This window comes from Paenibacillus sp. FSL K6-4396 (assembly GCF_038002525.1).
GTDB classification, from domain to species: domain Bacteria; phylum Bacillota; class Bacilli; order Paenibacillales; family Paenibacillaceae; genus Paenibacillus; species Paenibacillus amylolyticus_B.
On record NZ_JBBOCR010000001.1, the window covers coordinates 1153433 to 1268775 of the forward strand.

Consider the following 115343-nt stretch of genomic DNA (forward strand, 5'->3'; position numbering starts at 1 on the left):
CTGATGTCCGGGAATCGGGCGGAGGTATCCAACATGATCCTGAAGCTCCGTGATGAATGCGAGAGTTTGCAGCAGAGTAAAAATGTGAGTTTTGTCGGGAAGTTGTTACGTAAAAGCCCGCTGAAAAACTACGTATACCGTTATCAATCTGTTCGCACGAACATTGATGCCATCATTAACGGGTTGCGGGACGGCAAGGACAACCTGGAAGAAAGCATCGTGAACATGCGTCAATTGAAACGTTCTTCGATTCAGGAGATCTACAATCTGCAGACCAAAATTTCCTTTGGTAATCAATTGAAAGCATTGTTTGAAACTGAGATCGCCAAGCCGGAGAACGAGAATCGTAAAGCACATCTGGAGCGTGGGTTGCGCAAAGTGGTAACACGTACCCAATCCATGACAGAGATGATCATGCTGTACAATCAGGCGATCGCAGCTACCGACATCATTAATGATAACAATGACAAGTTAATTGATTCAGTGAATAATGCCATTGATAAAACAGCGAATCTGATCACCGTTTCGGCCATGATTGCTATGGCACTCAATGATCAGGAGAAGGTCATTTCTGCTGTGGAAGCGACGAATAAGACGATTGAAGATCAATTCAAGGAGAACGCCAGATTGTTGAAGACAACAACAGAGAAAACAAATGAACTGTTGTCCAAACCGGCGATGTCCCTTGAAGCCGTGAATCAGGCGATGGGTGATCTGATGTCTGCGCTGGATTTGTCCGAGCAGTCTAATCGCCGGATCATCGAGAGTTGTAATGACTATACCAACAAGATGACAACCCTTAACGCTAAAATGAGCGATCGACTGGGTCTGGAAGGGCCAAAAGCTGCTGCCATTCCGGAGAAAAATAAACCGGATTCCAGTGCATTAGGATCTTTCCTGGATTAGGGTAATAGTGCGAGACTCGCTGCATAAGCCAGGAGATTGCTAGATGTATATCTTTCTACGAGGGACGCCGAGTGCGTCTCTTTGTTTCATTTGATAGAATAAAGCTAAAATCTGGGGTTATACGAAGGAGCTTGCTGAACATGCTGGACTTTTCATTCGAGATTATTGATGAGACCAAGATTAATATTCAATACAAATATGGCAGTGAGTTCTTTAACTTTAACCTGTATTATGCAAACGGGGAGTGGACACTGCATCCATTTGACGGCATACTGATCCAAAACCGTGAAATGTGCAGTCTGATTGTATCTGAGCTGCTCCGTAACAAAGATTTTCATGTCATGCTGGCCAAAGAGAAAATCATTTTATCCCAACTACGTACGAGTGTTAATCTCCAGTCCAATGAGCCGGATGAATGGGTTGCAGATCGGAGAAACGCAGATTATTCCAGACATGATGATGAGTTGATGGATTACATAGGGAACCACAGTTTCGAAGACATATTACAGCTTGAGCGAGAACAGATTGAGGCCAGAGTGCAATTCTTCCAACAGATCATTCAGAGAATGTTTATGGAGGGGCTTGGACCGGAAGATGCTGATTTTATCAAAGTTCAGGCCGTGATTCGGATATATAAAGAGACATACGATCGCCTGGGAGAGTTGAATGATGACTATCGGGGTGATCGTGGACGCAGAAGATGGTAGTGAACATCTCGCTTGGTATGTAAACAGATAACTATATTTCTGCAAAGTTAGGCAGATGACCTGAGTGCAGATATGCATTTCTTTTTGACCTGAAATATGTCTGTGAGCGGGCGAGCTGTAAGCACTTAACTAGTGTGGGGAAGGGAGACCTTCCTTTTTTTACTGCCAAAATGAAGAGAAGTTTATTGTATTGGGAAAAGTAGGGTAATAAGAATAGAAGCGGCATTGTAAAATACGCTATAATAACCATATGTGTACATAGAAATGATTACATATTGGACGCTGTGGAGAAAACAACATGTCTAATGGAGGCTCTGAGCTGGAACGTGTTATCGGTTTAGGGTGCTCCGAGCCGGAGGAATGCTTATGATCAAGCTGTTGTACTACTTGAAGAAGTACCGAGTTGCCGCGATTGCAGCCCTGGTCATGATGTTAATTGAGCTTGCGGTGGAGCTGGCTCAGCCTTATCTGATCTCCAAGATCATCGATAACGGGATTCAGCAGGGAGACTTATCTGTCGTCTGGTTGTGGGGCGGTGTGCTAGTTGCTAGTGCTGTTGTGGCTTTTGCTGCCGGAATTGCCAGTTCGTTCTTTGCATCCCATGCAAGTCTGGGGTTCGGATACGATCTGCGGGAGAAGTTGTATGAGAAAGTGCAAACGTTCTCTTATGCCGTCTTTAACCGGTTCGCGACGTCGTCCCTGATTACCCGATTAACGGGGGACGTGACCCAGGTTCAGGACACCGTCTTTATGAGTCTGCGCTTCATGACACGTGTGCCCCTGGTGGTGATTGGTAGCATGATTATGGCAGTGATCGTGAACCCGAGGTTGGGTCTGCTGCTGGTTGTCATGGTGCCTGTACTGCTCATTGTTGTGGTGTGGATGATCAAAAAGGCAGCGCTGCTGTTCCGCAATGTGCAGCGTAGACTGGATGCCGTCAATGGAGTCATCCAGGAGAATCTGACAGGCATCCGGCTGATCCGTGTTTTTGTACGGATGGGCCATGAGATTGAACGCTTTGCCGGATTCAGCGGCAAGCTGATGAAAGGCACAATCTCCGCGTTGCGTCTGACGGAGACCACGATGCCGTTCATGTTGCTGATGATGAACGTATGTATCATCGCCGTGTTATGGTTTGGACGAGTCGACATCGCCTCGGGTAATGCAACCGTGGGTGAAGTGGTCGCTGTCATTAACTATCTGCTTCGCACAATTGGTGCCATGTCTGCATTGTCATGGATTCTGGTAACCTTCTCGAGAGCAAGCGCTTCGGCGCAACGGCTGAATGAAGTGTTTAATACGGAGGACACGTCGGAGACTGAACAGACGAAGTCGTTATCAACGTCTGCACCATCTGCTGGATCTATGAAATCTTCGCATTTTCCGCAATCTGTATACCCGGCGAAGAAACAGCGCGCTGTGCAGGGAGCGGTTGAATTCCGCAGTGTGGGCTTCAGTTATCCGAATAGTGAAATTACAGTGCTGGATAACATCACATTCTCGGCAAAAGCGGGGGAACGCATTGCCATTATGGGAGCAACTGGCTCAGGCAAATCCTCGCTCGTACAGCTCATTCCACGGTTATACACAGAGGATCAAGGAAAGGTGCGGATTGATGGTGCCGATGCATCAGAGCTGGATCTGTCCATGTTGCGTGGAGCGATTGGTTATGTGCCGCAGGAGGTTGTCCTGTTTACCGGTTCCATACGGGAGAATATTGCCTGGGGTCAGGAAGATGCTACCTTGGATGAGATCGTGGAAGCGGCTAAGCGCGCGCAGATCCATGAAACGATTGAGAATTTACCAAACGGTTATGATACATTGCTCGGTCAACGGGGAGTGAATCTCTCCGGTGGACAGAAGCAGCGACTTTCCATTGCACGAGCACTGGTACGTAGACCAAGAATTCTGATTCTGGACGATAGCACAAGTGCGCTGGATGTAACTACAGAAGGCAGACTGCTGGCTGCGCTGGAAGAATTGTCGTGTACCACGTTTATCATCACCCAGAAGATCAGTTCAACCACTTCGGCGGACCTGATTCTGCTGCTTGATGATGGACAACTCATTGGGCAAGGAAAACATGAAGACCTGATGGAATCGTCAGAGCTGTATCGTCGAATCCATGAATCACAATACGGGGAGGGTGCACAGCATGTTCAAAGCATTCATTGAGCCTTTCCGTCAGCCGCCACCGCCGATTGATCCGGAGACGTTACGATCAGGTGGTGGTCGCAAACCCAAGGCAAGAGCGAAGAACTGGTCCGGTACGCTAGGTCGTATCTGGAGCTATCTGGCACGGCGCAAGGTTAAGCTGTCCATGGTACTGTTGATGGTGTTAGCCAGCTCCGCACTTGCTTTGCTTGGCCCCTACATGGTAGGGGTGGCCGTGGATGATTTCATTGCGGGTGAAGCCGGGGCAAGCTGGACTCGGTTTCTGATTGGATTAACCGCAGTGTACGTTTTGTTCTCTCTTACATCCTGGTTACAAAATATATGGATGATCGAAATTGCACAGGAAACCGTGTTCCGCATGCGGTATGATCTGTTCTCCCATCTGCACAAGCTGCCGATTCCATTCTTCGGTAAACGCCAGCAGGGGGAGATTATGAGCCGGGTAACCAATGATATCGAGAATGTCAGCGGTACGTTGAACAGCTCGGCCATCCAGATTTTCTCGAGTGTATTAACACTGCTCGGAACGTTTGGGGTTATGCTCTGGCTCAGTCCGCTGCTGACCCTGCTTACCTTTATCGTTGTGCCTTTGATGGCCATCGGCATGCGTTGGATTACGCGCAGAACGGGACCGCTCTTCAAGGAACGGCAACGTAATCTGGGTGAACTCAACGGTTATATCGAAGAGACTTTATCCGGGCAGCGGATCATTAAGGCATTCTCCCAAGAGGAGCGTGTGATTCGCGGTTTTGAGGAACGAAATACCCGCATCCGGATTTCCGGTTTCTGGGCACAGACGATCTCCGGTTTTATCCCGAAACTGATGAATGGATTGAATAACCTGAGCTTTGCGATTGTGGCGGGCATCGGTGGTATTCTGGCGATCCAGGGTTCCGTTACGGTCGGGGTGATTATTATCTTTGTGGAATATGCCCGTCAATTCACCCGTCCGCTGAATGATCTGGCGAACCAGTGGAATACGTTATTGTCCGCAATTGCGGGGGCTGAGCGTGTATTCGAGGTGCTGGACGAAGATGAGGAAGCGAAGGATGAAGGGGCAGCGGTATCTCTGGACAAGGTAGAGGGAGCGGTTCGTTTCGACAAAGTATCCTTTGGATACGATGAAGGACGTAACATTTTGCATGACATCAGCTTTGAAGCCAAACCGGGTGAGATGATTGCCCTTGTAGGTCCGACCGGAGCGGGGAAAACAACATTGATTCAGCTGTTATCCCGTTTCTATGATCCTACAGGTGGCACATTAACGGTAGATGGTCGCGATATGACCACCATTCGGCGTGAGAATCTACGGTCACATATGGCATTTGTACTACAGGATTCATTTCTGTTTCAGGGTACGATTCGAGAAAATATTCGGTTTGGCCGTCTCGATGCGACGGATGAAGAGGTGGAAGCAGCCTCCCGGCTGGCGAATGCCCATTCTTTCATAGTGCGAATGAAGGACGGGTACGACAAAGTGCTCCAGGCCGACGGAAGCGGCATTAGTCAGGGTCAGAAGCAATTACTCGCCATTGCCCGGGCAATTCTGGCCGATCCATCCATACTCGTACTGGACGAAGCGACGAGCAGTATTGATACCGTCACAGAGATCAAAATTCAGGAAGGGCTGCAACGTCTGATGCAAGGACGAACGAGTTTTGTCATTGCCCACAGGCTGAACACGATCCGCCAGGCAGATCGGATTCTGGTGCTGAAGGATGGGCATCTACTGGAGCAAGGCTCGCATGATGCGCTGCTGGAACAAGGCGGTTTCTACAGCGAGTTGTATTACAGTCAGTTGCGTAAAAAGGCGCAATAGCCATTTTGGATAATATGTGAGAAGGTTTCATTTTACAAAAAAAGAGCAGGGCTGGGGGCACGAAGCTCCTTACCTGCTCTTTTTTGCATATTGGTTTGAAGCATAAATGGATAATGGAGCCATGACGATATGTAAGCAGATGGATATAATGGAATAAGTTCTTTTTTAAGGGAGGTCAACAGTGAATTGAAAAATGAAAAAGTCGCACACAGGCTTATTTTCTTCAATATCATCTATGCTATTACGCTTTTGCCGTATCCTTTTATATTGATAATGGGTCTATACACATATGTCTACAGTCAGTCGAGTAATCACCCATTGTTGGACATTATAACATCAGGCCTCATGGCTACGTATCCAATTGGTGTGTTAGTCTCGTTTATTTGTTGGGCGTTCTATCATTCCTGCAAATACAAATGGGCTGTGGCAACTGCCAATTTATTTCTGGTCTGGTTAGTTGCTTTTCTAATCGTTATCCTTATTTCTGACTATATTATGGCTTTCTTTTTGTTTAATGGACAGGGTAGTGAAGTAGCAATAAAGTAAAATGATTCTTATGGGAAAGATATGCTTCATACTAATGAAGTGATGCCTTAGAAGAGAGGAGGGCAATGCGGAATGGAATTCAGATTTGGAAATGGTGCTATTCTTCTACCCCCTGTATACATTACGATTATCGCAATCATTATTATTTTCTTTTTAGTAAGGTGGAGCAAGCAATTAGAAACAAGACGTTTTACGGTTTTCTTTTATTTTTTGATTAGTACGTTCATTACTCCAATTTATTCTCAAAGTACAACAAAAGGTGTCTTTGAGCTATGGATTCCTTTAGGATTTATAGTGATTTTCTTTTATTTGATTCGCAGCGAAAGAAATCATCCATCTAAAATGAAAGCAAGTATTCTAGGATTTTCCATAGCCTTATATCAGTTAATTCTTCAATATGTCGGATAACGAGACGGGACAGGATAGTTCAATAAGAACAAGTAAGCAATAGGTTGAAAACAAAAGAGCAGATCCTGATCACAGGACCCGCTCTTTCTCATTTAACTTCCAATAACTTTCCAGTTATCCGCCTGCTCCACTTTTAACGGCTGGTGTCTGCGGATGTAATCCTCCACCAGTGCGGCCATGTCCGTGGCACCTTCGTGCAGTACCTTTTTTCCTGGATACATCGCATAATCCCCGCCGCCAGCAGCGCGGTAGCTGTTCATCACCACAGAGTACATGCCATCCATATCCATTGGCTTGCCTTCACGTTCCAATTTCACAACTCGACTGCCTACAGGTTGGGAGATGTCCAGCTCATATTCCATGCCAGCCCACATATCGTAATTATAATGTTGGGGTTTGGGTTCCATATAAGCCGGATTGACTGCCACCTCGCCAGAAGCATTCACTTCAAAGTAACGAGCCGTTTGTTCCAGTGCCTCCCGGATATCCTGACCACTCAGCTTCAGCACCGTCAGAGTATTAGGATAGATGAAGTTGGATAACACGTCTCGAACGGTGATGTGACTCCCGAAACCGCGAGCTTCTTCACTCAGCATGGCGGTATTGGAGAGCTGCGCTCCGGTCGCTTCCATCTGCACTTGATGTACAAAAGCAATGAATGGATGTGCCTTGAGTCGCAGGGCCGTAGCATTGGTGATGGATAAATCCCCAGCCACCTCGCCAATGGGTTGATCAAGCCAGGCTTGTGCCTCAGTTTCCAGCTCATCTGTCAGTTTCATGACGGTTGCATCAGGTTCAACCTCATGATGTTCATCCAAAATTAACAACCGAGCCTTCTTATCTGTAATCTGCCATTTCCCGCCCGATGATTGTTCCAACTGAACGGAGACATGCCCCGCACCATTTCCACTGAAGCCTGGCTGAATGACGGTTACACCATGAATATTAGCGGTAAGCTGACGATGCTGGTGTCCGGTAAGCAACACATCGATGCCTTCGATGTCCCGGCAGATGGAATAACCTTGATTTTCTCCAATTAACCGTTCGGTGGGCTCGCCTGTCTCCAGATCACTCTCAAATCCGCCGTGATAACTGACAACCATTACATCTGGTTGTTCATGCTCGCGTATATAGTTAACCCATGCACGGATAGTCTCCAAGGCATCAAGGAACTGTAACCCCTCAATATTTTTTGGATGCTCCCAGTTTGGAATGTAATGCGTAGTTGCGCCCAACAGGGCAATTTTGACACCCGTAGACAATGTTTTGATTAGATACGGAGGACCGAAGGCAGGTACGTCTGGATGCTCATTTTTTACAATATTGGCAGACAGCCAAGGGAAATTGGAAGCTTCAACTGCTCCACGCAACAGATTCTGACCATAGTTAAACTCGTGATTTCCCATCACCGCAGCATCATAACCGAGTTCATTCAGTACTGTAATAAAAGGATGGTGACCCTCAGCAGTTCCTTTCGAAGCTGCATAAGAGGCCAAGGGTGATCCTTGCAGCAGATCCCCGTTATCCACCAGCATCAATTCAGGTGCACGTTCACGTTCCTTACGAATCAGGGAAGCCAGCAGGGCAAGTCCAGCCGGGCGGTAGGCGTTGGTATTGTAATGAATGGGGCGGATGGCCCCGTGCAGATCACTGGTGAACAGAATGTCGAAGCTTGCCGTATGGTTTATGGATGTCATTTTACAATCTCCTCTAATATATAAGTTCAGATATATGGAATTGCCATAAAACGGAGAAGAATGAATAGGCTGAAGAACCGAAGGTTATGCCGTTATCTCCGATGTTCTTCCTATATCTTCAACCATAATGAGCCTATTCTAACAGATACAAGTCCCGCTGACAGCCTGACAGGAAACTTTACAAAACTCCAAATTCCGTTTCACATCGCGCTAATATTTGGCAACTATAGTAGATAAGTACTGAAAAATAGAAACTCTTTGGAGGGTGTTCGTTTGAAGAAGTCTGCTTTATTTTTACCATTGTTGATTTTGGTTATGTTTCTGAGTGCTTGTGGGTCTAGTAGTACAACTGGTTCGGCTAACGGAGATAATGCGAGTCCCAATGCATCCGGTACGTCGACGGCAGAGACAGAGAAACCTGTCGAAGGTTATGTGCCAACTGAACTGACGGTTCAATTCGTTCCTTCCCAGAATGCAGACACGCTTGAAGCCAAAGCGAAACCGCTTGAGAAGTTGCTTGGTGACAAACTGGGCATTCCGGTAAAAGTCAGCGTATCCACCGACTACAACACAATTATTGAAGCAATGGCTTCCAACAAAGTAGACGTAGGTTTCTTGCCTCCGACAGCTTATGTACTGGCGAAAGAAAAAGGCGCTGCACAAGTTATTTTGCAAGCACAACGTTTTGGTGTAAATGATGAGACAGGTGCTCCAACAGAGCAACTGGCAGATTCATATAAATCCATGTTTATCGTGAAAAAAGACTCACCGATTCAATCCATCGAAGACCTTAAAGGTAAAAAAGTGGCTTACCAAAACGTAACGTCTTCCGCAGGTTATGTATGGCCAGCAGGTCTGTTGCTCGACAGAGGGATTGATCCATTGAAAGATGTAACACCTGTAACGTTGAAAGGTCATGACCAAGGTGTCATCGCTGTATTGAACGGTGACGTTGATGCAGCAGCGATTTTCCAAGATGCCCGCAACACGGTAGCCAAAGACTATCCGACTGTATTTGAAGATACACGTGTACTGGCGTTCACTGAGCCTATTCCTAACGATACCATTGCCGTTCGTACAGACATGAATGCAGATTGGACTGCGAAGATCAAACAAGCCTTCATCGATATCGGTAAAGATACGGAAGGTCACCAGATCATCAAAGAAATCTATACGCATGAAGGTTATGTAGAGTCCGATGATAGCAAGTTTGAGATCGTTCGTCAGTATGGCGAAAAAGTGAAAGGTGAATAAATCTGATCCAAAAGTAGTTCGGGATCTGTTCACTTTGTAGTCGCGTTCTTGGATGGGAACAGCTAAATCGTAGCAATGGACAGGCCAGTTCAGCGTGATCTACGCTGCGCTGGCTTGTGCCATTATAGCAAGCACTTAGGTATGGTTGATCATTATGAATGAAAGAAGGATATTGTCATGATTGAGCTTCATAACGTTACCAAAACTTACGCTAACGGCACCAAAGGCCTGGATAATATTAATCTGAAATTTGAGCAGGGGGAATTCATTGCTGTAGTGGGTCTGTCGGGTGCGGGTAAATCAACTCTCCTGCGATCCATTAATCGACTGCACGACATTAGTGAGGGCGAGATTCTGATTAACGGAAGTTCCATCACAAAGGCGCAAGGCAAACGGCTACGTATGATCAGACGTGACATCGGCATGATCTTCCAGAGTTTCAATCTGGTGAAACGGTCCAGTGTACTTCGTAATGTACTCGCTGGACGTGTTGGATATCATTCCACCATGCGTACCATTCTGGGACGTTTTCCAAAAGAGGATATTGAACTGGCATTCACTGCGCTGGATCGTGTGAATATTTCGGAGAAAGCCTATTCCCGTGCAGATCAGCTGTCTGGTGGACAGCAACAGCGTGTGGCTATTGCCCGTGTACTGGCACAGGAAGCAAAAATTATTCTGGCCGACGAACCGGTTGCTTCACTCGACCCGCTTACAACGAAGCAGGTCATGGATGACCTGAAACGCATCAATCAAGACCTAGGGATTACCACGATCGTCAACCTTCACTTTATTGATCTGGCGAGAGAGTATGCGACCCGTATTGTCGGATTGAGAGCAGGCGAGGTCGTATTCGACGGTCCGGTGGAAGAGGCAACGGATGAGCGCTTTGCAGAAATATACGGCAGACCGATTCTGGCTGACGAATTGTTGGACAAACAGGCTGTGCATGAGCAGGGAGAAGTTGTGGTATGAAGGGGCAGTCCAACGTTCCATTTCAGAATTCAGGCGGAGTGGGGAAGGAACCTGGTTCCAGCCCGGCTCAGGTTGTGAATCGTCCGAAACCGCCTGGGTGTACGAAACATCTGCTCACCTTAGTGATCATTCTGCTCCTTCTATGGGCCAGTGCCAAGCAGACGGATGCCAGCTTCACGGAGTTGTTTGAAGGTTTCCCCAATATGCTGGATCTGCTGAAGGAGATGTTCCCACCCCGGTGGAGTTACTTTGATAATATTGTGCAAGGCATGCTGGAAACGATCCGAATGGCCCTGATTGGGACAACCATTGGTGCGATTATTGCGATTCCGGTCTCGATCATCTGTGCCGGTAACCTGATGCCAAGTCGCTGGATCTACTATCCGGCGCGCTTTCTGCTGAACCTGATTCGGACCGTGCCAGATCTGTTGCTTGCTGCTTTGTTCGTTGCTGTATTTGGTTTGGGGCCCATCCCCGGAATCTTGGCACTGGCTGTGTTCTCGATAGGTCTGATCGCGAAGCTGACGTATGAGACACTGGAAACCATTGATCAGGGGCCGCTGGAAGCGATGACGGCTGTGGGTATGAACCGGATTCAGCTCATTGTATATGGCGTGGTGCCGCAACTGGCTGCCCAGTTCACATCCTATGTGCTGTATGCCTTCGAAATTAATATACGTGCCGCTGCCATTCTGGGACTGGTGGGAGCCGGAGGAATTGGACTCTACTATGAGGCAACACTTGGATTCCTGGAGTATGACAAAACCAGCGTAATCATTCTGTTTACCCTTGTCATTGTTCTGGTCATTGATTATGTAAGTACTAAGCTGCGGGAGAAATTGCTATGATGAAAAATGAAACAAGCCGCATCCGGCCTAAACCACGGAAGAACCCGCTACGCTGGGTTATTGTATTACTGCTGATCCTTGTGTATGTCTGGGCGCTTGCTGGTGTACCGTTTACTGGTTTCAAGGAAACCGCTGCTCAGATTATGAAGGCCATTGTAGCCGGGATTTTCTCACCGGATTGGGATTTTGTATATCTGCCTGAGGGAGAAGACTTGCTGCGAGGCCTTCTGGATACGTTGGCTATCTCGGTATTAGGTACCGTAATCTCGGCAGTACTCTGTATCCCGTTTGCATTCTGGTCAGCCCGTAACATGAGTGGGCATCGTTCCATCTCGGGTGCAGGTAAAATGGTACTCAGTTTCATCCGTACGTTCCCCGAGATTATCATGGCCTTGTTGTTCATCAAGGCAGTAGGTCCCGGATCGTTTGCAGGGGTACTCGCCCTTGGATTGCACTCTATAGGCATGTTAGGCAAGTTGTACGCAGATGAAGTTGAAAATATCGACTATGGTCCATCTGAGGCGCTGCTCGCCTCCGGAGCCAATCGTATGCAGCAGTTGTGGTTTGCCATCCTGCCACAGGTTATGCCTGGATTCCTGAATTATACGTTGTATCGTTTTGAGATTAATGTACGTTCCGCGACCATACTGGGTGTAATCGGAGCAGGGGGAATTGGTACACCGCTGATCTTTGCACTCAGCACCCGGAACTGGCCGCGAGTAGGTATAATCCTGTTGGGTATTATCGTGATGATCACGATCATCGACTTGATCTCGGGGTATATTCGTAAGAAGTTGGTATAGAGTTAATGTGGAGCTACGAATATATTAGATGAAAATTAAGATAAGTTGATAGAGGAAGAAGAGAGGGCTATTCGGTGCCAGAATATTGGCAGGGGATAGTCTTTTTTTTGTCTGCAAAAAAAAAGACGGTGCATTCTTGTTGCTCAGCTAACCGTCGAGGAATAAGAATGTTCAAAGAATATGCATTACAATGATTGAATTATTTTCCAAATACATGTAAGATTAATAGGTTTCTATATAAAGGGAATTAAGGATATTAATTAATACTCCTCTTAGATATCCATACAAGAAATGAGTTTTTTAAAGGAAGGTGACCTATGGAATTATTTCAATATATATGGATTGGGTTTATGGTACTCCTATTACTGTACAGAATGATCTTTCAGAAGTTTAAAAAACATAACAGAGAAAATATTGGGCTCAGTGCAATCCTGATCATTTTCACGGGAAGCAGTTATACGTTTACACAGATGAACTTAATTTTTGTCATCAGTATCATCGCCGTGGCCGCTTGTTCTGCGATATGGAACAGCATTCGATTTGTTAGAAATGGATATGAGCCTGAACGTTTGAAATGAACCTAAAAAAACCGAAACCATATTGCCCTGTGAATCAGGCAATGTTGGTTTCGGTTTTTTGGTTGCTTGGTTAGACGTTACTTCGTTACTATGACTTAGCTAGCCAAAGGCAACGCTTTGGTCACTTGAACCGTAATCGTCTCTGTGCTGGTTACGCCTGCGGCGTTGATCAGCTCAGCACGGTACGTGTACGTTCCGTTAGCGCGACCGGACAATTCCGTAACCGCACTTTGAGAAGCAGGTGTAGCGGCTTTCAACGCTTGTGTATCAATCAACACATCATTCTCATAGAGACGGTATTCGGTTGCGTTTGTACCCCACCAGAGGTTCATGGATACGTTATAGTTGCCGTCACCATCCCAGTTGTTTTGGGACAACGTAGCTTTGCCTGGAGCAGCATTGGTTACTTGTACCGTCAGCACGTCACTGCGTGTTGTGCCTTTGTCATTGGCCAACTCGGCTACGTAGGTATACGTGCCGTTTGCTTTACCTGTAATAGCTGTTTTGGAGGACTGAGCCGATGGTGAAGCCGCAGTCAACTTCTGTGTATCGATCAGAACGCCGTTCTCATACAGTTTATACTCAGAACCGTTTTCGCCCCACCAGAGGTTCATGCTTACGTTATACGAACCTTCGAACAGGCCAGTGGTATATCCATTATCAGAAGAAAGCACCGGTTTACCCGGTGCTCCTGCAGCTGGAGTGGAAGGCACTTCGCCGCCACCTTGCTCTTCAGCAGGTACAAAATCATTCAAGCTTCTAGGTTTCAATTGATATACATCTTTGAAAATAGCGGAAACGCCTGTGATATCAATTTTGTCCCCAGCAGCATAAGGGAAGGAAGTCTCCGTCACACCTGTACGGGTATCTACACGGATATGTGTGCTTGTTCCATCTGCTGCTACCGCGTCGAATTCAAAAGATCCAACTGGTGTAGCACTGATGATATTCTCGATCGTTACATTTTTCAATTGAACCAGTTGACCTTGGTTCGCATCTGTAATTGCAGTAACCTCGATTGGAGCAGGTACGGAAGCCGTACCTGTTTTCTCAATTGCAACGATATCGGTAAGCTCGAACTCGCTGTTATAGATGGTTGTTGCTGCTGTTACTTTCACCTTGTCACCAGCATGGAAGCCGCTAGTATGCTGGAATACGTAGATTCCGGCAGTTTCATCTTGAAGATAGAAGGCTTGTCCACCAAATGCACCCGGCTCTGTCGTCACAACACCTTCAATAGTTACGGTAGTGCCAACAGCTTTGGTGCGTGCTTCAGCAACTGTGATAGCCGCTGGAATCGGTCCTTCTTCTTCCGGAAGCTGTTCTGCTGGCACATTGCCAACGGTCACGGCATTGGTGATCAGGTTGCTGCCATTCAGACGCAGACGCAAGCTGGCAGCGCCAGTTGTACCCGGTTTGATGCGGACGTTCAGGTCTTTGATCCCGCGACCTTGGCTGTCCGAGGTTACACTGAATGTGGAGCTATAGCCGTACGAAGTCGGCCAAGTACCACTTTCATTCTGGATCATGGCTACCTGTGTTCCGCCAGTCAGATAGATGCCGGCACTATAACCGGATACGGTTGTGTTTGGAGCCATGTTCTCCACAACGACACGAATCTGGAAGTCTTCTGCGTTCGGAAGTGTATCCTGTTTCACGAAGCTGTAAGCAGCGTTCGCGCTGGATGCAGGTCCACCGTAAGAACCAGCCTTGAACGTGGAATGATCATACCACTTGTAACCTGCAGCAGGTGCGGCCCAAGGTTCAGCCTGTGGCTCTGTGGAAGCAGCCGGCTCTTCGAATGGCAACAGCGCTGTAGCTGTGTCCAATTCAAGTCCGTTTACTTGAGTTAGGCTTGTGTAGTTCTCTTGTGTAGCAAGCCAGTTCACGGTGTTCACGAGCAACACGGCATCATCAGCTTCTTTAAAACCATCATAAGTCGTTTTGCGTGTGCCTGTCTCTTCACGCAAGTATTTTGGCGATGCATCTTCTACTGGAGAGGAGTCACCGATGAAGGCAGCTTTACCTGCACCCAGCTTGGATACAGCCACATAAGGACCTTCTTCGATCCCGCCACCGTTGTAGACACCTTGGTCTACCGCGTTATTCCATTTTGCGTTGGTTTTTGGCAAGTAAACAATACCTTTTGCCTTTTCCGGATCAGTGATTGCGAGTGTTGAACCTGCGTGCATGGCTACACCCGACACCCCTTCTGTGATGCCGAATGCTTGATCTGCCGGTACAACGATATTGGCATTGATATCGCCAAGTGCGTTATAGCGGAATCGTACGCCGAAGTTATCGGACAACCAGTCCGAACTGGTTATATTTTGCATCGCTTCAGAATTACGCTCATCTGTGCTCATGCCTTTGGCCGGATCTTCGAATGCTCCCCGACGATAGCCGTTGATGACTTCAGAGCCATCCCATCGGTTTTTGTTACGGTCGGCATTATAGTGATCTCCAACAAAGAAGATGCTGCCACCCGTTTCAACATATTGTTTGAGTGCTGCTTGTTCGGATGTTTTGAAAGGAATTTGAGGCTCTGCAATAACGAATACGTTATACTCTTTCAGATCATCATAGGTAAATGGAGTTGTCTTGCGAAGTTCTTTGACATAATAACCATCATTCGCGAGTGCATTCCCGAAGTCGGAGAAACCTCCATCAATGACCCAGTCTGCAGCTCCAGCCGTTTGGCCGTGAGAGTTGTCGAACAATACTTTTTTACCTGCATTTTGGTTCACAACCTTTGCCTGGATGAACGGTGCCGGGTCTGTCGGTCCTTCCGCATGAACCGATGCATCTCCGTTCCATAATCCGATCTGAAGCGGCAAAGCCATGGACAATGCCAGGAGTGATTTTAAAAATACTCCTCGCATACCTGTTAATTTACCCAACCAAATCCCTCCCAAATATTAGTTGATTCATGAGTTCGTCCATATTCTACCACATGAAAATCTCACATAGTCATAACAATTTGTAAAAATTAACTCGATATTTGTAAAATTGGGTCTTTTGACATATCCATAGGTATTTCGGTCCCGTCATAATCCATTCATTTCTGCGTGTATATTGATTTTACGCAAATAAAAAGCCATCTCTTATGAGATGACTTTGGCCCGAATTCGATTGACGGCATGGAAGACAGAGGATTTAATCATACCTTCACTACGGTTCACCAGCTCTGCTGTTTCCTTAATGGAGTATCCATGGATGAGCCGAAGTTCTAATATTTTACGATGTTCGGTGTTGTTAATATGGGAGACAAGATCATGAACACCCTCGCTAATTTCAAGGTGGGATGTATCGACGTGATGGGTAGGCACCTCTAGACGACTGTCTCGTCTGAGTGTACGGGTCCGCCTGCGGAAGCTGTCCATCGCCAGGTTACGGGCAATGCGTTTGAGATAATAGAGAATGCGATCTTCAGGGATATCCACGGTAACGTTCATTAGTCGAATGAAACAATCCTGTGCCAGATCTTCTGCATCTTGCGGTTGTTTGACGATATGGGATAGATACCTTGTGATTTCTGATTTATAGTTGACATAAGCATCATTAATTTGTGTGCTGTTCATATGATGTGAATCCCCCTTGGATACAGATCAGGCTTGGGTCCGGTCTGGTATAAGTCTCTTATGATTCAAGTATATCGGGAGGTTGTTTCCAAAAGGTTCAGAGTTGTATCGGAGTTGTAACATTTCGTGCTTCCCTCTATTCAAGCATACGGCTTGGGATACAAAATAAAGGCAGATGGAGGAAATTCATAGAGCAGGGAGATTACGAAAGTATCATGAGACAAAAAGAGATTTTAATTATTGAGGACGAGGAGTCCATTCGCGATATTTTGTCCTATTCGTTACGTAAGGAAGGATTTGAGATCAAGGAAGCAGCTACGGGAAAAGAGGGCCTGGATCTGCTTCGGGATTCGAAGCCGGATCTGATACTGCTGGATCTGATGCTTCCAGACATGAGTGGTTTTGATGTGTGCAGGCAACTATCCGTGAATTCCAAGATACCCGTCATCATGATTACCGCCAAGTCGGACATGCTGGACAAGGTGCTTGGCATGGAGCTTGGGGCGGATGATTATATCACGAAGCCTTTTGATATCCGTGAGGTGGTTGCGCGCATTCGGGCGATTTTTCGACGGATTGATCTGATCAGCGAGACACTGGAGAATCAGTCCTATGAGGTGGTAAGGCTAGGCAAGCATATTGAGATCCGCAAGGATGAACGGGAAGTGTGGAAAGACGGGGAACGGGCAGGACTCACGAATAAAGAATATGATCTGTTGTTATTTCTCGTGACCCATCATCGTAAGGTTCATACACGTTCTGAACTGCTGGATAAGGTATGGGGATTTGATTTTGCAGGGGATACCCGAACAGTGGACATTCATGTGCAACGGATTCGCAAGAAACTGGATAGTGGTGTGCAAGGCATTTCGATGATTGAAACGGTATTCGGTGTGGGGTACAAGCTGAATATTCAGGTACAGACATGAAGTGGACGATCCAGTTTAAAATGGTGGTGCTATTCTCGGTCATTGTATTTATCGGATTCTCCGTCCTGCTGATTCTGTCCAATAAGGTAGCCCAGGAGAATATGTACCGGGAAGTGCATGAGGATATGGTGCAATCCAAAAGAAATCTGGATATCGCGCTGAATCAGTACTTCTTGATTCATAATAAACGCATGAGCAGAGACTCGCTCGAAGCAGGAAGTCGCGAGCTCGCGGAGCAGATTGGATCAGCCGTTGGTGGGGAGATTACGGTATACCGTCCCGATGCTTCGCCCTACGGATCTGCTGGTAGCAAGGTTAACGTTGCTAAGCGCTCTGATCATCCTGATGTGGAGGAAGCCATACAATCCCGGATCGCTTATACCACAGTTGTGGATAAAGGTCGGGTCACCTCCAGTCTGTCCTTCCCGCTTCAGATGGATCAACAATTGATTGGAATTGTGCAGTTGGAGAAGGATTACACCGACTTGTACAAACGCAATCTCCGGTTCCAGAATACGATCAAGCTGTTTGCAGCGGTTATTTTTGTATTTGTATTTATCGCATCCATCTTTATTTCCCGGAAAATTACACAACCCATCCGTGTACTGACGAAACGTTCTGCGGAAGTGGCCCATGGAAGTTTGAATGCGGACATTCAGATTACAACCAAGGATGAAATCGGTGAATTGGCTTCAAGCTTCACCGTCATGATTGATCGGGTACGGGAGCAGATTGATGTGATTGAGCGAGAGCGGGACGAAGTGAAGCAAGTACAGGCCCGAAGCAAAGTTTTTTTTGATAATGTGACGCATGAATTGAAGACGCCCTTAACGACGATTCTGGGATACGCCCAGATTTTACGGGATAACGGATTTACCGACCAGGACTTTTTCGACAAAGGCATGAATTATATCATCAAGGAAAGCCAGCGTCTTAACACGATGGTTGCGGATATTCTGGAGGTGTCGGTCTCTTCTGCGGTCATTCAGGCATACCGGTTCGAACGTATCGATATATCAGATATTATTCGTGAAGCTTGCGAGGACATGTCGATTAAGGCGAGCAAGTACAATATAGGCATTCACTATGAGTTGGAGGAACATCAGTATTTACAGGGAGATCGGGATAAGTTGAAGGAGGTCTTCCTCAACATCCTGGATAATTCGGTCAAGTACAGTGATGTGAACTCCATTATCGAAGTACAGTCCTTCCGGTTAGGTGATTCTATTGCTATTGTGATCCGTGATCAGGGGGAAGGAATCGGAGCTGAAGCGCTCCAGCATGTATTTGAACCCTTTTACCAGGATAAAGGAATCAACAGAGCCGAGAAGGGCAGCGCCGGACTGGGCTTGTCTATTGTGAAGAACATCGTTGAGCGTCATGGAGGAACAGTGGAGATGAAGAGCATCATGCGGGAAGGGACACAAGTGAATATCAGTCTTCCGGGGGAAATGAACGCATGAGACATCCTGGATTTTGGCGTAAAAACCGCGACAGATTGATGCTGTCAGGGTTGTTGATCGCATTTGTCAGCGGAATTTTTGGGATTGGGAGCCTGTTCAGTCTCGGAAATCTCAAACCAAGAACGGTGATTTTGCCAAGTGAGCAGTTCAACAGCCGTCTGGCACCACCACCTAGCAGTACGATTCAGATCGAGTCGGCTACCAAGATTCCAAATGACTTTGCGATCTTTGATTTTGAAGTGTTAGACCGGAATACGATTATATTTAATCAACCGGAATTTTCCTATTCAGGGCTCAAGCTGTCTCTCCTGCATCTGGATGATAAGGAAGTGAAGAACATTGCGGCTAATACGGATTACGGTGTAACGATCAGTCCGGATCACAAAAAAATCATATACTCCCAGTATCGGGCAGGTCAGACGCAGAAGACAACGTATGAGTATATGATACAGAGCGGGGAACGTCGCAAACTTCCGTACGACAACTCGTATTATCGAGTGTTTGTAGGGAACGACTCCTACATCGGTCAGGATGATCTGTCATTTAAACAAGTTGATCTGAGCCAGGGGAAGAGTCATGTCATCTACACGTATGAAGAGCTGATGAGCATGTTCACAGGACCAAGACAAGGGAAAGGTTCGAATGATACGTTTATCGTTATGGATGTGTTGCAGGTCAGTGGGGATCACGAGCAGTTTTATATACTGGTGATGCTGAAAGACAAGTATTCCATCTATCGTGTATCACTTGAGGATGAGCATGAAGTGAAGGCGTATGCTGCAATGGAAGACATTCAACAGTACAAGTTGCTGAAAAATGGTGACATGCTCATCCAGGGAACGATGAATAAGGTACAGGGCCTGTATCGGTATCATGCAGCAGAGGAGCAGTATGATCTGTTATTACAAGGTTCGATCTGGAGCTTCGATCTGGATGCAGATGAATCCCGAATAGCTTACTTTTTCCCGATGGACAGTCAGAATCAGAAGAATGAGTTGCATGTTGCCTACCTGAATGACAGCAAAATTTCGTCGGATACGGTGATCTATCGCAATATTGATAACTTCATCAGTCTGAAATGGAATGACGATGAATTATTTGCTGTAAGCAGCTCAGTGGATAAAAGTGAAATGTACCGCTTTAGTTTCAGAGCCTGGTAAGCTGCGGAAGGTATACGAATATAAGACCTTGGTCTGATGGAGCGATAGCTGCTCTGCGGACAAGGTCTTTTTGTTATGACATGTTACAAGTTGGATACAACTCCGGCCAGCCCGGATACATCTCCACCCTATAATGAAAAGGGAATGTGCTACGCGAATCTTTTTGAACAACCTCTGTACATATTTAGCAAGTAGAAAGGAAGACATGCAGTAATGCTTCAAGTTGAACAATTATCCCACTCGTTCCGCAATGGCCAGGGAACCGTGCCGGTGCTTCAGGATATCAACCTGACGATTGGAGAAGGCAAGATGGTAGCCCTGCTGGGCAGTTCTGGTTCGGGTAAATCCACACTGCTGAATCTGATGGCGGGGCTGATGAAACCGGATCAGGGCAAGATTCTCATTGCGGGACAAGATATTGTACGTTTCAGTGAAAATCGCCTGGCTGAGTTCAGGCGCAGTCATATCGGGTTTATTTTTCAATCCTATGAACTGCTGTCCAATCTTACGATCCGGGAAAATGTAGAATTACCCTTGGTGTTTATGGGGATAAGCCCTTCGAAACGCAAAGCAAAAGCATTGAAGTTGCTGGAACAAGTGGGACTGGGTGAAAAAGCAAACTTGTTCCCGTCCCAGTTGTCGGGTGGCCAACAACAACGTGTCAGTATTGCACGTTCGCTTATTACCGAACCCTCGGTTATCTTTGCAGATGAGCCTACCGGGAATCTGGATACCGAGACGGAGGAAGAGATTATTGCGATTTTGCAGCAGCTTAACCGGGATATGAATACAACCTTTGTCATTGTGACACATGAAGCAGAGGTCGCGGAGCAGATGCAAGTTGTGCTTACACTGCAACATGGAATACTGGTCGAAGAGGCTGTAAGGGAAGTTTGAGGCAAAAGGAGAGGAAATGTGAGAATACGGGATGTAGCACGTATGGCCTGGGGACAGATCATTCGCAGAAAAATGGTCACACTGCTGTGTATGATGGGGCTGTCCATTGGTTCTGCCGCCATGATTATTGCACTTAGCGTAGGGCAGTCCGTACAGACCTATAGCGAGAAAACATTGAACGACAATTACAAGATGGATGAAATCACGATTACGCCCAATGAAGGCATACGTACCGGGAACGGCAAGGGGAATAGTCAGACATCGAAGTTTGAACGGGGAGCTTTGACGTTGGAAAAGATTCAGATTATCCAAAGACTTCCCCATGTTGTTGCCGTGGCTCCCATGTTAAAGCTGGATTCGCTGGAAATGGTGCTTCCGGATGGTCGCAGCACGTATGTTGAGGTCATTGGTACCCAGCTGGAGACCCTGGGCGGGTTTGGATACAAGTATGCTGAGGGACGTGGGGCAGAGGATGGTCGTATGGCGGTAACCAGTTATGGGGCTGCATTCGGACTCGTGGACCCCAAAGTAACTCAGAAGTTATTCGAGCAGTTGAATGCTGATCCATATAACAACGAGCTTTTGGAACAGTTTATGGAAATGTCCGCCAAGCAGGATCAGCTGGTTCAGCAGCTGGTTCAGTTCCGATATGAAGATTATGCGAATGCAAGCAAAACCAAAATGAGTGGCTCTATACGCGTGTCTGGAGAGTTGACGAAGCCTTCCAACATGGATGAGATGAGCGCTCAAAACGATAAAAAAGTATATCTGCCGCTCGATACAGCTCGTGCATTGCAGGATGAGCTTGGATTACAGCAGGCCGACAGCAGTGCGGCCAAGCATCTTAACTCGGCTCTGGTCAAGGTTGAGGACAAACGTTATGTATCCCAGGTGGAAGAACAGATTAAAAAGCTGACTTTAAATACACAGAGTAATCTGTTCCAGGAAGAAGCGATGTCAGGTCAACTGGCAATGTACCAAAAAGCGGCATTGGGAATCGGCGGTTTTATCATGCTGCTGGCCTCATTATCCATTATTGTAGCGATGATTATGTCTACGCATCAGCGTCGTAAACAGATTGGTGTGATGAAGGTGCTGGGCGCAAATCTGTGGCAGATCCGTCAGATGTTTATTACGGAAGCAGCGATGCTTGGATTAATGGGCGGCGTGGCTGGTGTGGGGATTGCCTTTGCTGCCCTCGGCGGGGTGAACAGTCTGCTGGCGAGTCAGATGGCAGATCAGATGAATGGTCCGATGACCGTCGTTATTCAGCAATCCGCTCTGCCACTCGGCATCGTTTTTGCTGTTCTGGTTGGCATTGTATCAGGTATATATCCGGCAATCAGCGCATCTCGAACCAATGCATTAACTGTGATCAAATCAATGTAATTTTATCAGCGAAAGGGAAATTGGGCACATGAAGAAATGGATTAAAATCATCATCACCGTTGTACTTTTGGCAGGTGCAGGGTACTGGTTGTATGAAAAGTACAAGCCAAAACCGGAGGCACCTATAGAGATTCCGCCCCCGATTACTTTTGATGTGACACAGGAAACGATGACGCAAACGATACAGGTGAAAGGGAAATCCGTATACACCGATCAGACGGATATCTTCGCTCCGTATGCTTCCAACATCAAGCAGTGGCACGTGAAAAGTGGTGAGCAGGTGAGCAAAGGCGATATCCTGTTTACCCTCGACACTTCCACGTTACAAACTGAAGTAGAACAGTTGCAGAGTGATCTGGAGAAAGCCCAGCTGGAAAATAAGATGAATCAGGTTAGCCTGGATCAGGCGAATATGAGTGAGACGCTTGGCGTGACGGAAGAGGAGCGCAAGAAGGCATTTGCAGATCGGGAAGGTAAACGCCTGACGAATGAATTGAATCAAAAAGCGCTGGTCCTCAAGGAGAAGGAGATACAGAAAAAGCAGGCAGTAATAAGTAAGTCTGTTGTGTATGCTTCCGCTTCCGGTATATTTCAGATGAATGAAGAGGATAGCAAGACACGTGTGGTGACGGAAGGACAGCTGATCGGGTCCATTACAAATATCAGCAAACTGAAATTTATGACGATTGTTGGTGAGGAAGAAATGTTCAGGCTCAAGGTGGGCATGCCGGTTAAGGTGCGAATGACAGCACAGAAAGACCTGCAATTCACCGGGAAGGTGAGCAAGGTATCCAAATTCGCCCGCAAGAGTACGGATACGGACCTCAAGCAAGCATCCCAGTTTGACGTGGTCATTGATCTGAAGCCTGATGCCAGAATGTATGGAGGCGTGAGTCTGGAAGGCGATATCGAGACGATGCGGAAGGATAAAGTGACGGTTGTGTCCAGCCTGGCGATTATGCGGGATCAGACCGAGCCTTACGTACTGTTAGACAAGGGCAATGGACAGACAGCGCCGCTGACGATCCAGGCTGGAATGGAATCGGGGGACAAGACGGAAGTAGTTAGTGGCTTGAAACCGGGAGACATTGTCGTTTTGCCTTAGATGTAGGAATTTAAGAATAAGGCATTATATGTAATGACTAGCTAGACGAACGGGTAAATTCGGCATTGTAAAACACGAGGTTCATTGTGGCAGATTGCCAGCATGGACCTCGTGTGTCTTTTGGAGCAAGGGATGTCCAGAATCCTGCCTGAATTATGGAAAAAAATATAATTAAATTTATATAATTCAATTTACAGTAAAATTTACATGTCGTATAATCAGAACATAAGGAGGTGACACCAAACATCATGTTTGTAGATGGATAGGCGAAGGCTTTTTTTTTAACTGTTTGAAGAAAGCGCTTACCGAATTTAGGATTCAGACATCCCATACGTCATTTTTCACACTTCTTCATGTCTAACACACGTTCAACCACACCCACCATATTATACTCATTCACATGATTCGCCCTCACACACCATTTGTTTGCTTAAGATTCCAGTGATACAACCATTTCTTTTGGAGGTGATACAACCAACTCATCCGAACGTTCTCTTCGTGCTAAGCATCATAATGACACAGAGGATCAGACATGAGTACAACCCAATCTAACTAAAGGAAAGGTGGAACTATGAAGACTAAATTGAAAACCAAATCGAGAGGTAAGAAGATCCTGCGCAAAGGTGTAAAGCAAATGTTGGCAGCAACGCTGCTCGCGGCGGGGATTTTCCCTGGACTGTCTCCAGGCTTGGCTCAGGCGGCTGAAGCACATGTGGATAATCCATTTGTAGGGGCAACGGCCTATCTGAATCAGGACTATTCAGCTCTCGTGGATACGTCCATTGCACTGACCAACGATGCGTCGTTGAAGGCCAAGATGGAGACCGTCAAATCGTATCCAACCGCAGTATGGGTTGACCGGATTGCTGCAATCTATGGCGGTACGGACAACGCTGGTCGCAAAAGTGTAGAGCAACATCTTGATGCCGTTCTCGCTCAAAAGAAACCGGGTACACCGATCACCGCTTCGTTTGTTATTTACAATCTGCCCGGACGGGATTGTCATGCACTTGCATCAAATGGTGAACTTCCACTAACACAGGCGGCACTGCAGACCTATAAAACGGATTATATTGATGTGCTCGCAGATATCTTCGCAGATCCGAAGTATCAGGATATTCGCATTATTGCTGTCATTGAACCGGACAGTCTGCCTAACCTTGTGACCAACCTGAGTACACCAGCTTGTGGTCAAGCCAGCTCAACAGGTATCTATGAGGCGGGTGTGAAGTATGCACTGGACAAGCTGCACGCCATTCCGAATGTGTACAACTATCTGGATATCGGTCACTCCGGCTGGCTTGGCTGGGATAACAACCGCTCTGCAGCAGTCGCGCTGTATACAAGTGTTGTACAAGGGACAGCCGCGGGTCTGAGCAGTGCAGATGGTTTCATTACGAATACAGCGAACACCACACCGTTGGGAGAGCCGAACCTGTCCAACCCGGATCTCAATATCGGTGGACAACCGATTAAATCGGCCAAGTTTTATGAGTGGAATCCTTATTTTGACGAAACCGATTTCACTGCTGCGCTGTATGCCGATTTCGTACAAGCCGGCTGGCCAAGCAGCACAGGTTTCCTGATCGATACTAGCCGGAACGGCTGGGGCGGGGTAGACCGTCCAGCATCCGCTACGGGCAGCAACATTAATGATTATGTGAATTCCGGACGTGTAGATCGCCGGGAGCACCGGGGGAACTGGTGTAATGCCAGTGGCGCAGGTATTGGTGAAGCACCTAAGGCTGCACCAGGACCAGCGCATCTGGATGCTTATGTATGGGTGAAACCTCCGGGTGAATCCGATGGCTCCAGCTCCGAAATTCCGAATAACGAAGGCAAAGGTTTCGACCGGATGTGTGATCCAACCTTCACAACTCGGGATGGTGTATTAACAGGTGCGTTGCCTAATGCTCCGGTATCGGGTCACTGGTTCCATGATCAATTCGTGGCACTGGTGAAAAACGCATTCCCTGTACTTCCTGCAAGTAACGGTGGAGGCAACCCTCCGGGTGGAACAACAGCTCCGGCAGCACCAGCAGCATTGACAGCTTCTGCCGGTAACGCTCAAGTCTCCTTGACGTGGACTGCTTCCACAGGGGCTACAAGTTATAGTGTGAAGCGGGCACTAAGTGCATCAGGTCCATTCACAACAGTTGCAGCTAATGTAAGTGGAACATCTTACAGCAACACCGGTCTGATCAATGGTACAACCTATTATTATGTGGTAACGGCAACAAATGCAGTAGGTGAAAGTGTTAACTCTGCAACAGCAACAGCTACACCTGTTGCAGGTGTAACGGCGCCAGCTGTACCGACTGCTCTCACAGCAACTGCAGGCAATGCACAGGTGAGCCTGACGTGGACCGCTTCTACAGGTGCAACAAGTTATGATGTGAAACGCGCACTGAGTGCAACAGGTCCGTTCACAACGATCGCCGCGAATGTGAGCGGTACGTCCTACACAAACACTGCCCTCACGAACGGCACAACGTATCATTATGTGGTAAGTGCAGTGAATGCAGCAGGGCAAAGCGCCAATTCCGCTGTAGCTTCCGCGACACCTCAAAGTGTCGTTGTACCAACCAGTGACCTTGTTGTGCAATATCGTGCTGGAGATACCAATGCTCAGGATAGCCAGATCAAACCGTATTTCAACATCAAAAATCTGGGTAGTACTGCTGTGAATCTGAGTGATCTGAAGATCAGATACTACTTTTCCAAAGAAGGCTCGGCTGCGATGGATTCTGCCATCGATTACGCTCAAGTTGGCGGAGCCAATATCCAGCGGACCTTCACAGACTCGTACGTTGAGCTGAGCTTCACATCTGGCGCTGGCAGCATTCAGGCTGGTGGACAGACTGGAGATATCCAGCTTCGCATGTACAAAACAGACTGGTCCAACTTTGACGAGACGAATGACTACTCTTTCGATCCAACGAAAACATCCTATCAGGATTGGAACAAGGTAACACTCCACCAAGGTGGAAACCTGGTATGGGGTATTGAGCCTTAAACTTTATTTGTAACAGTCTTAACCGCGATCCTCTGTGTGTTAGAGGATTGCGGTTTTTTGCTATGCATTACAAGAGTCATTCTAGATTGAATTTCTCACATGAAAATGTATTTAGAATCGCTTGAAGATCCGTAATTAGGGATGTAAGAGCGGGCGTATCAGGCTGGGCTGTCCTCTGGTCATGAAAATGATCAGGGGGCAACCCTCTTTCTTTTCTAACGAACAGAGGGCACGCTATTTAGTTGAAATGATGCATCTGAAAAATCTGACGAATCGTAGACACGCTATTCAGTTAATTTGGGTAGATTTTGCCCCGTTTAGACCCGATTTGGTCCAAATAAGGTTGCTGAGATTCGTTAGGATTCGTTGTTGGAGTTTAACGCCCCAATAGGGTGTGTGAGATTCGTTAGAAAGAACTTGGCGGTGAGTCGGAATCATGCTTCAGCTTGAATCATTCATCGGGTTGATTTTCCAAATGACTCCTAAAAACACTGATTATTAATCGTTTTGGACGGATATTTGCCTAGGGTATGGCAGGCAGGATGTCTATAATAGAACCCGATGGGCGGGATCTCCTCGCTCCGATTGGAAAGAGAATGGAAGGGGGACGGCACTCTGGTAGTCGGGCAAGCTGATTTCTCTTTTTTAATTTTGTAAGCGTAATCATTACGGGCGGGTATCGTCCGTTGAAGAAGAAGGTCTGTGTGGATTAACGAACGTCCAATCATCATCAATGTGTATATGCGTCACCTATTCTGTCTCAAGGAGCGTGAAGGTGGATGAACTCAGGAACAACAACGCCGGTACATAAAGGATCGGTGTCAGGTCGGCAATCCGGTCGCAGGAAGGCTCGTATGCCACTTGCAGCCAAGGTGCTCTCTTCGGCACTTAGCGTAGCTTTGCTCATTGGAGGAACAGCTGGCGTTACGGGAGCGGAAGCTTCGAACGGTAATGGGGCGACGGAGGCTGGCCTGCAATCACATAAGGGGGGCAGTCACATGAAAGAGATTCAACTGGAATATCTGGATCGAGGTCTGGTGGCTGCTTCGACATCTGAAGGTGTGTTTCTCAGCTGGAGATTGCTGGGTGATGAGGCTACAGGGTATAGCGACAAAGGGCTGACAGGTTCGGACTTTAACGTCTATCGTGATGGCAAAAAGATCGCTACCGTCACCGACAGCACCAACTATGTAGATGCAACGGGCAAATCGTCTTCCCGTTATGAAGTGGCAGCGGTGAACAAAAAGGGCAAGGAGAGCAAACGCAGTGCATCCGTCAAACCTTGGGCGAACGGGTATGTGGATATTCCACTGCAAAAACCTGCTGATGGCGTGACGCCGGCCGGAGAAGCCTATACGTATTCTGCCAATGACATGAGCGTGGGTGATGTGGATGGGGATGGCCAATATGAGTTTTTCGTCAAATGGGACCCTTCCAACGCCAAGGACGTATCGCAAAAAGGATACACCGGTAAAACCTACATTGATGCTTACACCTTGGACGGACAGTTGCTGTACCGAATCGATCTTGGGGTCAACATCCGTGCAGGTGCTCATTATACACAGATGCTTGTTTACGATTTTGACGGGGATGGCAAGGCTGAGATGATGTTCAAGACTGCTCCGGGCACGAAAATAATCCAATATAACAAAAAAGGAAAAGTGACATCCGAGAAGTATATCACCTTACCGAAGGAAGACCGCAAGGCAGGCGTGAAGAACGAGGATGATTATCGTTTAAGTGCTGACGGTTACTACGATCACGTGGTGGATATGTTCAGAAACTGGCATAAACACGAAGAGGTTGTGAAGGGCAACTGGCCTGCGACATTGGAAGAGGCTTTTGGAATGGAGAAAAAGTATAACTATCCATTATCTCAGCAGGATGCCGAGAGCCTGGCCGACTACTTCATTGATGTCTATGCGGTAGAACGCAGCAACCGAAATGAGTTGCGTAAGTTTGAGGGTTTTATCGTGGACGGACCGGAGTACGTTACGGTATTTGAAGGGAAATCAGGTAAAGAGCTGGAAACCATTCCCTATGAACCTGAGCGTCATGATGACGGTCTGATGTGGGGCGATTATGCGATGGCACGGATCGAACCCGGGAATCGGGTAGACCGTTTCCTGGCAGGCGTGGCGTATCTGGACGGCAAGAAACCGTCTGCAATCTTTGCACGCGGATACTATACACGTTCGACGATGGTTGCCTACAATTGGGACGGCAAGAAGCTGAAAAAGGAATGGAAAGTGGACAGCGGCTGGACGCCGATGAAGAACCCATTCAATGACGGACCACACGGCGTAGATGGTACAGATCCGCAGTATGGTTCCATCACAACTCAGGGTGCGCACTATTTCAGTGTGGCGGATGTGGATGGAGACGGCAAACAGGAGATCATCTATGGCTCCGCTACAATTGATCATGACGGCAGCGTGCTGTACAGCTCCACAGACCTGATGCCTGCCGAGAGTGCTGCACCGGGAACGATTGCCCGTCTGGGTCATGGGGACGCACTTCATGTGGCAGATATTGACCCGAATCGTCCGGGACTTGAGATTTTCATGGTACACGAGGGTGGTCCGTGGGCTCCATATGGCTACTCCTTACGGGATGCGAAGACCGGAGAAGTGATCTATGGTGGATACACAGGGAAAGATACGGGACGCGGCATGGTGGGGGATGTTGATCCAACCCGTCGCGGTCTGGAGACATGGGCTGTAGGCTTGTGGACAGCACAGGGGCAGAAAATCAGTGATCAGGCACCGGGCACGAATATGAATATCCGTTGGTCTGGTGATATGACGACACAGATCGTAGATGGTGCCATTGATGTTACACCAACCATCAAGGATTGGAATCGTGGCACGTTACTGACGGCCACAGGCACATTGACTAACAATTACACCAAAGGTACGCCGTCTCTTGTAGCTGATATTTTCGGAGATTGGCGGGAAGAGATGCTGGTGAGAACCACCGACAGCTCGGCGATCCGTATCTATCTGAGTACCGAGAAGACAGACCGTAAGCTGTACACGCTGATGCATGATGCGATGTATCGCGTGGGCATTGCCGGACAGAACAGTGGATACAACCAGCCTTCCTATCCGTCCTTCTATATGGCATCGGATATAGACTGGTCCAAAGTAACGCTGCCCAAGTTCTACACGCCAGGTAAAGGCGGAAAGTAAACAGACCGGAGTAATAATAGCTAGCAATAGCAACATAACATGTGTTCATGATCAGCCTGTAACGTAACGCAGCGCAGCGTCGTTAGTTTTAAGCGTTGGCATCGAAGCCTGGAAGCTCTGGAATCCCCATGTGTCTCGTCACATGGAGGTTTCAGAGCTTTTTTTACATGAGGCTCTGCGGGTAGAGCTTGGTGGTTCCAATCCATCCGTGTTACATCATTCTTCTACATCGTTGAAGTTTAGATGCTCGGTAGAAGCGAACGCTTTAATGGTGTATTTACCTTGATCATGGATCAATGTGGTGATGGAGCACTCGGGGATCAATTGGTTCTGCATCGCTATAAAATCGGAATGCCAGACGTTAAGTTCGCACTCGGTGAAGGTTTGCACCAGAAAATCAGTAATGAGTCCACCGTGTGCAACCACAATAATGTCACTGTTCTCTGGCTCTTCATTAGCCAATTCGGTCAGGAGGGAGGCCAGACGTTCACCAGCCTGTTTGGCCGAGTCTCCCACAGGTGGAATGTAATCGGGGTCAGACGTACATCGATCCCACGTGGCAATAAATTCTTCGAATGATTGATCGGGGCAATCGCCCCAATTGGCACGTTCGCGCAGGCGGGGATCTACTGTTATGGGGGATTGAGTATGGTAGGCAATCCTGCTGGCGGTTTCTTGGGCTCGTCGAAGTGGGCTGGTCAGGATTTTAGCAACAGGAAAGGCAGCTCTGGCAAAATGAAGTGCTGTGGCTTCGGCTTGTAAAGCCCCTTCAGAAGTGAGAGGGACATCACCGATTCGTCGTTCTTTGAGGCCGTGCCTCACCAGATGAAAGGTGGTACTCATAATTGTAAACCTCCTTAAGTAAAAATAGTTCAAACAAATCATTAGATGATAAACTAATTATATATTTGTCTAATTATAAAATACAATCATCATTTGAGTCAGGACGTTTATATCCAACCTACATAATTGTTACAATGGAGAAAAGTGAGGATTGATCGTTGAAGGACTGGAGGTATAGACATGAGTATCACTGAGCGCTGGACAGGAAGCCTGTATCAGGAGTCATTGCGAACAGAGGATTGTGGGCCGCGTTTTTACGCGTACTATTATAAGCAATGGGACAACTACCGTATGTCCTATCACCATCATGATTCCACGGAAATTATGTATATTATTTCGGGAATGTGCCGGGTGGATGTGCAGATGCCGGATGGGAGTTCGGAACAGGCTGTTCTGAAAAAAGGACAGTTCATTATGCTCGATGCTGGCGTCCCGCATCGTTTGCTGGTGGAAGATGGCGTGCCTTGCCGGATGCTCAATGTGGAGTTTGGATTCTCAGGCTCACCTCCCGGACAGCTATCCATCCGTCAGCTCGCGCTGGAGGAGGAAGAAGTTCACACTTTGCTGGCTAATGCCTCGCCATATCTGGTACTGCCTGACCCGGAAGAGGTGTATCATATTATGAAAAGTCTAGTGTTGGAACTCGATCAGCGTGGTCTACTGGAGCAAGGAAGATCAACTGTGCCGATGAAGATCATTCCACCAGATGAAAGGTCACATCACCGCGAAGCCCGGAATCTCTCGTCCCCGGAACAGAGTATGCTGGTGCGTACACTGTTTATTCAGTTGCTGGTCCGTGTTGCGCGTCTGCGCGGAGAAATGAGCCGAAGCGCGCCAGATCAGGCGGAGTTGTATGTCAAACGAACGATTGAATTCATGCATCATAATATGGATCGCAATATTCAGATGAAGGACATTGCCGCAGCCGTCAATCTGCATCCGGGTTATTTGCATCGCATTTTCCGTCTGCACACGCAGCGCACACCAACCGATTACCTGACGATGCTTCGAATGGAGAAGGCCAAGATGCTGCTTCAGCAGACGAATATTCCGATTTCGGAGATCTCCGACTATGTTGGGGTAGGCAGTCGTCAGTATTTTCATATGTTATTCAAAAAATATACAGGCCGTACGCCCGTTGAATTTCGCTCCTCGATGGAACGACATGTCAGTCAGTACCCGACGAATGAATAAGTTAGGATTTTTGACAACAGGGACTTGAACAAGTCATGATTTTGATAACGCTTCCCCTATTGGCGTTGGTACAATGATTTCATGAAGAGAGTCATTAACCGAAGCGAAAGATTCGGATTAGGGGAGGACATAGACATGACGTTTAAAGTGGCGTTTATCGGGGCAGGAAGTATCGGATTTACACGGGGATTGCTAAGGGATTTGCTGACGGTACCAGAGTTTAACAACATTGAAATTGCATTCTGTGATATTAACCAGCACAATCTCGATATGGTGACTGAGCTATGTCAGCGGGATATCCGTGAGAATGGATTGAATATTCAGATTCAGCCGACAACGGATCGGAAAGAAGCGTTAAAAGATGCGAAGTATGTACTGTGTACCATTCGTGTTGGGGGACTGGAAGCTTTTGCAACCGATGTGGATATTCCACTGAAATATGGGGTGGACCAATGTGTAGGCGATACGCTGTGTGCAGGTGGCATTATGTATGGACAACGCGGAATCGCTGAGATGCTGGATATCTGTAAAGATATTCGTGAACATAGCGCACCTGACGTGCTGCTCTTGAACTATTCCAATCCGATGGCAATGCTCACATGGGCCTGCAATAAGTATGGCGGTGTGCGGACGATCGGACTGTGTCATGGCGTACAGCATGGTCATCATCAGATTGCGGAAGCTTTTGGATTGAAAAAGAGTGAAGTGGATATTGTCTGTGCCGGCATCAACCATCAGACCTGGTATATCCAGGCTTCTCATGAGGGCAAAGACCTTACAGGTGATCTGCTCGAAGCTTTCGAGAAACATCCAGAGTACAGCCGCACCGAGAAAGTGCGGATTGATATGCTGCGCCGCTTCGGCTATTACAGTACGGAATCGAATGGTCATCTGAGTGAATATGTGCCGTGGTACCGCAAGCGTCCGGAAGAGATCAACGAGTGGATCGACCTGGGCAATTGGATTAACGGAGAGACAGGTGGGTATCTGCGGGTGTGTACCGAGGGGCGCAACTGGTTTGAAACTGATTTTCCAAACTGGATGAAGGATGAACCGATGCAATTCATTCCGGAAAAACGGGGTGAGGAGCACGGTTCGTACATTATTGAAGGGCTGGAGACGGGACGTGTCTATCGTGGACATTTCAATACCGTTAATAATGGAGTAATCTCGAACCTGCCAGATGATGCAATTATTGAGGCACCGGGATATGTGGATCGCAACGGTATCTCCATGCCGCATGTAGGGGATCTGCCCCTTGGCCCGACGGCGGTATGTAATGTGAGTATCTCCGTGCAACGTCTTGCGGTTGAAGCTGCGGTGAACGGAGACGACCAATTACTTCGTAAGGCGTTCATGATGGACCCGCTCGTGGGTGCCGTATGTAATCCGAAGGAGATCTGGCAGATGGTCGACGAGATGCTGGTTGCACAGGCCCAGTGGTTGCCGCAGTACGGGGTTGCGATTGCAGCCGCAGAAGCAAGACTTGCTTCAGGTGACTTGATTCCAACGAAGGAATATGAAGGTGCAGCACGTCTTAAGGTGAAAACGGTGGAAGAAATGAAACAGGACCGCGACGCTGCGAACAAAAATGCAGGAGAATCCGATAAAGGGAAAGATCGCGAGAAAGTGCAGCAATAGATAAGAATGCGTAAGGGTCTCTCCGAAATTGGAGGGGCCCTGTTTGTTTTTATTTTTTTTCGATACCACGGATAACAAAGGCAAAAGAAGTATCACCCAAGGAAACCTGCGAATTTTGAGGGGATATCCACCGGGCAAAGGCTCCATAATAATGAGTTCATTTTTCCTGTTCCAACTGGAATGAACCTTCTCGCAAAGAGATGGGACGTGCCTTCCCATTTACATACTCGACCAGAGTGAACTCGTCAGGTGGTACATTTGTATCCAGATGAAAAGCAAGTGAGGAATATTGCTCGATTTGAAGTATCTTTACCATGCGTTACATATTACCTTTACAGACATAGTAATATGTCTTATAGTATACGCAGGATGGAAGAAAGTCGGTGAAGCTCGCAGATGGATGTGCAAGTGATTAACAGTGATCTGATTCGGGGCAATATTGACCCCATCATTCTCAGTGTACTTATACCCGCAGATAACTATGGCTACAGCATCATTAAGGAAATCTATCGCAAGAGCGGAGAGCAGTTTGAACTGAAGGAACCCACGCTTTATTCCAGTTTGAAGAGGCTGGAGAAGAGTGGATATGTGGAGTCCTACTGGGGGGAAGAGACGCAGGGAGGACGACGCAAATATTACCGAATTACAACGCAAGGCCTCGAAGCCTATAGAGAGCAGGTCCATGCTTGGCATGCAGCCAAGGCACTGATTGATTGCATGATTGTCACTGGAGAAAAAGGAGATGAAGACCTATGAGATTGGAAGCTCGAATCACCCGTCATGTGAATCGTTTGTTCGCTCACGCACAAGATACATTAGACAATCGAGAATTAAAAGAAGAGATTCACAGCAATCTCGTTGCGCGGATTGACGATTATATCTCGCAGGGGATGAGTGAAGAGAAGGCGTTCCAGACCGCCATTCAGTATATCGCTGGTATGGATGAAGTGATGAGTGACCATCGAAGGGTAGAACGTGTTCCTTACTGGACAGCGTTGTTGCAGTCTGCTCTGATTTATAGCCTCATAGCCTGGATCATTACCATTCCAATGAGAGTGCTGATGCAAGGCTCCGCCATAAACAATCTGCTTATGATCGTGAGTCTCATTGTTGGTGGCACATATGTATTATATCTGTTGATTAACAAGTCGAACGATTCTGCAACTTCCGTGAAAACAACGGTTATTCGAATCCCTGCCTTAGTGCAGTGGAATCGCAGAATATGGTGGTTGTGGGCGGCATTAATACTCGTACTATGGGGAACGCAGGCAGCGTTGCGATTTGGAAGCAACATCTGGTTTAATCGACCCATTCAGGTGGATGGACCCTATCAGTTTGCTGTGATCGTCATTGCCTTTGCCATCCCGTTACTAAGTGTTATTATTCCTTTGGTAGTGCATCGTGCGTATCGGATCATTAGCAAATATGAAGTGAGTGATGTGTCATGAGAGGGAAAAATATATGGATTATTGCACTCGTTGTTCTCGGTGTGGTTGGCCTTGTGTACGTTGAGGGTGTCGTTAACCCGGGTATCGAGGCAAAGCAGGATCGGTATGAAGCAGAGCAGCAGAACCCGCTGACGCATGATTTTGCCGCCTTAGCGAAATATCGCAGTCCCTATATGGGTGATAATTCAAACCTTAGTCATCTAAATCAGGCTTTACCTTTACGTGAAAGATTGAATGGTTACCAACTGTACCCGGAGACGTTCACGGCTCAAGTGAATTATAGCTTGAATACGCATGAGATGGATGCAGAGGAACTTGAGCGGATACTGGTATATAATGCGGTTGCTAACTTTGTGATGATCGATAATCTGGAGCAGGTCGTCTACCAGTTAGAGAATACAAGCCATACCTTACGTAGTGAAGCCGCCCAACAATGGACAGGTACGGAATTAAAGGAGCTTCAGAACCCGGAATTATGGAATTCGATTGTACGCGACAAGCTGGTGGAACCGGTACAAGTGAAAGAAGCTTTTTCACAAATTGTTGACAATTAAGTTACATGAAATAGAAGGAAATAGGCAAGAGACTCGACTCTTCTTCCATGCTATGTTATTATAAATCTCTGATAACGTGGTAACGAACTAAAGCGTTTGGGTTTTGGTTATAGACATGGAGGGGTTCAAGTTGAGAAAAAAAGCGATTCTACTATTATTCATTAGTATATGTGTATTGATTGTGGCTGGTTGTTCCAGTTCCGCAAGCAAAGACGATAACACGATTGTTGTAGGGATTGACGATAAGTTTGCTCCAATGGGCTTCCGGGACGAGCAGAATGAAATTGTTGGTTTTGATATTGATTACGCACGAGCTGCAGCGGAGAAAATGGGTAAAGAAATTACATTCCAACCAATCGACTGGTCTTCCAAAGAGTCAGAGCTGAACAGTGGCCGGATCGATATGATCTGGAACGGGTACACCATTACGGATGAGCGTAAAGAGAAAGTGCTCTTCACGAAGCCGTATTTGGAAAATAGTCAGGTAGCCATTACCTTGGCAGACTCACCAATTACAAAGCTGGATGAACTTGATGGTAAAAATGTGGGATTACAGGCATTGTCCTCCGCGGCAGATGCACTGGCAGCAAGTCCCCTGAAGGATAAAGTGAAAGCTTCCGAATTTAAGGATAACGTGCTTGCACTGACGGATCTGAAGACAAAACGTCTGGATGCGGTCATCATTGATGAAGTGGTAGCGAGATACTACATGTCCAAAGAAGAGGGAACATTTAAACTGCTGGATGAATCTCTTGCACCGGAACAATATGGCATTGGTATCAAAAAAGGCAATGAAGAGCTTCTGAATCAGCTGCAAAAAGCGCTGGATGAGCTGAATGCAGACGGAACAGCAGCTAAGATCTCCACTCAATGGTTGGGTGAAGACAAGGTTCTGAAATAGGCAGGTTACACACCTGATATATAGTTAGAAACAAAACGGACCCCGTATTCCACGCTGGAGCGATTTATGCTTCGGAGGAATGCGGGGTTAACAGATTAGAGGAGACAAAACAATGAGTTGGGATTATCTATCGACCATTTTAAAACCGATGCTAGAGGGTGCGCAGACCACCATTTTCATGTTCTTGCTCGCGATCGTGTTATCCGTGCCGCTTGGATTTGCGGTCACGCTCGCGATGAGAAGCCAGATTAAACCACTGGCATGGATTGCCCATACGTATGTATACGTGATGCGAGGAACACCGCTACTGCTCCAAATTCTATTCTTCTGCTTCGGTTTACCGTTGCTTCCGGTGATTGGAGAGTATCTGGTGTTTGATCGTTTTGTTGCAGCGGGGATTGCGTTCATCCTAAACTATGCGGCGTACTTCGCTGAAATCTTCAGGGGCGGACTGCTTTCCATTGATAAAGGGCAACATGAGGCAGCGAAGGTACTGGGGTTAACAAAGTGGCAAACGATGACTAAAGTCATTATTCCTCAGATGATTCGTGTAGTATTGCCCGCAACGGCCAATGAATCCATTACGCTCATCAAGGATACGGCACTGCTCTATGCCGTGGCTGTACCTGAGCTGTTGTATTACGCCCAAGCGGCGGTAAATCGCGACTTACAGCTGACACCTTTCTTCGTGGCGGCGGTTATGTATCTACTCATGACACTAGTGCTCACAGTGCTGTTCAAGGCACTTGAGAAGCGGTTTTCATTTGAATAAATTAAATCTGATCAATCAAAGGACTGTCTGCATATGACACATATAATAGAAGTAAATCAATTGAGAAAATCATTCGGCACACTTGATGTACTGAAACAGGTATCTTTCAACGTGGAACCAGGCGAAGTAATTGCCGTCATCGGACCTTCGGGTTCGGGGAAAAGTACGATGCTGCGCAGCCTGATTCATCTGGAGGATATTTCGGGCGGAACAATTCGTATTCAGGATCAGACGTTGGTTGATAATGGCCGTTACGCGGGTGCCGCAGATATTCGCAAGATGACGGATCGTATGGGTATGGTGTTCCAGCATTTCAATTTGTTCCCGCATCTAACTGTACAAGATAATCTGGAACTTGCACCGAAAACCTTGAAAAAAGAAAACTCCAGCGTCATAAGGTATCGTAGTCTGGAATTACTCGGCAAAGTTGGGCTGTCGGACAAGGCCGATGTCTACCCTGGTAATCTGTCCGGTGGACAGAAACAGCGTGTAGCTATTGCCCGCGCACTGATGATGCAACCGGATATCCTCCTGTTTGATGAGCCAACGTCGGCACTCGATCCCGAACTGACGGGAGAGGTGCTGCGTGTCATCAAACAGCTTGCGCAGGAGAACATGACCATGATGATCGTCACGCATGAGATGGGCTTTGCCCGTGACGTTGCGGATCGTGTATTTTTCATGGATAACGGGGAGATTGCAGAGGCGGGACCGCCAGAACAGATCTTCGGCAATCCAAAGCTTGCGCGTACCCGGACATTTTTGCAGCGGGTGGAAGTGGAAGGATAAAAGGCATTCCAATCTAAGAAATATATAAAGAACGCAATCCTATGAGTAATAAGGGATTGCGTTCTTTTTTTTGAAAGTAATAGCTTATGTCCACAGGTATATGTTCCAGATCATCAATACCAGGGTCAACACGATATAAGTTACTACATTCCAATGTGTTCGAAATCGATAAGTGGTATAACTCATGATTCCAAACATAACAATACTAAAACATAATACAGCCACATTATTCCGATAAAAAGCAATAAGTACAAGCATCACAATCATAAGTATATTCATGACTTTATCGATTTTCATCGTAGTGATCCCCCAAAGATATTCAGAAAAGTATTACGACTATAATAATATCTATATGTTAGAGGTATTCTTGATTTGTATCATCACACGGATAAACGGTTCTTAAATTCATATCCTTGAAGTACAATTTATAAGCTTATGGATGTAGATAGGTGTCCGGGGATGATGGGAATAAAATAAATTTATTATCAATTTATAATTAACACAATATGGATATTGTTTTTCCTATTAATCGATTATAATGAACGTACTTAAAGAACAGGGAGGATTTACCTTGGAACATCGCGAAAATGATGTAGATCGTTATTATAACGACACATTTCCACCACCGCCTTATGTAGTACCAAAGACCAATAGTAAGTCGATTGTATCACTAGTTTTGGGGATTCTGTCCGTCACGATTCCTTATGTGGGAATTTTAATCGGCATCGCCGCGATTATATTTGCATCTTTGGCCTTCAAAGAGATCAGAGTTCGCATGGAGCAAGGCAGAGGATTAGCCATTGCTGGACTTGTTTGTGGAATCATCGGTACAGCCATTTATGTATTACTTATTTTGCTCGTGCTATTGTTTAATTTCGCTATCTCAAGTTCTGAAATTTACTCTACATACTAAGATTGTATCTCTAACTAAAAAAGCAAAGGCGTACCTTAGCCAACACCTCTGTTGTCCAGAAGAGTGTGTGGCATCGGTACACGCCTTTGCTTTTTATATTCCTTTTTACAGGTGAATTGCGACTTCACTGCTGACGTTTTCGTTCTCCGTGGTCCGGTGCATCAGGAAGTACGTTAAAGTTCCTGCCAGACCCATTAGAGCGAAGATGCACAGAATACCGATCTGATCCCAAGCCACGCCGAACTGTCCGCTTGAGATAACTGCTTTATAACCTGTTACCGAATAGGTCATAGGCAGCCATGGATTAAACACCTTCAACCAGTTTGGAATCAGTTCGAGCGGGAAAGTGCCCGCACTGGTGGTGAGCTGGAAGATCAGCATCAGAATGGCGAGGAATCGTCCCGGATTTTCCAGCCAAGTCACCAAAGCCTGAATGATGTACATGAAGCTTAGACTGGTCACAAAGCTGAACAAGAGGAACAACGGAACGCTCTGAACTTCCAGACCCAAGCTGTACAATACGAGCCATGAAGCAAGCAGGGATTGCACAGCACTCATGAGTGTGAAAGCCAGCGTTTTGCTCACAAAACGATTCCAGCCACTTGCCTCGCTAACCGTGCTGCCGCGAGTTGGCACAACCAAAGTGGCAATCAATGCCCCGACAAACAGCCCCAGTGACAGGAAGTATGGCGAGAATCCTGTACCATAATTGGGTACCTCATTATATTTATGCTCATCGACCTGAACAGGCTCTGCATACATGGTTACCAGTTCATCGGTCTTTTTCACACTAGCCGTCTGCTCAGCCGCTTCATTGAGCTTAGTGGCAAGTTCGCCAGAGCCGTCGGTTAATTTGAGCGTACCCTCTTTTAACTGACCTGCACCGTCATCCAGCTTATGTGAGCCATCTGCAAGGGTTGTGATTCCATCTGTAAGTTGGCTTACACCCGCAACCAACTTGCCTGCACCCGCATTCAATTGACCTGAACCGTCCGCAAGTTTGGCTCCTCCAGACGCTGCTTCGGATAATTTGGAATTGAATTGCTGTAGTCCCGTCGCAAGCTTTTCATGTCCGGCGGATAATTGCGTGGCACCTTGTACGAGTTGTTGTTCACCCTGTACCAACTGGCTGCTGCCTTGATGCAGTTGCTGCTGTGCAGCGTACAGGTTTTGACTGCCTGCGACCAATTGTTGCCCGCCCTGATACACCTGCTCGCTACCAGCGGCAACTGCCTGACTTGCTGCCAGGAGCTGCTTCATAGCTGGACTTGCGGCCAGTTCTGGACTCGCTTCGGCTAATTGGGCAAGACCTTGCGCAACCGCTTTTGCCCCCTCGCTAACTTTGCCACTGCCCACAACAGAACTTTGCAGCCCAGTGGTCAGCTTAGCACTGCCTTCCTCGGAAGCCGCCAGTCCTGCATCCAGTTTGGCTGCGCCTTCCTGAGCAGATTGAAGGCCAGCTTGTAACTGTTTGCTGCCTGTTTCGGCCTGGGTTGCTCCATCACTCAGCTTCGTGCCTGCTGCTGCGAGTTGGGACAGCCCACTGGAAAGGGCACTCGCGCCCGTATGAAGATCACGTGTGCCTTGGGCGAGAGTGGACGCACCTTCTTTTAACGGAACTATGCCGGTTTCCAGCTTGTCGGTGCCAGCGGCCAGTTTGGACAGGTTCTCTTTTAATGTAGCAGTACCGTCATCCAGCTTGATCGCACCATCATGAATCTGACCTGCGCCATCCCCTGCATCCGCCAAACCGCCTGAGATTTTTTCGACCTGATCCAATAGCGTTTCCGTATACGATTCTGTGACTTTTGCAGCAACTTTGGATCGAATTTGTTTAACCGCCGTGCCACCGATCTGACCCGCGAGGAAGTTGTATCCTTCATTGGGTTCATAGATCAGGTCAGCCGGCTCGGGGTGCTCATCCATCAGGGTTGTTGCTTTGGTGGAAAAGTCCTCCGGAATCACAATCGTCATATAATACATGTTGTCTTGCATGCCTTGTTCTGCTTGTTCACGAGTCACGAATTGCCAGTCGAAATCATCACTTTTTTTCAATTCATCGACGAGATTCTGACCGACCTCCAGTGATTTGTCATTGTAGACTGCGCCCTGATCCGTGTTGACCACGGCTACAGGTAATTCATTCATTTTGCCATAGGGGTCCCAGAATGCATTCAGGAACAGGCCACTATACAATACCGGAATGAACAGTACAACGAGAATCGGAATAAATACTTTTGGTTTCTTGAAGGCGGACTTCAGATCCTGCCCAAATACGTGGAATGATTTCATCATGTTCTCTCCCCATCCTTACGCTAATCCGTTTGTTCTATCTCTATTATGTTTTGAATCTATTGGCATGCCTTTCTCTAGGTGGGGGATAAGCCATTCTTGAGAAAGAGGCCCACAAAATCCTTGATCTGATCTTTGTGCAACGTAGGATGCGCTTTGTTCCAATCTGAGGTTAAGGTGACATACAGCTTCAGCAGGACAAAAGAAACCAACTTGGGATCATCCCTCCGAATCTGTTCTAACTCCATGGCACGGCTGACCTGACGCTCCAGATATTCGAGAATGGCTGTCTCCACTTTTTGCAAACCTTCCTTGGCTTGCGGAGTACCGAACTCGTTAACCTCCTGAAAGAGCTTGATCAACAGCTCATGTTCCTCCCGGTACTCCAGCAAAGAATCCATACTCATATGCACGTTATCCAGAAAGGAGTTTTCTTCCTTCACGGTCTGCTCTGTAATCTGTCTCATGTCCGTAATGATTGAACGCAGAATCTCGCTGAACAGTTCTTCTTTATTTTCGAAAAAAGTATAGATCGTTCCCTTGCCCACATTGGCAAGTCTCGCAACCTGCTCCATCGTTGTGGCCTTGTAACCAAACAGGGCAAAGGATTTCTCAGCAGAATCCATCACCTGTTGCCTTCGATCTATGGTTTTCATGGTATATTCACCTCCTTATAGGTTGAAAGGATAATGGGTAAGGCAAATCCTTTAGTGACCATTTTACTATTATGGTCAGTTGGTCGTTAACAACTGTAGCACTTGAACAGGGAAGATGGATGTGATCTTTGTCATGGTATGGATGGGGGGCGGACAGCGGATCAAGAGGGCAGGGGATTATTTCTCAAAATAAAATGTTAAAAATAAAAGGCATGTGTGATAACCATATTATTGGTCATCACACATGCCTTTGTGGACATAGCAAATATGTTAGATGTCTTGTTATCTTTAATGTTCACGGGTCAAATAGGATGAATTAATCGTGTATTCCTCCACCTGTGTTAGTAGCCCAGACAGGATACCATCCTTTAGCTATATTCTTTGTATTATAGAGAACTAGATTTCCATCATTTTGCATGATTAGCAGGTCGCCCACAAGATTTTCAGGTACATTTCCCGGGCCATACCACGCATTGGCCCACGCCTGATTGTCGGATGTCCAGTAGGGAGTATTGCTATAGTCCGTCAATTTCAGTCTTCCGTTATATTGATCTATAACAAGCATAACAACTCTGCGTTCCTTGAGATTGGTGCTCCAGATCAAAGTTTTTTTCTTTACATTTCTCAACTCAACGTCACCTTGCACATTGAAATTGAATAGATATCTAGAATTGTCCGATAATAACCTTGTTGTAAAGGTCATATTCTCAGAAACCGTAAGTCTTTCTTGGAACGCAAATGTTGTTGAGGAAAAAGGGAGAAGTAGTAGGAACATAGCTAAACTGAGCAAAAATGTCTTTTTCATGATATCCTCTTTTCTGGTTTTATTTGCTAAATGTAGAGTAACTATATCATAGTAAAGTTTTAAAACATATTATTATTTCCATAAATAAAAATAAATTGAATTTATAGAAAATGAAACTTTCAACTCATGCTCTGCGTCAAAAATCTAAGAGCCAGAATCCAGCAATTATGAAATACTGTCTGTTAAATGATACCGGGAAGTATAAAACTAGAACCTACCCACCTACCCTGGTAACAACAAAAAAACCAAGGCTTTGAGTGAAGTCACTCATGAGCCTTGGTTTTTTTACTGTGTCTTATTACTTTTATATATATCCTACTAATTCTATTCTGCGCGTACTTTAAAGAATGAGATCAGTTCTTGCAGTTGCTCGGAGACAACCGAGAGCTCATCGGAGGCACTCACAATGGCTGCCATGGAGGCTTCCTGCTCATCAATGGACTGCTCAATTTGTTTACTGCTGTTTGCTGCCTTGCTGACATTGGCAGACAGTTCATCGGCCGTGGCAGACATTTCTTGTGTGCTTGCCGAGATCTCTTCGGTAGAACTGGAGATATCCTGAATCTGGTTTGCAACTTTATTCGTAGCAGTCAGAATATTCTCGAAGAATACGCCAGTCTCTTGGGTAACTTCCAAGCCTTTGGTGACTTCCTTGGAACCCAACTGCATCGCCTCGGAAGATTGCATGATATCCCGTTGAATTTCTTCAATCAACTGTCGAATTTGCTTCGCTGATTCCTGTGATTGCTCTGCCAGGTTACGTACCTCCCCTGCAACCACCGCAAAACCTCTTCCTTCTTCACCTGCGCGGGCTGCCTCAATGGAAGCATTAAGGGCCAGCAAGTTGGTTTGTCCAGCAATTTCCGTGATTACGTTAACAATGTTGCTAATCTGGTTCGAGTTATTTTCCAAAGACTGAATCGAGTTTGACGTATTTTGCACCGCACCTGAGATCAGGCGCATCTGCTCAATGACTTGTTGCATTACCACATTACCTGTGCTGGAGCGCTGCTCCATGCTAAGTGCTTCATCTGCCACATCGGCTGAGCTGCTGGCGATCGTCTGCACTACCGTTGACATCTCTGTCATGGCACGTGCGTTCTCCACAGTGGCTTTGTCTTGTGACACCAGTCCAGTAGATATTTCTCGAATATTGGTGCTGATGGATTGAATGTTCACATTATTTTTCTCGGAAATGCCCAGTAGTTGTTTGGAAGATTCCGAGAGGTGATGCGAAGTATTCTGTACTTTATAGATGGTTGTATTGAATCGATCGATCATCGCATTAAACTTTTCATTGATGATACCCAGATCATCTCGCCCGGTATCGATGGTTACGTCCAGATTACCCGTGCTGACTTCTTCGATACCTTTCATCAGATTGCGGATCGGAAGTAACGTTCTTTTCAGCAAAATGAATTGCAACACCATAAACAGGATCAGGAAACCGATCAGGAACATCAAACCGTACGTAAGCAGTTTGTTCAGGCCTTTTGGAACGGCACTTGCATCTACATCGAAGTAAAGAGCGGCGTACATGGAGCCATCTGCGTTATTAATCGGATAGATCAGAGTAGTCCAAGTTCCGTAGTCATCAGTGTAGAAATCACTGAAGGCCGGCTTTCCGTCCTTTTTCATCTGTTCCAGCACCACAACGTTATTCTGAGGCAGTGGGTACATGGCACCTGCGGGCAGATTGTCCTGCTCGAATGGTTCCAACAGGTTCGTTGGAATCGCGATGATGGACGTTCCGTTTCCTTGCTCGAGTTCTGAACCAAAAATGTACGCTTGCGCGATGTTTGGATAGAATTCATGGATGGAATCGAGATAAGTTTTCATTTCCAGCTGTACAGGACCGGCGTAGCTTTTTTCCTTAGCTGCTTCTGCCACTTTGGCAGTGTCGAGATCATCGTACCATTTCTGGGTGATGACGGTAGCCTGGTCGTGCAACTGTTCAACCAAGATATTTTTTTGCAATTGATACGCGGCAGTAATCAGGATTACACCGATCAACATGATGCTGCCAAATGAAATCACCAAATTTTTGATAAAGAAAGGCATGGTACTCCAGCGAAGCTTATTAAACAAGATGGTTCACTCCTTCTACAAATATGAAAATGCACTATACCTGGATGGGATGCTATACGCTATGTAATCTAACGAATATTTAGTGGGAAAATGCTATCGTACAACTTCTATAATTCTGATTTTTGCTGTGGTTACGTGACATTCTCTCATGCTTGAGTGTGCTTTTTGCATTGTTACAAGTTCTACTTCACTTATAGGACCCCCAGGTAAGTTACTTCGTAGAATATATCGTTATAAAGTCATATTAATATTAGCTTTTGGAGCAAAAATGGTTCTAAGGTACTGGTTCTGTGGGCGTGTTTTTCACTTTCGATCTTTATTATTACGTTTGTTAATGCAAGGTTCTAGTGAGATAGATGAAATTAATTACTATATATCCCAAAAATATTATGTTCTAAGAGGTCCCCATTCGTAAGGGGGCTTTTTGAGCTTGCTTGTCATGACCTAAAGAAAACACAAGTGAACGAAAAGACAGTCCATTGTTGCCCTTTCGCAGGAACGCTAAGATGAAGTTGTTAAAGCGTTTACATCACGTAATGAAGGGAGCTTAAATCGGATGCCAGAAATTACGATCAGATTGTATGAAGGCAGGACGGATGAGCAAAAGCAGGAGATAGTGGAGGTGTTCACACGTGAGCTCTCGCGTATTATCGACCGTGAGCCGGATTACATTTCCATCGAATTCAATGAAATCCCATGGGACGAGAACGTTCCTGATAACTTGAGAAGTGCGCAATCACAGAAGCAGGGAGGGGAGAAGACGTGAAGCCGGCAGATATCGTGCCACCAAGCCGGGGGGCAACCGGACTTCACTCTTCTGGTCTGGGCGTTCGGCTCGGAGATGCGGGACGTTATCTGTGGCGATACCGGATACTATATCTGCTCTCCTTACCGGGTATCCTGTATTTTTTCCTCTTCAAATATGTACCTTTATTCGGTTCAGTGATTGCCTTTCAGAACTACAACATTTTCAAAGGCATCACCGGCAGTGATTGGGTAGGGTTGGAGCATTTCCAGAAGATGTTCAGCCATTATGACTTTTTGCGAATTCTCAATAATACACTTCTGCTCGGACTATATGATCTGGTGATTGCATTCCCGGTACCGATCTTACTGGCCATTCTGCTAAATGAAGTACGGATGATTGTGTTTAAACGGTTGCTGCAAACGATTGTATACATGCCTCACTTTCTATCCTGGGTTGTTATTAGCGGGATCTTCATGGGCATTTTCTCGATGGACGCCGGGGTGGTCAACAAGGCACTTGGGTTTCTGGGGATGCAACCAATCTACTTCCTTGGAGAAGACTCGTACATTCGTTCCATTCTGATTGGTTCCGGCATCTGGCGTGACTCTGGGTATGGAACGATTATTTTCCTGGCAGCCATTGCGGGCATCAATCCCGATCTGTATGAGGCGGCAGAGGTGGACGGAGCCGGGCGTTTGAAGCAAATATGGTCGATTACCCTTCCATCCTTGCTGCCAACGATTATGATTCTGCTGCTGCTGCACATCGGAAAGTTCCTCGATCTGGGTTTTGAGCGTGTGTTTGTGTTCCTGAATCCGCTCAATCTGGAATCGGGTGAAATTCTGGATACGTATATCTACAAAGCTGGACTTCTCTCACAACAATACAGTTATACTACGGCCATCGGATTGTTCAAGTCGGTCGTGGGCTTGATGCTTATTCTACTCGGTAACTTTTTCAGCAAAAAAACAACCGGCGAAAGCCTGTATTAGGAGGCGAGATGGATGCGTACTCCCAGTGTCCGTTACCGTATATTTCGCATTGGCAATCTCGTTTTTCTTACGCTGCTCTCGTTGACGATGATTCTGCCTTTCATTAATGTGCTGGCCCAATCACTTAGCAGCTCGGAAGCGATCATGGGCGGAAAGGTCAGCTTCTGGCCTGTAGCTTTTACCTGGATCAATTACGAATATGTATTCGGCGATGCTGCCTTCTGGCGGGCCTTTGCGGTATCAGTTGGGGTAACGTTAGTTGGTACGCTGGTCAATCTCGCCGCAACGGCATCACTCGCGTATCCCGTGTCCCGTCCAGAGTACAAGGGTCGCTCTCTTGTTGTCATGTTTGTCCTGGTGACCGTCGTATTCTCGGCGCCGCTCATTCCGAACTTTATCCTGATGAAGGAGCTGCATCTGGTCAACAATCCACTGGTGCTGATTGTGCCAGGAGCGATTAACGCCTTTAACTTTTTCGTCATGCGTTCGTTCTTCTCCCAGCTACCGGGTGAATTGATCGATGCCGCCCGCATCGATGGCTGTGGGGAGTTTGGCATCATCTGGCGTATCGTTATTCCATTGTCCAAACCGGCCATGGCATCACTCGGCATTTTCTATGCGGTGGGACACTGGAATGCGTATTCCACCGCGCTTTATTATCTGAATGATCCGGCCTGGTGGCCGATCCAGGTAACACTCAAGAAGCTATTTGAGAGTGACGATATTTCCGTCGATCCGGGTTCTGCCGTCTATAGCACCCTTGCACATACATCGCCGGAAGGCATCAAAATGGCGACCATCATCATCGCCACCTTGCCAATCATTATCATATACCCTTTCCTGCAAAAGCATTTTGTAAAAGGAATCATGGTCGGCTCCGTCAAATCTTAACTACAAGCAGCATACAGATCTGACGGAAACGGGGGAATGGCGATGTTCAGAATCTTGATTACGGACGATGAACCGATGATTCGGATGGGTCTGGCGAAGATGATTGAGCAAGCAGGACTGTTTGATTGTGAGATTCGGCAGGCGGCGCATGGGGAAGAGGCCCTTCAGGTGGTGAAAGACTTTCGGCCACACATCCTGTTCACGGATATTCGCATGCCAACGATGGATGGCATTGAGTTGTGCCGACGTTTATCCGAGCAAGGCAGTACGATGCGCATTATTGTAGTCTCCGGTTATTCAGACTTTGAATATGCAAGAGCCTGTATGGATTATGGGGTAAAACGATATCTGCTCAAGCCAGTGGGACGACAGGAGCTTCATGAACTGTTGCTCAAATTGCTGGCATCCGAAGAGGATAAACCTACGGTATCCCTTGTACCCGTGAGGGAGCTGAATGATTGGGCCATGCGTCTGGAAGACGCTATATGGGAGTTAAGGCAATCCGATGTGACGGAACTGCTCGCAGCATGGTCGAATCGTTATCCGGCATATGCCCTGATGCCTGAGCAGACAGCAGAACTTTTTCAGGAATTGCTGGAATTGATTGTGGCCCGCATGAACGCCCGTGGCAACGGAACGATGAGTACGTCCAGTGAGATAATTGTAAGCGCTTCCTCAAAAGAGTGCTTCGAGGCTCTGGGCAACGAAATCCAGACGTTGATGAATAGGATCAAGGAAAAGCGGAGTGGCAAGCGCAAGCATCCGGTGGAAGAAGCAAAGGCTTATCTGGAGCAGCATTTGCGCCGGGAAGTTTCACTGGACGAGATTGCTTCCAAGCTTGGACTGAACCCATCCTACTTCAGCCAACTGTTTAAACAGACGACAGGTCAGACCTTTATCCAATACCGAATACGCAGCAAAATGGAACTGGCCAAACGCATGCTGGAACAACCGGGCAACCGGATTACGGATATATCCTACGAGGTGGGGTATGCGGATCATCCCCATTTTACCAAGACATTTAAGAAAATTACCGGACTGACCCCGTCCGAATATCGCAGTAAGTTGGGCATTGAATGATGAAGCGAAGCCTGTCGATCCGCTTGTTCTTTCATTTTGCCATCGTAATTACGTTGTCGCTGTCTGCCATTGGCTTGTTTACCTATACCTATGCTTCAACTGAGATGAACGATCAGCTGGCGGACAACATCGCGCAAACGATGCGTAATACGGCGTACCAGACCGATCTGTATTTGCAAAATTATGATCGTGCGACCTACTCCATCCTCTCGAACGGAAGTGTGAAGCATTTCCTCGATATGAATTCGGAGGATAGTTATGCCTATTACGAGTACAGCCGTCAGATTAAAAGGAACGTGTTCCCGCCTGTATTTATGTTATATCCACAGATCAAGTTCCTGTATGTTATCGGGGAGAACGGGCGGGTTGTCATCGATGACAACCAGAATTCAGCGGGCATACCCGATATCGATGCTGCACAACAGTATAAGGAGCTGCTCGCTGCAACTCCTGCGAATGGCGAATCGACGTTGCTCACCCGCAGTATTCGCAGTGGACAGAGTTCGAATGTCATTACGATTGCACGCCGGATCAGGGGGATGTCCTCCTATACACCAAATGGAGTGCTGGCGATGGAAGTGAATGTGCTGGAGCTTGACAACATCTGGGGAGAACTCGATCTCGGTCAAGGGGGCTATCAGTATGTGATGGATCAGAACGGAAATGTCATCTACACTCCTGGGGACGAGGAGGCGCAGACCGTGATGTCGTCCAGCACCGTGGACAGACTTATGCACATGGAGGCAGGGTCTCTGGAACAGAACACGGATGGTACCAAGCGGCTGTTTATATCGGAGCTGTCTGCCTATTCGGGCTGGCGCTTTGTTGCTTCCGTGCCGCTGTCGGAGCTTCAAAGGCCGATTGCAACGATCCGCTCAGCCACATTATGGGTTGGTGCAGGGACCTTGCTGGCTGCGCTTGTTGTGGCCTACCGGATCGGAGCATCTCAAGTGGAACCTATTCGGGTGCTGATGAACGGAATGAGACAGACGGAGAAGGGAATCTGGAACAAGGTGGAGATGAGGGAAAGGCGCGATGAGATCGGAGTGCTGATCCGCAGCTATAATCTGATGGTCAGCCGTTTGTCGGACATGATTGAGAGTGTATATGAGTCGGAGCTGCGCCGCCAGAAGTCGGAAATTGAGCTACAGCAGGAGGCGTTGGAACGACACCGTGCGGAATTTCAGGCGCTCCAGTTGCAGATCAATCCGCATTTTCTCTACAACACGCTGGAGACGATCAAATGTTATGCCGTTGTACAGGACTCCGAAGAAATTGCACAGATGGTGGAATCGATGGCCCATATGCTCCGTTATTCCATTCAGACCAATCTGGAGGAAATCACGGTTGCGAATGAACTGAAACATGTGCTGGCCTACCTTTCCATCATGAAACATCGCATGGATCGGGAGCTTGAAGTGGAGGTCATCATTGCACCGGATCTGTTGCTGGAAAAAATGGTTCGACTCACCCTTCAGCCCCTGGTGGAGAATGTGTTGCAACATGCGTTTCCACAGGGCATGGAACCGGGTCATTATATCCGCATCGATGCTCGGCGCCTGGAAGATCGCTTCCTTGTGATCGTGCAGGATAACGGCATGGGCATGAACGAGGAACGCCTGAAGAAGCTGCGTGACCGTCTGGAATTGAATCGTCTGGCAGGGGAAGATTCCGATGATGTCTACCATCGTGGAGGCATTGGTCTTATGAATGTCCATCGACGGATTCAACTGGTATTTGGAGAAACGTATGGCTTGATGATTGAGAGTGAGCGAGGCTTGGGAACGACCATTACGATGGCACTTCCGGCGGATCAGCACAGCAAGCGAATTTAAAGTAATTGAAACCAATAACAGGGAGGAAGATCAAACATGAATATTAACTTGCAGAACAAAATTGCATTGGTAACAGGTTCCAGTGGAGGGATTGGCGCTGCTATTGCCGGGTCATTGGCTCGCTGTGGGGCAAAGGTGGCTGTGAATGGTCTGCATAATATGGAGCGGGCGGAGGAAGTCGTGGCAGCGATTCGGGATGCTGGTGGTGAAGCGGCGGCATTTCAGGCCGATGTGACCGATATGGATGCCATAGAATCGATGGTTGGGGATATCACGCTTCGTTTCGGCGGTCCAATTGACCTGTTGATCAATAATGCGGGGCATCTGGTGGAGCGGAGCCCTATTGAAACGATGAGCGAGGAGCTTTACAGCCGGATTATGGATGTCAATCTGAAGAGCGCCGTCTTTGTTTCCAAAGCGGTCATTCCTGGCATGAAGGCGGCTGGCGGAGGACGAATTATCAATCTGACCTCCGTAGCGGCTCATAATGGGGGCGGACCGGGTGCAGCTATATACGCAGCATCCAAGGCGGCTGTCATTGCGTTAACCAAAGGACTTGCCAAAGAACTGGCTCCTGGCGGGATTACGGTCAATGCCCTTTCACCGGGCTTCATCGGACAGACTGCGTTCCATGCTACGTTCACCTCGGCGGAAGGCCGAACTTCTGCTGTAGGCAGCATCCCCCTTGGACGGGAAGGGACTCCCGATGATGTCGCAGGTGCGGCGTTATACCTGTGTTCCGAGCTGGGAGCTTTTATAACCGGAGAAACGATTGAGATCAATGGCGGAATGTACATGCGTTGAGGCTACATCATTGCGATAAGGAGGGAACGATACGATGGAAGTGAAACGGAAGCTTGCAGAAAGACCGTTGTACCAACCCATTAGTGGGCCGTTCCATGTGGACTATGCCCCTGACGAGCATACCGTTCTGGCAGAGAATCCGCCGAGATTTACCTGGATGGCGGCACAGCAGGAGGATGAGAATGCCTATCTGCTGCAAGTATCGGCGAGCCCTTCTTTTCAGGAAGAAGAGACGATGATCTTTGCGCCGCTTCCGTATAACTTTTTCACGCCAGACCGGGTGTTTGAACCAGGGGATTATTATTGGCGATATGCGCTGCTTGTAGATCATCTAGTGCAGCAAGGAAGCGAAGCCGAAACGGATGCCGTGCAGGAGAAGCAGCAGGAAATGTCGGCATGGAGTGAGGTGAGGCGGTTTATGGTCCCAGCGGGATTACCGGAGACACCTCTACCTTCCCGGGCACAGCGATACGTTTCCACAGACACGTCTCACCCACGGCTGTGGCTCGGAGAGGATGAGCTAAAGGCACTTGCTGATGGCATTGCGTCAGATGCTACATATTGCGGCTGGAATGTATTTATGGAAAAATCCGTGGAGCCGTGGGCCAATCGTGAGCCCATTCGTGAACCGCAGCCTTACCCGGAGAACAAACGTGTCGCTTCGCTCTGGAGGCAAATGTACATTGACTGTCAGGAAGTGTTATATGCGATTCGTCATCTGAGTATCGCTGGACGGGTGCTTCGAGACGAACGGCTGCTTGAAGCGGCGAAAACCTGGCTGTTGCATGTGGCGGCTTGGGATACGGAGGGAACGACCTCCCGCGATTATAACGATGAGGCGGCCTTTCGGGTCGCAGCGGCGCTTGCTTGGGGCTATGATTGGCTGCATGATGAGTTGAACAGTGAAGAGCAAGATGTGATAAGGCGCAGTTTGCTGCGGCGGACAGAACAGGTAGCCCAGCATGTGATGGTTCGCTCGAAGATCCATCATGTGCCTTATGACAGCCATGCAATTCGTTCTTTGTCTTCCGTGCTTGTGCCTTGCTGTATGGCCATGATGCATGAGGAGCAGCAGGCTGCAGAGTGGTTGGATTATGCGATCGATTATTATGCCTGTCTGTACTCCCCCTGGGGAGGAAGTGATGGAGGTTGGGCTGAAGGTCCGATGTACTGGACAACAGGTATGGCTTACGTGACCGAAGCGATGAATCTGCTGCGAAACTATGCGGGCATCGACTTCTTCCGTCGGCCGTTCTTCCAGCGTACCGGGGATTTTCCGTTCTACGTTTACCCGCCTGATGCACGGCGCGCCAGCTTTGGAGATCAGTCTACGCTGGGTGACCCGGTAAACTTGAAAACAGGTTATCTTGTGCGCCAACTGGCGGGGGTTACAGGCAACCGCTGGTACCAGTGGTACTTTGAGCGTGTACGTCAATCCGATCCGGGGACAGAGGGTGCTTTTTATAACTACGGTTGGTGGGACTTTAACTTTGACGAGCTGGTATATCGCCACGATTATCCGCAGGTGGAGAAAGAGTCGCCTGTGGACATCGAGCCGCTGAAGTGGTTCCGGGATGTGGGATGGGTAGCCATGCATCACCGGATGGACGATCCGGATGAGCATATGATGTTTCTGCTCAAGTCGAGCCGTTATGGCTCCATTAGCCACAGTCATGCCGATCAGAACAGCTTTACTCTGCATGCGTTCGGTGAGCCGCTTGCGGCGGATACGGGCTATTATATCGCGCATGGAAGTTCCTTTCACCGGGAATGGCGCAGGCAGACACGCTCCAAAAATAATCTGCTGATTGGCGGAGCAGGTCAGTATGCCGAGAACAACAAGGTGCTGAATATGGCCGCAACCGGGCAGATCGAAGATGCCTATTGGCGGGATGGCGATGGTTATGTGCGCGCGGTAGCGACCGATGCCTACGCCAGCACCGTACCGCATGTGAAGCGTGTTGTACGGGAAATACATTTTCTGCAATCCTCCTACTTCGTCATTGTGGACCACATTGACCTGAAGAAGCCGGACAGCGTTCAATGGCTGTTCCATGCACTACACCCGTTACAGCTGAAAGGGCAGACCTTCCGTCTGAACGGTACTAAGGCGGGGCTTGAAGGGACATTTGTATATGCTTCCTCCGGTGAGCTGTCGCTCAGCCAGACAGATCAATTCGCAGAGGTGGACCCGGCAGAGTATGAAGGGCTGGATAGGCATTATCATCTAAGCGCGGAAACGCGGTCTGCCACAAGTCATACCATTGTAACGCTGCTTGTGCCATATAAGATTGAGGAGCCGAAGTATGTCCCTTATTTCATCGATGACCAGGATCACGGCATTCATCTCTATTTTACCGACAACGGTATAACAAAGAAGATCGAGGTATCCAAGACGTACTAGTTAAGATGAACTGAATATTTACACAAGAACGAAGAGTGCAGAACCCATCAGAAGAAGCGAAGCGTTCGCCTTTATCCCCGGATTTTCCCCTCCGAAAAGGGAATCGAAAAAATCTGGGGATAACAGCGATCGGAAGAGGGTACTGCAATCGCAGTGGCTGAGTGTAAAGTTTGTACGTTCAATTTATATAGTGCTATATGAATGGATGTGGTTGAACGCTGAGTGCTGACCTAAAGAAAACGCAATCTCATCTAAAACATCCCCATTGTTGCAGGCGGTGGGGATGTTTTACCATCTATATGAAAGCGCTTCACCAACGAGTGGTACCTAAATCTAAATCAGGATGAAAAGAGGGGTAGCATGAAAAAGTGGATGGTCACAGGCATGGCGCTATTGCTGGCGGCAACCGTCATGGCGGGATGCAGCACTGGAAGCGGGGCGAAATCCGGTGAGAATGGGGGAGACGGCAAGACGAGGTTCTCCATGTCACTGCGAACGCTGGCGTATACGTATGTGGAGAAGTCGCCCGACATCAACCAGGATAAATGGGTGAAAAAGCTGGAGGATCTGACCAATACCGATCTCAAAATTGTCCTGGTGCCTCATAAGGAATATGAGCAGAAAATGGTCCAGATGTTTGCCACCAACGATATTCCTGATGTGGTGCAGGGTGATGGCGGCGTCAACGGCAAGGAGATGGCCGGCTCGGTCGAAGCTGGAGTATTTCAGCCGCTGGATGAGTTGTTGCAGCAGTATGGGCAAGATTTGCTGAAAGTCGTGCCGAAGGAAGCCTGGGACCAGGTCACCCATGACGGCCAGATCTATGCCATCCCCGAATATTTATCCAATCCCTCCCGCCGGGCAACCTGGATTCGCAAGGATCTGCTGGATCAAACCGGATTGCCGGTGCCTACCACGGTGGAGGAAACATTGGAAGTGCTGCGCGCCTTTAAAAAGCTTGGCGTGGAGAATCCATATATGGGGCGTGAGGATTTCAAATATGCGGATACCTTCTTTGGTGCCTATGATGTGCAACAGTTCCTCTCCATGATGGAGCAGCAGGGTGACCAGATTGTACCCAAGTTCATGGATAACGAGAATATGCAGCAAGCCCTGACGGTCTATAAGACGATGTACGAAGAAGGGCTGATTAACAAAGAGTTTGCGACCATCAATTCGACGGTATTCAAAAATACGATTCTCTCCGGTAAGGCGGGCATGTGGTCCATGAATGCTAACGAACTGATCCAGTGGGAGAAGCAGATTAAAGCGTCGGTTCCCAATGCCAAAATCGAGATTATCCCTTCTCCTGTCGGCCCGGACGGAAAAGGCGGTTATTATCTGTACGGTCCGGTGACGCGTGCTTACTTTATTAATAAGGATGCGGCTGATCCGGCTTCCATTATCCGTTTCTTTAACTGGATGGTGTCCGACGAAGCGGAGAAGTTTTTCACGTACGGCACGGAAGGAGAAACCTACACAGATGATAATGGCGTGATTTCGTACACCGCTCCAACGGATTCCGCTGGCGTGGACGAAGAGCGTTACCGTCAATCCTTCTTATGGTTTGTACAGGACACAACATACAACAAAGGCTCCCTATCCCTGACTGAAGAAGGCAGAAAGTTGATGAATATTTATGATACGGTTTTAGCCAAAGAAGGTCGGGATGGCATCAACTTTGATCCGCGGTTGGAGGCCTTTGTACAGAATCCGGAGATTGCTCCCAATTCGGATACACCCCCTCAGGTATTGCTTACTCACATGATCAAGATGGTTTATGGTAAGGAGCCGATCTCCGATTGGCCGAAGGTAGTTGAGGAATGGAAATCCAAAGGTGGCGATCAGGCCATTGAGGAAGCCACTCAGAAATTCAAGGACGGGGAAGGCATATCTTTGCCGCGTCGCTAGAATTGTGCGGTATAAGCAATGATTACCATGAACAATAGGATGTCCTGCTCACCGTGCGGAAGAAACAAGTCAACAAGAAGCAGCAGCTCTGGAGAACGGACAGATCGCAAAGGTATAACGTCAGAAGATTGGACTACCGTGCGGAGGGGATACAAGTGAATAAATTGTTCAAAACGTGGAAAAAGCGCGTTGTCCTTGTTGCCATGTCTATGATTCTCATTAACGGCACCATCGTTCCCGTGCATGAAGTTCGGGCGATGGAAGATGCTGTTCCTAGCTCTATTCTCAAACCTACACAGGAAGAAAGAGAAAATCTCCCGGAACCGGAGGGCCCGGAGTTGGAGATATACGCGGAAAACTTTGATGACCCGGATAATTTTGGCTCTACAGGCGGAATTGCATTGAGAGCTCCCTGGCTCCAGGAAGGGGGAGGAGGAAGCAAGGCCAAGACGTCATCTTCCACAACTGCTCCCTCGCTGCCCAATATGATCAAGATGGACGGAACCGATGCGCTTGCACTGCCTCTAAACTTGACTGGATACGGAAATATACGGCTGAGCTACTACACGCGTGCTTCCTCCTATATAAGTGGAAGTGTGATTATCGAATGGTCGAAGGACGATGGCGCATCATGGACGACGCTGGAGACGTTCGAACTTCCCCCAGGCACTCCAGACATGAAGAACAAGGAAGGCAATACGCTAAAAAGCTGGACGCTGGGTTCGGAAGCGAACAATATTAGCACGGTTAAAATTAGATTTCGGACAGGAGATGCCATGCAGGCCAACATGTATATCGACAATGTTGCCATTTACGGTCAGGCTATTCCCGGAATAACGCCTGCCCCCTCCCCAGTGCCGCCTGGAGAAGGGAATACTGAATTTACGCCACCCCAAGGAGTGACTTTGTACGAGGATGTGGAGATCGGCATGGCTGGTGGGCGGGCGATGTATTCATCCATTGCCGTTCCCGAGACAGCGGCAGCTGAACCGATGCCAGTCATGGTCTATATCCATGGAGGTGGATGGAATCACGGGGACCGGAAGCAGGCACTGAACTCCATATGCAATTATGTACTCAAACGTGGTTACATCGGTGTATCTCTGGACTACCGGCTGACACCGGAGGCGCCTTTCCCTGCCCAGATTCAGGATGTCAAACTTGCTATCCGATATTTGCGGGCCCATGCCGCCCAGTACAATCTGGACCCAAGTCGTATCGGCGTCTGGGGATCATCTGCGGGCGGTCACCTGGCCGCATTACTCGGGACCACGGGGGACTTGGTCGCTGGTGATCCCGTCGTGCTTGATACAGGAGTCACGGCAGAGGTACCAGATCTCGAAGGTTCTGGCGGATGGCCTGAATATTCCGACAAAGTGCAGGCGGTTGCCGACTGGTACGGACCCGCTGATTTTACGACGACATTTGCCAATAACTATAGCTCGGTCACGGCCCTGCTTGGCGGGCATCGCGCATTGGATGTACCGGAACAGGCCAGACTTGCCATGCCTGGCACGTATGCTTCACCGGATGATCCACCGTTCTGGATTCGGCACGGCGATGCTGATGCCACCATTCCCTACACGGACAGTGTTACTTTTGCGGGACAGCTTCAATCTGCAGGTGTCCCGATTGTGGATCTGAAGATCGTACCCGGTCAGGGCCATGGATTTACAGGTACGGCTTCCGAGATTGCCAATGCGGAGGCGTGGGCCTTTCTTGATGAGCATGTGAAGAACCGGGTCGTTACGGAGCCAATCATATTCAAAAGCAATCACGAAGACACTTCACCTGGCGAGAAAGAGGATGAAGAAGAGCCGCAATTGATTGAAAAGGTTATATCCAGCAAGCTGCCCAGCGACGATGCGGCGATAGACAGCGGCAAGCCTGACCTGAATTTCAATCAGGCTACGGGCTCCAGCAACGGATTGCTCAGCATTTCTTCCACTTCGTCAACCAAGAAGTATGTGTATTTCAAGTTTGACATGACCGGAAATGAGTCTGAGGGAGATCGGTATCGATTGCGAATTGCCGCCAAGAAAGGCACATCAAATATCGATATTAAGTTATCTCTGTACGGTTTGAATGAAACAGACTGGAACGAATCTTCGTTAACCTGGTCGAATGCTCCGGTCCAAAGTCTGAGCGAAGGTTCGCTGCTGGGCACATTCCAGGTTACAGCAGATCGGAATGGAAGCCCGGCCGTCTATGAAGTGGATGTAACCGATGTTGTGAAGAGTCGTCCAGATGCGGGGCATGTTGCGTTTTTGCTTGCGGATGCGGAATCAACGGGTGTTTCCGTGAACGTATACACCAAGGAAGCGAACGGAACGAGCAATCCGCGTCCACAGTTAGCAGTCATCTCACTGATTGAAGATGGAAGTGACACACAGCCACCCGAATGGGAGCAGGGGGCTGAGCTTGAAATTCGTAACTGGGGGACTGATTTTGCGGAACTGAGATGGCCCGCTGCCAGCGATGATACAGCTGTATCTGCCTATCGGATCTATCGGGATGGAGTCCTGCTGGCTGAACAAGGTAAACAGTCATTTCGTGACAGCGAACTTACAAGTGGAACATCGTACACGTTTCAAGTGAGGGCAATTGATGAGGCGGGCAATATCAGCAATGCTTTATCAACCGATATGATCACCCTTGCGGTTCCGGTATCGTCCCTGCCTGTGGCTTCCGTCACGGCAAGTGGCAGCGACGGCAACCTGGCGACCAATACTCTCGACAATAACAGCTATACACGCTGGTCTGTTGCCGGAGAGGGACAATGGATCAAATTTGATCTGGGGCAGACGCAGACAGTGGGTTATGTTGGGATTGGTTTTTACAAAGGGGACGTCCGACAGACATTTTTTGAGATGGAATCGTCTGTTGACGGTGAGCAGTGGACCCAGGTATTCAACGGCGAAAGCAGTGGGGATACAACCGAAATGCAGGCGTTTGATATCCCAGACACTTCTGTACGTTATGTACGGATCACCGGGCATGGCAATTCCGATGCAAGTATTTATACAAGTCTGACCGATGTGCATCTGTATGCCCCTTTTGCACGGGGAGGAACACCTGTGGCTCTGATCCCATACATCGTGCCCCAACCACCTGAAGGGACGATGCCCTTTATCGTCCCAGGTCTGACGGAAACAGATGGCACACCACATGCTGTCCATGCTCCACATGCCGTGACCGGACGTACAATTGATGTACGCGAATATGGAGCAGATCCTGCCGACAACACGAGTGATGACCGACCAGCAATACAGGCCGCCATTGATGAGGCTAACGAGGGTGATGAAGTGTTCTTACCCAATGGAGTGTACAATTTGTTATCCGGGCCGGATGGAACCACCAACCTGATGCTCAAATCCGGGGTGAATCTGAGAGGGGAGAGCCGTGAAGAAACCGTGCTCCTGACATCGCTGGATCAGGTGACGAGCAGTGCCGTTCTGAAGGCATCGGCTCAGCACAGCATTCTCGTATCCAACATGACCCTAACTTCATCCTGGTCCGGCAGCTACACGACTGATCATCAATCCAATAATCCCTCCGCAGGGGGGCCGGATAGTCTGATTCATATTGCCAATTATGGCGAGGTACCATCGTATGACATTACGATTGACGGCGTAATTGTGGAAAAGTTCAAACGAATGGCTATCCGAATTGAGCACAGCCGCGATGTTGTTGTGAAGCATGCAACCTTCCGCAATGCAACAGATCTGGGCCCTGGAGGTTCAGGTTACGGAATTTCGATTCAGGGAACGGCCAAGACCGATCGACTCGGCTTTGACAATGATACGTTATGGAATGTGGTGGAGGACAGTACATTTGAAGGTCCTTATCTCAGACATGGAGCACTGATTCAGTTTGTGGCTCACAATAACGTGTTACGCGGCAATACATTTAATGGAACCAAGCTGGATGCCATCGATCTTCATGGTGAACTTGAGTATTTAAATGAAATCTCCGGCAATGTCATTATGGATGTGCTGACAGGTGCAGGGATTGGGCTTGGCAATACAGGGGGTTCAGCGCCCAGCAACCACAGCAAGTCTGGCAATGGGAACTACATTCATGACAACACAATCAAGAACAGTCGAATCGGTATTTCGGTGATGATGGGTACCCCCGATACTCTAATTGAGGATAATCTCATCGAGAATACAACCACGATTGCAGATGCGGCCGGAATCAAAGTATTGAATGGACCGGGTACGGTGATTCGAGGCAATGTGATTCGTAACAATACTGCCAGTGGATACTGGGGCGTACGGCTTGAGCGCGACAAAGGCGATGCTGGAGCTGGCAATATTGGCGAAGGGAACCCCGAGAATGTATTGATTGAAAATAACCGAATCGAAGGGAACCCGAATGGAATCGGACTGTTTGCCGGAGTCGGTATTCTGCTAAAGGCTAACATTCTAAACAATGTGAATGAGGACTACTACCAAGCAGAAGGAGTGACCGTTATCGAATTATAAAGGATCAGAATAAGTAGCCTGGCAGGTATCTATATAAGTTGAAGCTCAATTTTACACCTAAACGGAGAGTGCAGAACCAATTTGAAGAAGCGTAGCGTTCGCCTTTATCTCCGGATTTTCCCCTTAAACAAAGGGAATGATGAAAATCTGGGGATAAGAGCGATCGGAAAATGGTACTGCAATCGGAGTGATAAGGTGTAACATTTATAGTTCAACTTATGTAGCCTGATGGGCTACTTTTTGTTGTGGTCGTTATTTAAGATTCACTAAAGGTTCGTCCCCTACCATGGTTACATAAGCCTCAGTTGCTTAATAGAAACCAAGAGGGAGGATTCATCATTTGAATATACTATTACGAAAATTTGCAGTAACGGCATTGTCCGTGACGATGGTAACGTCATCTTTTGGCCTGATGGCAGGTCCAAATGCGGCATTTGCCGCAGAGAGCACAGCGACAACCGCGAGTGCAAACGTAACGCAAGCGTATGAACTGTTGTTCCAGACGAACAACGTGATTGATGTGAATGTAACGATTGATGATGCAGACTGGAAGAGTATGCTCGAAAGTCCGCTGGATAAGGATTACAAGAATGTGAGTGTGGAAGTGGACGGCAACAAGCTGGACAACGTCGGTTTCTCCACTAAGGGGAACCTGACCCTGAAAGCCGTGGCCTCGATGGAGGATTCGGATCGATACAGCTTCAGACTGAAGTTTGATAAATATGACAAAACACAAACCCTGCTCGGACTGGACAAAATGGTGCTGAATAACAACTATGCTGATCCATCGTACATGCGTGAAGTTCTTCACTATGAGGCGCTGCGCAGCATTGGCATGGATGTACCGATGACAAACTACGTCAATCTGTATGTTAATGGCGAACTGGTCGGTTTCTACACCGGGGTTGAAGCCGTAGATGACAGTTACTTGGAACGCAACTACGGTGAGGATTACGAGGAAGGTGTCCTCTATGATACGGATGAGAAGAGTTATCTTCAATATGAAGAGGGCAGTGACTACAGTACAATCACCAAAGATTTAGGTACGGATAAAGACAAATCCAAACTCAAAACCTTCATCCAAACGCTGAACGAGATGCCAGAAGGTGAAAAAGGTGATATCGAGAGTGCGCTGGACGTGGATTCGGCACTTCAATATATTGCAGGCAACATGGTTTTTGGCAACTATGACAGTTATAACGGCGACAAAGGACACAACTACATGCTCTATAGTGATGCCGATGGCAAGTTCACCGTTGTTCCTTGGGACTTTAACATGTCCTTCAACGGGTACTCGGGTGGAGGTGGACGTGGCACAGCAACCGGATCGACCACGACCAACACGAATGCAACGAACGTATCTGTGGATGAGCCCGTACTGGGCATTAGCATGGAAAATGTACCGATGATTAACAACCTGCTTGCTGTACCGGAGTATAAGGAAAAATATTTGAGCTACGTCAATGAACTGACAGATTATATGGAAGGCATTCAGAATCGTATTACTGACCTTGCCGATGAGATTCGTCCTTATGTAGAAGCAGATCCAACGAAATTCTATACGACAGAACAGTTTGAATCCAACATCGCTTATTCTGCAAATGCAGATGCGGCAGGTGGTATGGGCGGTACACCACCAGCAGGATTTGAAGGCATGACCCCACCCGAAGGCATGGAAGGAATGACGCCGCCTGAAGGTTTTGAAGGAATGACACCTCCAACTCAGCCGGGTGCTGCAACTGGAAACGGTACAACAGATGCAACAACGGGTACAGGCAATACTCAGACACGCCCTGGTGGTAACTTTGGCGGCGGTGGGGGAGGAGGCATGGGGTCTATGGCAGCCGGATCACTGACGACATTTGCACTGAACCGTCTTGCGAATCTGCAAGAGCAACTTGGACGTGAAGTAACGCCTTTGCCTGAGGCTTCGGAAGAGACAGGTTCGAATACCACATCCGGAACAGCCGACAAAACCATTACCGTAACACTCGATGGTAAATCGATCACATTCCCGGATCAGGACCCACTGCAGCAAAGTGGCCGAGTGATGGTACCTGTGAATGCAATCCTCGAAACACTTGGTGCAGAAGTGACTTGGGACAAAACGGCGAAGACGGTAACAGCCGTTCTGAATGATCAGACCCTTGTGCTCAAGATCGGAAGCAGCACCGCAACCGTAAATGGAGAGACACTCGAAATTGATGCACCAGCGATCATTCAAAACAGTCGCACACTCGTGCCTGTACGCTTCATCTCTGAAGGACTGGGACTTACCGTGAACTGGGATCAAACCGCTGCACAAGTAAGCCTTACATCCAAATAAGAAATATCACCTGCAGATCAACGTTGTTGTATGGAGAATAAGAAAAGGGATTCGATGGTCAGATCGAATCCCTTTTTGTTCTGCTTTTCAGGTTAGACGGAGCGAATATCCAGCAAAATCCGGCCTCGTCCATGTCAGACCTCACTTAGTCCATTTAAGATTTACTATCTGTTACAATAGGGAAAAGGAGGGACTACAATATGGCCCCTAATAAAACAAAACTTTTCCCAAATGAGAATATCCGAACCGTATGTTACATTCAAAACCTGCCGCCACGTTCCAACGTGAGCATTGGTGATTATACGTATTATAGCGATAACACGAATCCGCCAGAGCAATTCTATGACCGGATACAACATCATTATGACTTTATTGGTGATCGCCTGGTTATTGGCAAGTTCTGTGCAATTGCGGAAGGTGTGACATTCATTATGAATGGCGCGAATCATCGGATGGAGGGCATGACGACGTATCCTTTTAACATTTTCGGTGGAGGATGGGAGCGTGTGACACCTACACTTGAGCAGCTTCCATATAAGGGTGACACGATACTGGGGAATGATGTATGGCTTGGACAGAATGTGACGATCATGCCTGGTATCACGATTGGAGACGGGGCAATCATTGCCTCCAATTCAACCGTTGTGAAGGACATTGAACCCTATACGATTGTTGGTGGTAATCCAGCCAAGACTGTTAAAAAGCGTTTTGACGAAGAAACGATTGCTCTGTTACTGGAATTGAAGTGGTGGGATCAGGATGAGGAATGGCTGGATACGCATTTGGAATGTATTGTCTCTACATATGATCTCCAGATCTTGCGCGAACTTTTAAACAGCAAATAGGATGGTTGTGCATAAAAGATAAAAAAAGCTGGTTCCTGACAGAGCTGGCTTCCAAGCAAATCAGGCCCTGGACCGTTTTGAGCGGATCAGGGCCTCTTGTTGTCCAAGATGAAATGTTAATTTAGCGGGTGGGTGGTCGTAGGGTACAATCAGACTTTGCTAGTGGGGGCTTTGAATGAGTATGAGCTTCTGCATGATCCGTGTTTGTCTGTTTGCCTGAATAAAAGTTAATGATATCATCAACGGTAGTAAACACGACATTTAAATCCATATTATCATTGTGTGTTTGAATAAAAACCTCTTTTCAATGGGTTGTTACGTTTGTTACGTGGTTTAATTTAAAGCTTCTTTCATGCTTAAACCTGCTGTGAATACAGGAACTTTACCTGCAGGTAGTTGAATTTCTTTGCCTGTTTTCCGGCTTTTTCCCGTTCTTGCCTCACGTTTCTGTACTTCAAATTTCCCGAATCCAACCAGTTGAACTTCTTTGCCTTCTTTGAGAGCTTCGAGAATCGAATCCAATACAACGGTTACAGCTTTTTCAGCATTCTTCTTGGAGAAACCGCCAGCCTTGGCTACTTCTGTGATCAATTGTTCTTTATCCATGGGGAATACCTCGCTTTCATTCTTGTGATGTGGAAACTTTGCTGTGACACATATGTGTAAATAAAAAGCTGCCTTATTAATAAGGCAGCTTTCATATAATTAAAGTTTAGTAACGTTCTCAGCTTGTGGTCCACGGTTACCTTGAGTTACTTCAAATTGAACGCGTTGACCTTCGTCCAAAGATTTGTAACCTTCACCTTGAATTGCACTGAAATGAACGAATACGTCTGTTCCTTCTTCAGTTTCGATAAAGCCGAATCCTTTATCCGCGTTGAACCATTTCACTGTACCTGTTTGCATGTGATTCCTCCAAAAAATAAGTTTTTAGCCGATCATTATGACGAGTATAATTTAAAATTGACACTCACCTGGTGCATTTAAACCACGAACTTGATGTCCGCTAATGTATCGATTAATATGATAATACCATGTCCGCTAATATAAGTCAAGATTTGGAGGTATTTTCTAATGAATCAGTCATCAGGGGTTTCGGTGCAGCGGGAACCGACAGTAGAGGAATTCATACATATGCTTGCTAATGAGGGAGAATTACATCCCAAAACCGTGAAGGAATATGCAAGTGATCTGAAACACTTTATCGAATGGTACAAGGAAAGCACCATGCTCAGCGAAGAGTTCTCACTGCGAATTGAAGATGTGGATACATCCACTTTAGTCAGTTATCGTGAAGATGCTCACAAAGTTATGTTATTGAAACCAGCCACCATTAACCGGAGGTTGATTACGCTGAAGCGTTTTTTCAAATGGGCTGTCTTGGAATCCAGGCTCAGTCATGACCCTTCCAAACCATTAAAATTCATTCCGGAAGACAAAGTAAGTCCACGTCGAATGACATTTGAAGAAGAGCAGGCATTCCTCGCGGCAGTGGAGTATGGTAATTCCCTTCGTGATCAGACCATCCTGACCCTTATGTTTCACACAGGCTTGCGAACGATGGAGGTATGCAACCTCAAGCCTCATGATATCGAACTTGGTAGACGAAGCGGTCACCTGACAGTGAGAGCCGATAAACGCAACGTGCAACGTAAGATCCCTTTGAATATACAGTGTGTTGTCATGTTGAATGAGTACTTATCTGATCTTGATAACGATCCTGCTTACCTTTTTCCTTCCGAGAAGACAAATGATCGTTTAACGGAGAGAGCACTGCGCCACCTGATTAAAAAAGTAATGATAACAGCAGGGCTGGAAGGACTGAGTTCACACGACCTGCGTCATCGTTTTGGCTACGCCATGGCCGAGCATACGCCTCTGCACCGTTTGGCCGAGATAATGGGACACACCAACCCAGACACAACAATGATTTATTTTAAAACATTAAGTACGAATCATCGTAAAGAACAAGAATAAAGTCTGAATTATAGTCAGAATCAAAACACCTCTTATTAGAAGTACTTCGAAATTTTCCGTGTTTGTATTACTTTAACCTACCTTTAGCATTCATATACGATCCTTCACATTTCACTTAGGCACTGCCCGACAGGGTTGCCTTACCTCTAATAAAGAAAGCGATTACATATTCCTGATAATATTGTATATTATGATGGCAAACTTGGAACTGATCAACATGAGCCCGTAGCATTTGGCATATTTGATGAGCAATAAGATATCCAATGATTCACACTGTCACACATATATTAGTTGCTAGGGCATAAAGCCAGTCATAAAAAGGAGGAATCCAAACGTGTACCGGGTACTGCTGGTGGATGATGAAGAAGATGTGCGTGAAGGACTTGTTGTAGAGGTCGATTGGGAAGCGCTCGATCTGCGGATTGTCGGTTTGGCTGAGAATGGGCGGGAAGCATTGGAGATGGCGGAGCGGGTAGAGCCGGACATTGTGGTGACCGATATCAGCATGCCATTCATGAATGGTTTGGAACTCGCACAAAGATTAAGGAAGCGTAATCCTCTCGTGAAGGTGGTCATTTTGACTGGATATGATGAATTTGATTATGCGAGGCAAGCCATCTCGTTAAGTGTGGACGAATATCTACTGAAGCCGTTCTCGGCAGGACATCTCACAGAACTGCTCACAAGACTGCGCGCCCAGATGGCGGCTGAAGTGGCTGAGCGTGAAGATGTACAACAGCTGCGTGAGCACTATCACACCAGCTTGCCGTTACTGCAGGCAGATCTGATGGCAACCTTGCTCCATCGGCAAAAATCCTCTACATATATTCATAGTAAAGCCAAACAATGCGGATTGGATCTGACAGGAGAACGTTATGGGGTGTCCGTATTGACACTGCATATGGATGGAGATGTACAGAAAGAGAAACCTGAGGGAGTATTCAGCGAGCCCCCACAACGACATAACAAAACAACATCCGAGGTAGCGGATCAGTCTGAGATATTCATTCCCGGAGGTTCCTTGCGTCAATCTGAGGATGCTGAACTGAAACGCTTTGCTGCACTTAACATTGCGGCAGAAGTTTGGGCGGAGCATGGGGTTGGTCATGCCTTTATGCATCAGGAGACGATTGTCCTGCTCTATGTGGATCGTACGGGCGGTACAGATGGAGCGAAGCGGCAACAGAAGGCATTGGAAAATGTGATGCGCAGCATCAACCACTATTTACGTATCCCGGCTACGGTGGGCTCTGGACAGATTGTGGATACACTCGCGGATGTGAATCATGCCTATGAAGATGCCCTGCTGGCGTTGGATTATCGGCTTGTGCCCGGGACGGATTCAATCATATACATTGCGGACGTAGAGCGACAGACGGCGGGCAAGTTGCGGTTCGACGAATTGAAGCAGCAGACGCTGACACGATGCCTGAAGGCGGGTACACAAGCAGAGCTGGAGGAAGCATTGGCGATCATTTTCGGGGAAATTACCGTGGAACACGGGCGAAGTGATATTCAGCTCTATTTAATTGAAGTATTAACAACAGTATGGAAGGCAGCACAGGCATCAGGGGAGGAGATGGAAGACATCTTTGGTGCAGGGTTCCAGTTGTATGCGGATTTGTTCCGACTGTCGGGTCTTACTGAGGCACAGAAGAAGGTACAGGAGGTCTGTCTACTCGTACAACATCGCATTGCCAGCGGACGGCAGCATGTATATAAGGATATTGTCGAGCAGGCGTTGGTCTTCACGAAAGAGCATTATGCCGACCCTGACCTGTCCATTCAGAAGGTGTGCGGGCATTTGCATATCAGCTCCGGTTATTTTTGTGGCATTTTCAAGAAAGAAGTGCAACTTACCTTCCTGCAGTACCTGATGCAGATCCGAATGGAGGCAGCGCGTGAACTGCTTCGCTCGACAGAGCTGAAGTCGTTTGAGATTGCGGAGCAGGTTGGTTTTGCTGAACCCAATTACTTCAGTTTTTGTTTCAAAAAACATATCGGCGTCTCGCCCAAAGAATATCGTAAACAGGCTTCCCAGGCAGCAAGTGAAGGTTCACTCCGATGAACTTCTTGTCGAGGTGGGTGAAATCCATGGGAGTTCAATTACGCTCCAGGATGCGTTCGTCCAGGGTCAGCAGTATCCGGTTTATTATTACGTGGTCCTTCTCCGTCTTCATCGTTCTGGTGCTGACCATCATGGCAATGCTTCTGCATGACAAGTTCACACAGGCTGCCGAGCGAAGTGCGGAACTGACGACGAGACAGATTGTGGATCAGGTCAGTTATAACCTGGAGGATTACGTTCGCAGTATGTCTCATCTGTACCGTGCCATTGAGGAACATATGCTGCGTGACGGGACATGGGAAGGGGAACTGGTGGACAAACAGCTCGACACACTGCTCAGCAGTCGTGAAGATATCATCTCGATTACTCTGCTCGATTCCACGGGAAAATTGCTCAAGAACCGACCTACAGCCGAATTAAAAACCAGCGCCCATGTGACACAGCAAGGGTGGTTTCAGTCTGCGCTTCGTGTGCCGGATCACCTGAGTTTCTCGTTACCTCATATTCAGAACATGTACACAGGCCCATATAAATGGGTCGTTTCCATGAGCAAAGGCATAACGATACGGCAAAATGGTCAGGATCGGCAGGTTATCCTGCTGGTCGATATCAATTTCAAACAGATGGATGAACTGAGTCGTCGGGTCAGTCTGGGGCAACGGGGATATGTCTATATCATTGATGAGAGTGCGGGCAATATCGTGTACCATCCGCAGCAACAATTGATGTATATGGGACTCAAAAGCGAGAATATCGAACAGGCTTTGGTGGCTTCCGGCAGTTATGAAGATGAGGCAGATGGACAGAAAAGGCTGAATACCGTTAAGTCAGTCGCTAACATCGGGTGGAAAATCGTCGGTGTTGCTTATCTGGATGAGATTATGACAACGCGTCAGGAAGTGAACGGATATCTTATTCGTGTATTGGTCGTTGTACTGGTACTGGTCATCCTTGTATCCCTGTTCCTATCCTCCAGTCTGACTCGTCCGATCCGGCGAATGGAACGCAAGATGAAGGCGGTGGAGCGTGGGGATTTCAACGTGGAGCTGCCTATTGAAGGGCCACTGGAGGTGGAACGACTATCCCGTCGTTTCAACCTGATGGTCAATAAAATCCGCACCTTGATGGATGAGATTATCCATGAACAGGAGCAGAAGCGGCGTCTGGAGCTGGAAGCCTTGCAGGCCCAGATCAATCCACATTTTCTATACAATACCCTGAATTCAGTAGTACGCATGGTAGGCATGAGTCGCAATGAGGAAGTGATCACGATGATCACGTCTCTTTCGCGCCTGTTCCGCATTAGTCTTAGTCAAGGTAAAACGATTATCACGATCAGGGAAGAGCTGGAGCATGCGCAGCATTATTTGACGATTCAACAGATGAGGTTCAAGCGCAAATTCAACTTTACCATCAATGCAGATGAGACGCTTCTGGATTGCCTGACATTGAAGCTGGTGCTTCAACCCCTGATTGAGAACGCCATTGTTCATGGCATCGAGTACCACATGGACGAAGGAAGTATTGAGGTCGATGTTTATTGTAAGGACAACAAGCTGGTGTTTCGCATTACAGATAATGGGGTCGGCATGACGGAAGAACAGATGTCGGGATTATTGAGTGGTCGTCCTGTGGTCAAAAGCGGTGCAGGCTCCGGCGTAGCGGTACGAAACGTCCATGACCGAATTCGGCTCTATTATGGGGAGGGTTACGGACTTGAATTTGCAAGTGAGTTGGAAGAAGGCACCACGGTCTGGATTCGGATTCCCATTCAATCGCAGCAGAAGGAGGGCGAGCCTGATGACAGACAAACAAGTGAATAGGAAAGATGCCCATAGAGTTAAAGGATTGAATATCCGTACGTTTTGGAAAAAGGTTGCTGCGGGCTTCCCTGGAATCCGGAAACGTCGGTTAGTAACCCTGACAGCTGCAAGCTGCTGTCTGCTCATATGCAGCGCCTGTGGCTTATCGAGTCCCGATGCTACGGCATCACCGCCACGTATCGCGCTGATTACGCCAGCTGGAACAGGGGAACTTGCGGAAGCCATCCGGCTTGGCGCCGAAGCGGCTGCCAAAGAGAGTGGAGCCGAACTGATGACCGTGGAAGCATACCCTTCCGATGGTGATGTGTACACGCCTGCCATTCTGGATTCTGCTGGAAGTCAGATGCAGGTCAAACAGGCAAATATCAACAGCCAAGTGTTTTCTCGCAGTGCGCGAGAACAGGCTCAAGTGGAGGCCGCCGCATCGGCTCTGAAGCAGGGGGCATCAGCTCTATTGGTTGATCCACTAAGTGAGAAGGCACTTAGTGACATCATTCAGGAGGCACAGAAAACAAATTCCGAGGGAACCATTATTCCTGTCATTGTGCTTAACGATGAATTTCCCGTGAAAGGCATCACCAGTTTCATCTCGATGGATAATGTTGAGGCGGGAAGACAGGCCGGTCAGGCTATGGCGGAGCTTCTGGAAGGGAAAGGGCATGTGGCCTTATTGGGCCCCGATCCTCTCAATTCTGGTCTTATTCAGAGAGAGCAGGGAGTTATGGAAGCCTTGGTACAGTATCCTAATATTCAAGTGGAACCCAAATCGATATGTAATACACGGGACGGATGTTGGCAGACTGCGAAGCAATTGCTGGACCAGCAGGAGGTGGATGGCTTTATCACTCTTCAGGAACCGGCTTCACTGGGAGCAGCTGATGAACTGAATCGACGCAGCTTTGCAGACAAGGTAAGGATTGTTGGATTTGGCAGTGAACAACAGCAACTGGAGCAATTGCAAGAAGGGGTCTTTGATCATCTTATCGTTCAGAATGGATATAGCGCAGGTTATCTGGGATTGAATCAAGCCGTTGCGCGGCTGAACAATCAACAGGTGCAAGCGAGAGTTCTACTTGAGACCAAGCTGGTTAGTACAGACAATATGTTCTGGATGGATAACCAGAAGCTGTTGTTTCCTTTTGTACAATGAACGAATGCTGGAACGAGTGCCGGAACGAATACTGAATGAAGAAATGAAGCTGTTTTTTAACTTGAGGAAGATTTCGATAGAACAGGTGAAGATATTGTATTCGAATTTAATGTAAACCCTTTCATAATAAAGACATCGGTGAAGCCGAATGAACTTGGGGGAGGTCATTAGGATATGAAGAAAACTTGGATGACACTGTTGATTACGGCATGTATGGTTGTGGCGGCGGGGTGTAGCAGCGGCGGAGACAGTGCAGGTGGAAGTACGGGAACAGATACAGGAGGCCAGACAGCAGCTGGGACGGAAACGCCCAAGATTGGAGTTGCCATCTACAAATTTGATGATACATTCATGACGGGTGTACGTAATGCCATGACAGCAGCAGCGGAAGGTGTTGCGACGCTGGATATCGTGGATAGCCAGAATGCACAGCCGACCCAGAACGAGAAAGTCGATCTGTTTGTGTCCAAGAAATACAATGCAATGGCCGTGAATCCGGTCGACCGGACGGCAGCAGGTGTCATCATTGACAAGGCTAAGGCAGCGAATATTCCAGTGGTATTCCTCAACCGTGAGCCAGTGGCAGAAGATATGAACAAGTGGGATAAAGTGTACTACGTAGGAGCAAAAGCGGAGGAGTCCGGTACGATCTCTGGACAGCTGATTGTAGATTACTGGAAAGCACATCCGGAAGCAGACAAAAACGGCGATGGCAAACTGCAATACGTCATGCTGAAAGGGGAACCGGGTCACCAGGATGCAGAGCTTCGGACCAAATATTCGGTTCAGGCGATCCAGGATGCCGGTATCGAAGTGGAAGCACTAGCGGAAGACACGGCGATGTGGGACCGCGTGAAGGGGCAGGAGAAAATGCAAGCGTTCCTGGCATCCCACGGCGACAAGATTGAAGCCGTTCTTGCGAACAATGATGACATGGCCTTGGGTGCCATTGAGGCATTGAAAGCAGCCGGATACTTCAAGGATGGCAAATCGATGCCGGTTGTAGGTGTGGATGCAACAGCTCCAGCCATTCAGGCTCTGCAGGATGGTACGATGCTGGGCACGGTACTCAATGATGCCAAAAATCAGGGTGCAGCCACGGTGGCACTGGCTTCCGTACTTGCCAAAGGTGAGACACCGACGAAGGAAAATACCAAATACGATATTACCGATGGTAAATACGTCTGGATTGCATACAAAAAGATTACCAAAGACAACATTGCCGACGCCCAATAACAACACGAGACAGGGACGTCCGACATTCGGGTAACGTCCCTTTTTTTTGCCGGTCATATGGAAGGGAGGAACCAAGATGGAATCACCTTACCTGCTGGAGATGAATGGAGTTTCCAAAGCATTTCCGGGTGTGCAGGCACTAAGTCAGGTCACATTGAAACTGAAGCCCGGTACGGTTCACGCCTTGATGGGAGAGAATGGAGCGGGCAAATCCACACTAATGAAATGTCTGTTCGGGATGTATCATCCAGATGAAGGGACGATACGCATCGAAGGAAAGGATGTGGATATTCCAAATTCCAAAGCGGCACTTCAGCAAGGCATATCCATGATTCATCAGGAGCTTAATCCGGTCCCACATCGTCCGGTGATGGAGAATATCTGGCTGGGTCGATTTCCAATGAAGGGAATACTGGTGGACGAGAAACGGATGTATACCGATACACTGGCTCTGTTCAAGGACCTGAATCTGGATATTGATCCGAAGGCTCAAGCGGGAACATTGTCTGTCTCCAAGATTCAATCGATGGAAATCGCCAAGGCGGTCTCGTTCAATTCCAAAGTTATTGTCATGGATGAACCCACCTCCTCCCTGACAGGCAAGGAAGTGGAGCAACTCTTCGCCATTATTAATGAATTACGCAATCGGGGTGTGTCCATAATCTACATTTCCCACAAGATGGAGGAGATCCTGACGATCTCGGATGAAGTGACAATCATGCGTGATGGCTTTGTTGTCGGGACTTGGGATGCTGCGGATTTAACGACAGATCTGATTATTACGCGCATGGTGGGTCGTGATCTGGACGAACGTTTCCCGGAACGGACCAACGTACCCGGTGAAGTGATATTGAAGGCCGAGGGTCTGACATCCAACCAGTCCAAATCGTTTTGTGATGTATCCTTTGAGCTGCGAAAAGGTGAAGTACTCGGCATTGGCGGGTTGGTTGGAGCACAGCGGACAGAACTGATGGAGTCCTTGTTTGGACTGCGCGGACTTGCTTCAGGTACGATTTCGATTCATGGGCGCAAGGTGAAGATTAACTCCCCCGCAGCAGCGAAGCGTCATAATATCGCGTTGCTCACGGAAGAACGAAGGGTTACAGGGATATTCCCCGTGTTGTCGGTGTATGAGAATACGATCATTGCCAGTCTGGGGCGCTACCAAAATCGAGTGGGCTTGCTGGACGAGAAAAAGGGACGGGAAGAAGCACGGGAACAGACGCAGAAGTTCAGAACCAAAACGCCTTCAGTTAACACGCTGATTCGAAACCTGTCTGGCGGTAATCAACAGAAAGTTCTGCTGGCCCGCTGGTTGCTGACCGATCCGGAGATTCTGTTGCTGGATGAACCGACACGTGGAATCGATGTAGGGGCCAAGTTCGAGATTTACACCATTATTACGGAACTGGCTCGTCAGGGCAAAAGCATTATTATGATTAGTTCGGAGATGCCTGAACTGCTTGGTATGTCGGATCGCATTATGGTGATGAGCGAAGGGCGTCTAACCGGAATCGTGGACGGAGCCGAGGCAACAGAGCAGGATATTATGAGGCTGGCCGCACAGCAGCGGATGGCTTAGTCAGGAGGGAAACAGATGAACACACAGATGATCAATCAAGTGAAAAATTATGTAACACAACGCGCCATCTTTATCGTATTGATTCTGCTCATCATTGGTATAGCTATTGCCGATCCGAATTTTCTGGCCTTCTCTACACTGCGGGATATCTTACAGCAATCCTCCACACGGGCCATTATTGCACTCGGTGCAGCCTTTATCCTCGTCACGGGTGGGGTCGATCTGTCCGCGGGAAGGGTGGTTGGTCTGACGGCTGTTGTATCGGCATCGATGCTGCAAATTGATGAGTATGCGAACCGCTTCTTCCCCGATCTGCCCCATTTGCCGGTGTTGTTGCCGATTCTGGTTGGAATCACCGCAGGTCTATTCGTGGGTTTGGTCAATGGACTGATTGTCGCCAAATTACATGTGCCCCCTTTTATCGCAACGCTGGGTACAATGGTTGCCGTGTATGGACTGAACTCCATTTATTTTGATACGGAACCCAACCAGTCACAGCCGATTGGAGGATTAAGACCCGATTTTACCGTCATTGGCTCTGGATACATTGATCTGGGCGGGGGTTATTCCATCCCGTATATTGTCCTCATTGCTATTGCGGTGGCATTAATCTGCTGGGTGATCTTTAACAAAACACGTCTCGGCAAAAATATGTACGCGATCGGCGGCAACATTCAGGCAGCGCATGTATCCGGGATTCATGTTGCACGCAACCTGGTTGCCCTGTATGCCATTGCCGGTGCACTGTATGGTCTGGGTGGTGTACTTGAGGCAGCACGCACAGGTGGAGCAACAAACAATTACGGTAACATGTATGAGCTGGATGCGATTGCCGCATGTGTGGTAGGCGGCGTATCGACAGCGGGTGGTATTGGAACGGTACCTGGAGTTATGGCGGGTGTGCTGATCTTCGGGGTCATTAACTACGGTCTGACATTTATCGGTGTAAGTCCGTACTGGCAATTGATTATCAAAGGATTGATCATTGTTGCTGCGGTGGCTTTTGATATCCGTAAGTATATGGCGAAAAAATAAGATGAGCCTCAAGAGGTTACACCAGTCACTCCGATGACAGAACAACCTTCTGATCGCTGTTATCCCCAGATTTTTTGATTCCCTTCTAAAGAAGTGAAAATCCGGGGATAAAGGCGAGGTGCATGCTTCCGAAGTAGCTTTCTTTCAGAAAGCTTTTAGCTCCGCTTCTTCAGGTTATTTCTGTCCTCTACGTTATCGTGTAAACAATTTGTTCATCTTATATGGAAAAGCAACAAAGAAGCCAGCCCTCGGGATATAGAGAGCTGGCTTTAATTGTTTAACCATTGACCATCCAATCGATAACGGGGATAACTGGTCCAATGATGCATAAGAGCAACATAAATCCGGCGAGGTTATAAGATACACTTGTGCCATAATGTGAACGATTTTTTTTGGCAATCAAGAAGGCTGGAATCCAGAAGAGGGCTGCTACTACAAAAGGAATGTGAAGTCCTTGAGTTCCGTTGCTATAAATAGGTATGTTTATTAAGTTAAAAAGATAGTGACTGATCATAAAATTTGCATTGCCCCATTGGAAATTAAAGGCGAGACCCATCAAAAGTACGAGTAGAGAGAGCGTTCCGAGGCCCAGTGGTTTTCGTTGTGTTGTCATGTGATATCCTCCATAACCAAGTATTTATCCTAAATTAATCCATTAATGTATTGTACCACAATAATGATCTATGCGAAGAGGAATTGTTTCACTTTTGTTGATTACAATTACATCATATGTCCTATTGCCTTCATAAATTATACATTCATGTGAATTTGACCAGCCTCCATTAATCGACAACATCAGCTAATCATAATCGATATAATACATGTACATAAGTTGTTTGATGTGAGTTTTATGTCAAAGGGGGCGAGGCTGTTTGCTTAGTTACACGATGAAAATGGTGATATTCCCGCTAGGTTGTCTGCTTGTCATTCTGTCCTCTTATGTTCTCAGGCTTACCCCTCATATGGCAACAATGTCACTTTCGGCGACATTATTGGTAGCAAGTATTTATGGGGAGAGACGATATCCTGTGCTGCGAAAATTTCAGTGGATTTTTCTCGGGATATTCCACTATTTCAGTGAACTGAACTGGTGCAACATGCTGTATTATATGCTCATTATTTCAATGATCCAGGACAAACCAAGGTTGGCGCAGACCTTGCCGATTTCGTTGCTGCTTATGCTGCAATATACGTTGATTCGGCTTTCGTATGTGCCTGTAGATACATATGCTTTGCTGGTTTCGTTATTTGACCTGTTAACCTCGGTTGTTATCATTTTTTTATATCATACCTTAATCAACAGTGAGGTCGAGAAGCGCAGGCTTCGGGAAAAAAATCGGTTCCTGACCCTGCATGATCCGCTTACCGGACTGTTGAATTACGAAGGTTACATGGAGGTGTTACATAAGACAGTAGAAGAGCAGCGGTCTTTTTTGCTTGTCCTTTTGAACGTCAATAACTTTAGCGGCTTTAAAAAAGATTCAGAAGATCCTTGGTGTACGGTAATCACAGGTACAGGTCAGATGATTAGCAATCATTTCACCGAGGCCTATGGCATATCCCGGTATGCAGGAGACCGATTTGCGGTCGTTTTGCCGGAGATACAGGATGTGGAAGAACGAATGTCGTCACTGCTATCCGTGCAGCTTCAAGGACTCCAGGTAAGCTATAGCATCTCCCTGTACCCAGAAATGTCGGATTCGTTGCAGCACTTTATGACGGTAGCCGAGGATAGGCTGCTTCAACAACAGCGCAGCAAATGGCTGAAAAATGAAGAAGAAGTATTTCGTTCCGAAAGACTAAGGGCTGTAGGTGAACTGGCCGCGGGTATGGCTCACGAAATTCGAAACCCGCTTACCGCAATTCGTGGATTCCTGCAGCTTTCCCGTGGACAAGCCTTTAATATCGCGCCATGGTATGAAGTGATTATGGGTGAGGTGACGAGAGTAACCGATCTGACGGCTGAATTTTTGCAGTTTTCCAAACCACATGCCAATCATATGAAGCCTGAACATTTGGGTCACTGCCTTGAACGAGTGATGTCTCTGACCGAGTCAGATGCGGCATCTCGAGGGCATCAAATTACACTTGAAATGACTAATGAGCCAGTTGTGATCATCATGGATCGGGATAAAATTGTACAGGTATTGATCAATCTGATTCGTAACGCTTTTGAAGCAATGACAGACCCTGGTGAGGTTCATATGGATTTGTTGCAGGACGGAGATGCAGTACTCATTTCAATTACAGATACAGGAAGCGGCATTCCGGAAAATTCGCTATCCACCATCTTTAATCCATTTTATACAACCAAAGAAGAAGGTACGGGACTGGGACTTGCACTCTGCCAGAAAATCGTTCAGGATCATAATGGTAAAATTACCGTCCATAGCGAAATGGGGGTGGGTTCTACCTTCACGCTTCATCTGCCAATGGAGACGTAAATCATATAACTTACCCAGAGATAGCAATTAAATAGTCATTAGACAAAAACATAAAAACGCCGCATGGGTCCTAAAGAACCCCGTGCGGCGTTTAGTATTTCGATTAAACTATTGTGCAGTAGCTATGCAGACACACTTTAGTTCGACTTATTGAGCTGTCCCTGATGTAACTGATAGTAGAATCCTTGTTGCTGCATCAACTCGTCATGGCTGCCCCGTTCAGCGATCTGTCCATCATCAATGACGAGAATCTGATCGGCTTCACGAATCGTGCTCAGTCTGTGGGCGATGACAAAGCTGGTGCGGTCTTTCATTAAAGTGCGCATTGCTTCTTGGATCTTCATCTCTGTACGCGTATCAATGCTGCTTGTTGCTTCATCCAGAATAAGAATGGCCGGATCAGCCAGAATTGCCCGGGCAATGGTTAGCAGTTGTCGTTGTCCCTGACTCAGATTACTTCCCCCGGAAATGATGGGGGTATCGTAGCTCTGTGGCAGTTTTCGGATGAACGAATGTGCATTCGCCAGCTCAGCCGCTTGCCTGATCTGTTCATCGGTTGCGTCGGGCTTGCCGTAGGCGAGATTGTCGCGAATGGTACCCGAGAACAGGTAGGCATCCTGAAGTACAATGCCGAGCTGCCGACGGAGTTGATCCTTCTCCAGTTCCGAGATGTCACATCCATCAATGGTAATCCGTCCACCTGTAATCTCGTAGAAACGGGGTAACAGGTTGATAATGGTCGTTTTACCTGCACCGGTGGGTCCAACGAGTGCAATCATCTCGCCAGGTTTTGCGGTAAAGCTAACCTTCTTCAGAATGTCTCGCTCCGCACTGTACCCGAAGGACACATCCTCAAATACAACTTTACCTTGAATCTGATCCAGTTGTTTTTTCTGTTCCTCCACGTATTCGCCAGGCGTATCCATAATGTGAAACACACGTTCAGCACCTGCGATTGCAGCCTGAATCAGATTGTACTGATTGGCCAGATCGTTGAGAGGTCGCTCAATCTGGCGGGAGTAACCGAGAAAGCTGACGATTAGTCCGATGGATGTCAGATCATGATAAGCCATCCATCCACCTACAGAAGCCAGTATGGCAAACCCGATATTGTTCATCACGTTCATCGTAGGCCCAACCAAACCCGAAACGGTCTGGGCCTGTGTGCTGGATGTGCGCAGTTTCTCGTTCAAATTCTCAAAATGTTGATGTGCCTGATCCTGACGGTTATAGGCCGCTACGACTTTTTGTCCAGCAATCGTTTCCTGAGCATACCCATTCAGTTCACCGAGCAATTTCTGCTGGGCGGTGAAGTGTTTGCGTGTTCTTGACGCGATCAGGCGAGTGGCGATGGTAATCAACGGTACCGTTATCAGACTGAGCAGGGTAAGCCGAACATCGAGTGCAAACATGATCGACAAGGAACCAACGAGCAGGATGGCACTGGACATCAATTGAGTTACGCTTTGATTCAACGTTGTAGATACGTTATCGATATCATTGGTGGCCCGGCTCATCAGGTCCCCGCTTTGATTTTTATCAAAAAAACTGACAGGCAGCTCTTGTAGTCGGGAGAACAACGCATGTCGCAGATCCTTAACGGTCAGTTGGGAGACACCAATCATGACATAGGATTGAGCCCACATCAGGAGTGAGCCAAGGACATAAACACTCAGCAAAAGAAGACATTCCTTCAGCAAACCCGCTGTTACTTTGGGCACGATATGTTCGTTAACGGCGCGGCCGAGAAGATAAGGTCCTGCCAGATTGAGCAGTGTACCAAGAGCCGTCAGCACTAATGCAGCGATAACTCCTTTACGATGACGTCCCATATACGACCACACCCGAAACAGGGCATGGCGAGCATTTTTCGCTCGGACTTTGGGGACAGGTCCTCTGCCCGCTGGTCCGGGTCTTCCGATGGGAGGCACGACCGTTTGTTGTATGGAGGAAGATGCAGGTTTAGCCAAATTGAACATCCTCCTTCCGTTGCTGCGAATAATAGATCGATTGGTAGTGTGATGAATGTGCCATAAGGTCATCATGTGTGCCCCTGGCAACGATCTGTCCTTCATCAATGACATATATACAGTCTGCATCCTTCACGGAGGAGATCCGCTGTGCAATCAAAAAGGTCGTGCTGTCTTTCATTAAGGACTGCAAAGCCTTCTGAATACTTGCTTCCGTGCGCAGATCCACAGCACTGGTGCTATCATCCAGAATCAGTACTTCAGGTCGCATGAGCAGGGCGCGTGCAATGGAAATCCGCTGTTTCTGTCCACCGGACAGATTGACCCCGCGCTGGCCCAGTTCCGTGTCATACCCGTCTTTCAGTTTCATAATAAAATCATCCGCAGCCGCAGCCTGTGCCGCAGCACGCAATTCAGCATCCGTTGCATTGGGCCGGCCGAAGCAAATGTTATCCCGGATGCTACCGCTGAACAGAATGGATTCCTGGAGCACAATGGATACACGGCTGCGAAGATCCTGAAGATCCCAGTGACGAACGTTCACTCCATTCACGAGCACTTCACCCTGTGAAGCATCATACAGACGGGGAATCAGCTGCACCAGCGATGTTTTGCCTGAACCTGTTGAACCGATCAGGGCCACTTTCTCACCCGGGCGAGCGATCAGGTTAATGCCGGTAAGTGCATGTTCTCCGTCATAACGGAAAGATACGTCTCTGAACTCCACTTGACCGCCTGTGTGCGAGGGAAGGGGAGACGATTGGTATGAGTTCTGATCACGGATAGAAGACAGTGACTGTACTTTCCCGGAGTTATCGGTTCCCGATTGAATATCTGGCTGTGTATGTAACACCTCGTTGAGCCGGGCAGCAGACACCTTGGCGCGAGAGAAGCTCATCATCATCATGCCGATCGACGTGAGGGATGAGAGGACAACCGTGACATAGTTGATAAAAGCAATCAGATCTCCGGCAGCAATATCGCCTCCAACTACCTGGAAGCCTCCGAACCACAGCACCGCTACAATGGTAGCGTTCAGCATCAAACTGAGCACGGGTGCATTCAGCGTGACTATACGCCAGGCTTTGACGGCGGTTGAAGTATAATCTTCGTTGGATTGCTTGAACCGCTTTTTCTCCAGACGTGCACGTGCAAACGCCTTGACGACACGGATGCCGGCAAGATTCTCCTGGAGCACGGCGTTGACCTGATCAAGTTTGCTCTGAACACTGGCGAACAGCGGATAGGAAGCTTTTATCAGAATAAATAAAATAATAAACAGTACCGGCACAGTGGCAATAAGAATCAAAGCCAGCTTCACACTAATTGTAAATGCCATGATAATACTACCGATAATCAGCATCGGCGAACGGATAAACATCCGCAGCAGCATCTGTACAAAAGTTTGCATCTGGGTAATATCACTGGTCAGACGAGTGATCAGAGATCCTTCCTGAAACGTATCCAGATTGCGGAAGGAGAAGGTCTGAATATGATCAAACAGTTCCTGACGCAGATCCGTGCCGTATCCCACGGCAGCTTTGCTTGAATAGAGTGTGCAGCCTGCGCCGCCAACCCAGCCGATTAACGCAACAAGCAGCATGATCAGTCCTGTAGTCACAATATGGGACAGGTTCCCTGCAAGTACACCATCATCCACGATGCTGGACATCAGTTTGGGCTGGAGCAGGTCCATGGTTACCTCAAGTACCATGAGCAGAGGGGCGACGATTGCCGCCGACTTATACGGGGTCAAGAATCGTTTTAACGTCCACAATAGGAAATCACCTCAGTTTTAATTGCATAAGTGAATCAATTTCATCAACCTTTAACTGCTTCAAGCCAGTTTTTGTTAGCGATGTCGAGAGTTTGCATCACCTCAGGATTCACGCAGGTTTTGGAGCATACGCTGTGCAAGTAGAGACATGATCCGGGATTCTTCCGGTGTAAAATCTTTCTGAGCCTGCTGTTCCAACTCCTGAATCACTACTCTCAATTCTTGAAGCGCAGAGCGCCCCAGATCGGTCAAGTATACCCGCAGACTGCGCAGATCCTTTGGGTCTGCTTCGCGTCTCACATAACCGGATGATTCCATGCGCTTGAGCATGACGGTTACCGTTGCGGGACTGCGCTGAAGTTGTTCGGCCAGGTTTTTCTGGGATTGGCCATCTTCCCGTTCAAGCTGGAACAGCAAAGGGGGCTGCCCCGGGTATAGCTCGGGGTGGTTCACAAGTTTCTCATGAACCTTGTAACGTTTCAGTTTCACGAGTTCGGATAGCTGTCCCATTAACCGCTCATTTTGGACTGGGTTCATATCATCTACTCCATTTCTACCTTCATTCGATCTTCTCGGTACTGAAAACCAGACTTTTTGAACACATCATTTAGTTAGTCGACTAACTAAATTTTAAGTTTGATTTGACATATCGTCAAGTGAATACAGATCATTTATTTTGGATTGGAAATATTGACCTGAGACAAAACGATGTGATAAATTGATATTATCTAATTGTTAATAACAAAACGTTAATAACAGAATGGGGTTTATATCGTATGACTAACGAAGGTTCCTCTGGAGGAAATGCTCCCAATTACCAGGAGCATCAGGATCAGGCACATATTAGTGAAGAACAGTTTTTGGACAGCTATGATGCTGGCGATTATGAACGTCCTTCCGTCACCGTGGACATGTTGGTATTTACGATTCGCAGTGAAGCTCAGGAGAATTATCGCAAGCTTGCGGAACCCGAACTCCAGTTGCTGCTGATTCGGCGAGGTGGCCATCCCTATCTGGGACAGTGGGCTTTACCGGGCGGATTTGTCTCCATGCAGGAATCATTGGAAGATGCTGCTCGGCGGGAATTGTTGACGGAGACGGGGCTGGATGATATTTATCTGGAGCAACTGTACACCTGGGGAGATGTCGATCGAGATCCACGTACACGGGTTATCAGCTGTTCCTATATGGCGCTGGTGGATAGCAGCGAGCTGGAGCTTCAGGCCGGTGATGATGCCAGTGAGGCCAATTGGTTTCGTGTGGAGCAGCGTCTTCTGGAAGAGAAACGCCATATCCATGAGCGTGGACGTGTGACAGAACGCAGGCTGCAATTGATTTTGACCAATGGAACAGAAGAGTTGTCGGCCATTGTTGAGACAAAAGAAACGATAGAAGGAAAAGTGCGGAGCCATCATTTGGCGTTGGATGAGGTTCAGGGGATTGCATTTGATCATGCCAAAATCATTCATTACGCACTTGAGCGTCTGCGATCCAAGATCGAGTATTCAGATATTGCATTCAATCTGATGCCGGAGACGTTCACACTGACTGCACTTCAGAAAGTACATGAGATCATCAGTGGCAAAAAACTGCTGGCTGCTGCTTTCCGGCGCAAAATCGCCGATTGGGTCATTGAGACGGGGGACTATGCGAGCAGTGCCGGTCATCGACCATCACGTTTATACAGATTGAATCCAGAGAGGCATACACCATAGAAAAACGGTAGGAATTAATGAACTCGTACGAAGTGACTCAGGCCAGAGGCCCGGATCGCTGTATACATGAGGAGCAAGTAAAGAGGGGATATGGATGGAAAAGTTTACGTTTTTCTGGCGGACAGCATCGCCGTTCTCACAGTGGCACCCGGCGGACTTTACCGTGAACGGGGTTCACTACACGAGTGCGGAGCAATACATGATGCACCAGAAAGCACTGCTGTTTCGGGATCAGACCATCGCAGACAAGATTTTGAAGGCAAGCTCTGCTTCGGTACAAAAAAAGCTGGGCAGACAGGTCGCAGGTTTCGACCAGACGTTATGGGAAGCTGAGTGCCAGCGCATTGTTTACGAGGGGAATTGGGCCAAATTTACACAAAACGAAGAACTGCTAACCGCGCTGCGTGCCACTCGTGGAACGACCCTTGTGGAAGCAAGCCCGGAAGATCGCATCTGGGGTGTGGGACTGGCGGAGGAAGACCCGCGCATTCGTAATCGAAGAACATGGCGGGGAACCAACTGGCTGGGTGAGATTCTGACCCGTCTAAGAGAAGATATAGGAAGTGATTCAGATGAGTGATCAACAACAGGATAAGAACAATAGCAGCAAAAACAAAAATAGCAGTGGACGTTATATCCACGACAGTAAACCCGATAGATCAACTGGTAATGGTGGCTCTAATTCACGTTCCAAGCGGGCTAATATCGCACAGCAGACGTTGACTATTTTGGATGAAGGGCAATATGTAAATGGTTATGATCGCAAGGTTGAGATAAGTAACGATGTGCAGCAAGCGATCCGAAATTCGGTCTTATACCGTCCAGCAGAATTGTCCGCGCTCGGAGAAAAGCGTCGTACAGAAGCTCACGTTGGAATTCAACCCGTAGCTTCATCCGCTGAGGTTGAAGCTGTGTCAGTTCGCATTGAGGTTACTGGCGAGACTACACTTGGAGCCGCTTCACGTTTGACGGTAGCAGAAGGAAGAGAAGATGTGGTCTGTCTAAACTTTGCCTCGGCAAAAAATCCTGGCGGTGGCTTCCTTGGCGGAAGTCAGGCACAGGAAGAGAGTCTGGCCCGAGCGACAGGACTATACCCGTGCATCGCTCAAATGGATGAAATGTACGATTACAATCGCAAACAGCGATCGGGCCTATATTCGAATTATATGATCTATTCACCGGATGTTCCGGTGATCCGTGATGATGAAGACCGACTGCTGGACAAGTATTATGTATCATCATTCATTACTGCGCCGGCGGTGAATGCGGGTGTGGTGAAAGAGCGTGGAGAAGCGGATGATCTACAGATTGAGTCGGTGATGAAGGAACGCATCCGTTATATTCTGGACGTGGCTTCTGCGAATGGTCACCGCACGATTGTTCTGGGCGCGTATGGTTGCGGCGTATTTCGCAATGATCCGGCAGTGGTAGCGAAGTATTTTCATGATGTGTTAGTGGGAGAGGCATGTAAGGACGCCTTTGAACGAATTGTATTTGCCGTATATGATCGATCAGCAGGTCAGAGAACATTAAAGGCGTTTCAACGTTTTTTGGCAGAGGCCTAATAAAAAAATAAGGGATCTACATAGTTTGAACTAATCATTTGCACGATAACGGAGAGGACAGAAAAAACCTGAAAAAGCAAAGCGTTCGCCTTTATCCCTGGATTTTCCCGTCTAGAAAAAGGGAATCGAAAAAATCTGGGGATAACAGCGATTGGAAGGTTGTTCTGTCATCGTAGTGTCAGTGTAAATAATCTTTAGTTCAACTATTGAATGAGAGCGCTTGATAAAGGAGAGGAATGCGATGCAGTTTCATGAGAGAGAACAGGATTTATTTGAACTGGGGGATGATTACACGCTTGCACACTGCATATCAGCCGATGCAAGGATGGGGAAGGGCATTGCGGTCCAGTTCCGGGAGCGATTCGGATTGGAGAATCTTCAAGAACAGGCCAAACAAGAGCCGCTTGAGATTGGACGATGTTATCCGGTAGGACGGACGCTCAATCTGGTCACCAAAGCAAAGTTCTCCAATAAGCCGACGTACCAATCGTTGACGAATGCAGTAGAATCCATGCGGGACGTATGTGTGATGGAAGGCATCACTAAACTGGCTATGCCCCGAATAGGATGCGGGTTGGACAGACTGAAATGGGAGAAAGTCAGCCCAATTATTCAGAAAGCTTTTGCCGACACGGATGTTGAGATTATTGTCTGTACAGTGTGAGTGTACTTGGTGGAAGAGGATAGATTGCAGCTTGCTGACAGGTCCAAAGCAAAAAACCTCAGCTTTGAGGGGAATAGAGTGTACGTATGATTCATACAAACGCTGTTCCGATTTCAAAGTGAGGTTTTTTTTGGTTATTTTTTGGAGAACATTTCTTTGGCTTCATCCATGGCCATTTTATTACCAATCGATGAGTAATCGAGCCAAGGTTGTGCCCCAATCGGGTAGACATGACCGGCTTTGACGGCTTTCAGACCTTGCCAGATCGGATTGTTTTGCAGCTCCTTGAACATGGTTTGGGCTTCATCATCCGAATTCACAACCACAAAGATTGCATCTGCATTATAGTCCGGCAATATTTCACGGGAGACGACTTGATACGGTTTAGTCGAATCAATATCTGTAATCCCTTTGGCAGGAGTCAGACCAAGATCATCATACAAAATGGGACCCATGGGACGGCGTGTACTGAACACACGTAATTCTTTGGCAGTAACACGAATCGCCATTACGGTACCATCACCAATCGTGTCATGAATCAGAGATTTCACTTCTTCCGTCTCAGTCGCGTAGTCCTGAATGTATTGCTCGGCTTCCTTCTCGCGATTCACGAGTTTGCCAATTTCTTTCAGATGGTCACGCCATGTACCGTCATCCAGATTGAAGACATGCACCGGAGCAATTTTTTCGAATTTGGCAATATCACCACCGGAGAATTCTTCGTCCAGATAGATCACATCGGGTTTCAGGGCAAGCAAAGCTTCCATATCCGGGTCTTTAACCGGACCAAGTGGCGTTGTATTTTGAAGTTGATCAGCAACATGGGACAGGAAACCTTTGGCTTCTCCACCGATAACAGAACCAACCGGCGTAATGCCGAGAGACAGCAGATCATTGGTCAGGTGGATCGACATGGAGGCAATGCGTTGCTCTCCCGTATTTGCACTGTTGTCTTGATTGTTGGTTGAAGTATCCGTAGACGAACCACCAGAAGCAGATGATGAATCATTGGCCGTTCCACAGGCAGCGAGTACAAGCACCAGACAGATACTCAGGACAAGCATAAGATTTTTCTGTAACATAGGTAGTCACATTCTCCTTGAACATCTCTTGGATGTCTTTATTGTTTTTTGAAAAAAAGATCACTTGCTTCGTACTAACAGGTACAAAAAGTAAGGTGCGCCAATCGCAGCAACCACTACACCTGCCGGAATGGCGTTAGGCTGAAAGATCGTTCGCCCGACCGTGTCGGCGGTCACCAGAATAACCATGCCGATGAGCCCGGCAGCAGGGATCAAATGCCGATGCATCGGACCAACAAGCCTACGCGCCAGATGTGGTGCGGCCAGACCGATAAAGCCGATCCCACCAGCCATCGATACACTTACGGCAGACAAAGCCACGGCACAGAGCAGCAAAATCACACGCTGGGATCGGACAGGTGTCCCGATACTGGTTGCGGCAGCATCTCCAAGATTGAAGGCATCAAGTGTTTTGGATCGACTCCAAATGTACGAGATACATAGCACCACCCAGGGAAGCAAAGCTTGCACATGAATCCAATCCCGGCCCCAGACGCTTCCTGCGAGCCAGCGAGCGGCAAAGGAATAAGTGTCTTCATCCAGACGCAGGGATAGATAGAGTGTTAACGCATGGAACCCGGCCGCTACCGCGATTCCCACCAGAATCAGCTTAATGGGTGATACGCCGTTATGGCGATCATAAGACAACAGCATGATGATCAGGGCGGCGGCAACACTGCCTGCAAAAGCGAACAACGGAATCAGCAAGGCCACAGAGCCATCCATCGTAAAGGAGAGACTAACAAACACCATTAGTCCAAATGCTGCCCCTGCATGTAATCCCAGAATGCCCGGGTCCGCCAATGGATTGCGGGTGATCCCTTGCAAGGCTGCTCCGGCAATACCAAGTCCCGCTCCGGCCAGTACAGTTACCAGAATGCGAGGCAGTCGGTAATCAAACAGTACAATCTGATCATCCGAACTGCCATTACCAAGTAAAGTCTGGAACACAGCCGCTGGGGAGAGACGAATGGTTCCCGTGTTCAGGCTGATCACAATAACGGCAATGGCGATGCAGAGCAGCGTGATACTGACGATTATTGAACGTTTACCTCGTGAAGGTGTATTAAAATTCATCACTACAAGGCCCTCCTTTCTTTACGGGCCAGATAGAGGAAGAACGGTACTCCAACAAAGGCGACCATAATGCCTACCGCGAGCTCCTCGGGCGGGTTCACAATGCGTGAGCCCAGATCGGCGAGCACCAGTAATATCGCTCCAAGCAGAGAAGACATCGGAATGATGAGTCGATAATCCACACCCACCAGTTTGCGGGAGATATGAGGGATGACCAGTCCGACAAATCCAATCGAGCCTACTGCCGACACGGACACGCCAGCCAGGACAACAACCGCTGCTAGGGCGAGAAACCTCGTCCAGCGCAGGTTGATCCCCAGATTAATCGCCACTTCTTCACCTAGTGACATAAGCGATACACGCCGGGCGAGTGGCATAATCAGCACCAGTGTCACGAGCAACACAGGAAGAATCAGCTTCAGATGCCGCCATTCTATTCCGCCAAAACCTCCTGCATACCAGAAGGCCAGATCCTGACTCAGGTCAAAATAAATGGCAACGCCTGTGCTGAGCGAGGTTAACATGGCTGCAATAACGGCCCCGGCAACGGTCAGTCTAATGGAATTTAGACCACCCGGTGCTGCCATGCCAAGCAGGAAGATAAGCAGTGTGCCCAGAACAGCCCCCACGAATGATAAAAACATAATCCAGCCGTATGGCAGTCCGGGCCAAAAGGCAAAACTCAATGCTACGACAAAAGTGGCTCCAGCATTGATGCCCAGAATGCCCGTGTCTGCCAGCGGATTACGCGTAATACCTTGCATTAAAGCTCCTGCAACGGCAAAGGCAGCACCGATAATAACCGCGGCAAGGACACGAGGCAGCCGCAGTTCATGAATAATCTGATGTGGTGTCAAAGCCGGGTTGTACTGAAATATGGCAGCCCATACGGTTTCCAGCGTTAGCCCTTTGGCACCTAAAGAGATGGCGACAAACATACTTAGCAGCAGTATGGCTATGGCAGACAAAAATGTCAGCCCAACGGTCACTGCAGATTTTCTTGAATTAGACGGACGATGTGGCAGTCCCGGATGTTGAATACGGGTCACTCCTTTGGTACCAACAACGTATTTCATTGTTATTGATTATCATTATCAATTAGTGATCATTATAGAATCTTAATTCAGGCCCGTACATGGCATAAATTAAGATTTTGGAGATGGACATTTTTTAGATTACATAAGTGAAGGTTTGTTCGTCAACATAGAGAGCGCTTCATCGAGCTGGATGTTGATGGAATATGGAGCATATACGACCCACGAGTTCCAGTCGATGAGATGTACACGTCCGTTTTTTACCGCAGGATGGCTGTTCCACAGTGGATTCGAAGCCATCTCTTTCAACAGTGTTGCCTTTTCATGCATAGAATTAATCGCCAGTACCAAAACGTCCGCCTCCAGTCCGTCCCATTCGCCTGGTGTGAAGGGCAGCCAGTTGAATCCAACGCCGGGAGGTTTGCCAGCCAGTTCGGTCTGAATGCGCTGAGGAGCGGCCAATTGCAGACTGCGGTAAAAGACATGTCCGAAGTTCCGATGGCTGTACATCCGTGGCCCTTTAGGCGTTAACGTGCCAACGGCAACGGTAATATCTCCGACGAGTTCCTTCATTTTTTTGCGTGCACGCTCTGCCTTGCGTTCATGTCGATCCAGCCAATCTGTGGCTGCTTGGGTACGATCCACAATGGATGCAATCTGATGCAGATGACCGAAGACATCTGTCTGGTTCCAGGGAATCGTGATGATGGGAGCGACATCGCCAATATGCTCCATCGCTTTGGCAGCTGCATTGTCCTTGGTCAGAATCAAATCAGGATTCACATCGAGGAAAGCCTGACGTCCCTGTTCCCACGGTTCATAAGCGTGGAAGGGCAGTGCCAGCGATTTGGGCAGATGAGGCAGGTGACCCTGGATCTGAGCTGCGCATGGCGTGATGCCAAGTGTCATCAGGTGGTCCGTGTATGGATAGGAGAGTGACACGATATTTCGGTGGACCTGCTTCGAATAGGAAGTTGGCGCATAACCGGCATGGTTTCGGAAACGTCTGCTGAAATAAAATTCGTCACGGTAACCCACTTCACGAGCCACATCACGGATACGCAGATTGGAAGTGAGCAGCAATTCCTTGGCCCGGTTCATCCGCAGATGCGTGATATATTCAATCGGATTTTTCTGCATGCGACTCTTGAATAGCTGTGAGTAATAGGACGGATGCATGTCAGCCAATTCGGCCAGATTTTCCAGCTTGATCTCGTGCATGTAGTTTTCGCGCATGTATTGCAGGGTGGACCTGAGCCACTGTTCCGGTTCATCCTGTCCAGCCGTTTCGTCAGTGGGCTCTTCTTGAGGCCAGAGCATATGTAACAGTTCCGTCAGGAGGAGCTGTGCTTTCAAGCCTGTTTCCAAACCTTCGCTGGTTAATTGTGTAAGCTGTGCGGCAATGCGCTGTATACCGTAAAATGGGCCCTGAATCCAGCCTGTAACAGGAGAATTGAGCTCACGTTCGTAGATTCGTCTCGCTTTTGTTTTCTCCGTAGCCCGATACAGATCGAAATGAATGATATATAGTTCAATATCATGTTCTTCATCTCCGATCAGCTCGATTGCAGTTCCTGGTGTGCACAGACAAGCTGATTTGCGAGCCATGTGGGATTCGGTCCCATTTATGATTAGTTCGCCTGTGAATTTGTGCATGTATATAAAGGTATGATGAGCAAGTTCAGTAGTGGACCAGCGCCATTTTCCATGGTTTATATGTTCTGCCTGACGAAGTTCGATCAGGGTATCATTCAGGAATGCATCCAGATCTGCCCGGTTTAAGGGTTCCTTTTCTAAATTGGGACTCGTCTGCTGATGTAAAGTGTGTGGATTCATGCCGCTGTGGGTGGTACTGGGGATGGTAGTCATGGTGCTTGCGACCTCCTCTCTTATGAAAAGTTATTTGGTTAATGATTGAATCGGGAACGGGACTATATTCGCTCGAATCCGGATCATGCCGTGTGGACACATGTGCAAAATCTGGATCGCGCTTTGTGAAAACTATACCAAGAGCTTACCGTCAGCTCGGAGACGCTGGAGTATAATTATTGGTTGCCTTGTCTGTCAGGGCCCGTTCGCAGTATTGTCAGATATTTTTTTAACCTGTAAGACAGGGATAGGATGTTGTTGATCAGGTGTGATGGTTGATTTAACAGGATTATTGCTGGTTACAACCATGCCAAGGGACAAGACCTTTTGGCTCCTCGTCTGCTGATAATCTTAGCAAATCTACTGGAGAATTGAAATGTACACAGAGATGTTCGAGTCCCTGATGAACTGGAATTCTAATGAGAACACATAATCGAAATCGTTTTCTGACGTAAGCCTTTCTTTTTGGTAAAATAAAGGGGATAACCTGTTGGCCTGATCTGAATCATGAACCTTTTTAACACCATTTGCAGTAGGGAGGCTTTAATATGACAGAAGTAGCGGGACGGGAAAAAGTACGTTGGGGCATTATGGGCACGGGATGGATTGCATCCCAGTTTGCAAGGGATTTGGAGCATGCAGGAAACGCTGTGAAAGCAGCGGTAGGTTCACGGACAGCGGGAAGTGCGGAGAAGTTTGCAGCTGATTATGGTTTTGCACGCGCTTACGGTTCTTATGATGAGATGCTGCAAGATCCTGAAGTAGATATTATCTATGTGGCAACACCTCATCCTGTGCATAAGGAAAATGTAATGGCTTGTCTGGAGGCAGGCAAGGCGGTGCTCTGTGAAAAGCCGTTTACGATGAATGCACGCCAGTTGGAGCAACTGGTGGAGACGGCACGGGAGCGCAATCTTTTCCTGATGGAAGGGATGTGGACACGCTTTTTGCCGCCGATTGCTCAAGCCAGAGCATGGATCGCAGAAGGTCGAATCGGTGAAGTACGTTTGCTGCAGGCAGACTTTGGATTCCGTGCCGGTTGGGAGCCGGAAGGAAGGTTGCTTAATCCGGATCTGGGTGGAGGAGCTTTACTGGATGCAGGGGTGTACCCGATCTCCTTTGCTTCGATGATCTTTGGCGAACAGCCCCAGCATGTATGGAGTACGGCCAATATCGGTGAGACGGGTGTGGATGAGCAATTTTCCGTATTGTTATCCTATTCCGAGGGGCGTTCTGCCTCACTGAGTGCTGCCATTCGTCTGAACCTCAGTAATGAAGCGGTCATATACGGTACGGAAGGCAAGATTCGTCTGCCTTTATTCCTGGCGGGTAAAGAAGCCTATCTGCATGTGAATGGTCAGGACGAGCCCGAGAAGTTTACGGATGATCGAACATGCATTGGTTATGCTTTTGAGGCAGAAGAAGCGGGACGTTGCATCCTTGAAGGCCGAACGGAGAGCCATACTATTAAACTGGACGAATCCCTGGAAATCATGAAGTTGATGGACACGATCCGGGGCCAGTGGGGATTGCGTTACAAATCGGAGTAAACAGACAGGAGCTGACGTGTGATGGTGAAAATTCTGATATCCGGGTTTGAGCCTTTTGGCGGAGATGCGGTGAATCCGACGGGGGCGTTAATGGAGGCTCTTGCAAACGAAGTGATCGAGGGTGCTGAGCTAAAAACAGTGTTGTTGCCCGTGCACTTTGATGAATGTGCAGACCTGCTGATCGCAGAGATGGAAGCCTATCGGCCAGATGTGGTCATCGCCTGTGGGCTGGCCAAGGGCAGAACGTGCATCACACCGGAGCGGATTGCCGTTAATGTCAAAGACATTCCGCCTGGCTCCTATGCAGATAACCAAGGACAGCATCCTGTGGATGAGCCAATTGTAGATGGCAGCCCGGACGGTTTGTTTTCCACGTTGCCCATACGTGCCATGGTGAATGACATGTCCGCAGCGGGTATTCCAGCTACCGTGTCTAATACAGCAGGTACATATATCTGCAACAACACGATGTATCGGGTACTGGATCACATTCGAGTAGGGCAACTTCCGATCCGTGCCGGATTTGTACACTTTCCGGCCTCGACAGCGATGGCTGTGTTGCAGCCTTCCGTCCCTTCGCTACCAATTCCCATGATGCTGGATGCGCTGCGGATCATGATTCGCACGGTTGTGGCGAAATCATAGGGTATGCTTGCGGTCGTTCGGCTGCGGTTGCAGCAGAGCGTAGGCGATGGTTTATTCGTAGACCACAGTTGTGAATGGGAGAACGGTGAGTTGGGAAGGGTTACAGTAGAGTTCCAAGATGACGTGGAGAGTGTGGAGTTGCATGGGTTTCTTTCTGCTTCTATCCTGGGTTGAGTAGGATGATAGGTATGAGTGTAAGTATGAAGTGAATATAGAGTTATATATATAGTCAAAAAAAGAGCTATCCCACCGTCATAAGTCTGACGTTAAGGGACAGCTCTTTCTATTTCGTGTGCTATGTGTCATGTGTCATGGGTAGTGAAGTCCAAGATGGTTAGTGAGGTCACTAGTTTGAAGCAAGTATCTTGATGCTACCAAAGCTCTTATAAAAAACAAGACCCTGGGACACCACCATCACCTGGCTAGTTAAAAAGTTTTTATCCCGGAATGTACCCTATGCAGGACTCTAACGAATCGAGTACACGCTATTAGCCGAAAATCCGCACTTACCGATTTCTAACGAATCGTAGGATCGTTATTGTGCTTGAGTGTGAGAGTTTATCGGCAATTTGAACAAGATTTACCCGAATAAGGTGTCTGAGATTCGTTAGAATTCTCAACGCATGATATTCGGCTAAATAAGGTGCGTTAGATGTAGAGCGTACAGATTATAGCCCACAAAATAGCTAAAGAAATAACTAAAGAAATAGCTGAAAACAATCAAATGTTAGATCCGCAACAGATCAAGATCGAACTCGGGAACAAGTCCTTCCTTCATGGCACGACCAAGAAGTGCAGTAATCGCACCATACCCATCATCGCCCAGGTTGGCGCTAAATTCATTAACGTACAGTCCGATATGCTGTGCAGCAACGTCAGGGTCCATTTCTTGGGCGTGTTCCATCACGTATGCTCTCGACTCATCCGGGTGCGCCCATGCATATTCAACGGAGGCGCGTGCCCATCCGGCGAGGGCGTGAGCATCCATGTTGCGACGTGCAATGATTGCTCCGAGCGGAATCGGAAGACCCGTATCGCTTTCCCACCAGTTACCAAGATCCGTCATCAGTTTGAGATCATAGTTCTGGTATGTGAAGCGTGCTTCATGGATAACAAGTCCGGCATCGATCTTGCCGTCTCGAACAGCAGGCATGATCTGGTCGAATGGCATGACAACAATTTCACCTACGCCGCCAGGAACATTTTGTGCTGCCCATAGACGGAACAACATGTATGCTGTCGAGCGCTCGCTTGGTACAGCGACTCTCCGTCCAGACAGATAGGCTGGATCGGTCGTGCCATTTGCGGTAAGAACCAAAGGACCGCATCCTCTGCCGAGTGCGCCACCAGCAGGGAGTAGAGCATAGTCAGACAACACGTATGGCAATGCTGCATAAGATATTTTCATTACTTCAGGTGTGTCGGGTCCATCGGGATTTGCCGCCAGACCATTGGTAATATCAATATCCGCATAACGGACATCCAGCTCGGGTGCGCCCGGGATCAACCCGTGCACCCACGCGTGGAAGATAAATGTATCATTTGGACAAGGGGAAAATGCAATTTTCATGATGTAATAACCTCCCGTAAAATGGAACTTGCAGCCTGAAGCGCATCGAGGGCATCCTTGATGCGCCAAGCGTCGCGGTCGCGTGGACCGACCGCGTTGGATATGGCCCGCAGTTCGAGTGCTGGCACGCCGAACTGCTGGGCAGCGGTTGCCACGCCGAAGCCTTCCATGCCTTCGGCGGCGGCATCCGGCACGCGGCGCAATAGCTCCGCGGCCGTCTCCGCTGTTCCGGTCGCCGTGGACACGGTGACCGCAGTGCCTCCGCTGACAGCGAGCCCGGCCCGCTGCAGCTCATGGCGCAGGCGAGCGGCAAGCTCCGCGTCCGCCGCCACAATGGACGAGCCGAATCCGAGCTCGTCCACACTAAGGAAGCCGTCTGGCGTCTGCGAACCCAGATCGGCAGCAACCATAGCGTCGGCTACCACGAGGGAGCCGACGTCTGCCCGGCCGGGGAACCCGCCGCCGATGCCGGCACTGATCACCAGCATGTAGGCTGGTGAACTACCGGTCCCGGCAAGGGGCCCCGGCCTTGAAGATGTGGCAGATGTCTGTGCCACATCCGATGGGCTTGGCGCGGTGGAACCGTGCGCCAACGCCATAGTGCTTGCAGCCGCTACGGCATATGCCAATGTAGCGGCTGTTCCTGCTGCGGCCGAGGCTGGGCCAACGCCCGCTGCGATGACGTCAAAACGTTCCGCGGCCGTATCTCCCAAACCACGGAGGACTGCATCTTTTTCCGCATCAACCGCGGTTACAATTAACACACGTTGTGATGAATTTGCTTGTACCGGACTTATATCTGAAGTGTTTATTTCCCCAGTTGAATCACCGTGGTGTCCACTATTTTCGAATGATGCGTTTGGTTTATTATTCTGATCTTCATCCTGTCTATGTTCATTCATCTCGGATTCTCCTTATGAGGTATTAGAGGCGCAGCATATGCTTCCATAGCATCTATCTTACAACAAGCTTTTAGCTACACTTCTTTGAGTTATTACTGGCTTGTATATTTCTGTGTAAATCTATAGTTCAACTTGTATAAATGGAATTCGGGCACATATTTGTTCACTACAAAAGGACATTTATCTTCATTTTGTCTTTCAAAGAGTGGACACTTTTTCTCAAAAGATACTATATCCATTCAGGAAAATGAAACACTACATATAGACTTTTAAGGACTAAAATTTTCAAATAATCTATATGTTGAATATCAATTCCAGGTTGATTGCTTATGTCCGTGTCCACCCTTTGAAAGACATATCTACAATATGTATGCTCAGTGTGGACAGCACGAGTTGGCCCTCCAAACGAACAGATAAACGATTGAAAAGGCTGGAGTCTGCCCGACCCATTCAACGCGAATGATATATAGACCTTCGGATTTTTAGACCAACAAGCCAAATGAATAACGGGCCCAGTCTACACTCGACACTGCATAGTAGCTCCATTTGTGCAAACCCGAATTTAAAGCAAGTACACAGTCTCGCTAACTCTGATTTAGCGGCCTACTGTACGGCCTACCGTTTGTGCAGACAATAGGTCTATAACACAACATATATACGCATAACAGACCTAACAATCAATCAGATTAAACGCGCTCAAAAAAGTAACAAAGATACAATGATTATTGAACAATATTTCATCTCCATCATAACGGAAGGGGAAAGACCTGAACAACCTTTGCATGTAATTCTGTCAAAAGCGGTCAAGCGAAGGTTGCGGGTAGCCGTATCACTTCGAGTAGCCACATCTAGCCATATCGCTTCAGATAGCCGTTTTGCCTCACCTCATGTGAACGTCACCCTGATCGTGCCGCGTCCTAAGTCGAAATGAACTTGCTTCCAATAGTTTTATATGTCAATTAAACCATATAACCTATCTTTATTAACGTACTCCGAATAAAACAGGAAGTCAAAGTCAACAGTTGACAATCCGATTCAACTGTATTAATAATAGTAGTACAGTTAATACACCTAATACACTTCAGATACAGTCATTTAAAACCCATAGGTTATTTCACACATTTACAGAAAGGAGGTGCGGGATGTTCGAATTAGATGTACGCAGCCGTAAGGCGATCTACGAGCAACTGGTGGACAAAGTCAAAGAAATGATCGTATACGGTATTCTAAAGCCCGACGAGCAGCTTCCTTCCGTTCGTGCGTTATCCACGCAGCTGACCGTGAATCCAAATACGATTCAGAAAGCGTATCGTGAGCTTGAACGTGAAGGTTACATTTATTCTTTGCAGGGAAAAGGGAGCTTCGTATCATCGTCAGTGGAACATCCGAATGAAGCCATGAGAGATGAGATCAGAGAGTCTCTGGTGAAGTTGATTGCAGAAGCTTCGTATTCCGGTTTGACAAAAGCGGATATGACGCTTTTGTTTGAGGAAGCGATGGCCCGTATAGAGAAGGAGGAGCCTCATGATTGAGCTGAATCAAGTCGTCAAAGCATTTGAACAGGAAAAGGCAGTGGATGGCGTAACGATGCACATACATAAGGGGTCGATCTATGGTTTGCTCGGTTCCAACGGGGCAGGCAAGACATCGCTGCTCAAAATGATGGCTGGCATTTACCGTCAGGACAGCGGAACAGTTCGTATCGAAGATAATGAGATTTATGAAAATATGGATCTCAAAGGCCGCACCATTTTTATGGCAGATTCGCCCTACTTTTTCCCGCAATCTTCAATAACTCAGATGGCTGCATTTTATCGTTCGGTATATCCGCGCTGGAATGAGGACCGGTTCAAGCAACTGGCTACCGTGTTCAAACTGGATGTAAAACGCAAGTTACATCGCATGTCCAAAGGCATGCGCCGTCAGGCAGCCGTATGGCTGGGACTTAGCTGTATGCCTGAAGTACTGCTGATGGATGAGCCGATTGATGGCCTTGACCCAGTCATGCGTCAGCAGATCAAAAACTTGCTGTTCCAGGAAGCAGCTGAGCGTCAGGTAACCATTGTCATCTCGTCCCACAACTTGCGTGAGATCGAAGATCTGTGTGACCATGTGGCGATTATGCACAAAGGCCGAATTATTGTAGAGAAGGATCTTGATGATCTGAAGGCCGATACGCATAAAATCCAGGTTGCTTTCCGCCACCCGGACCATGCCAAAGCCATGGATGAGCAGATTGATATCTTGCATGAAGAGAAACGGGGAAGCGTATCCCTGTACATTGTCAAAGGCAACCGACAACAGGTAACCGATCAATTCCGTATACATGATCCGTACCTGCTGGATGTACTGCCTCTGACGCTTGAAGAAATCTTTATCTACGAAATGGAGGACGCAGGGTATGATATTCAACCGATTGTTCTGTAACCGGGGCATCCTGATCCAAAATTTCAGACAGCATGGATGGATAGGCATTTTATTTCTCATCACATTGTTGTTCTCACTTCCGTTATATATCGCTACCGAGTACAGGGACGTGCCACAGCAGATTACAAGTTTGTTTCAGGCCAATGGTGAAGTGCAGATTTTGTTCGCTATTACACTGCCCGTAGCGGCTGGAATCTTTCTTTTTCGGTACATTCAATCTGGTGCACCTTCGGATCTGTTCCATAGTTTGCCGTTACGTCGTAAACATCTATTAACGATTAATCTGTTGACCGGATATGCCATGATCCTGATTCCAATCTGGATTACAACTGCGATTACCGGCTGGGTATGGGCGGTACTGGATCAACCTGCGTTTCTGTTCGATGGCAGTACAATCTGGATGTGGGGCTTGAGCATGAGTATCTACTCGCTGTTTATGTTCATGCTAACTGTGGCGGTCGGCATGTGTATAGGTCAATCTGTATTGCAGGGACTCACCGTGTACGCACTCGTCTTGTTACCTGTTGTCGTATGGTTCATTATGTCACTTCATCTCCAGCATTATTTGCTCGGATATGCTTTTGAAGAAGTGGGCTTTAATGCGGAGAAACTCTCACTTGTCCTGCGTGTGGGTTCGATCAGTATCCTCCCTGTAATCCGTCAGGAGTTAATTATCTATGCGATATTTGCAATCCTATTTATTCCTCTAACCTATGTACTTTATGCGAAGAGACAGGTTGAATCTGCTACTCAAGCAGTTACGTTTAAGCTTATAAAACCTATATTCCGCTTTGGATTGATGTTTACATTGGTTCTGATTGGCGGAGGTTACTTTACAATGATTGCTCCAAGAGGATCAGCTGGATGGGGAATATTCGGATATATCCTCGGCGGAATTGTAGGTTATATCGTTGCGGAGATGATTATTCGCAAAACATGGCTGATCTGGAGCAGCAGGCTGTTACCCAAGCTGATTCTATATGGTATCATCGCTGGTCTGATACTGTACGTACCTATTGCCGACTGGAATGGATACGCCGCTCGAGTGCCTGAAATGAGCAAGGTGAACAGCATCAAGCTTGGCGGGGAGAGTTATACCTACAGTAACGGTGTCAGTCAGAAAAAGGACGATGCTCACCTCTATTCTAATGATCCGGAATACATGGGGGCAGTTATCGCTCTTCATCAAAAAATTGTGGATTCCGATCTTCCTTTACTGGATGATCCAATTAATACAGGTATGCGTAATGATGAGTCTATATTAATTAACTACAAGCTGGATAACGGCAAGGTGATGAAACGTAAATACTACATCCCAGAAACGGAATTCCATCAGGAATTAATGGCTCTGAAACAGTCCCAGGATTACAAAAGAGTTGCCTTTGAAACGTATAAGCTGGAAGAAGAGGCATTAAGTTTTGGCATTCGCTCTGCCACTAGTTCATACCGAAAGGTGTATATTAGCAATCCGGAGCAAGTCCGTGAATTCAAGGAACTCTTGAGACAGGACATTTTGGATCAGACCTATGAAGAACAGCGCTCCCCGTGGCAGTCGTTTGCTTACGCAGAGATGAATCAGGATTCGTCTTCAAAAGATCCGTTTCAACCGAGGGAGATGTGGAATTTTGAGATCAAACCTAGCTATGATCGGGTATTGGCTTGGCTGAAGGAGAACAAATTATATGACCAGTTGCTTGTCCAGGCAGATGAGATTGTCTCCGCTCAGTTTGCGAAGCAGGAGATTAACAGTCCGGGTTCGCTTCAGTGGACTACTCCGGAGCCAGAATATATCGATGGAAATCTAAGTGGTAACAAACAGATAGCGACTAAAAACAAAGAAATCATTAGTGATTTGCTCAAACGTCAACGGTCTGGTTATCTAACAGAGAAAGATACCATTTATCAGATCAAGTTGAATGTAACTCGTGGCGAGAACATCTATATGATGCTGAAAGAAGAGGATCTGACCGAGGAAATGAAAGCTATTCTGGTCAATCAATAAGCTAAGCTATATCAGTTGTTATCGATAAGCGGGAAGGGTTCTCCCGTTGATTAAAGGGTTGATATTAGACCAGTCAAACTAGCACGACTTGACCAGATACAACGAATGGAATATATTAGAAAAAGGAAAGGTTCGAGCGACTCGTTCAATCGAATCTCATATGGAACGGCTTATGAGGGAAGCACCCGTAAGAGCAGGCTAATGCCTGACTTGCGGGTGCTTTTTTGTCGTTCGCTGATTTCGTTGGCTATTTTGCTACATATTTTAGAAGAAAGGGTGTAGAGACGCATGCAAACAGAAGCATGGAAGGAAACGATAGGTGATCAGGAGGCGATGCTAGCCATGGTATGTGGTCGTTCCCCATTGGAACGATCAAGCTCACATCACTTCATGGAACATCATGGCTTGGTAGAAGGAAAGAAGGGTCGACAGCATATCGAAGATATAGCTACAGAAGATATATCTTTAATGGAGACGAGTGACATTCTATTCCCTTCTCCAATAGCAGGTAGCTATAGTCAAATGATGGAACAAAGTAACGTCCGGCGTCGTCAATTGCCATCATTCGCTCATCTTATTTTCGGATCACGCCTGCTCATAGGGCTTGTAATTCTGTTCAGCGCAGGCACGATCTATTTTGCTTCTTCAGTGGAGGCTGCGGGCATAGATCTTGGCGTAACCGCGCAAAAAGCCTGGGATTCCGTTTTGAACAAAGCCGATGCACAAACCAAGTTAACGTTGAAGCAAGCGTACGAGAAAGTGGGGAACTGGAAGAGACAAGAGCAGGCTTGGGAACAAAAAATAAAGACACTTCATGCCGCCAATACCGCGGAATTGGAGCGATTACGTGTAGAAATAAGACAAACCGATGACGCGAAGGACGCAGCTCTAGCTGAAAAGGTAAAGCAAACCCAAGCCCGATATGAGCCGCTATTCGCCCTCTATAGTTCAGTCAATCGACAGTTGGATGCAGCCAAAGCCATCAAAAATAAGGAATGGACTGCAGCGATCCGTACTCAGGCAGAGACGTTGAGACCCGTTGTGAAACTTGCCAGAGAAGACATCCGGATCAAGAAAAAGGAACTTGCTGAAGCACGTAAACGGAAGAACACTGAAATAAAACGCTTACGAGCTATGCTAGCAGGGGCCGACTCGGCGAAAAAACAGATTCAAACGGCTAAAAAACAGGCAACTCTGGCAAAAGAACGATATTCCAATGCTCTACAACAGTTCAAACAGAATACAAAGCAAGGCCAAACGTCACGTGTACTCAGCTCATTGAACACATTGGCTTCTGCAGCAGAGAAGTGGACAGGCACAAAACAAAACATTCATACACTGGAGCAAAAAGTATCTACTACGTATGTGAAAGTCAGACAGGAAATCGCGAAGAGACCCAAATAAGAGGAAACCTGATTCTCCCTGCTACGTACACCACTTTAGATGTAAAGACGCTTCGATGATGATGGAACGAGGTGGAACTATTGCAGTCCAAATTGGAAACGAAACGTACGGGGGCAAAAGGTTTTAAACGTAAACGGTACTGGATTCCCAGCGTTGTACTCATTTTGATCATAGGTTTTATTGGGATTGGTGCACAATGGACACCTAAAATAACGGTGTTTTTATTAAAATCATTAATTGAAACTGCTAATCCAGACATGAATAACAAGGACACTATGCTCTCGGATGGGATAACTCGTGTTGCGGATGTACTCTATGCAGACGAAGGGCGTAATGACAGTACGCTGGATATCTATTATCCTTCCGTAACTTCGGAACCTTTGCCTGTCGTGCTGTGGGTTCATGGCGGTGGATGGGTCTTGGGAGACAAAGCGGACATCGCAGAGTATGCCGTACAATTAGCCAAGCAGGGTTACGTTGTCGTCAGTATGAATTATGCGCTCGCACCAGATACGACATATCCCACTCCCGTGATCCAGACGAATCAGGCTTTGATGTATGTGAAGAACCATGTCAGCGAGTATCAGGGTGACCCGGAAAACATATTTCTCGCAGGCAATTCGGCAGGTGCCCAGATTGCAAGTCAGACTGCGGCAGTGGTGACGAATCCATCCCTTGCCAAGCTCATGAATATAACACCATCCGTTCAGCCAGAAGAATTACGTGGGGTTCTTCTATTCTGTGGTCCTTACAATCTGAGCACAGTAGCGGAAACAGGCTTTCCACTCATACGTACATTTCTCTGGTCATATACGGGAGTCAAAACATTTGAAGACTATCCACGCCTGCATGAAATGTCGACCGTGCTTCAGGCCACAGCAGCGTACCCACCTGCATTCATTACCTCAGGCAATGATGACCCGTTGACCGGTCAATCGATTGAGCTGGCACAAGTCTTGAAGCGACTTGATGTTGATACGGAAACTTTATTTTTCTCGAACTCGTCAGAGAAGCTGGGACATGATTATCAATTTGATCTGGAGAGTGAAGCTGGTCAACAGGCGATACATTCGGCAGTACGCTTTATGCAACAGTATAGTCGATGAGCAGACAAGTCTGTGGTACACTCGAAGCAAATGAGGGCGCAGGAGGAGAAGCATGTCAGACAAAGAAGATTTGACCCGGTTCGGTGTGGCATTTCCTACACCTCTGATTGAGCAGTTTGACCATTATATTGAGGAACAGGGATACAAAAACAGATCTGAGGCTTTCCGTGATCTTGTTCGCAAAACATTACTGCAACCTTCTGCATTACAATCCGACCAGGATGTGGCAGGCACCATTGTGATGGTCTACGATCACCATATCAGTGATCTTCCCATTCGTTTGATGGAGCTGCAACATGAGGCGCATCATGACATCATTTCCAATATGCACGTGCACCTGAACCATGACCAATGCCTGGAGGTTATTGCCGTACGAGGGAATTTGGGGCGATTGCGTCATCTGCATCAGCAGATCCAGGTGCAAAAAGGTGTTTTGTATGCGGAGCTGTCTGTGACTTATGTAGATGAACTCAACAAACTGGCTCATGCTCAGAGTAGCGGTCAGGATGGCAATCCAATTCAAAGTCTGGATCATAATCACAGTGCGGGGCAGCATGGTCACAGCCATCATCATCATCGCTCTACGGAGTAAGACAAATACGAGTGTAATTTCTATGAAAATATAGCAAATCTAAAAAACAGACTATTGGTTAGATGCCACCGTCTGTTTTTTTTGTTTGTTATAATACCTGACTTTATGGAGCGCTACAAATGCTCGGTTATATAAGTTTTTATTTATTGATTCTGAAAAATGAAAAAATATGGATTGTGAAGTTAACTTTGTTGACATGCTATTTATGTTTTGTGCTACAATTTCTCTAAAAAGTAACACGAAAAAAGGGAGTGCAGCACATATTTAGAGGGGGAACGACCAGAATGGGCAGATTTTCATGGAGATGGGGAAAACGAAAAGGTAGAACAGGATTAGGCATTTTGCTTGTATGTTCCATTGGTTTATCTGGTTGTGCACAGGGCACAGCGCCAACAGCTTCGTCATTAGAGAATGGACAGTCAGGAACAAACTCAACCAAAGACGAATTGGTGCTGGCCGTTGGCACCGAGCCGGAAGGCGGGTTTGATCCAACAACCGGATGGGGGCAGTATGGTTCACCACTTTTCCAGAGTACTTTGCTAAAGAGAGATGCCAAACTTCAACTGGTTAACGATCTGGCTACTGAATACTCCGTTAGTGAAGATGGGTTAACCTGGGCGGTCACACTTCGGAACGATGTGAAATTCTCTGATGGGGAACCCCTGACGGCTGAGGATGTAAAATTTACGTTTGAAACAGCTGCTAAGAGTGGGTCCGTGATTGATCTGACCAATATGGCTGATGTACAGGCACCTGATGATAGCACGGTCTTATTTACACTGAAATCGCCACAATCTACATTCATCAGTCTGCTGACGACACTTGGCATTGTACCTGAACACGCCTATGGCGCTGATTATGCAGAGCATCCGGTTGGATCAGGACCGTACAAGCTGGTTCAGTGGGACAAAGGACAACAGGCCATCGTGGAAGCCAATGAAGAATATTACGGTAACAAGTCTGCATTCCACAAACTCACCTTCCTCTATCTGGATGAAGATGCAGCCTACGCCGCTGCACAGGCAGGTACAGTGGATATCGCTGCGATCCCGGCAGCGTTTAGCAAACAACAGGTGAATGGCATGACATTGGAGGCCGTGAAAACCGTAGATAACCGGGGCATCGTGTTCCCCATGCAGCCTGCTGGTGCCAAGTCGGGCGATGGTCTTCCCGCAGGGAATGATGTGACATCCAATCTGGCCATTCGCCAAGCGGTGAATGTTGTGATTGATCGTAAGGCTTTGGTTGAGGGTGTACTGGAAGGGTACGGTCGTCCAGCCTATTCCGTTAGTGATGATCTGCCTTGGAGTAATGTGGAAGCTGTATTTACGGATGCCAATCTCGAAGAAGCGAAGCGCATTCTGACGTCTGGTGGCTGGGTGGATGCGGATGGTGATGGTGTCGTCGAGAAAAACGGAGTTAAGGCCGAATTCAATCTGCTTTATTTTGCAGGTGATTTAACAAGACAATCTCTGGCACTGGCTGCTGCGGATATGGTTGCCCAGGCTGGAATTAAAATCAATATTGAAGGCAAAAGCCGTGAAGAGACGAAAAAGATGGCATACTCCAACGCTGTATTATTTGGTTGGGGCAGTCATGATCCACTAGAGACGTATAACCTCTATAGTAGTACTCACAAAGGAGAAGGGTATTACAATGTGGGGCTGTATAGCAATCCTGTCGTGGATTCTTGGATGGAGAAAGCCCTTCATGCTACAAGTGAAGAAGAGGCATTACCGTTCTGGCAGAAAGCGGAATGGGATGGAACAACAGGTTTCAGTTATCAGGGGGATGCGCCATGGGCGTGGCTCGTAAATATAGATCATCTATATCTGGTTACGAATGGACTAGACATTGGCGAGCAGCAGATCCACCCCCATGGTCACGGCTGGCCGGTGACATCCAATCTGGAGGAATGGTCCTGGGATAACAGCACGAAATAGGAAATAGAAAACCTAGCAGTAGCTTTAGCCTGAATTGGGGAGAGATTGGATGACGGGCAGGAATGGATGGGCCAGATTTGTTGGTTATAAAGTGTTGCGACTCGTATCTCTATTGATTGGAGTCAGTGTGTTGTCTTTTATATTAATGCAATTTTCCCCTGTGGACCCGATCGAAGCTTACATTGGTGGGGATATGATCAGGGTAAGTGCCGAACAGCGCAGTTTAATCGAAGAGCGTTGGGGGTTGAATGAATCTCCAATGGAACGATTGCTGACCTGGGGACAAGCACTTATTCAGGGAGATTTGGGAACATCAATGATCTACAGACAGCCTGTAGCGGATATTATCCAGGAACGATTCATGAATTCTGTCGCGCTTATGGCAGTAGCCTGGCTACTGTCTGGTATCTTCGGGTTCACTCTTGGTGTAGTTGCTGCCATGAGAAGGGATTCAAGGCTGGATCGCCTGATCTGCTGGTATTGTTACACGCTGGCCTCCACGCCGGTATTCTGGATTGCGCTGTTGCTGCTAATGGTATTTGGGGTGTGGCTCGGATGGCTTCCAGTTGGCCTTGGGGTACCCGCAGGGATGTCGGCTGATCAGGTGACCTGGGGCGATCGGGCTATTCATATGATTCTGCCAGCGTTGACTCTCAGTCTGACCGGAGTAGCTTCCATCGCTTTGCATACCCGGCAGAAGCTTACGGATGTGCTGGAGTCGGATTATATTCTGTTTGCGAGAGCGCGGGGTGAGCGTGGATTTCAGCTGTTCCGTCGACATGGGTTCAGACATGTTGTCTTGCCGGCCATCACGCTGCAGTTTGCTTCGTTCAGTGAACTGTTCGGTGGGGCTGTGCTTGCAGAACAGGTATTTTCATACCCAGGCCTTGGTCAGGCAACGGTTCAGGCGGGGTTGCGTGGAGATGTTCCACTGCTGCTTGGACTTGTGATGTGCAGTGCGATTTTTGTTTTCACAGGTAATATGGTTGCCGACATTCTGTATCGTATGATTGATCCACGGATGAAGGAGGAGCTGATGTCATGAAGCAGACGCTAGAACGCTCCTCCGAGCAGACGGCAGAAACAGTCGAAGTACAGAAAGTGAAAACTGCGAATCAAGAGGTACGGTACATGGCCGCCAGAAACCAACATTCCCGCAATCCTCGCCAAAGAGCGGTGATCTGGGGAAGCCTTGCGGTGATCTGGATTGCCGTTGTGTGGTTGACGGGCAGGCTGCTTCCGGCTGGTTCTACGCTGACTTCATTAATGGATCGGAATTTGGCTCCAACCTGGGCGCATCCATTTGGCACGGATTGGCTCGGAAGAGATATGTTCATGCGTACATTAAAAGGTTTGGCAACCAGCATTCAAGTGGGATTACTTGCTGCATGTGGTGGCGGATTGATCGCAATGTTATTAGGTTTGGCTGCCGCTTCAAGCAAGGCTGCTGACCGGGTCATCTCCTGGATTATCGACCTGTTTCTCAGTGTGCCTCATCTGGTATCACTCGTTATGTTGGCCTTTGTATTTGGTGGAGGTTTGGCAGGAGTGGCGGCAGCAATTGCCCTGACGCACTGGCCAAATCTGGCCCGGATTGTACGAGCAGAGATGATTCAACTGAAATCCGCAGAATACATTCAGATCTCACACAAGTTGGGTCAATCGCGGTTACAGATTGCGGTGCAGCATATGCTGCCACATCTGGTCCCACAACTGTTTGTGGGCGTACTGTTAATTTTTCCCCATGCGATTCTGCATGAGGCAGCCATTACGTTTCTGGGGCTGGGGTTGTCCCCGCAGCAACCGGCAATTGGCATTATTTTGTCAGAGTCGATGAGATATTTATCTGCTGGCATGTGGTGGCTCGCCTTTTTCCCGGGACTGGCATTATTGCTGGTTGTTCGTGCGTTTGATGTGTTGGGCAACAGTCTGAAGACGTTGACGGGTACAGGTAGTTCAAGGGAGGTGAGGTAAATATGGCTCTTCTTGATATTGAGGGGGTATCGGTGTCATTTCGGCGCGCTCGTGGTTGGTTTGGACACGAACAGATTGATGTCATTCAGAATCTGGATCTTTCCATAAACGAGGGTGAGATCGTGGCTGTAGTAGGCGCAAGCGGATCAGGTAAAAGTGTACTTGCGCAGGCCATTATGGGCATTCTGCCTGCCAATGCCAAGTTGGAAGGTAGAATGAGCTATAATGGTGAGCCTTTGACTCCAGAGCGGCAGCTTCATCTGCGTGGTGATGAACTGATGTTAATCCCGCAATCCGTCAGTTATTTGGACCCGCTGATGAAGGTGGGGAGGCAAGTTCAGCCGATAACTCGAGATTTGGAAAGGAAGCGTAGATTCATGAATCAAACCCACTTGAAAAAGACAGAGCAGGAGCTGACGGATCGTTATCATCTTCCTCAAGGAACAGCCGGGAAATACCCGTTTGAGTTGTCCGGAGGTATGGCAAGACGGGTGTTGATGGCTACAGCGACATCAGGCCAGCCGAAGCTGATCATTGCCGATGAGCCCACACCGGGTATCCATCCCGAAGTGCTGGTCGAGACGATGAGGCAATTTCGTGAGCTTGCGAATCAAGGCGTAGGCATTCTATGGATTACCCATGATGTCACGACTGCCCTGACGGCTGCTGATCGCATCGCTGTATTTTATGCGGGTGCCAATGTAGAGACAGCGCAGGTGGATGATTTTACGGGGAATGGAGAACGACTGCGCCATCCGTATACGAAAGCCCTCTGGAATGCGTTGCCGCAAAATGGATTTCAGCCACTCCCAGGCTCCCAGCCGTTAGCGGGTCAAGAGATCATCACGGGATGTTCATTTGTTCCCCGATGTAGCTCAGCAACCGTTGCATGTACCCGCGAACGTCCTCCGCTTCGTCAGGTACGAGGCGGAGAAGTGAGGTGTCTCCATGTCACTTGAAGCACAGGAAGTAAGTTATCGTTACGATCAGAAATCGTGGGTGTTTCAGCAGATGAACATGCAGGTGCAACAAGGCGAAGTCGTTGGGTTGTGGGGACCGAGTGGCTGTGGGAAAACAAGCCTTGGGCGCATCCTTGCAGGATATGCCGAACCCGTGGCAGGACAAGTATTACTGGATGGTGAACCACTCCCTCGTACAGGAGTATGTCCAGTTCAGCTGGTATTCCAGCATCCGGAGAAAGCTGTGAATCCACGCTGGCGGATGCGGCGTGTACTTCAGGAGGCGGCTGTGCAGGATGAGCAGTTGCTCGAAGCTTTGGGGATTCAGCAAGCTTGGCTGGACCGCAGACCGGGTGAATTATCCGGTGGGGAACTGCAACGATTCTGTGTGGCGCGAGCACTCGGTACATCGACACGTTATGTGATTGCAGATGAAATGACCACGATGCTGGATGCGATCACTCAGGCACAGATCTGGCATACCGTGATGGAAGTGGCTCGCCAGCGTGATCTGGGATTACTGATCATAAGCCATGATCGGGATTTGCTGAACAGGTTATGCGACAGAATTACACCGATGCCGATGTCGATGTCACTGTAGTTTTAATTAGTTTTGAATAAATAAAATGATTGAATACAAAAGGGCACCCCTTGTGAAGTCATTGACCATGAATGTGAGTCATGGACTTGACTACGGGGCACCCCTTTTTCCATTTTACAGATATTCACCATTTAATGAACAGTACACGTTTTGTTCGAAACATACATAGATGTAATTGACAGCTTATTTGCCCGACACATTGCTTAACAACACAGATAATCTGCGCATCGCCTCTTCAACCGTAGAACGTGGACAGGCTACATTAATACGCATGAACCCTGTACCCTCCGTTCCAAAGAAGCTCCCGTCATTGAAAGCAAGCCCTGCTTCATGAAGAAGCATGTTGCATAGTTGTGCATGTGGGATATTCAGCTCCCGGAAATCCATCCATAACAGATAGGTCGCTTCGGGCAGATGCATTTTAATCTGAGGCATGTGTTCCGCGACATATTGCTGTACATACTCCATATTTCCACGGATATAGGCAAGGCACTCATCCAGCCATTCCTCAGCTCCGTTGTAAGCAGCTTCAGTTGCAACAGCACCCAGTGTGCTGATACTGGCAAGTCCCATCGTTTTTACACCCTGCGCGAACGATTCTCGTAACTTGGCATTGGGGATAATGATGTTGGATGTGCAGAGGCCAGGAATATTGAACGTTTTGCTTGGAGCCGTACAGATGATACTTAGATCAGAGACGGCGTCCGAGATCAGGGTCAATGGTGTATGAGTTCCCCGCTGATGAACAAGATCGGCATGAATTTCATCTGAAACCATCAGTACGTTGTATTGCAGACACAGTGACGTAAGCCCTTTAAGCTCCTCACGAGTCCATACCCGTCCAACCGGGTTATGAGGACTGCACAGAATCAGCATTTTGACCCGACCGGTCTGCAAGCTGGATTCCAGTTGTTCCAGATCCATCGTGTAATGACCGTCATTCTCTACCAGAGGATTGGTGATCAGTTCACGACCTTGACCACGTACTACTTCATAGAAGGGCGCATACACTGGAGTTTGGATGACCACTGCATCTCCCGGCCCCGTGAATCGTTGTACAGCAATACTGAGTGCGGGCACAATACCTGGAGTGAACACAATCCAGTCATCGTTAATTTTCCAGTTGTGGCGCCGTTCCATCCAGTCTGCAACAGCGGCATGATACGCTTCAGTCCGCACTGTATAACCAAAAATCCCGTGCTCCATCCGTGTTTGCAGGGCCTGAATGACGGATGGTGGAGCAGCAAAATCCATATCGGCCACCCACATCGGAAGCGCATCAGCAGCACCGAAGATCTCCTCAAGCGCATCCCATTTTTCTGATCCGGTAGAGATCCGGTTAATAGACTGATCAAATGTACTGTTATTGTTATTCATCGTATTTAATCCCCCTTGAGTTCCGTTCCTTTGACCACAAATCGACAAATAATTATCTAATACATTGGTTAATTTCGCAACTGTTGTGTGTGTGTACGATTAGCTTCATATGTACGGTCCGGAATTCAGGACTTTATTCATATAAGAACAACTTAACGAGCCAGAGAACAGCAGGCATACAACAAAGACTATTTTTGTACGCCCTTGGTCCTGTTTTGTTCTTATATTATTTACAACCCCTTGTCAGATGCTATTATATTGCTAACATTTGGTGGAATAACGGGCTGTTATCCGAATAAGCTCGTATCCATACATGATGAGCATAACTACATGAGTCTTTCGTGTACATCGAGCGATCGTCTTGAATCGTATTATGTAAGGCTGACATTTGAACTCAGGAGGCGTTTAATGATGAAAAGTAAAAAGTGGTTGATTACTGCGGGTGTGTTTGGCATGGTGTTAACCGGATCGGCAGGTGTATATGCAGGTACACAACTGGAGACGATCAAAGCTTATCTGAACCATGGGCTCGCCATCGAAGTGAACGGGCAGAAATTTACACCGACAGGTGACCAGGGCAAAAAGCTTGCACCAATTACATATCAAGGAAGTACATATCTCCCCGTTCGTTCGATTGCCGATGCGTTGAAGACCGAAGTGAAGTATGATTCCCAAAACAATAAAGTAAGCATCGGTTCTTCAAGCTCTTCTGGCGGGTCCACATCCACAGGCAATAGTGGATCGACATCGCCCTCAACAGGTACAAACACACAGGCGGCAGGCGTGAAGTCCAAGTATCTGCCAGCAGATTTCCCATTACCGAAGGATGCGAAGGCGACAAGTCTCATTGAGAACATCATGGATGGTAACAAAAAAGTAGTGCTCACGTACACAACCAAAGAAACGTTGCTAACCGTTGGAACATCCTACAAAGACTATTACCAGACCAAAAACTTGAGTCAGAACACTCAGGATATACAGGCAGACGGCTTCAGCATCGTGGGTCGTGAAGATGGCAAATATGCCGTAACCATCACGGGTTCTGTGTCTGCGACCAACAAGGACCTGAATGAAGTTACCGTAGTATGGGGCGAAGAGTAAGCGACGAATATAATCACACGCCCTAATACTATCCTGCTTGAGTTGTTCAAATTATAGTGATCCGTATCCTTCTATTATTCAAAAGGTAACGCCAAAAGCCGCCCGTTGAAATCGTAACAGATTTCATTGGACGGCTTTTAGGGTTGAATCCATATCTGGTTCTATACTCTCTGAATTAATAGTCTAAATAGTAGTCCGTTACAGGTACTCGTTAAACCATCCGGCAATATGCTCCAAACGGCGTACCCTCAAGTGAGGGTGACCTCCACGGGACAACTCGTGGTTGGCGCCTGGGAAACGAACGAGCCTTGTTGTCTGCTTACGCCGTTTCAACGCAATGTATAATTGCTCGGCCTGTTCAATTGGACACCGCAGATCCTGTTCGCCATGCAAAATGAGCAGCGGAGTACTCACGTTGCCGACATAAGCGAGCGGGGAATGTTTCCACAGTTTTTCCGTGTCATCCCACGCGTTACCGCCAATCTGATCTTCCGTGAAGAAATAGCCAATGTCACTGACGCCATAGAAGGATAACCAGTTGGAGATGGAACGCTGGGTAACAGCGGCCTTAAAGCGGTCCGTGTGTCCAACAATCCAGTTGGTCATGAAGCCACCATAACTGCCCCCGGTTACGCCCAATCTGGATTCATCGATAAACTCATATTGGGATAGGGCATAATCCACGCTCTCCATAAGATCGCGATAATCGCCACCGCCATAATCTCCGCGACAGGCATCTACGAATTGCTGCCCGTATCCGAGCCCCCCGCGTGGATTGATATACACAATAGCGTAGCCTTGTGCAGCGAGAATCTGGAACTCGTGCATAAATGTAAAACCATACATCATGTGCGGTCCGCCATGAATCTCCAGAATGGTCGGGATTTTGACCCCGTCGACCATGCCATGAGGTTTCATGATCCAACCTTGCAGACGCAGGCCATCTGAGGAATTAAACCAGAAGGTTTCCGGTGTACTAAGGTGGATCTCATCCTCAAGCTGTGGATTGCTGCGGGTGAGTTGAATCGGTTCTACCCCGGGATCTCCCGGTTGTTCATACATATAGAGATCACCAGGATTTTGTGTATCGGCAACAGCAGCAACGATCTGCCCGTTTTCCAACTCGGCAAATTGATAAATCTCCCGTTCGTCAGGCAATATATACTCGGCACTGCTGCCGTCTCGTGCGAATTTGGCGATGCGTACACTACCATGAATGGTTGCGAGACAGAAGATGGATGAACCATCCCGACTGAATACAGGTCCCGTGGTTGTCAGATGTGATCGCATGTCACCAACAATGCTGTGATTTAACTGTACGTCCCAATCCGTGCTTAGACATACGGGTTCACCACCTGATATAGGAAGGGTATATAGCTTCACAAGCGTGGCATTTCCATAAGAACGGTCACTAGCGAGCAGTGCCAGGGATTGTGCATCGGGTGCAAATGTCAGTCGGCTGAACGTATATCCTTCCGGGGTCAACTGCTGCACATTCGACCCGTCTGCCTTCGCAAGGTACACATGATTGGTCAGGGTGTAATCGTTGTGTTCCTCGCCTGCTTCGGGCATCTGTGCAATCCATGCGATGGATGTTCCGTCCGGGGACCAAGCGTAGTCTCCAACGTCATAGTGACCAGTAGTTACAGGAATGGCTTCCGCATCAATGGGTGCGAGAGCGAAAAGGTGGGAACGTCGACCGTTCCATAATCCACTGGCATCTGATTTCATGCGAATCCGGTCTACGACATGTTCTTGCAGCAGTTTGGGTTTATCGTCTATAGGATCTGTATGTTCTGATTCTTCATCTCCGCTCATATCCACGGATGATTTCACAAGTATGGTATGACCGTCTGGTGACCAGAGCAAGGAGCTGACGCCATGTGTCAGGTGACTGATTTGCTGTGCTTCTCCGCCATCTGATGCGATAATCCACACTTGGGATTTCCCATTAACCTCTCTTAAAAAGGCCAGCTGAGATCCATCGGGTGACCAGGCAGGGGAATGATCCTTCTCTCCAGAGGTAAAGGGCCTGTCCTTTTGACTCCCCAAATGCAGCAGTCTCAGGTGAGAACAATAACCGTCACGTGCTTCATTCGTTTTCCGGCTTACATATACCAGTTGTCCGCCTTGAGGAGACGGAGTTGGATCATTAACCCATGTAATCTGATAAAGATCTTCCGATGTTATGCCGCGCTGACTCATCATTGCTTGTCCTCCCACCATGAATTAGAATTGGTTAATTTCCTAACCTTTCCATTTATATTAACGGAAAGCAAGGAACAGGACAATAAGTGTAATGAAGGAGGGGAGACTTTTATAACAGCGATCGGAAGGTTGTTCTGTCATCGGAGTGGCCATGTAAATATTCTTTGTTCAATTCATATAGGTGTGTTAAAGGAATTGCTCGAAAGATGACGAATCCTAATGTTGAATAACCGCAGAAATGACGGAAAATGGTCTTAATTCAATGTTTAACATTGGTGAATTTGGTTTAATGTACAATGCAATTCCTGTTCTACATTTAAGTATTTGGTTCATAGCCATTCGTTTATATAGAACTTGTATGATTCAGTCGCAATGGAGGAGGAACGTCACGTTGAGCACATCCTATGAGCAGCATGTAGAATATCCAAACCGGAAACGAATGGCGTGGCTTACGGCAGGGGCGGCACTTTTTGTGGCAGCCGGATTTTTTTTGATTTTTGATCGTTCTTCAGGTACGAATGATTCCATCCTTTCGGATGTGATTGGACTTCTATCCATTTTGTTTTTTGGGCTATGTTTCTGCTACAGTCTGGTAAAGATGATTAAGAAGGAACCTTCTTTTGTAATCGATGAGGATGGGTTTGTGGATGCATCTTCTTATACCGCAGGAGGAGCCGTGGCCTGGAGAGACGTTGAGAATATTTTTATGTATGAATTGATGGGACAGAAAATGATCGGGGTCAAGTTGCGGGACGAGAAAGCCTTTCTGGATCGCCAGAACGGGATGAAACGCAAATTGATGACGGTCAACAGCAATATGGTCGATGCGACCATCAGCGTTGCCCAAAGTAGCCTCACAGTGCCACTGGATCAATTGTATATCATGATGATGAACCACTGGAGACATGTGAGTGATAACATGATATATGATTCGTATAACCGTCGTTAGAGAGGTCAGAATGTCCATAAGTCTTCAGAATGGAGGAATATAGATGATGCATGGTAATCCAACACGCACGATTCTACTTCCGGATGGAACTGCCCTGCCTGCGATAGGGCAAGGCACATGGAACATGGGAGAGAAGCAATCCAGCCAGCAAGAAGAAATACGGGCACTGCGTTCCGGTATTGAACTGGGAATGACCGTGATTGATACGGCGGAGATGTATGCAGAAGGTGGGGCAGAAGTTGTTACGGGAAAGGCCATCTCGGGCCATCGTGACGAAGTTTTTCTCGTATCCAAAGTGTATCCCCATCATGCGGATCGTAAGCAGATGATTACGGCCTGTGAGCGCAGTCTTACGCGTCTTGGTACAGATCGTCTGGATTTGTATTTGCTCCACTGGCGAGGGGGAGTGCCACTCGAAGAAACGGTTCAGGCCTTGGAGCAGTTGAAGCAATCTGGTAAAATCCTTCGCTGGGGTGTATCGAATCTGGATACAAGGGATATGCAGGAGTTATGGAGTCTGCCGGAGGGGTCTCAGTGCATGGTGAATCAGGTGCTATACCATGCAGCTTCGCGTGGTATCGAACATGATCTGCTTCCCTGGATGCGCGAACGTAGCGTTCCTGTTATGGCGTATTGTCCACTGGCACAGGGCGGCAGACTTCGCAGTGAATTGTTGGAGCATCCCGTCATTCAGGAGATTGCGCAGGATCGAGGAGTTACGACTTCGCAGATCGCATTAGCCTGGGTGATCAGGGACGGAGATGTGCTGGCGATTCCCAAAGCGGTACAGCTGAATCATGTGGCAGACAATGCAGCAGCAGTGAATATCGTTTTGACACAAGAGGAACTCGCCCGTTTGAATGAGGCATTCCCTGCACCTAAAGGCAAAGTACCTCTAGATATCGTGTAGCTGGCTCTTTTTATGGGATAAGCATATGAATAAGATAACAATACGATTAATAATGTTATGCAGAGCAGATCTTCACGATCTGCTCTTTTTTTGTATGGATATCAATAGCGGAAGCTTGCCCTTCGATTAAGCGAATATATATTTTAACAAATGGGCTTTACAACACTATCTCACTAGTGTACTATGTAACTAACACACCAGTACAGAGAGGAGCGAGTGCTTTGTGACTATGGAATTTGATAACAACTTACCAATATATCTGCAGATTATGCAGTACATCAAGAGACAGATTGTAACCGGGACACTTCAGGCAGGTGACAAAATCCCTTCGGTTCGTGAACTAGCGGCTGAATTACAGATCAATCCCAATACAGTACAACGGACATTTCAGGAACTGGAGCGAGAAGAAGTGGTCGAAACCAAACGGGGCTTGGGCAGATATGTAACCAGTGAGGAGCGGAAGATTATGACGATCAAAAAAGAGATGGCCGGTGAATTGCTGGAACGCTTTCTGACCGGAATGCAGGAACTGGGGATTGAAGAGCAGGATATCTTATCGATCGTAGCCGATGCCGTTGCGGAAGGAAAGGGAGGAAAAACGCATGAGTAACATTCTTGAACTGAACCAGATTAACAAGACATATGGCAGTAAGAAAGCGCTCAGTAATATCACATTGGATATTGCTCCTGGCCGAATCGTAGGTTTGCTGGGTAGCAACGGCAGTGGCAAAAGTACGCTCATGAAACTGGTTGCAGGTTTGCTGCATCCGAGCAGTGGAACGATTCAAGTCACAGGTAAGCCTGTTGGGCTGGAGACGAAGTCACTGGTTTCATTTATGCCGGATCGTCCATTAACCGAGAAGTGGATGAGAGTGCGGGATGCGATTTCGTACTACCGCGATTTCTATGCTGATTTTGACGAGGAGAAGGCACGGGAGATGCTCGATTTCATGAACCTTGTCGAGAGTGATCGGGTGCGGCATCTATCCAAGGGTATGAATGAACGACTGCAACTAACACTGGCGCTATCCCGTAAGGCTCGTCTGTATCTACTGGATGAACCGATTGGCGGAGTAGATCCGGTTGCGCGTGGCAAGATTCTGGATGCGATCGTCAAATTCTATGATGAAGACAGCAGTCTGATCATTTCCACACATCTGGTGAATGATATCGAACGGATTTTTGATGAAGTGGTCTTCATTCGTGAAGGTCAGCTGGTGATGCGGGAAGAAGTGGAAACGCTCCGTCTGAAATATGGGAAAAGTGTGGATGAGATGTTCAAGGAGGTCTATGCGGAATGATGACATTATTGAAGTATGACTTTAGAAGGAACTGGAATACACTGCTGGCCGGGCTGGTTATTTTGATTATTGCGCAAGTGGCGCTTTCCCTTTTCATGTCTGAGGTCGCAGGGGTTGTGCTTGGCATTATGGGTTATGTTGGGGTAGGTGTGGCTGTTTATGTGAAAATGATCAAAACATACACGTCCAATATCCGCTCTTATAATCGCCGTCTTTTACCCGTAACGGGCCTATCCCATGTGTTGTCTCCTTTGATCTTTGGAGCTCTTTGCGGGTTGGGATTAGTTATTATATTTACGACTCATGCCTACATCTATATCTCAATAAAACTCCGAATGAACGTGGTTACCAATATTGATCTTTCGGGTCTGCATGTATCGGATTATGTTAGTTTGTTACTGTTTATTGCTTGGGTTATGGTATTCATGACTGTCATCATCTTCCTTTCGATCTCGATTGCAGGCAGCTTCCGTTGGAGAACTGGACCATGGATCGGAATCGTTGCATTCTTGGTCCTCGTTAATCTGATTGGCTGGTTGGAGAATATAATTACGACAGGACGCTTCAGTCCAAATGAGATGTTCCGTTACACCGAAGAAAGTACAGGTATTGCAATCACAGCCAATGGCGTATTATGGTCGGACGGTATGTGGGGGAGTATTGTATTTGAAGTCATCGTAGCAGTTATCTTGGTGTGGGCTACCATTTATCTGAACAACAAAAAAGTTGAAGTCTGATGACAGGATAACTTGAACGTGATGCGGGCAACCAGGGTTGCTCGTTTTTTTTTACATCCAGTGATGATCCGATTTTTGAATCCAACCCCATTAATTGTACGTAAATATAGATATAATGTGTGTACGATGTGAGACTGGGTTAAAGAGAACGAAAGGGGATATGTAAGGGAAAGGAGAACGTATTATGGAACTATACTTCAGGGATAATTTTTTTAACGCGGGTTACACCGAGATTATGAATCCGAATCAGGAACAGGCAGGACATCTGGATTTGAAAAGTGTTTTTGGTTCTTCGCTCGATGTATCCGATAACTCGGGATTGGTCTGTAGCGGCAAATTCCGCATGTTAAC

Annotated in this window: 94 protein-coding genes (2 of these 94 running past the window's edge); 70 read left to right on the forward strand and 24 right to left on the reverse strand. The window is 47.7% G+C overall.

What is annotated here, in order from left to right; genetic code table 11:
* The 5 genes from MHB85_RS05140 to MHB85_RS05160 all read left to right on the forward strand — a co-directional run.
* Positions 1-906: the 3' portion of a toxic anion resistance protein gene (locus tag MHB85_RS05140; protein ID WP_036606281.1), read on the forward strand. 198 nt of this gene lie to the left of the window's left edge; the window shows 906 of its 1104 coding nt (coding positions 199-1104); its start codon lies off the left edge, out of view; its stop codon occupies positions 904-906.
* 140 nt (positions 907-1046) lie between these two features.
* Positions 1047-1613, forward strand: a complete 567-nt coding sequence (locus tag MHB85_RS05145; protein ID WP_091015790.1) for a hypothetical protein — start codon at positions 1047-1049, stop codon at positions 1611-1613.
* A gap of 366 nt (positions 1614-1979) precedes the next feature.
* Positions 1980-3788 (forward strand): ABC transporter ATP-binding protein, encoded by a 1809-nt coding sequence (locus tag MHB85_RS05150; protein ID WP_341072557.1) that lies wholly within the window; start codon positions 1980-1982, stop codon positions 3786-3788.
* The gene (locus MHB85_RS05155; RefSeq protein WP_091015787.1) at positions 3769-5607 is read left to right on the forward strand and encodes an ABC transporter ATP-binding protein; all 1839 of its coding nucleotides are present in this window, start codon (positions 3769-3771) and stop codon (positions 5605-5607) included. Before MHB85_RS05150 ends, MHB85_RS05155 begins: the two co-directional genes overlap by 20 nt.
* A 618-nt stretch (positions 5608-6225) precedes the next feature.
* Positions 6226-6561: a hypothetical protein gene (locus MHB85_RS05160; protein WP_341072558.1), complete on the forward strand. Its 336-nt coding sequence runs from the start codon at positions 6226-6228 to the stop codon at positions 6559-6561.
* 92 nt (positions 6562-6653) lie between these two features.
* Here the strand turns inward: MHB85_RS05160 and MHB85_RS05165 are convergent, their stop codons facing one another.
* Entirely contained in the window at positions 6654-8258 is a 1605-nt protein-coding gene (locus MHB85_RS05165; RefSeq protein WP_341072559.1) for a bifunctional metallophosphatase/5'-nucleotidase, read from the reverse strand.
* 258 nt (positions 8259-8516) lie between these two features.
* On the opposite strand from MHB85_RS05165, the gene MHB85_RS05170 reads away from it, so the two are divergent.
* The 5 genes from MHB85_RS05170 (at position 8517) to MHB85_RS05190 (ending at position 12716) form a co-directional block, all read left to right on the forward strand.
* Positions 8517-9512 carry a phosphate/phosphite/phosphonate ABC transporter substrate-binding protein gene (locus MHB85_RS05170; RefSeq protein WP_373419829.1) on the forward strand — a complete coding sequence of 332 codons (996 nt, stop codon included), beginning with the start codon at positions 8517-8519 and terminating at the stop codon, positions 9510-9512.
* Between the two features lie 177 nt (positions 9513-9689).
* Positions 9690-10487 (forward strand): phosphonate ABC transporter ATP-binding protein, encoded by a 798-nt coding sequence (phnC, locus tag MHB85_RS05175; RefSeq protein WP_062837418.1) that lies wholly within the window; start codon positions 9690-9692, stop codon positions 10485-10487.
* Positions 10484-11335, forward strand: coding sequence for a phosphonate ABC transporter, permease protein PhnE (phnE, locus tag MHB85_RS05180; RefSeq protein ID WP_341072561.1), 852 nt, complete (start codon positions 10484-10486; stop codon positions 11333-11335). The genes phnC and phnE (MHB85_RS05180) overlap by 4 nt, the downstream gene beginning before the upstream one ends.
* Positions 11332-12138 (forward strand): phosphonate ABC transporter, permease protein PhnE, encoded by an 807-nt coding sequence (gene phnE / locus MHB85_RS05185; RefSeq protein WP_017690380.1) that lies wholly within the window; start codon positions 11332-11334, stop codon positions 12136-12138. Before phnE (MHB85_RS05180) ends, phnE (MHB85_RS05185) begins: the two co-directional genes overlap by 4 nt.
* Positions 12139-12455: 317 nt before the next feature.
* Positions 12456-12716, forward strand: a complete 261-nt coding sequence (locus MHB85_RS05190; RefSeq protein WP_210109651.1) for a hypothetical protein — start codon at positions 12456-12458, stop codon at positions 12714-12716.
* A gap of 95 nt (positions 12717-12811) precedes the next feature.
* Here MHB85_RS05190 and MHB85_RS05195 read toward each other — a convergent pair whose 3' ends face one another.
* Together MHB85_RS05195 and MHB85_RS05200 are read right to left on the reverse strand one after the other, a co-directional pair.
* Complete coding sequence (locus MHB85_RS05195; RefSeq protein ID WP_445739050.1) at positions 12812-15598, reverse strand: DUF5689 domain-containing protein; 2787 nt, start codon at positions 15596-15598, stop codon at positions 12812-12814.
* A gap of 222 nt (positions 15599-15820) precedes the next feature.
* The gene (locus tag MHB85_RS05200; RefSeq protein ID WP_076253376.1) at positions 15821-16297 is read right to left on the reverse strand and encodes an RNA polymerase sigma factor; all 477 of its coding nucleotides are present in this window, start codon (positions 16295-16297) and stop codon (positions 15821-15823) included.
* A 215-nt stretch (positions 16298-16512) separates the two neighbouring features.
* Here MHB85_RS05200 and MHB85_RS05205 point away from each other — a divergent pair, with 215 nt between their 5' ends.
* The 8 genes from MHB85_RS05205 to MHB85_RS05240 all read left to right on the forward strand — a co-directional run bounded on the left by MHB85_RS05205 (position 16513) and on the right by MHB85_RS05240 (position 29447).
* Positions 16513-17226 (forward strand): response regulator transcription factor, encoded by a 714-nt coding sequence (locus MHB85_RS05205; RefSeq protein WP_036606313.1) that lies wholly within the window; start codon positions 16513-16515, stop codon positions 17224-17226.
* Positions 17223-18689: a sensor histidine kinase gene (locus MHB85_RS05210; RefSeq protein WP_091015776.1), complete on the forward strand. Its 1467-nt coding sequence runs from the start codon at positions 17223-17225 to the stop codon at positions 18687-18689. The genes MHB85_RS05205 and MHB85_RS05210 overlap by 4 nt, the downstream gene beginning before the upstream one ends.
* Positions 18686-19849, forward strand: coding sequence for a hypothetical protein (locus tag MHB85_RS05215; protein WP_341072562.1), 1164 nt, complete (start codon positions 18686-18688; stop codon positions 19847-19849). The genes MHB85_RS05210 and MHB85_RS05215 overlap by 4 nt, the downstream gene beginning before the upstream one ends.
* Positions 19850-20062: 213 nt before the next feature.
* Entirely contained in the window at positions 20063-20746 is a 684-nt protein-coding gene (locus tag MHB85_RS05220) for an ABC transporter ATP-binding protein (RefSeq protein WP_091015773.1), read from the forward strand.
* A gap of 18 nt (positions 20747-20764) precedes the next feature.
* Complete coding sequence (locus MHB85_RS05225; protein WP_091015771.1) at positions 20765-22135, forward strand: ABC transporter permease; 1371 nt, start codon at positions 20765-20767, stop codon at positions 22133-22135.
* A 28-nt stretch (positions 22136-22163) separates the two neighbouring features.
* The gene (locus tag MHB85_RS05230; RefSeq protein ID WP_149846325.1) at positions 22164-23240 is read left to right on the forward strand and encodes an efflux RND transporter periplasmic adaptor subunit; all 1077 of its coding nucleotides are present in this window, start codon (positions 22164-22166) and stop codon (positions 23238-23240) included.
* A 571-nt stretch (positions 23241-23811) separates the two neighbouring features.
* A complete protein-coding gene (locus tag MHB85_RS05235; protein WP_341072563.1) occupies positions 23812-26256 on the forward strand; it encodes a glycoside hydrolase family 6 protein in 2445 nt (814 codons plus the stop codon).
* Positions 26257-27110: 854 nt separating this feature from the next.
* Entirely contained in the window at positions 27111-29447 is a 2337-nt protein-coding gene (locus tag MHB85_RS05240) for a rhamnogalacturonan lyase (protein ID WP_341074198.1), read from the forward strand.
* 216 nt (positions 29448-29663) lie between these two features.
* Here MHB85_RS05240 and MHB85_RS05245 read toward each other — a convergent pair whose 3' ends face one another.
* Complete coding sequence (locus MHB85_RS05245) at positions 29664-30269, reverse strand: histidine phosphatase family protein (protein ID WP_341072565.1); 606 nt, start codon at positions 30267-30269, stop codon at positions 29664-29666.
* Between the two features lie 201 nt (positions 30270-30470).
* On the opposite strand from MHB85_RS05245, the gene MHB85_RS05250 reads away from it, so the two are divergent.
* Entirely contained in the window at positions 30471-31484 is a 1014-nt protein-coding gene (locus tag MHB85_RS05250; RefSeq protein WP_341072566.1) for an AraC family transcriptional regulator, read from the forward strand.
* Between the two features lie 135 nt (positions 31485-31619).
* Positions 31620-33125 carry an alpha-glucosidase/alpha-galactosidase gene (locus tag MHB85_RS05255; RefSeq protein ID WP_341072567.1) on the forward strand — a complete coding sequence of 502 codons (1506 nt, stop codon included), beginning with the start codon at positions 31620-31622 and terminating at the stop codon, positions 33123-33125.
* A 157-nt stretch (positions 33126-33282) separates the two neighbouring features.
* On the opposite strand, the gene MHB85_RS05260 is transcribed toward MHB85_RS05255, so the two are convergent.
* Positions 33283-33441, reverse strand: a complete 159-nt coding sequence (locus MHB85_RS05260; RefSeq protein WP_192132798.1) for a hypothetical protein — start codon at positions 33439-33441, stop codon at positions 33283-33285.
* Between the two features lie 80 nt (positions 33442-33521).
* On the opposite strand from MHB85_RS05260, the gene MHB85_RS05265 reads away from it, so the two are divergent.
* The 6 genes from MHB85_RS05265 (at position 33522) to MHB85_RS05290 (ending at position 37589) form a co-directional block, all read left to right on the forward strand.
* Positions 33522-33881 carry a PadR family transcriptional regulator gene (locus MHB85_RS05265; RefSeq protein ID WP_341072569.1) on the forward strand — a complete coding sequence of 120 codons (360 nt, stop codon included), beginning with the start codon at positions 33522-33524 and terminating at the stop codon, positions 33879-33881.
* Positions 33878-34573, forward strand: a complete 696-nt coding sequence (locus MHB85_RS05270) for a permease prefix domain 1-containing protein (RefSeq protein ID WP_341072570.1) — start codon at positions 33878-33880, stop codon at positions 34571-34573. Before MHB85_RS05265 ends, MHB85_RS05270 begins: the two co-directional genes overlap by 4 nt.
* Positions 34570-35127 carry a DUF4825 domain-containing protein gene (locus tag MHB85_RS05275; protein WP_341072571.1) on the forward strand — a complete coding sequence of 186 codons (558 nt, stop codon included), beginning with the start codon at positions 34570-34572 and terminating at the stop codon, positions 35125-35127. The genes MHB85_RS05270 and MHB85_RS05275 overlap by 4 nt, the downstream gene beginning before the upstream one ends.
* Before the next feature lie 130 nt (positions 35128-35257).
* Positions 35258-36028: an amino acid ABC transporter substrate-binding protein gene (locus tag MHB85_RS05280; RefSeq protein ID WP_036672520.1), complete on the forward strand. Its 771-nt coding sequence runs from the start codon at positions 35258-35260 to the stop codon at positions 36026-36028.
* A gap of 112 nt (positions 36029-36140) precedes the next feature.
* Complete coding sequence (locus MHB85_RS05285) at positions 36141-36800, forward strand: amino acid ABC transporter permease (protein WP_076253366.1); 660 nt, start codon at positions 36141-36143, stop codon at positions 36798-36800.
* A 33-nt stretch (positions 36801-36833) separates the two neighbouring features.
* Positions 36834-37589, forward strand: a complete 756-nt coding sequence (locus tag MHB85_RS05290) for an amino acid ABC transporter ATP-binding protein (protein ID WP_192132802.1) — start codon at positions 36834-36836, stop codon at positions 37587-37589.
* Between the two features lie 84 nt (positions 37590-37673).
* Here the strand turns inward: MHB85_RS05290 and MHB85_RS05295 are convergent, their stop codons facing one another.
* Complete coding sequence (locus MHB85_RS05295; protein WP_192132804.1) at positions 37674-37886, reverse strand: hypothetical protein; 213 nt, start codon at positions 37884-37886, stop codon at positions 37674-37676.
* Positions 37887-38160: 274 nt separating this feature from the next.
* Here MHB85_RS05295 and MHB85_RS05300 point away from each other — a divergent pair, with 274 nt between their 5' ends.
* On the forward strand, positions 38161-38502 hold the full coding sequence (locus MHB85_RS05300) for a DUF4190 domain-containing protein (RefSeq protein WP_341072572.1): 342 nt from the start codon (positions 38161-38163) through the stop codon (positions 38500-38502).
* A 105-nt stretch (positions 38503-38607) separates the two neighbouring features.
* Here MHB85_RS05300 and MHB85_RS05305 read toward each other — a convergent pair whose 3' ends face one another.
* From MHB85_RS05305 to MHB85_RS05320, 4 genes are all read right to left on the reverse strand, one after another.
* Positions 38608-40794 carry a YhgE/Pip domain-containing protein gene (locus tag MHB85_RS05305; protein ID WP_341074200.1) on the reverse strand — a complete coding sequence of 729 codons (2187 nt, stop codon included), beginning with the start codon at positions 40792-40794 and terminating at the stop codon, positions 38608-38610.
* A 77-nt stretch (positions 40795-40871) separates the two neighbouring features.
* The gene (locus tag MHB85_RS05310; RefSeq protein WP_091015747.1) at positions 40872-41450 is read right to left on the reverse strand and encodes a TetR/AcrR family transcriptional regulator; all 579 of its coding nucleotides are present in this window, start codon (positions 41448-41450) and stop codon (positions 40872-40874) included.
* Positions 41451-41766: 316 nt separating this feature from the next.
* Positions 41767-42255, reverse strand: a complete 489-nt coding sequence (locus tag MHB85_RS05315) for a hypothetical protein (RefSeq protein WP_076319415.1) — start codon at positions 42253-42255, stop codon at positions 41767-41769.
* Between the two features lie 324 nt (positions 42256-42579).
* Complete coding sequence (locus MHB85_RS05320; RefSeq protein WP_341074201.1) at positions 42580-44316, reverse strand: methyl-accepting chemotaxis protein; 1737 nt, start codon at positions 44314-44316, stop codon at positions 42580-42582.
* 583 nt (positions 44317-44899) lie between these two features.
* Here MHB85_RS05320 and MHB85_RS05325 point away from each other — a divergent pair.
* The 11 genes from MHB85_RS05325 (at position 44900) to MHB85_RS05375 (ending at position 62666) form a co-directional block, all read left to right on the forward strand.
* Positions 44900-45109 carry a tautomerase family protein gene (locus MHB85_RS05325; protein WP_091015745.1) on the forward strand — a complete coding sequence of 70 codons (210 nt, stop codon included), beginning with the start codon at positions 44900-44902 and terminating at the stop codon, positions 45107-45109.
* Positions 45110-45165: 56 nt separating this feature from the next.
* Complete coding sequence (locus MHB85_RS05330) at positions 45166-46083, forward strand: ABC transporter permease (RefSeq protein ID WP_197997778.1); 918 nt, start codon at positions 45166-45168, stop codon at positions 46081-46083.
* A gap of 12 nt (positions 46084-46095) precedes the next feature.
* Positions 46096-46974: a carbohydrate ABC transporter permease gene (locus MHB85_RS05335; protein ID WP_074093756.1), complete on the forward strand. Its 879-nt coding sequence runs from the start codon at positions 46096-46098 to the stop codon at positions 46972-46974.
* Positions 46975-47016: 42 nt separating this feature from the next.
* Entirely contained in the window at positions 47017-48054 is a 1038-nt protein-coding gene (locus MHB85_RS05340) for a response regulator transcription factor (protein ID WP_192132811.1), read from the forward strand.
* On the forward strand, positions 48051-49889 hold the full coding sequence (locus MHB85_RS05345) for a cache domain-containing sensor histidine kinase (RefSeq protein ID WP_341072574.1): 1839 nt from the start codon (positions 48051-48053) through the stop codon (positions 49887-49889). Before MHB85_RS05340 ends, MHB85_RS05345 begins: the two co-directional genes overlap by 4 nt.
* A 36-nt stretch (positions 49890-49925) precedes the next feature.
* Positions 49926-50693 (forward strand): SDR family NAD(P)-dependent oxidoreductase, encoded by a 768-nt coding sequence (locus MHB85_RS05350; RefSeq protein WP_341072576.1) that lies wholly within the window; start codon positions 49926-49928, stop codon positions 50691-50693.
* Between the two features lie 34 nt (positions 50694-50727).
* Positions 50728-53097, forward strand: coding sequence for a DUF4962 domain-containing protein (locus MHB85_RS05355; RefSeq protein WP_341072577.1), 2370 nt, complete (start codon positions 50728-50730; stop codon positions 53095-53097).
* Between the two features lie 360 nt (positions 53098-53457).
* The gene (locus MHB85_RS05360; protein ID WP_341072578.1) at positions 53458-55008 is read left to right on the forward strand and encodes an extracellular solute-binding protein; all 1551 of its coding nucleotides are present in this window, start codon (positions 53458-53460) and stop codon (positions 55006-55008) included.
* A 53-nt stretch (positions 55009-55061) separates the two neighbouring features.
* Positions 55062-59495: an alpha/beta hydrolase fold domain-containing protein gene (locus tag MHB85_RS05365; RefSeq protein WP_341072579.1), complete on the forward strand. Its 4434-nt coding sequence runs from the start codon at positions 55062-55064 to the stop codon at positions 59493-59495.
* Positions 59496-59835: 340 nt separating this feature from the next.
* Positions 59836-61821 (forward strand): CotH kinase family protein, encoded by a 1986-nt coding sequence (locus MHB85_RS05370; protein WP_341072580.1) that lies wholly within the window; start codon positions 59836-59838, stop codon positions 61819-61821.
* Between the two features lie 200 nt (positions 61822-62021).
* On the forward strand, positions 62022-62666 hold the full coding sequence (locus tag MHB85_RS05375) for a Vat family streptogramin A O-acetyltransferase (protein ID WP_341072581.1): 645 nt from the start codon (positions 62022-62024) through the stop codon (positions 62664-62666).
* Between the two features lie 333 nt (positions 62667-62999).
* Here MHB85_RS05375 and MHB85_RS05380 read toward each other — a convergent pair whose 3' ends face one another.
* Together MHB85_RS05380 and MHB85_RS05385 are read right to left on the reverse strand one after the other, a co-directional pair.
* Positions 63000-63272: an HU family DNA-binding protein gene (locus MHB85_RS05380; protein WP_091015726.1), complete on the reverse strand. Its 273-nt coding sequence runs from the start codon at positions 63270-63272 to the stop codon at positions 63000-63002.
* Between the two features lie 99 nt (positions 63273-63371).
* Complete coding sequence (locus MHB85_RS05385) at positions 63372-63572, reverse strand: cold-shock protein (RefSeq protein WP_017690333.1); 201 nt, start codon at positions 63570-63572, stop codon at positions 63372-63374.
* A gap of 168 nt (positions 63573-63740) precedes the next feature.
* Here MHB85_RS05385 and MHB85_RS05390 point away from each other — a divergent pair, with 168 nt between their 5' ends.
* The 7 genes from MHB85_RS05390 (at position 63741) to mglC (ending at position 73537) form a co-directional block, all read left to right on the forward strand.
* A complete protein-coding gene (locus MHB85_RS05390) occupies positions 63741-64643 on the forward strand; it encodes a tyrosine-type recombinase/integrase (protein WP_341072583.1) in 903 nt (300 codons plus the stop codon).
* Positions 64644-64977: 334 nt separating this feature from the next.
* Complete coding sequence (locus MHB85_RS05395) at positions 64978-66711, forward strand: response regulator transcription factor (protein WP_341072584.1); 1734 nt, start codon at positions 64978-64980, stop codon at positions 66709-66711.
* Between the two features lie 26 nt (positions 66712-66737).
* Positions 66738-68534 carry a sensor histidine kinase gene (locus MHB85_RS05400; RefSeq protein WP_341072585.1) on the forward strand — a complete coding sequence of 599 codons (1797 nt, stop codon included), beginning with the start codon at positions 66738-66740 and terminating at the stop codon, positions 68532-68534.
* Entirely contained in the window at positions 68512-69684 is a 1173-nt protein-coding gene (locus MHB85_RS05405; protein WP_192132839.1) for a substrate-binding domain-containing protein, read from the forward strand. The genes MHB85_RS05400 and MHB85_RS05405 overlap by 23 nt, the downstream gene beginning before the upstream one ends.
* A 174-nt stretch (positions 69685-69858) precedes the next feature.
* A complete protein-coding gene (locus MHB85_RS05410) occupies positions 69859-70920 on the forward strand; it encodes a galactose ABC transporter substrate-binding protein (RefSeq protein ID WP_036606548.1) in 1062 nt (353 codons plus the stop codon).
* A gap of 76 nt (positions 70921-70996) precedes the next feature.
* A complete protein-coding gene (locus MHB85_RS05415; RefSeq protein WP_091015716.1) occupies positions 70997-72502 on the forward strand; it encodes a sugar ABC transporter ATP-binding protein in 1506 nt (501 codons plus the stop codon).
* 15 nt (positions 72503-72517) lie between these two features.
* A complete protein-coding gene (mglC, locus tag MHB85_RS05420; RefSeq protein ID WP_076214373.1) occupies positions 72518-73537 on the forward strand; it encodes a galactose/methyl galactoside ABC transporter permease MglC in 1020 nt (339 codons plus the stop codon).
* A 277-nt stretch (positions 73538-73814) separates the two neighbouring features.
* On the opposite strand, the gene MHB85_RS05425 is transcribed toward mglC, so the two are convergent.
* A complete protein-coding gene (locus MHB85_RS05425; protein ID WP_192132841.1) occupies positions 73815-74150 on the reverse strand; it encodes a hypothetical protein in 336 nt (111 codons plus the stop codon).
* Between the two features lie 274 nt (positions 74151-74424).
* On the opposite strand from MHB85_RS05425, the gene MHB85_RS05430 reads away from it, so the two are divergent.
* On the forward strand, positions 74425-75981 hold the full coding sequence (locus tag MHB85_RS05430; RefSeq protein ID WP_223199856.1) for an ATP-binding protein: 1557 nt from the start codon (positions 74425-74427) through the stop codon (positions 75979-75981).
* Positions 75982-76118: 137 nt separating this feature from the next.
* On the opposite strand, the gene MHB85_RS05435 is transcribed toward MHB85_RS05430, so the two are convergent.
* The 3 genes from MHB85_RS05435 to MHB85_RS05445 form a co-directional block, all read right to left on the reverse strand.
* Entirely contained in the window at positions 76119-77951 is a 1833-nt protein-coding gene (locus MHB85_RS05435) for an ABC transporter ATP-binding protein (protein ID WP_192132843.1), read from the reverse strand.
* On the reverse strand, positions 77944-79728 hold the full coding sequence (locus MHB85_RS05440) for an ABC transporter ATP-binding protein (protein ID WP_149846353.1): 1785 nt from the start codon (positions 79726-79728) through the stop codon (positions 77944-77946). The genes MHB85_RS05435 and MHB85_RS05440 overlap by 8 nt, the downstream gene beginning before the upstream one ends.
* Before the next feature lie 102 nt (positions 79729-79830).
* The gene (locus MHB85_RS05445) at positions 79831-80265 is read right to left on the reverse strand and encodes a MarR family winged helix-turn-helix transcriptional regulator (protein ID WP_192132845.1); all 435 of its coding nucleotides are present in this window, start codon (positions 80263-80265) and stop codon (positions 79831-79833) included.
* Between the two features lie 239 nt (positions 80266-80504).
* Here MHB85_RS05445 and MHB85_RS05450 point away from each other — a divergent pair, with 239 nt between their 5' ends.
* The 4 genes from MHB85_RS05450 (at position 80505) to MHB85_RS05465 (ending at position 83672) form a co-directional block, all read left to right on the forward strand.
* Positions 80505-81443, forward strand: a complete 939-nt coding sequence (locus MHB85_RS05450) for an NUDIX domain-containing protein (protein WP_192132847.1) — start codon at positions 80505-80507, stop codon at positions 81441-81443.
* A 94-nt stretch (positions 81444-81537) separates the two neighbouring features.
* Positions 81538-82023, forward strand: coding sequence for an NADAR family protein (locus MHB85_RS05455; RefSeq protein WP_192132849.1), 486 nt, complete (start codon positions 81538-81540; stop codon positions 82021-82023).
* Complete coding sequence (locus MHB85_RS05460; RefSeq protein WP_192132851.1) at positions 82016-83008, forward strand: TIGR02452 family protein; 993 nt, start codon at positions 82016-82018, stop codon at positions 83006-83008. The genes MHB85_RS05455 and MHB85_RS05460 overlap by 8 nt, the downstream gene beginning before the upstream one ends.
* A 241-nt stretch (positions 83009-83249) precedes the next feature.
* Positions 83250-83672 (forward strand): macro domain-containing protein, encoded by a 423-nt coding sequence (locus MHB85_RS05465; RefSeq protein ID WP_149846355.1) that lies wholly within the window; start codon positions 83250-83252, stop codon positions 83670-83672.
* A 134-nt stretch (positions 83673-83806) separates the two neighbouring features.
* On the opposite strand, the gene MHB85_RS05470 is transcribed toward MHB85_RS05465, so the two are convergent.
* The 4 genes from MHB85_RS05470 to MHB85_RS05485 form a co-directional block, all read right to left on the reverse strand.
* Positions 83807-84754: an iron-hydroxamate ABC transporter substrate-binding protein gene (locus MHB85_RS05470; RefSeq protein WP_341072586.1), complete on the reverse strand. Its 948-nt coding sequence runs from the start codon at positions 84752-84754 to the stop codon at positions 83807-83809.
* Between the two features lie 60 nt (positions 84755-84814).
* On the reverse strand, positions 84815-85831 hold the full coding sequence (locus MHB85_RS05475; protein ID WP_091015698.1) for a FecCD family ABC transporter permease: 1017 nt from the start codon (positions 85829-85831) through the stop codon (positions 84815-84817).
* Positions 85832-85833: 2 nt separating this feature from the next.
* Positions 85834-86907 carry a FecCD family ABC transporter permease gene (locus MHB85_RS05480; protein ID WP_081745833.1) on the reverse strand — a complete coding sequence of 358 codons (1074 nt, stop codon included), beginning with the start codon at positions 86905-86907 and terminating at the stop codon, positions 85834-85836.
* A 99-nt stretch (positions 86908-87006) separates the two neighbouring features.
* The gene (locus tag MHB85_RS05485) at positions 87007-88734 is read right to left on the reverse strand and encodes an AraC family transcriptional regulator (RefSeq protein ID WP_192132854.1); all 1728 of its coding nucleotides are present in this window, start codon (positions 88732-88734) and stop codon (positions 87007-87009) included.
* 548 nt (positions 88735-89282) lie between these two features.
* Between MHB85_RS05485 and MHB85_RS05490 the strand changes: the two genes are divergently transcribed.
* Together MHB85_RS05490 and MHB85_RS05495 are read left to right on the forward strand one after the other, a co-directional pair.
* A complete protein-coding gene (locus MHB85_RS05490; RefSeq protein ID WP_192132856.1) occupies positions 89283-90284 on the forward strand; it encodes a Gfo/Idh/MocA family protein in 1002 nt (333 codons plus the stop codon).
* 21 nt (positions 90285-90305) lie between these two features.
* The gene (locus tag MHB85_RS05495; RefSeq protein WP_192132858.1) at positions 90306-90929 is read left to right on the forward strand and encodes a pyroglutamyl-peptidase I; all 624 of its coding nucleotides are present in this window, start codon (positions 90306-90308) and stop codon (positions 90927-90929) included.
* A gap of 727 nt (positions 90930-91656) precedes the next feature.
* Here MHB85_RS05495 and MHB85_RS05500 read toward each other — a convergent pair.
* Positions 91657-92499: a 1,4-dihydroxy-6-naphthoate synthase gene (locus MHB85_RS05500; RefSeq protein ID WP_091015692.1), complete on the reverse strand. Its 843-nt coding sequence runs from the start codon at positions 92497-92499 to the stop codon at positions 91657-91659.
* On the reverse strand, positions 92496-93401 hold the full coding sequence (locus MHB85_RS05505) for a futalosine hydrolase (RefSeq protein WP_197997767.1): 906 nt from the start codon (positions 93399-93401) through the stop codon (positions 92496-92498). The genes MHB85_RS05500 and MHB85_RS05505 overlap by 4 nt, the downstream gene beginning before the upstream one ends.
* A 1142-nt stretch (positions 93402-94543) precedes the next feature.
* Here MHB85_RS05505 and MHB85_RS05510 point away from each other — a divergent pair.
* The 11 genes from MHB85_RS05510 (at position 94544) to MHB85_RS05560 (ending at position 106409) form a co-directional block, all read left to right on the forward strand.
* Positions 94544-94933, forward strand: a complete 390-nt coding sequence (locus tag MHB85_RS05510) for a GntR family transcriptional regulator (protein ID WP_036606399.1) — start codon at positions 94544-94546, stop codon at positions 94931-94933.
* Entirely contained in the window at positions 94926-95828 is a 903-nt protein-coding gene (locus MHB85_RS05515; protein WP_192132862.1) for an ABC transporter ATP-binding protein, read from the forward strand. The genes MHB85_RS05510 and MHB85_RS05515 overlap by 8 nt, the downstream gene beginning before the upstream one ends.
* Positions 95803-97830: a hypothetical protein gene (locus MHB85_RS05520; protein ID WP_192132864.1), complete on the forward strand. Its 2028-nt coding sequence runs from the start codon at positions 95803-95805 to the stop codon at positions 97828-97830. Before MHB85_RS05515 ends, MHB85_RS05520 begins: the two co-directional genes overlap by 26 nt.
* A gap of 288 nt (positions 97831-98118) precedes the next feature.
* On the forward strand, positions 98119-99234 hold the full coding sequence (locus MHB85_RS05525; RefSeq protein WP_341072587.1) for a hypothetical protein: 1116 nt from the start codon (positions 98119-98121) through the stop codon (positions 99232-99234).
* Positions 99235-99326: 92 nt separating this feature from the next.
* On the forward strand, positions 99327-100340 hold the full coding sequence (locus MHB85_RS05530; RefSeq protein ID WP_341072588.1) for an alpha/beta hydrolase: 1014 nt from the start codon (positions 99327-99329) through the stop codon (positions 100338-100340).
* Positions 100341-100392: 52 nt separating this feature from the next.
* Positions 100393-100932: a nickel-responsive transcriptional regulator NikR gene (gene nikR / locus MHB85_RS05535; RefSeq protein WP_210109615.1), complete on the forward strand. Its 540-nt coding sequence runs from the start codon at positions 100393-100395 to the stop codon at positions 100930-100932.
* Positions 100933-101216: 284 nt separating this feature from the next.
* On the forward strand, positions 101217-102875 hold the full coding sequence (locus tag MHB85_RS05540) for an ABC transporter substrate-binding protein (protein WP_341072589.1): 1659 nt from the start codon (positions 101217-101219) through the stop codon (positions 102873-102875).
* A 49-nt stretch (positions 102876-102924) separates the two neighbouring features.
* Complete coding sequence (locus MHB85_RS05545; RefSeq protein ID WP_341072591.1) at positions 102925-103920, forward strand: ABC transporter permease; 996 nt, start codon at positions 102925-102927, stop codon at positions 103918-103920.
* Positions 103917-104849 carry an ABC transporter permease gene (locus MHB85_RS05550; RefSeq protein WP_341072592.1) on the forward strand — a complete coding sequence of 311 codons (933 nt, stop codon included), beginning with the start codon at positions 103917-103919 and terminating at the stop codon, positions 104847-104849. Before MHB85_RS05545 ends, MHB85_RS05550 begins: the two co-directional genes overlap by 4 nt.
* Before the next feature lie 2 nt (positions 104850-104851).
* Positions 104852-105808: an ABC transporter ATP-binding protein gene (locus MHB85_RS05555; RefSeq protein WP_341072593.1), complete on the forward strand. Its 957-nt coding sequence runs from the start codon at positions 104852-104854 to the stop codon at positions 105806-105808.
* Complete coding sequence (locus MHB85_RS05560; RefSeq protein WP_341072595.1) at positions 105798-106409, forward strand: ABC transporter ATP-binding protein; 612 nt, start codon at positions 105798-105800, stop codon at positions 106407-106409. Before MHB85_RS05555 ends, MHB85_RS05560 begins: the two co-directional genes overlap by 11 nt.
* A gap of 183 nt (positions 106410-106592) precedes the next feature.
* Here the strand turns inward: MHB85_RS05560 and MHB85_RS05565 are convergent, their stop codons facing one another.
* The gene (locus MHB85_RS05565; protein WP_341072596.1) at positions 106593-107786 is read right to left on the reverse strand and encodes a MalY/PatB family protein; all 1194 of its coding nucleotides are present in this window, start codon (positions 107784-107786) and stop codon (positions 106593-106595) included.
* A 408-nt stretch (positions 107787-108194) separates the two neighbouring features.
* Here MHB85_RS05565 and MHB85_RS05570 point away from each other — a divergent pair, with 408 nt between their 5' ends.
* Entirely contained in the window at positions 108195-108887 is a 693-nt protein-coding gene (locus tag MHB85_RS05570; protein ID WP_341072597.1) for a stalk domain-containing protein, read from the forward strand.
* 198 nt (positions 108888-109085) lie between these two features.
* Here MHB85_RS05570 and MHB85_RS05575 read toward each other — a convergent pair whose 3' ends face one another.
* The gene (locus MHB85_RS05575; protein WP_105600858.1) at positions 109086-111095 is read right to left on the reverse strand and encodes a S9 family peptidase; all 2010 of its coding nucleotides are present in this window, start codon (positions 111093-111095) and stop codon (positions 109086-109088) included.
* A gap of 391 nt (positions 111096-111486) precedes the next feature.
* Here MHB85_RS05575 and MHB85_RS05580 point away from each other — a divergent pair, with 391 nt between their 5' ends.
* From MHB85_RS05580 to MHB85_RS05605, 6 genes are all read left to right on the forward strand, one after another.
* On the forward strand, positions 111487-112044 hold the full coding sequence (locus tag MHB85_RS05580; protein ID WP_105600857.1) for an STM3941 family protein: 558 nt from the start codon (positions 111487-111489) through the stop codon (positions 112042-112044).
* 43 nt (positions 112045-112087) lie between these two features.
* On the forward strand, positions 112088-112954 hold the full coding sequence (locus MHB85_RS05585; RefSeq protein WP_192132888.1) for an aldo/keto reductase: 867 nt from the start codon (positions 112088-112090) through the stop codon (positions 112952-112954).
* 223 nt (positions 112955-113177) lie between these two features.
* A complete protein-coding gene (locus MHB85_RS05590) occupies positions 113178-113564 on the forward strand; it encodes a GntR family transcriptional regulator (RefSeq protein WP_091015665.1) in 387 nt (128 codons plus the stop codon).
* A complete protein-coding gene (locus MHB85_RS05595; protein WP_091015664.1) occupies positions 113557-114255 on the forward strand; it encodes an ABC transporter ATP-binding protein in 699 nt (232 codons plus the stop codon). Before MHB85_RS05590 ends, MHB85_RS05595 begins: the two co-directional genes overlap by 8 nt.
* Entirely contained in the window at positions 114252-114992 is a 741-nt protein-coding gene (locus MHB85_RS05600) for a hypothetical protein (RefSeq protein ID WP_105600855.1), read from the forward strand. Before MHB85_RS05595 ends, MHB85_RS05600 begins: the two co-directional genes overlap by 4 nt.
* A 184-nt stretch (positions 114993-115176) precedes the next feature.
* Positions 115177-115343: the start of a hypothetical protein gene (locus MHB85_RS05605; RefSeq protein WP_341072598.1), read on the forward strand. Its footprint extends 334 nt past the window's final position; only the first 167 of its 501 coding nucleotides appear in the window; it begins with the start codon at positions 115177-115179; its stop codon lies off the right edge, out of view.

Coding starts and splice junctions, on each gene's coding strand:
- MHB85_RS05490 (WP_192132856.1), top strand. CDS start 89,283: ATGACAGAAGTAGCGGGACGGGAAAAAGTACGTTGGGGCATTATGGGC.
- MHB85_RS05155 (WP_091015787.1), top strand. CDS start 3,769: ATGTTCAAAGCATTCATTGAGCCTTTCCGTCAGCCGCCACCGCCGATT.
- MHB85_RS05445 (WP_192132845.1), bottom strand. CDS start 80,265: ATGAACCCAGTCCAAAATGAGCGGTTAATGGGACAGCTATCCGAACTC.
- MHB85_RS05410 (WP_036606548.1), top strand. CDS start 69,859: ATGAAGAAAACTTGGATGACACTGTTGATTACGGCATGTATGGTTGTG.
- MHB85_RS05200 (WP_076253376.1), bottom strand. CDS start 16,297: ATGAACAGCACACAAATTAATGATGCTTATGTCAACTATAAATCAGAA.
- MHB85_RS05545 (WP_341072591.1), top strand. CDS start 102,925: ATGACGGGCAGGAATGGATGGGCCAGATTTGTTGGTTATAAAGTGTTG.
- MHB85_RS05190 (WP_210109651.1), top strand. CDS start 12,456: ATGGAATTATTTCAATATATATGGATTGGGTTTATGGTACTCCTATTA.
- MHB85_RS05320 (WP_341074201.1), bottom strand. CDS start 44,316: ATGCCTTTCTTTATCAAAAATTTGGTGATTTCATTTGGCAGCATCATG.
- MHB85_RS05480 (WP_081745833.1), bottom strand. CDS start 86,907: ATGAAATACGTTGTTGGTACCAAAGGAGTGACCCGTATTCAACATCCG.
- MHB85_RS05565 (WP_341072596.1), bottom strand. CDS start 107,786: ATGAATAACAATAACAGTACATTTGATCAGTCTATTAACCGGATCTCT.
- MHB85_RS05550 (WP_341072592.1), top strand. CDS start 103,917: ATGAAGCAGACGCTAGAACGCTCCTCCGAGCAGACGGCAGAAACAGTC.
- MHB85_RS05145 (WP_091015790.1), top strand. CDS start 1,047: ATGCTGGACTTTTCATTCGAGATTATTGATGAGACCAAGATTAATATT.
- MHB85_RS05470 (WP_341072586.1), bottom strand. CDS start 84,754: ATGTTACAGAAAAATCTTATGCTTGTCCTGAGTATCTGTCTGGTGCTT.
- MHB85_RS05575 (WP_105600858.1), bottom strand. CDS start 111,095: ATGATGAGTCAGCGCGGCATAACATCGGAAGATCTTTATCAGATTACA.
- MHB85_RS05150 (WP_341072557.1), top strand. CDS start 1,980: ATGATCAAGCTGTTGTACTACTTGAAGAAGTACCGAGTTGCCGCGATT.
- MHB85_RS05555 (WP_341072593.1), top strand. CDS start 104,852: ATGGCTCTTCTTGATATTGAGGGGGTATCGGTGTCATTTCGGCGCGCT.
- MHB85_RS05310 (WP_091015747.1), bottom strand. CDS start 41,450: ATGAAAACCATAGATCGAAGGCAACAGGTGATGGATTCTGCTGAGAAA.
- MHB85_RS05540 (WP_341072589.1), top strand. CDS start 101,217: ATGGGCAGATTTTCATGGAGATGGGGAAAACGAAAAGGTAGAACAGGA.
- MHB85_RS05405 (WP_192132839.1), top strand. CDS start 68,512: ATGACAGACAAACAAGTGAATAGGAAAGATGCCCATAGAGTTAAAGGA.
- MHB85_RS05585 (WP_192132888.1), top strand. CDS start 112,088: ATGATGCATGGTAATCCAACACGCACGATTCTACTTCCGGATGGAACT.
- MHB85_RS05230 (WP_149846325.1), top strand. CDS start 22,164: ATGAAGAAATGGATTAAAATCATCATCACCGTTGTACTTTTGGCAGGT.
- MHB85_RS05350 (WP_341072576.1), top strand. CDS start 49,926: ATGAATATTAACTTGCAGAACAAAATTGCATTGGTAACAGGTTCCAGT.
- MHB85_RS05520 (WP_192132864.1), top strand. CDS start 95,803: ATGATATTCAACCGATTGTTCTGTAACCGGGGCATCCTGATCCAAAAT.
- MHB85_RS05205 (WP_036606313.1), top strand. CDS start 16,513: ATGAGACAAAAAGAGATTTTAATTATTGAGGACGAGGAGTCCATTCGC.
- MHB85_RS05220 (WP_091015773.1), top strand. CDS start 20,063: ATGCTTCAAGTTGAACAATTATCCCACTCGTTCCGCAATGGCCAGGGA.
- MHB85_RS05390 (WP_341072583.1), top strand. CDS start 63,741: ATGAATCAGTCATCAGGGGTTTCGGTGCAGCGGGAACCGACAGTAGAG.
- MHB85_RS05465 (WP_149846355.1), top strand. CDS start 83,250: ATGCAGTTTCATGAGAGAGAACAGGATTTATTTGAACTGGGGGATGAT.
- MHB85_RS05375 (WP_341072581.1), top strand. CDS start 62,022: ATGGCCCCTAATAAAACAAAACTTTTCCCAAATGAGAATATCCGAACC.
- MHB85_RS05285 (WP_076253366.1), top strand. CDS start 36,141: ATGAGTTGGGATTATCTATCGACCATTTTAAAACCGATGCTAGAGGGT.
- MHB85_RS05160 (WP_341072558.1), top strand. CDS start 6,226: ATGGAATTCAGATTTGGAAATGGTGCTATTCTTCTACCCCCTGTATAC.
- MHB85_RS05485 (WP_192132854.1), bottom strand. CDS start 88,734: ATGACTACCATCCCCAGTACCACCCACAGCGGCATGAATCCACACACT.
- MHB85_RS05475 (WP_091015698.1), bottom strand. CDS start 85,831: ATGAATTTTAATACACCTTCACGAGGTAAACGTTCAATAATCGTCAGT.
- MHB85_RS05570 (WP_341072597.1), top strand. CDS start 108,195: ATGATGAAAAGTAAAAAGTGGTTGATTACTGCGGGTGTGTTTGGCATG.
- MHB85_RS05360 (WP_341072578.1), top strand. CDS start 53,458: ATGAAAAAGTGGATGGTCACAGGCATGGCGCTATTGCTGGCGGCAACC.
- MHB85_RS05215 (WP_341072562.1), top strand. CDS start 18,686: ATGAGACATCCTGGATTTTGGCGTAAAAACCGCGACAGATTGATGCTG.
- MHB85_RS05515 (WP_192132862.1), top strand. CDS start 94,926: ATGATTGAGCTGAATCAAGTCGTCAAAGCATTTGAACAGGAAAAGGCA.
- MHB85_RS05500 (WP_091015692.1), bottom strand. CDS start 92,499: ATGAAAATTGCATTTTCCCCTTGTCCAAATGATACATTTATCTTCCAC.
- MHB85_RS05455 (WP_192132849.1), top strand. CDS start 81,538: ATGGAAAAGTTTACGTTTTTCTGGCGGACAGCATCGCCGTTCTCACAG.
- MHB85_RS05345 (WP_341072574.1), top strand. CDS start 48,051: ATGATGAAGCGAAGCCTGTCGATCCGCTTGTTCTTTCATTTTGCCATC.
- MHB85_RS05495 (WP_192132858.1), top strand. CDS start 90,306: ATGGTGAAAATTCTGATATCCGGGTTTGAGCCTTTTGGCGGAGATGCG.
- MHB85_RS05195 (WP_445739050.1), bottom strand. CDS start 15,598: ATGCGAGGAGTATTTTTAAAATCACTCCTGGCATTGTCCATGGCTTTG.
- MHB85_RS05560 (WP_341072595.1), top strand. CDS start 105,798: ATGTCACTTGAAGCACAGGAAGTAAGTTATCGTTACGATCAGAAATCG.
- MHB85_RS05425 (WP_192132841.1), bottom strand. CDS start 74,150: ATGACAACACAACGAAAACCACTGGGCCTCGGAACGCTCTCTCTACTC.
- MHB85_RS05400 (WP_341072585.1), top strand. CDS start 66,738: ATGGGAGTTCAATTACGCTCCAGGATGCGTTCGTCCAGGGTCAGCAGT.
- phnE (WP_341072561.1), top strand. CDS start 10,484: ATGAAGGGGCAGTCCAACGTTCCATTTCAGAATTCAGGCGGAGTGGGG.
- MHB85_RS05255 (WP_341072567.1), top strand. CDS start 31,620: ATGACGTTTAAAGTGGCGTTTATCGGGGCAGGAAGTATCGGATTTACA.
- mglC (WP_076214373.1), top strand. CDS start 72,518: ATGAACACACAGATGATCAATCAAGTGAAAAATTATGTAACACAACGC.
- MHB85_RS05235 (WP_341072563.1), top strand. CDS start 23,812: ATGAAGACTAAATTGAAAACCAAATCGAGAGGTAAGAAGATCCTGCGC.
- MHB85_RS05505 (WP_197997767.1), bottom strand. CDS start 93,401: ATGAATGAACATAGACAGGATGAAGATCAGAATAATAAACCAAACGCA.
- MHB85_RS05595 (WP_091015664.1), top strand. CDS start 113,557: ATGAGTAACATTCTTGAACTGAACCAGATTAACAAGACATATGGCAGT.
- MHB85_RS05600 (WP_105600855.1), top strand. CDS start 114,252: ATGATGACATTATTGAAGTATGACTTTAGAAGGAACTGGAATACACTG.
- MHB85_RS05295 (WP_192132804.1), bottom strand. CDS start 37,886: ATGAAAATCGATAAAGTCATGAATATACTTATGATTGTGATGCTTGTA.
- nikR (WP_210109615.1), top strand. CDS start 100,393: ATGTCAGACAAAGAAGATTTGACCCGGTTCGGTGTGGCATTTCCTACA.
- MHB85_RS05355 (WP_341072577.1), top strand. CDS start 50,728: ATGGAAGTGAAACGGAAGCTTGCAGAAAGACCGTTGTACCAACCCATT.
- phnC (WP_062837418.1), top strand. CDS start 9,690: ATGATTGAGCTTCATAACGTTACCAAAACTTACGCTAACGGCACCAAA.
- MHB85_RS05250 (WP_341072566.1), top strand. CDS start 30,471: ATGAGTATCACTGAGCGCTGGACAGGAAGCCTGTATCAGGAGTCATTG.
- MHB85_RS05305 (WP_341074200.1), bottom strand. CDS start 40,794: ATGAAATCATTCCACGTATTTGGGCAGGATCTGAAGTCCGCCTTCAAG.
- MHB85_RS05380 (WP_091015726.1), bottom strand. CDS start 63,272: ATGGATAAAGAACAATTGATCACAGAAGTAGCCAAGGCTGGCGGTTTC.
- MHB85_RS05450 (WP_192132847.1), top strand. CDS start 80,505: ATGACTAACGAAGGTTCCTCTGGAGGAAATGCTCCCAATTACCAGGAG.
- MHB85_RS05260 (WP_192132798.1), bottom strand. CDS start 33,441: ATGGTAAAGATACTTCAAATCGAGCAATATTCCTCACTTGCTTTTCAT.
- MHB85_RS05335 (WP_074093756.1), top strand. CDS start 46,096: ATGCGTACTCCCAGTGTCCGTTACCGTATATTTCGCATTGGCAATCTC.
- MHB85_RS05460 (WP_192132851.1), top strand. CDS start 82,016: ATGAGTGATCAACAACAGGATAAGAACAATAGCAGCAAAAACAAAAAT.
- MHB85_RS05525 (WP_341072587.1), top strand. CDS start 98,119: ATGCAAACAGAAGCATGGAAGGAAACGATAGGTGATCAGGAGGCGATG.
- MHB85_RS05240 (WP_341074198.1), top strand. CDS start 27,111: ATGCCACTTGCAGCCAAGGTGCTCTCTTCGGCACTTAGCGTAGCTTTG.
- MHB85_RS05430 (WP_223199856.1), top strand. CDS start 74,425: ATGAAAATGGTGATATTCCCGCTAGGTTGTCTGCTTGTCATTCTGTCC.
- MHB85_RS05315 (WP_076319415.1), bottom strand. CDS start 42,255: ATGAAAAAGACATTTTTGCTCAGTTTAGCTATGTTCCTACTACTTCTC.
- MHB85_RS05415 (WP_091015716.1), top strand. CDS start 70,997: ATGGAATCACCTTACCTGCTGGAGATGAATGGAGTTTCCAAAGCATTT.
- MHB85_RS05340 (WP_192132811.1), top strand. CDS start 47,017: ATGTTCAGAATCTTGATTACGGACGATGAACCGATGATTCGGATGGGT.
- MHB85_RS05265 (WP_341072569.1), top strand. CDS start 33,522: ATGGATGTGCAAGTGATTAACAGTGATCTGATTCGGGGCAATATTGAC.
- MHB85_RS05210 (WP_091015776.1), top strand. CDS start 17,223: ATGAAGTGGACGATCCAGTTTAAAATGGTGGTGCTATTCTCGGTCATT.
- MHB85_RS05510 (WP_036606399.1), top strand. CDS start 94,544: ATGTTCGAATTAGATGTACGCAGCCGTAAGGCGATCTACGAGCAACTG.
- MHB85_RS05165 (WP_341072559.1), bottom strand. CDS start 8,258: ATGACATCCATAAACCATACGGCAAGCTTCGACATTCTGTTCACCAGT.
- MHB85_RS05275 (WP_341072571.1), top strand. CDS start 34,570: ATGAGAGGGAAAAATATATGGATTATTGCACTCGTTGTTCTCGGTGTG.
- MHB85_RS05325 (WP_091015745.1), top strand. CDS start 44,900: ATGCCAGAAATTACGATCAGATTGTATGAAGGCAGGACGGATGAGCAA.
- MHB85_RS05385 (WP_017690333.1), bottom strand. CDS start 63,572: ATGCAAACAGGTACAGTGAAATGGTTCAACGCGGATAAAGGATTCGGC.
- MHB85_RS05270 (WP_341072570.1), top strand. CDS start 33,878: ATGAGATTGGAAGCTCGAATCACCCGTCATGTGAATCGTTTGTTCGCT.
- MHB85_RS05290 (WP_192132802.1), top strand. CDS start 36,834: ATGACACATATAATAGAAGTAAATCAATTGAGAAAATCATTCGGCACA.
- phnE (WP_017690380.1), top strand. CDS start 11,332: ATGATGAAAAATGAAACAAGCCGCATCCGGCCTAAACCACGGAAGAAC.